The following is a 115,343-nucleotide window of genomic DNA, read 5'->3' as shown; positions in this document are numbered from 1 at the left end:
ACTACAATGCTGCGTAGTACCTGCCAACGGGAGGCACCATCAATATCAGCCGCTTCCAGGACTTCTTTCGATACGTTACTGAGAGAAGCGATGTAGATAACCATTAGATAACCGGAAGACTGCCAAACAAAAACCATTACAATCGCCCAGAAGCCGGTTGTTGCATCACCCAGCCAAGGAAGATTAAAGAACGACCAGCCTGTGAGTTCTCCCATTGTTGCGAACCCTTTGATGAAGATAAATTGCCAGATGAACCCGAGCAACAATCCCCCAATAACGTTCGGCATAAAGAAGATCGTCCGAAGCATGTTACGTGTCTTTAATGGTTTCGTTAACAGATAAGCTAGGAAAAACCCTACCACATTAGTCAAAATTACACCTAACACAGTAAATCTTACGGTAAACCAAAAGGAAGACCAGAAGTCGGGGTCATTCGTAAATATAGTGGTGAAGTTTTGAAATCCTACCCAACTTACATTACCGGATACACCGTTCCAGTCTGTGAAGGAGTAATACATCCCCATGATAAATGGGATAATCGTTATTAAGGTAAAAAACAAAACTGCAGGACCAACGAAGAATACCTGTTGACCTAACTGGGACAACTTAGTGCCGCGCATTTATTGTCCCCCCCTTTCTTTTGCTCACTTACTTGTTTATGCTTTATACACATATTATCTGTTTTTTTGAGCGCACCTCACACCTACGGAAGTGATCTTTCAGGTGTAAAATATTGATCGGATGTGACAAATTTCGATGAAATGGAACACGATTCGCACAAAAATGATCGTTTTCATCCTACTTCCAACACTAATTTGTATTATGGCCACGATGTTTATAAGCTACCACTTTAGTACTCAATCCTTAAGAACAAGAGCAGTAGATGAGAATACGAACCTTCTCTTTCAAGGTACTAGAAACATTGAAAGTCTGATTCAGGAAATCAATCGACTCTCCCTTATCGTCTATTCAGATTCAGAATTCTACAGATCTCTCGAAGCTGGATACGAGGATATGCTAGCAAATGCACGAATTTATTCTTCTCTGAATTACATTTCATCATCTATGCCTGACATATCTCAGGTCTATTTATACGGTGTCAAGGACAGCAAAGCCACTCTGCTCACCCAAAATACACCGAAACGTTGGCAGGGTGTTCCACCTTATCCTGATTCCAAGATCACTACCGATTCTGCGGTATCCTTACAGAGTACGCATTTAAGTCATAGCTACGGCCTAACGGCACCGATCCCGCAATTTATACCGGAGCCAGTGTTTACCTTACACAGAAGAATCGAAAGAGTCCCTACCACAAAAGCGCTTGGCTACCTGTCGATTGATGTCAAGCTAACGGCTCTAACCGACATCATCAGTCAGTTATATGATCAGAAGCAGGAGAAAATCTGGCTGCTGGATGGCAACGGAAACATTGTCTACGGGGACAATAGTGAAGAATTCGGCAAGAAACTGAATGCAGCTTGGTACGATACGAATATCAGGGACAAGCAAAGCTCACAAGGATACTTTGAAGAGGATAAAGCTATGTTTATTTACCAGAATATCGAAGGTCCAGGGTTAAATTGGACGCTGGTGAAGCAGATTCCCGTATCTTATCTTTTCCGAGAAGCCAATGAGGCGGCAACGATCAATATAGCACTGATGGTCCTGCTGCTGATTACAATTACAACGCTAACGATCCTAATCTCTTTTCGAATCACCGCCCCGATTAAGCAGTTGACCCGCTATATGAATCAGGTCCAGACCGGGAAGCTTGATATCGATATCCGTCCCATGGGCAAAGACGAGATCGGTGTCGTTACAGAACGGTTCCGCAGTATGATGGATACGATCAACAATCTGATCCTAAGAGAATACAAGCTGGAATTAACTAATAAAACGAATGAATTGCGGGCTTTGCAAGCGCAAATCAATCCGCATTTCCTTAACAACACCTTGCAGATCATCGGTACGCTTGCCTTGGAACTTAAAGTACCCCAAATCTACTCTCTTCTTTCTGCACTAGCGAAAATGATGCGCTACAGCATGTACAATGAGGAGAAGGTTGTCACGGTTAAGGATGAACTGGATCATGTTAAAGCTTACATCGAACTACAGAAGGAACGTTTTGAAAATAAATTCAGTTTCCGTTACGATATGGAGGAAGCTCTTTTAGAGACATTTATGCCTAAGATGATTCTGCAGCCTATTGTAGAAAACTATTTCAAACACGGTTTTAACCATTCCCGCTCAGACGGATTTGTTGAGATCACCGCGGCCAAATTGGGCGACAAGCGAATGGAAATCTGTATTCAAAACAATGGAAATGCTATCCCTTCAGCGAAACTGGATCTTTTGCGGCAGAAGCTTCAACATTCCACTAGAACAGATATAGATTTATTAAGAAATACAGAGCAAGACAAGGAAGCTACAGGATCTGGTATTGGTCTGCCGAACGTTCTGGCTCGGCTCAAGCTCGTATGCGGAGATAGCGCCATCTTGACGGTGGACAACCTCCGAGCAGGTGGAGTGGTTGTAAGACTGGAAATAGACATTATAGCGGAGCGTGAGACGATATGAAGGCGTTAATTGTTGATGACGAGGCGAGAGTTAGAAAAGCTGTTAGACTTCTTGTCGACTGGGACGCACATCAAATCAATGAAATTCTGGAAGCCGGAAACGGAAATGAAGCTATTGAGATCATTCGGCAAGCGAAACCAGCCTTGGTCATTATGGACATGATGATGGAATCCGGTAATGGCGTAGAATTAATGACATGGGTTAACGAATTTGCCGGCAACATCAAATTCATTGTGGTCAGCGGACATAATGATTTCGAGTTCGTGCGCCAGACTGTTCGTCATGGTGGAATTGATTATATCCTTAAGCCCATTGAAGCGGAGGCAATCAATGTAGCAATCGCTAAGGCAGTGGCTGCTTGGCGTTCAGAGGAAGCTGACCGTAGAGAACGACAGAAGCAGAACATTCAGCTTAATGAGTTCAAGCCCATCTACGGAGAAAAACTGCTATCCGCGCTAATCGATGATCCGATCAACTCGGAATTATCTCTTCGGAGGTTGCGAAGCGATGGCATTATCCCGGACAACGTCCTCTCTTCACGCCTAATACTGGTGCAGACAGATACAGGAAATAATCTCCTACTTAACCGTTTTGGAGGAGACACCGGTCTCCTGAACTACGCTATCGTCAATATTTGTAATGAATTTTTGCAAGGTCAGCGTAAGGGTGTGGCTTTTCGTTACTGGGGAGGCCCTTCGGAGATTGCCATCATTCTATGGGATATCCAAACGTCTGTTGTTGAGCTTATAGGGAGAATTAATCAGGGGATCTACTCTACATTGCAGGTCCGAATGCATTTCGGAATTAGCTGCATCGGCAGCCTGCCTAAGCAATTATCTTATCAGCGTGCAGAGGTGGCTGAGGCCTTACAGCGTAGAAATTTATTAATTCATGAGGATTACTGCCATTTTTCTACTTCCTCCGAAGAGTTTAAAGAGCGCAATGAAAACGCAAAGACAGAAATTCAAGGACATGCATCGCCGACGATCTTCGCACATGTGAAGGAAGATTGGAAAATGGCGGTCATCAGCGGAAGCTCTGATGTATTGTCCGCGGCAGCACAGCACTGGGTGGACGAGCTTAGCCGATGCGGAATTGTTACACCGGAGATTCTAAACTCGTGGAAGAATGATGCACTCTTATTTCGTTCCCAGTTGGTACGGGAAACGTTAGGCCCTGATGCCGATAGCGCACTAGCCGAGTTAGAACAGGCCGACCAGCTTCACCCAGCTCCTTATACGAATGGTTACTCGTTCTCCTTATTTGCTTGGCGTGACTGGTCATTTGATCTGATGGAGCGAATATCAGAAGTGATAGCCGCTAAACAAGCTAAAGAAAGCAATCCTATGCATGATATCGTGAAATATATCGAACTTAATTATGCCTCTGATCTATCCTTGCAGGAGATTGCCGGAAAGTTCTTTGTTAGCCGCGAATATATTTCACGCCGGTTCAAACAGGAATACGGCATTAATTTCTCCGATTTCATCGTTAACGTCCGGATAGATAAAGCTAAATTGCTTATGCAGAACCCTCGTCTAAAGCTGTCGCAAATTTCCGAAATGGTGGGGTTTCATGATGTGAAGTATTTTAGCAAGGTATTCAAGAAACAGGTTGGTGTATCACCCAAGGACTATCGAAACCAGTTTAAAATTTAATTAATACCACGCTACGAGAAAACGGTTGTCTCCTTTATGGAAGACAACCGTTTTCTCGCAGAAATATAAAGATAATGTATAGCGTGAAACTTATATTTTCTTATATTTTTAAAAAGGCGTCCGCGACCGTCTTACCGGCTATGCCGTTCGGATGCGGGTCGTCTGTTCCACTCATAAACTCTGGTCTGATCCGGTGATCGTCTGGTGCAGGCAATGACAATAGGCTTGCTATATCAAACACCCGGCTCACACCTATAGGCGGATTAGACAAAATCTCACGATTCACCTTGCGCCAAGTTTCTTCTCTTTCACCCTGAAAATTGAACGGTGGCACCGTACTTAGAATAATATTAGCTTCAGCATTTGCCCCCTTGATCTTAGAAATAATGGTCTGCAAGTCACCAAGAAGCTCGTCCGCCGAACGGCAGCCAATATCAATATCATTTACTCCGAGTACGATCATCACTTCATCACTTTGCTTAGTTTTGTTTAGCCATGGACCATCCGCGGCGACATCATAAGCTCTAGCCCAGCCAGAGCCAAGATTCCATACACCAATATCCGTGCCAAGGCCATCCGCAATTCTCGCGACCCAATATTCGTACTCATCCTTTAATGTCCGCACACCTTGAGTAATCGAATCCCCCAAGAATACTAGTTTCTTGGTAACAGATTTCTTATACCCAATGAAGCTTGGCAGTACCAAAAGATTATCAGACGCTGTAAAACCATCCGCTGATTGTTGTGCGGCAAGATTTCCGGGCGCGTCATAAGCTGAAACCAGCATCCCTTCAACATTGAAAGGAATCGATTTACCTGCAGTGAGTGTCTTAATCGTCCACGTAAACGCCAAGTAATGACCCTCCGGCAGAACAATGCTTGTCTCATCACTCCAGAAACATTCGCCAGCCGTAACGGATTTTGAGGCTTTGCCCTCAAAGGTAAGCTCATGCTGTGTATTCTCAGCTATTGTTCCGTCTGGTTCTGTTCCTCCGTCAGCGATATAAGCTGTCTCGATAACCCAGTCGCCTCCAGGTTCACTGCCTACAGCTTCTTGCCCTTGATCCCATGTAGAATCCACCGCGTTGCTATGCCAGAACTTTAACTTCAACGTACCATTTTCCCTTAAACGAATATAAGTCCGGAAGGTATGAGTAAATGGTTCTTGCCTATTCATTATAAAATTCGCTGCTGTTGAAAGAACCGTTGCTGAGGTATATTCCGTCTGGTTCAATACTCCACTTCCCTTTGTTAAATTAGTATCCATAACGTTCCCCCGTTATTCAGTAAGATTGTAACACTAAAACCTCTCCAATAAACCAAGGGAACAGATCGTCCACCCAGTTTACAAGAGAGGTAATGGCTATATCAATATGCTTTAAGAAACAATCTTATTTCAATGTAATCGTAAACGATACGGTTTTTGCACCTGCGTTTACTTTTACTGTAGTTTCATCTACTTGCTCTGCACCTTTTACAGAAGCGATAGCTCCCAGATCTTTAAGTGAAAGCGAGAATTCTTTACCGCTACCTTCCGCAGTAACTGTTACCGTACTGCCTTTACGGTCAGCCTTCACAGTCAATTCAGGAGCACCTTTGAGATCACGAACGGTTGCAGAAGTCGTAGTGCCATCTTCAAGTGAATATAAGCCGAATTTAACGCCATTCGCATAGTCGTAATCCGGTTTGTTATCCACACTGCCGATTGCCAGCAAGGAATTCTGACGAACGAATAGTGGCAGGCTAAAGAAATCATATTTCTCTTTGCGCCATGATCCACCTTGTACGGTTTCACCAGTAAGCAAGTGAGTCCAGCGACCAGCCGGCAAGTAGTACTTCGCTTCGCCGTTTTCTTGGAAGATTGGGGCTACAAGCAAGGATTCACCTAGCATGTATTGACGATCCAACACTTCGCAAGTAGGATCTTCCGGGAATTCCATAACCATAGCCCGCATAGAAGCCCACCCATGTTCATGAGCCTGTCCTGCTACATCATACAGATAAGGCATCAAGCTACATTTGAGTTTGGTGAAGAAACGGGTAACATCACAAGCTTCATCATCATAAGCCCAAGGCACACGGTACGAAGTGCTACCATGCAAACGGCTGTGACTGGACAATAGTCCAAACGCCAACCAGCGTTTGAATACATGTGCCGGAGCCGTGTTCTCAAAGCCACCGATATCATGACTCCAGAAACCGAAACCAGACAATCCTAGAGATAATCCACCGCGAAGGCTCTCTGCCATGGATTCATAATCTGCGTAGCAGTCACCGCCCCAGTGAACTGGGAACTGTTGGCCACCGGCAGTTGCAGAACGTGCGAACAATGCCGCTTCATTCTTACCAAGCTTCTCTTCTAGCACTTCAAATACAACCTTGTTGTACAATTGAGTGTAGTAGTTGTGCATTTTCATCGGATCAGATCCGTCGAAGTAAACTACATCTGTAGGAATACGCTCGCCGAAGTCTGTCTTGAAGCTATCTACGCCCATATCTACCAAATCACGCAGGTAGCCGGCATACCATTCACAAGCCGCAGGGTTGGTGAAGTCCACCAGTGCCATACCTGCTTGCCACAAATCACATTGATAAACGTCACCATTAGGTTTTTTGAGCAGATAACCATTTTTCTTGCCTTCTTCAAACAAGCGGGAACGTTGCCCGATATAAGAGTTGATCCATACGCAGATCTTCAGCCCTTTATCTTTCAGTCGTTTCAGCATGCCTACTGGGTCAGGGAATACGCGCTCATCCCACTGGAAATCGGTCCATTGATATTCACGCATCCAGAAACAATCGAAGTGGAATACGCTCAGCGGTAGATCGCGCTCTGCCATACCATCTACGAAGGAGTTTACGGTTGCTTCATCGTAGTCGGTAGTGAAAGAAGTCGTCAGCCACAGGCCGAATGTCCAAGCCGGAGGAAGTGCAGGTTTGCCAGTAAGTGATGTGTAGTTGCTGATAACTTCTTTGATGGTAGGACCATCAATCACGAAGTATTCTAAGCTTTCTCCAGCTACGCTGAATTGCGCTTTTTTCACTTTTTCCGAAGCGATCTCATAAGAAACCAACTCAGGGTGGTTAACAAATACGCCATAGCCTTTGCTGCTTACATAGAAAGGAACGTTCTTATAAGCTTGCTCGGAGCTAGTACCACCGTCTTTGTTCCAAAGATCTACGGTCTGTCCATTCTTTACAAAAGCGGTAAAACGCTCGCCCAAACCGTAAACGAATTCACCTACACCGAGATCCAGCTCTTCACGCATATACGTGTTGCCGTCTTGATCCGTGATATAAGCCATGGACTTGAAACCGCTGCCTGTAATTCTCTCGTCTCCACGATAGAAATCCACAGCCCATTGTTGGCCTTTGCGAATCACTACACGCAGTCCGCCGCTGATCAGCACAGTCTCGGAATCGTTTTCTTCAATCTTAACGTGATCTCCAGTACCTTTCGTGAGTTCGAAGACTGGACCGCGTTCTTGTACACCATCATGATGAATAATCTTAACCCCTACCACACCTGGAAGCGGGGAATGAAATTTTACAGTAAGCAGGGTTGAATTCAGCGTCGCTGAACGCCCTGTGATTGGAGTTGTTTGAGTAATTGCTGTTAATCCATCTGGAGTCTTTTCTACAACATAATTTTGAACTGCACCGTTAATCGTGATACCATCACGCACCAGCCAGAGACCATCAGTAAATTTCATTGTGTACTTGCCACCTTTCAATTTGGTGTTTATAGTTGCATTATACCGATAAAAAATAAACAAAACTAATACTATATAGCTCATTTATAACACTATTTTGATGTTTTATCCGAAAGGAGTGGCATTTATGGACCGTACAACCCAGAGTTTGCTAAAAGAAGACAGAGTGCATGGCGATAGCATGTTTCCGCTTGCAGCTTATTGGATAGAATTACCGGCTGGAACACATGTCCTCGATACCCATTGGCATGAAGAAGCAGAGTTTTTTATGCTGCTCGAAGGAGAAATTCTGTTTCAGGTGGATACCGAATATTTCCCACTTAAAGCCGGTGAGGCTGTATTTATCGAGTCTGGTGATATTCACGCTGCCTATGTACTGAACGAAGATACGCCCTGCAAATTTTGTGCGCTCGTGTTTCTTCCTGATCTTCTCGCTAGTGCCCAATATGATACGATCCAGCAGAACACCATCTTACCCCTTCAGGAGAAAAGACAAAGCTTTCCTCGCCACCTAACACCGGCTGTGAAATGGCAGCATGAACTTCTCGGGCACTTAGAACGCATGATGGACGCCTACGCTGCGCAATCTCCCGGGTTTGAAGCTTTTATTAAAGGCACGTTACTCATCATGCTCTCGCTGATTGCTCCAGAGGATCGTTTTGTAAACCGCAGCCAGCTGGATGACGCTGATACTACTAAGATCAATCGACTTAAGAAGATTATTCTCTATATTCAGGATAACTATCAGGAGCCGATTAGAACTCGGGACCTCTCCGACCTTATCCCCATGAGTGAAGGACAGTTCTGCCGTTTTTTCAAAGAAATGACCCGTAAGACTCCAGTAGATTACATTAACTCTTACCGAATTCGCCAAGCCGCCGATCTACTGCAACAAAGCAACAGAAAAATATCCGACATCGCATTCGAGGTCGGATTCGATAATGTGAGCTATTTTATTAAAGTGTTTCGCAGAGCGATGAAATGCTCGCCTTCGGAGTTTAGGAAGGGGTCCCGTTGACATCTTGTTGTTCGACTTCTATTCATCGGTCGTTCTGAAGCTAATGGCTCTCTTTATTAATTCTTCCTGTTCATCTACCGATATATTATAGATAAATCTTATCGTCGTAGGAGGAGAATAAGCTATGCATATAACGAATATGACCTCTGCTATGGGAACGAGACTTAATGTAGCTGTTAGTCACCAAACTAACGATAAAACCATAAATTCAAACAGCAAGACAAGTGGTAGCGGAGACCACTTATCGTTAAGCAAATCTGCAAAAGCAGCTTTTCAAAATCAATCTAAAATGAGCGGAATGGTTGATTCTCTACTTAAACAAAAACAGAGTATCATCGATAGCAAGAACAGCCTAATTGAAAGAACCACCAAAAACTCACATAACCTTGATTCTATTCAAGATCAACTTAAGGAATTCGATAAACAGCTCCAAACGATTGACCAACAAATTGCGAAGTACACCTTTGAAGAGCAACAAAAGAACTTAGAAAAAGCTCAAAAAGAAGATCTATCGGATGAACCTAAAACCGAGCAAGAGATACAAAACGAAAGATTGAATACGATTGTTGCTATAAGCCAAAATGTTTCACAAATGGAGGTAGTTTCTTCTACCCATTCTAAGATGCATGGCGAGGCAAGAGTTCTGACCAAGGAAATCGAATCGGATGAAGCTCGTTCTACTCATTCTGCAACAGCCAAACGTGAGCAGTTATCCAAAATCGAAGATAGAATATCGGAAATGAATGAAACGTTAGGCGATACCATAAAAGACACCGGAGATAAAATTAAAGATCAAGAACGGACTGAGAAATTAGCCACCTACCAAGAAATTCAGCGTTTAGCCGAAGATTCTGATAAGTCGCAGCTAGAAATACTAATCTAACAAAGACAAAATTCTCTATATAGAAAAAGCAATCGGACCTCTACCACATCAAAGGGGTTGCCGATTGCTTTTTTATATGCAGATGATGTTATCTTTCAACTATTCCTTCCGAATCACGATAAAGCAGGTGCTGTCTGGCAAGGCCACTTCCTGTCCGCTCTCATCCATGAACCTTACTCTATCACGCAGCGCTTCGGTATAACCTTCTTGCAAGTAATGCCGGAAAACTTCAATCTTCGCTTGCTTTCCTAAAGTCTGTTCAATAAATGAGGCAAACTCCGTAGGGGTAAAATAACCAAACTGTTCCTGTACTTCATGAATGTAAGCCTCTTCGCCCCAGGTATACGTATATAAAAACTCCATGGCATCATTAACAGGCATGAGTACTTCTTCTTCCCCTAATCTCTGATACTGAAGCTGACGTCCGGCAAAATCCTTCGCATAACGCTCCAGCCACGCCATACCGTCCTCCTCCAGAAAACGAACTTTCCGCAGCAATGCTGTGGGTTCGGTCATAATCCCATCACGGATAATAATAACCCCGCCCACTGACAATACATCAAAGGCACTTCGCAGAGCGGCCGAGACGGTGTCATGATTGAACTTTTTACCATTAAGCGGCACATAAGAATATAGCTCATGCAAAATCGAAGAAAAAATTACCGTACCCACCGTTCCAGCCTCTACGAAATCTTCAAGGTTCAACGCATCTCCCTGCAGGACCTCCCACTGACGACCTTCCCGTTGCTTGCGCTGCCGCAGAGCTTCCACTACATTGCTCGATATATCAATGCCGATAGGGGTAACCTCTGGCATCCGCTCTTCCAGCAAATCCAGCAGCACACCGCCGCCCGGGCCGATATCCAGCACTTTTTTCCCAATGACATGGTCCAGAATCACAGCCTTATAATCTGCTGTATTATTCATTTGACTTAAGTAGGTATCTTCATTATGAAAACGGTCGAAGGCGTCTCTGCGTAGCTCGAACAAGTCGAATAACAGCAACACAGCACGTTCATACAAGGGCGATTTTTCAGCTTCCATACAGAATTCGATCAGCTTCTCTGCCGCTGCCGAGAATTGGAACTGAAAAAACACCGTGTCTGGCAGATGTTCCTTAGCGTATGGACGAAGCATTAGATGAGGATTCTCATCAGGTAAAGTCCCTTTTTCGATATCCTCCCATGTAAGCTCCGATAAATATTTTTCTATAATCCGCTTCTTATAAACATTGATCTTCTTAACACCCTTGTAGTCATAGTAAATGCTGTTCATAACCTGCTCGAAGCTGATATGGCGTAGGGGTTCATTCTGAGCCCTTTGGGCTGCAAGCAACATCACCTTCAGAAATTGCTCCAACGAGAAGGTCTGCATTGCAGATTCCACATACCAGAAGATAGTGTTACTTAAAGACTCCAACCGTTCCGCATGGAAGCCTTCCTGTGTCAGCTTTGCCCATTCTGTAGTGAAATCCTCTCCTCTAGAGATCGGACCTAGCCGCATTCTGCGCAGTCTTTCTTTCATCGGCATTGGACTAGCAAGTTCACCGGATGCAATCAGAGTGATAAGCTGTTTCACTTCATGCTCTACATTCAGCCATAGCTCGGGAGATACAGCTCCGATGATGCAATGATTGAGTACGGTTAGCAAGCGTTCAAGTTCCTCGGCAGTCAGTAACTGTTCCTCCACAAGATCACGAAGCGGCTTATTTACTTCCGGAGGCACCTCCCCACGGATTTGCTGTCCTATCAGTCCATGGGTTTCAATAAGCCGATGAACCAGTGCGCTTTTGTCAGAGACCGTACCGCTCAAATGTTTCCCGTATAACTGTGCGGAGCCAATGTTATGTACAAAACAGTTAATGCCTTCCTCCTGCCAAAGTAACCGCTCCTTCAATGTGCCACCCTTAGCTGTTTCTGACCAGATTAATGTTTCTTCCACAAGCTCTTTGATCCAAATCGAACGGGGAAGCTGGTCTAGCAGCTGCAAACTGCGTTCCACATAATCCAGCACGGGATTCCTGCGGTCCAACTCCTCCAGAGATTCCACACGCTCCAAATTTACAATCTGCTCCTCGGCTTGGACAATAAGCTTCAGCCAGAGGTTATCCTCCAAATGATCTTGTATTCCTTCACGGTATAAGGTGATGGCTTCCAACGATTTCAGCATATACTCCTCCTTCGCTCCAAAGTGGAGACTATAAAGACTTTTTATTATATATACACTCCCGTTAATTAAAAAACAGAACCAGGATTCATGAAATTGCCATGTCCCGGTTCTGTTTATATTCCAATCCTCAAGTTCCGAACCGTTGCCGATATCCGCACTTGCGGCACAGCTCTTCTACTGCCTCTCTACGAGAGAACCCGTAAAACAGATTGTTCGCTCGCTCACCCTCTACGATTTCTGAGAAAGGAGTCTCATGAATGTTTCCGAGGTTAATGACTCCTTCACCATCCAGACAGCACGGTACAACGGTACCATCCACAAGGATTGCCGCTTGGCTGCGTAGTGCATGACAGAACCCTTTTCCATCATCTTCCGGCTCATTCAGTGCAGGCCATCGGAACTCATGGTCCTGATTGAGATATACCCGTGGGGCAACCTTGACGCCGCTGCCAGGTACAACCTTTTCTTCGATCTTGAAATCAAGGTTAAAGGCTTCCTCCAGCACAGCAAGGGTCTCACGGTTCCGATTCTTCTCCAGATTGGTCAGATTATCCTCCGTCAAATTCCACAGCCGGAAGGAAATAATCACCCCTTGCGCGGAGGCTTCCCGTACAAAAGAAATAATCTCCGACAAATACCCTTCGCGGTTCTCAGATCCTTCATGCCCATCAAAGCTATGCAGAGAGAAGTTCATCTGTCGAAGTGCAGGTTTGCCGAGGATCTTAGGGCCAGCCTTATGAATTAACGTACCATTGGTAGTAATATTGACCTTGAACCCTTTGGCATGTGCCGCATCCAGCAGCTCACCAATCTTGGGATGCAGCAATGGCTCACCTTTTACGTGAAGGTAAATATGATTACTATGTGGCTTAATTTCATCTAATATCGTATTAAAAGTATCGAGCTTCATAAAGTTCTTCGTTCGGGCGGTTGGTGGACAAAAGCTGCAGGCCAGGTTGCAGACGCTTGTTATCTCAATGTATACCTTTTTAAAAGTCTTCAAGTGCTGCTCCCCATTCTATTTATAGATCTGCGGCATAGCGGAGGCCGATCTGTGCTCTGGCTTCCTCCATAACTTCTGCTACTGCCAAGGAATTCGCATGTGTATTAACTCTGCTTTCCCGTTCACCATTCTTAATTAAGTTGATAAATTCCTCAACCTCATAATACATAGACTCGAATACCTGAGGCTGCGTAAGTTCCTCAACGGTTCCGTCGCGATAATGAATCTTCACTTGGTAAGGTTGGTTGATCTTATCGATCACCATTGTACCACTTTCCCCTTGAATCTCGGCTGGCAAATAGGAATCAGCGATCTTGGAATGCATCACAACTGCATCCATATCATCATATTGCATGACAATACTTCCTTCTCCATCCACTCCAGAAGAGAGCATTAGACCCACGGCCTTTACAGACTTCGGTTTCCCGAACAACACTACCATAGGATACAGGCAGTAAACGCCAAGATCCATCAACGAGCCATTAGAGAAGGCTGGGTTAAAAGCATTTAATACCGTTCCCTGTCTATAGGCGTCATATCTCGATGAGTATTGACAATAGCTCGCAAAATAACGACGTACTTGACCAATCTTATACAAATTGTCTCTGATCACTCCGAAATTCGGCATGAAGGTCGATTTCATTGCTTCTACCAACAACACATCATTGTTCTGAGCGGCTTCAATCATTGCTCTAAGCTCCGCACTGTTTGAGGCAGCTGGTTTCTCACAGAGCACATGTTTGCCATGATTTAAGCACATAATCGCCTGCTCAGCATGCATGGAGTTCGGGCTTGCAATGTAAATAGCATCGACATCTTTACTGGAAACCATATCTTCCAAATTCGTATAAATTGTAGCTCCAGCATATTTTGCAGCAAAGGCCTGACCCTTCTCCATTGTGCGGGAGTACACGGCTGTCAGGATAAACTCCTCATTCTCCAAGCCGGCTTGCACGAAGCGGTCTGTAATAAAGTTTGTTCCAATGACCCCGAAACGAATTGTCATGATAATCCCGTCCTTTTTAGTTCTTACTAAAGCTCTATATGCTATTTTCTCACTCTCAGGGTAGTCATGTCTACTTTTCAGGACAAATTTCCGACAAATTCCGATAGATCCACTTTGTGAAAAAAAGCACCACTCCTTCATCTTTTGTCGATATCAAACTATTCATAGTAAACAGCGACATTATTTGTCGAAAGATGCAGTAAAGAGGCTCCCATTCTTAACTTAAGAACAGGAGCCTGCTGAGCCATATGGATTTACAAATTATTTATAAAAAGCCTGCAATTGAAGCACAATTTCATCCTTGTCATGATCCACTACGGTTTGGTGTTGTGGCATCTCGAACAACGCTTTAATTTGTGCCGGGAATTCCTGCTTAATGTCAATCAGAGTAATCGCCTCATCAAACTTAGCTGGATGTGCGGTCGCAAAGGTAATCCCAATCTCATCCGAGCCATTAAAAGCTTCGTAAGCTGCGATTCCACATGCAGTATGCGGATCAAGTAGGTATCTATATTCTTTTTGATACTTAGCAATTGTATTCAAGCATTGGTCATTCTTCACGCCAAGCGCTGCAAAATCCTTCTGCACCTGCTGAAGCGCCTCGCCTTCAACCGTAATCTTGCCCTCGGTTTGCAGTTTGGACATATACGCGGATAGTTTCTCGGAATCCTCGCCTACCAAATAATATAGATAACGCTCAAAATTGCTCGCCACTTGGATATCCATCGAAGGACTGTATGTGCTTGTGAAGCTGCCCGGTTTGTATTCACCCGTGTTCACGAAACGCTCCAAGATGTTATTTTCATTCGTAGCAATAATCAGTTTGTTAATTGGTAATCCCATTTGCTTCGCCAAATATCCGGAGAAAATATTACCGAAGTTGCCGGAAGGCACGCTGATGTTAATCTTCTTCTCACTGCTGCCATCGACATGCAAATATGCATAGAAATAATAGACAGTCTGCGCCAGAATACGTACAAAGTTAATGGAGTTGATCGCACGCAGATGATAGCGACTCTTAAAGTCGAGATCCGCGAACAGATCCTTAATCACCTTTTGGCAATCATCAAAGTTACCATGAACAGACAGGTTCAGTACATTGCTGTCATCAACCGTAGTCATCTGCAGCTCCTGCACTTTACTAACCTTACCATGCGGATGAAGAATACAGATCTTGATTCCTTCTTTGCCGCGGACACCCTGAATCGCAGCCGCCCCAGTATCCCCCGAGGTTGCTCCGAGGATGTGGATGATCTTGTTCTGCTTTTTGGAAATATACGAGTACAGCTCACCCATAAACTGCAGTGCTACATCTTTGAAGGCAAATGTAGGGCCATGGAACAATTCCAGTACATACAGGGAATCATTCACTTGGTGAATAGGCGTTACTTCCGGCGTGCGGAAATTGCCATAACTAGTATTGACCATTTCCTGCAAATCTTCTAAAGGAATCTCATCATTAGTGTAATAGGCGAAAATCTTCAGGAACAATTCCTGGTAGCTAAGACTTCTCCACTCTTCTAAAGTAGCTGCTGAAACGACAGGAATCTCGGAAGGAACCATCAATCCGCCGTCATCGGCAAGTCCCATCAACACCGTATCGATAAAGCCTTTAGGTTCCACATTGCCTCTTGTGCTTATATACTTCATGCTCATCCTCCTGAACCCCTCTATATACTATATATAAATATAAGTTTCACTTAATCGTTGCCTGTTTTCCCTATATACTACCACGTTTACGCGCTAAAGTCCGTTAATTCTTTGTCTTATTTTGCAGCTCTTTCCAGACGGTTTTGTTGCTGTACTGCCGTTCCGTGCTGACATCCTTGCCGAACCATTCCGGCGCCTTGAAGCTTTCCGCTTCCTCCAAAGATTCAAATTCAACCTCCAGAACGGACAATTTCAACTGAGAATAGACGTCGATCTCAACCGTTGTGCCATTCCACACCGCCGTAATCCGCTCTTTGACCAAGGCTACCGCATTAACCGCCTCAATCATCTGATTATATAAACCCTCTGAGATAAAATATTCGATCTCTTCGCGCTTGATCCCTTTGCCATCCTTAAACGTGTGTGTATACGTTACCTCACCTGAGTCCAGATCCGTAATTTTACGCACACGCAGCTCTTGTCCGCCGTCTATCGCCAGATAGGTCTGATCGATATTATGCCGGGTCACAATCTTCAATTCGCCTTCTTGAATAAGCTGCTCCGGAAATTCCGGCAGCAGAAACTTGCGTTCGATCTCCAAAGCCATGATGTTTCGCTCCTCTTCGTGCCATTTATTTTATATTAATAATCATCATAGGGGTGAGACAAACCCAAGTCAATGTAGATTATGGGGAAAAAGGTTTTGTTCTTATCGAATTACCTCAATAATAGAAACAGCGGCAGTCATGGACGTGGAAAAGCAAGCCCTAAACTGTCGCTGCTAATTATGGAGATTCTAAAGATTTCCTAACAAAGCGGACATATTTTTTTGATTTTCTGCAAGCCAAATCATTTCCTTCGCAAAGCGAGCTGGCGGTACACTATGTTGATCCATGTTAGCATTAATCCACCATGTGCTTTCCATATACCACAACAACTGTAATGAATGTGTTAAATAGCCCTCTACCACGTCGCGTTCCTCACTGTACCCTTCCATAAACGCCGAAGCCAGGGAGACATCTAAATTATCATCTAAGGCACATGACATCACAGCACGAGCTACATCAAGCTGCGGATAGTCATATTTTAGTCGATCAAAATCTAGAATTGCAGATAAACCGTTATCATTAAATAAAAGATTATCTACCCAAAGGTCACGATGTGCCCAGCCTGTTTGAAGTAATCCGAGTAGTTCTATATTCATTTCTTCAGTAGCTTTAAGTTGAGTTTCTATCTCAGCAAGCAGCTGAGGTTTACCAAGTCCCTTAGTCTTTTCCCAAACGGAGTTCCAATGTGCTAAACGCTCCTCACGACTTGGAGGAATAAATTGCGGACTATTTTTAATGCCAAGTGTCCCGTCATTTAACAATCGATGCATTTTTCCTGTTGCTCGACCTAAATCATATATTTGATGGACATTGATTTTACCTGGTGAAATTAGTTTTCCCTTGCAATACTCCATCACCAGGAAGCGTTCTCCATTATCAGATTCAAGCAAAATACTTTCATTCTGTGATAACACTTTGGGGCACGCTAGATCTTGGTCATACAATCTAATCTGTTGAGAGAGTGCTAACAATATCTCCTCTGACTTATATAATTTATATCTTTCTTTGTTGTATTGTTTAAGTAACAATTCCCCTGCATCCGTCGTAACTTTCCACTTTAAGTTTAACCAGCCTCGTTTTATCGAAGTAGTTTCAATTACATTCATACCGAATAAACGATGAAATGTTTTTAGTAGGTCATCCAAGATCATTTCCTCTGTTAATATTGTCTCCATCTGGTCAACTCCTATATTTATAGTGAATAAGTTTTTATTCCTTATGGAGACCTATATAACCTCTGGGATTAAATAATCAATCTGTTATTAATTTTGAATACATATTGAGATCTATAAACTTTCCGTTTACTCTTTCATACCTTCTTAAGGTTCCCTCAAACATAAAGTTCAGCTTTTGCAAGACTTTTACTGAATTCACGTTTTCGGGTTCCACTTTTGCTTCGATTCGATTCAGCTTCAAAGTTGAGAATGCGTAATCTAACAAAGCACTTATAGCTTCTGAAGCATAGCCTCTTCCCCAAAATGCTCTAGCAATGTCATATCCAATCTCCGCTTTCTCATTTTCAAAGTCTAAGGAATTAAAACCACAAGAACCTATGATTTCATTGGATTCCATTTCAATTATAGAGAAACGAATAGCTTTGTTATCTAGAGAAAATTCATCAAGAAGTTTTATCATATCTTTTGCCTGATTTTCATCAGTAAAACTATCAATATTCATGAACTTGGTAACCTCTGGATCAGACCAAATTTTAAACAAACTTGGCGAATCCGCTACCTTCATTTTTCTTAAATGTAATCGTTCTGTGTGTAACTCTGTAGTTAACATTATTTTTACCTCCATTAAATTTTAATAGTTGGTTTAAAAATAATGATCTCTGCGCATAGTTCAGTCCCTTCATTTTTCATTCCCCATTAGAATATCACACCATCGTTAAAACGAATAATATACCTCTTTCCCCTCAAGAAAATCCCGACATAACGTGCTGCATATTTTGGAGGCGTGCTCTTTTATCCAACCGTTCCTCTCAGAGTCATGAATAAAAAATACGTAACTAATAAAAATATCCATAAATATTTGTCCTTCAATGTACCGAATCTCATCAAGCGAAAAGCTTGATTTAGAAGCATAACCCTCCAAAAGCATTTTGCGCAGCTCACTTTTCAACATGGAAGATGCAGAGCCCAAATCAAACAGGTAGTAACCATAACCAAATAAACAATAATCTATTAAGATAGGATTTTGTTCTGACACAAGGACATTGCCCAGTTGAAAATCAGCATGAATGAATCCCCATGAGTTGTCCCTAGCGTCTAGCTCTGCTAATTGTTCTTTTACTACGAGTAGAACGCTACTAATAACTTCGTAATCCTCCTGAATAAGGGCTCCATTGTCTGTTCCCTTTCCAAGTTCTATTAAAGTTTCATCAATCTTTGTGACATTGTATACAGGTCTATGTAACTCCAAGGGCATTAGCGTTCGTGAGAATTCATGTAAACTAGCAAGATTTCTACCTAATCTATAAACAATCTGTTCAATGTTATCTTCATCTTGGGTTAGCGTCGAGCCTTCGATCCATTCTAAAAGAGTGGCCAAACTAGTACCAAATTGCTCCGAACTATATTCAGTAACCAGTTCCCCTTTTTGATTTAGAACAGGTCTTTGAACTTTTAGTATGTTCTTCTGATCGATTTCTCGCAGAAAAAACATTTCTGCCTGTAATCCATCTCGGGTATGTTGTAAGGCTGAGAACCCTTCCGATATTGGTTTATGTATACGCAACAAATAATTCTTGTTATCCGTTTTGTCGGTCACTTTAAATGTAATATTCTCATTATGTCTAATGAATTCAATGATGGGATCGATGAACGAATACTGCAGCAATACTTTCTCAGCTTCAATGATCATAAGACTTCCCTCCTTCAAATCTAGAATATTCTTTATATTGTACCTGTTGCTCGTTGTATTTTGTTGGAATTAATAACTATATTTAAAAAGTATCCTTTTGAATATCTTCTATAAAAAAATAGAGTTACATATTAGTTCTCTAATACGCAACTCCATTAATATCATTATTTATTCATAGCGTTAATATAATATCAATACACCAAAGCCTTCCATAGTAACCTCACCCGATAACGTTGTCCCGCTCAGTAAATCCATTTTGGTCTCATGAAGATGGATCGCGACAGGAGCTTCACTATAATTAAGCAAAAAAGTATAACTGGAAGAAGTCCCGTTACGAACTTGCAGCTCTACATCTTCAGGGAGCACCAGCCAATCTACTGGCGACTGCAGGCTGACTTGATCTATGATTATGGACGCTGCTTGTTCATTAAAGACTGCTCCGTAATACCAAACCTCGCCTTTGCCGCGACGATTTCTTGTAACCGCCGGTTTTCCCGCATAATAGTCCGAGGCATAGACCGCCATGACTTCGACCGAATCATCCTCAATCTGGAGAATATCATTAAAATCATCTGCCCCAGTAACCCCTTCTGCCGCACCCGACCAGCTAATCGTCGTTGGCTGACGACTACCTTTAACCATTGTGAATTCTTCGACTGTGATCCCGCATAGATCTCTAGCAGCACCTGGGAAAGGACGCATATAACATTGGCCGCGTTCATCCTTATAGCCGGTTCTGCATCCGAAGATCAGTTTTCCACCTTGCTGAACGTATTCATCCAGAAGCGACGCTGTCTCATCTGTCATAATTGCCGGGTGAGGATAGATAAGCACATCGTACCGTGCGAGCTCTTCCAGCGTCGTCTTTTTGCGTAAATAGAGTACGTCATTCGGGATATGCTTCTGCTGGAGTGCCTTGTACCACTCCTTATTGCTCTTCCACATAAATGGACCATGCCACACATCATACTCTCCATCCCACTCATTAGCATAATCACGAACAATAGCAACGTTAGCCTGATTACGGGTGCCGATAAGTGCTTGCCCTGCCCCCGCCAGCTCTTGACCAATCTGTCCCGCTTCCCGTACTCTTCGGTTCGGCTGGTTATGGTAGTCGTTAATGCCATGCCAATAAATTTCATTGCCCATCGTGGCTGTCCGCCAGCGGAAATACAGCACCATATCTGCGCCATGAGCGATCGATTGATAGGTCCATAACCGCATCTGCCCCGGCTTCGGAGATGGCATATCCATCCGGTTCACCCAGCCACCCGGTCCCGACTGCTGCTCCATAATACAGAAATTAGGGGAAATAGAACGGACAACAGATAATGAAAGTCCCCAGCCTCTGTCATTCAGCGGATTCCGCTCATTCGGATCATAAAAAATAGTCGAGAACTGCGGATAGGAATCATAGCTGAAGAAATCCAGTAATTCATCCGTCAATTCATGGCTGTCGAGATGCCCGAACAGACCGTTCGTTGTCACCCACTGCTTAGGGGCAAGTTTACGGATGATGTCCGCTTGGTTTTCGGCAAAAGAAATCGTATTATCCGATATAAACCGCTTTTCATCCAAAGCCTGATGGGGATTGGGCTGCTTGGGTGACGGGGTAGGACGCGGAAGATACACCTGAGACCAATCACTATAACTCTGATTCCAAAAAACAGCCCCCCAAGCCTCGTTTAGCCGCTCAAGCGTGACATATTTCTGCTGCAGCCATTCCCGGAAAGCCTTATGGTCACTCTCTGAATAAAATTCACTGATCTCGCAGTTGAGCTCGTTATCAATTTGCCAACCGACCACACCTGGATAATTGCCATAATGTACAGCCATCTGTTCCGTAATCCGAGCACACAGCTCACGGTATTTGGGGCTACTGTAATTATAATGACGGCGCATGCCATGCTGAAGGGTAACACCTTCATACGTCACGTTTAATACTTCTGGATACTTATGGGTCAGCCAAGCTGGAGGTGTTGCCGTCGGCGTACCGAGCACAACCTGAAGACCATGTTTATGAGCTAAATCAATCGCCCGATCAAAGAGCCCGAACTGAAATTCACCCTGGACTGGTTCAAAAATAGACCAAGCAAACTCCCCGATCCGAATGATTGTAAAGCCTAGTTCTCGCATCCGGCGATAATCGTCCTCCCACATACTTTCCGGCCAGTGTTCCGGATAATAACAGACGCCAAGCTCGAATTTTTCTGTTGCGACAGGTTTCTTCATGATTACCTCCAAAGTATTAAAAATATGCTTTCAATATTTTATAATTCTATTGTAGTATCAGTGTTAATAAGGCATATATAACAAAATATTGCGATCGTATCACAATCTTGCGTTAATTACTTCAATCCAACTAGCGCTCTGTAGCGCGATAGAAATGGGTGCCACATAACATGAAGAAACAATGGTATTTGCCGACACCGGCTTTTTCAAAATATGTCTGTTATCCTGAATTTCTGGGACATTACAGTCACTTTCCACAGCATACCGAGAGAAGAAGTGAGGGGTTTCTGGGAAGCTATAACCTGCATTTAATTTTTGGTGGGGAGGGTTATGTATTCCATGAGGGCGAACGTATTCCGATGAGCAGAGGACGAGGGTTTCTTTACCCTAAAGGGGCTTATCAGCAGTACGGCTCAGACCCTGGGGAGCCTTGGGATGTTCGTTGGGTTCATTTTAGCACTGAAATTGTACTCCCCTTATTAGAAGAAGTGGACCAGTCTCGTGCATACCTGTTCACTTTTGACTTGGAGGCCAAGCTGGACGAGCTGTTCGAGGAAATGTACTTGCTGAGCGCTTCCTATGTAACACGCAGTGAGCCAAGGCTATCCGCGCTTCTGTATGAGCTTCTAGTGAAATTGCTACAGAATTCCGAACCGCTTCACGGCTCAGTACCGCACGAGGTCAGGCAGTCTATCCGCAGTGCCGCAGATATCATTCATGTCGAATGTGCACGACCTTGGTCACTGGAGTCGATGGCAAGACTAACCGGGTATAGCAGCTATCATTTTCTACGGCTGTTCCGAATGGTTATGGGCAAAACACCAAACCGTTATTTAACGGATTGTCGACTGGCCAGAGCCAAGCTTCTACTGGTTTCTACTGGACTCTCCATTGCTCAGGTTGCGACTCAGTCCGGTTTTGCCCAGTCCAGCTATTTCATTAAAGTATTCAGATCGTTCGAGGGGATGTCTCCCGTAAAGTACCGTCAGGCTTTTGGATCATAATTCCTTAAACGAGAAAAAACCGAACGACAATCAGAGAAAACCCTGAAGTTCATTCGGCTCAAACAGTCATTTACTTAGCTTCTTCCATAAATACTCTGAAGTTTTCTACGATCTCTTTTGCTTTAGTACGATATAAATAATGTCCTTCTTCAAATGTCAGCACTTTTCCATGTACAGAGTCTTTTACTTGCTTTTCATGCTCTGGTATCCATCTATCCGTTGCTGGTTGATTCGCTTGCACAAAGAAAATTACAGGAAGATTTTTGGGGAAGGTTAAACTTTCAGCTGTTTTAAAATTAGAATACATACTTCCGGCTTCATTTAATTGGGTTGGATTAAATATGTTTTTGCGATTGATCAGTCTCATTTGTTCTTTTGTTTTATCATCAAATGGTAGTTCAGCAATTGGGTCAGCACTAAATTTCATTTGCAATCTGATTAAACCTGATTTTTTGAGCAGATTTATAGTTCTTAATTCCGAAGCTTCGATCTTCCTCTCGCTTATCGATGGAACACTACTATCAAGCCCGACAAATGCACTCACTTCATTTTCATACTTGTTAACATAATCTAGTCCATATATGCCTGAAATAGAGTGGCCCATTAGAATATAACGGTCAATATTAAGAGCCTGTAAAGCTTCATGAATTTCACTTACAATATTCTCCGTGCTGCGCTCCTTTTTGGTCAGATCACTTAATCCATACCCAAAAGGCTCAATCATGACAACTTTGTAAAACGGCGACAGTTCATCTATTAATGCTTTAAAATCAAGAGCTGGCGCTGCTGTGCCATAACCCGGTAGTAGCACGACTGTTTCTTCACCTTTTCCTTGAATATAAACATTCATGTTTTTCCCATCTACGGGTACTAACTGACCATAGGGTTCTATTTTATTTTGTTCCGATTTATTGCTGATCAAATTAACTGTATATACGATGGCGAGAAAAAGCACGATTGCGATGATTATTGCTCCTACTACTTTAAGTAGTATGTTTAGTATTTTACTTGTTCTCGTGCCCACCTTTGTTGTTATTCCCTCTTTTATTTTCACTCGTATCTTCTCCTGTCATCCTCTGTGTATTGGACTGCCCTATCCGACTACTAAGGTAAGAATAACCAATGAAGATGTACTCCCCATGACGTTAACATGAACGGGGTATGAATAGGAAAAACAACATTTATACCAGCACACAAAAAACAAGCCAAGAGCCGAGCTCATGGCTTGTTTCCTTTAGAAATAAATTATCTCTTCTTAAGATTTACAGTAAATCTTCGCTCACAAAATCAACCATCGATTGAACCTTCAATCCCTTAGGAGCGCCTGGAATCCAGTCCCTTCCATCGTTCCCGCGTTCCGAGAACGTTATCGTCTTGGGCTGGCCTGGGAGAAGATCAAAGTAATTGTCAGAGAATATTCCTTCATCTTCTGAGGTCAGGTATACGCCTCTAGCTAATACATCGCTTGTCACAGTGAAGCTTAGACCTCCGCTATCTGGAGTTTCCATTATGTTAATTACTGAACGCTGCAACCGAATTTCTTTTTCCGGGATAAAATAGTGCACCTTACGATCTATCATCTCGCCATTAGCCTGCAAGCTGATCTCAAGCAATACATCGTTCGATCCATGACCTTCTATTAGTTCCGCCACTGGAGACGAGAATACGATAGCCGCAGAATCAGCTCCCAGCTCAACGGGATGTGTCCACTCTCGCAGTGTCGAACCGTTAAACTGATACAATTTAAGCCCCAAATCAGCGGTGACTGCTGTTCTTAAATCAGATACGACATGAACGTCAATCCGTTCACGGTCTGTACCGTCAATAGACAACAGAACATCTTGAAAGCTTGAGCGCACGGTATATTGCAATGCTTTCCAGCGTCCGTTGTAATCCATCCCCGCCCAAGAGGCGACCGGCCAGCAATCATTCATTTGCCAGTATAAAGTGCCCATACAGTAAGGTTTATTTCTTCTGTGACTTTCAATCGCGATTCGAATCGCTTCGGCCTGCAGAATTTGACTCATATACAGAAATGCTTTAAAATCCTTCGGCTGCGGCAGATACATATCCATGTATTCCTTGATCAGCAGATTTCCGCGTCCATTCTTCTGATGCGCCAGCATCACCTCTGAGGTAAGCTCCAAATCCTGCTCTTCAGCATAGCTCATTACGGTCTTTAGTTCCGGGAACGACTGGAATCCGTATTCACTCATAAAGCGGCCAACCTTGGTATTATAATTCTCAAAAGGCTCAATCCCGTGCCACACGCCCCAGTAATGCACATCCCCATCGCCCACAATCCGCGTCGTGTGTTGATTCATATCTCCAGTCAAATTCCGCATCGGTGAAGACGGCCAATAGTCCACACCTGGATGGAACGCGGCTACAGCCTCCGGTAGAATCCGGTGGAATATTTCCTCATAATCAGCCCACATTGTAGCTCTTTGCTCCGCGCTGAGTTTTTCTTTCCAGCCCCAGCCCATATTTTCCTCGAACTGTGACCAGGCCGAATCAATCTCGTTATTGCCACACCATAGGGTGATGCAGGGATGATTGCGCAATCTTTTGACGTTATACTCAGCTTCTTTCTTCACATTCGCAAGAAACGCTTCATCCCCCGGATACATGCTGCAAGCGAACATGAAGTCCTGCCAGACCAACAGCCCGTATTCATCACAGAGCTTGTAAAATATATCCTCTTCATAAAAACCGCCGCCCCACACTCGCAGCATATTCATGTTTGATTCTGCGGCCGTGGCAATTTCATGCCGATACCGCTCTTCGGTAACTTCTGTGATGAAGCTGTCATTCGGAATATGATTGGCACCTTTGGCGAAGACCGACACACCATTCAGTACAAAAGAAAATGAAGTCCCTTTCGCATCATGCTCCCGAATCAATTGAATGCTCCGGAGTCCAGTTCTTACGCTTTTGCTAACTTCAACTTCCTTACCTTTCACCAAATCCGCTTGGAATGTATATAAATGAGGCTCGCCCAGCCCTCTACACCACCAGAGCTGCGGCTGATCTACCACGATATCCATCTCTATTTGTTGCTTGCCACTCTTTAAGGAAACCGCTTGCATCGACTCTAGACCATCAGCACTCATTCGCAGCATTCCCTGCCATGCCGCAGGAGCATCTACTTCAATAATTGCGGTTAATTGAGCCTCTTCCTTTGTGATCACATTTTGGCGGATATAGAGATCTATGATTTGAACTGAATCACGTCCCTTAAGGGCCGCCTTACGCCATATTCCACTGGTCAAGAAACGCGGACCCCAATCCCAGCCGTAATGATAAGGTGCTTTGCGGGCAAAGACACTAATCCGCTGTTCCTCTAGTCCCCCAAGCTCGGATTGATCATTCGGTGCAGGTAACGCATACCCCAGCTTCTCTAGCTTAGGTAGATCCTCTTTAACTACAGAGCGGAATCTCACTAGTATATGGTTTTCACCAATCTTCAACTGATCTTTAACATCCACTCTCCACGCCAAAAACATATTGTCTGCAGCGAGCACATGTACATTATTCACATACACGTCAGCATATGTATCAAGACCTTCAAAAATCAGTTCTGTGCAAGTAAGCTCCAACCACTCTTCACCAAGCTGCAAAGTGGTTTGATATTCCCAATCCTTCTTATCAATCCATTGTAGGTTATGTTCATTTGTTCCATAGAAGGGATCTTCAATCTTTCCGTTCTTCAGTAAATCCGTATGGACCGTGCCTGGCACAGTAGCCGGAAGCCACTCCTCGTCACCACAGCTTCTAAATTCCCACTTCGCAAGATTCATCTCTAGATGTTTCATAATATCCTCCTAATTGCTAAAAGTTTTGTAGAGCATATGCTTCTCCAAGTGACTTCGTACAAAACTCACTTCGAAAGCGTCTGCTTAAGTTTTGTAAGCCTATTCATCTTTCAAAATAACATACCTCTTCTAGCATTTCATTGAATCCACTTGTTATTCTTGGTATTTTGTTATCCATTCGTTAGGTATACACTAATTATAATCGTTCAAACAAAACAAATAAAGACAATAAATAATAATACAATACATTTCTAAACGCTTTATTTAAAGCTATAATGTTCATGTAAACGCTAACAAAATAATGAAAAGGGGATTAAGGTATGAGAAATAAGTTATTTTCGTTATCTTTTGTTATGGTTATGATTTTATCATCAACGCTGGCTGGCTGCGGCTCGAACAATGGCAACAGCACCAATAACGGGGCTTCTGCAACCGATAAGCCCGCAGCGACTAACACAGAGACTACCGGCGGTGACACAACAAGCAACGCAACAGCCGAACCTGCAGCAGGAGCTGACATTAGCGGCAAAATCACCTTCCTGACTAACAGAACAGACATGATTGGCAAAGAATACGATGAATATTTAAAGCGCTTTAATGAAAAATACCCGAACGTTAAAGTCGAATTCGAGGCTTCCCAGACCGACTATAATCAACAGGCTAAAGTCAGAATGGCCAGCGGCGAGCTTCCTGACGTTATGTTCATTCCTACCATTCCTAACTCCGACCTACCGAAATACTTCGCTTCACTGGATGATCTCGGCCTGAACGATCAAATCACCTTTAAAGACTTCAAATCCTTTGATGGCAAGCTGTACGGAATTACCACAGGGAACTCTACATCCGGGATTGTTTATAACAAAAAAGCATTTACGGATGCTGGCATCACAGAAACCCCTAAGACTTGGGATGAATTCCTGGCTGCCTGCGAAAAGCTGAAAGCAAAAGGTGTCATTCCACTGTCCTCTAACTTCAAAGATAAATGGCCACTGGGTACATGGGCTTATGATACTCCGCGCCTAATTGCAGGCAACCCCGACTTCCCTAATGAGAAGCTGAACTCTGAAACACCATTTACCATGGACAACGGCTATGGTAAAGCCTTTAGCCTGCTCAAGGAGCTCAACGAAAAAGGGTATCTGGAAAAAGACATCAACTCCACCAACTGGGAGCAATCGAAAAAAGACATCGCTTCTGGTAAGTTCGCCATGTACTATCTCGGCAACTGGGTCATTAACCAAGTTATTGGAGTAGGAGCTCCTTCAGACGATGTTGGCTTCTTCCCGTTCCCTTATGACAATTCAGGTAAACCATCCGCTACTCTTAGCCCTGACTTCTTCTATGCTGTTGCTAAAAACAGCAAAAATTTAGAAGCTGCCAAAGCTTTCGTAAAATGGATGATTGAGGATTCCGGCTATGAGGACTTCGCGGGCTTTATCTCCCCACTAAAAGGAAAAGAATCTAATCTGGCTCAGCTAAAAGAATTCCAAGCTACCGGAGTAGAGTTAGTAGAAGGAACTGTTGACGATGCGAAGGTTACAGAAATCGGCAACAAGGCACAATTAGATCTCCCTGCTGTTGTACAGGAATTTGTGCTTGCCAAAGATCCGCAAACTGTATTAGACAAATGGAATAAAGCCTGGACTAAAGCTAAGAAAGATCTCGGCTATTAATACAAACTTTTGACCAGAAGTACAACACGGTGCAAAATGGATTATCGCCCTTACGGATAGTCCATTTTGCCTTTCCATACCAAGCTTTTATGAAAGAAGGGCTAGCGATGTTCGGAACACTTTCCTATAACAAACAAAAAATGATAATCATTATATCATTCCTTACGATCCCATTGTTGCTCCTTGCGACATTCACGTATTATCCAGCGCTTAAGCTGATCTATTACAGTTTCACCAATTGGGATGGCTATAGCCCTGAGAAACCATGGGTCGGACTTGCTAATTACCGCGAGGTCTTCTCTAATCCTGATATTTTCAAAGTATTTACACACAACTTTGCTTACTTCGCTATGGGAATTGTTCAGAACATAGTCGCCATTTATTTTGCGGTTGTTCTGAATAGTAAGCTCAAAGGGAAAAACGCATTCCGAATCTTACTTTTCCTTCCTTACATCATGAACGGAGTTGCTGTTGCTTTTATGTTTGGTTATGTCTTTGATACTACTAACGGATCTCTGAATATGTTCCTGAATAGCATCGGTCTAACCGGACTAGGACAGACCAGCTGGCTTGGAACAGAAGGACTGGTCAACTATTCTCTGGCATCCACAGGATTTTGGCGTTTCATGGGTTATAACATGGTCATCTACATCGCCTCCTTGCAGGCCATACCAAACGATATCTATGAGGCTTCAAAGATTGATGGTGCTGGACCTTTCCAAACCCTTTGGAGAATTACTTTACCGAATATGAAGCCAGTCATTCAGCTTAACTTATTTCTTACCGTCACAGGAGCACTGGAAGTCTTTGATCTCCCGTTCGTATTGACCAAGGGTGGTCCTGCAGGCGCCAGCGAAACTTATGTACAGAAAGTTGTAGACACTGCATTTGCTTACAACAACTATGGTCTCGCTTCTGCCATGAGTATTATCTTGCTCTTCTTTGTCGTCATCGTACTATTAGTACAGCAACTAGTTCTTAGCCGGGGAGGAGACAAATAGACATGACAAACTCCAAATTCCGCTTTACAGATGTTATTAAATACTTCTCGCTAATCATCGGCGTATTTGTCGTGCTTTTCCCTCCTTATGTAGTTATCGTAAATGCCTTCAAATCGACTGATGAATTTAACAGTAGCAGCTCCATGGCACTGCCAAAAAGCTTTTTTAATTTCGATAATTTCATTGCGGTGTTCCAGCGTGGAGGTTTACTTAACGGATTTGGTAACGTATTAATTATTATAGCTATTACTTTAATTCTGAACATTCTATTTGGAACTATGGTAGCATTTGTACTGGGACGCTTCTCTTTTAAATTAAAACCTGTTGTCTTTGGTGCTTATCTAATAGCCACTATCATTCCTAGCATCACGACGCAAGTAGCCACTTTTGGTATCATCAAAAGCATGGGGCTTTATAATACACTCGGCGCCCCTATCGTGCTATATATCGGAGCAGATGTGATTCAAATTATTCTTTATTTGCAATTTATCCGTAACATTCCCGTGGATCTAGATGAGAACGCGATGGTAGAAGGTGCATCTCTTTTTAAAATCTATCGCTCGATTATTTTTCCATTATTGACGCCGGCTACGGCTACTTTGATTATCTTGAAGACGATTAGTATCTATAATGACATGTACATCCCTTATCTATATATGCCAAAACAAAGCCTGGGCGTAGTTACGACGATCCTGATGCGTTTTCAAGGGGTCAATTCGGGCGAATGGAATTTGATCTGTGCGGCCATTCTGCTTATCCTGCTCCCCACAATAATTCTATATTTCTTCCTACAACGTTATATCTTTGAAGGCGTAACCAGCGGCGCAGTTAAATAAGGCAGTTCACTTTAAGAAAGGATAACGCAAATGGTATCATTCATCCGGCTAGCCTTACGAAAAATGTGGTTGTTCCTTGCCAATCTTCCGATGGAGCGAAAACTGATCGTCGTATTTGTCTTTCTGATCTCGCTTCCAATCACTTATGTTAGTTATTTGTCCTCCCGCTCCATGTTCAATTCTGTTCTAGTGAATGCAACGGAAGGCGCGAACCAAATGACATCGAATGCCTCTGATACCATTGACCGTTATGTTGCCGATCTAAAAAGATACACAGCGCTACCGCTATATAACACCGATGTACAATTCTACCTAACTCAGCAAAATACCGACTGGGATAAAAGTACTGGCATGGCGATGTTCCTGAGCTACTTGAAGCATACGAAGGAAGAGATCATCGCCGTGTACATGGTGGATCAGTACGGTTCTGTTTTTTATGATAGAGTCCCCGGGATCCACGAGTTGTATCCTGAAGAACGACTAGCCGAATGGAGAACCTTAAGTGAAGAAGCTGGGGCCGCTCCTGTCATTCAAGGCAGACATACGATTCGTATAAACTCCAATGTCCACAGAGAGGTTTTCAGTGTACTTCGCACCATTAATTCTGTAAGCACGCTAGATAATATAGGAATTCTCGTATTTGATGTAGACATCAACTTGTTTAAGGGGATCATTGATCCCGTAAACGCAGTTACACAAGGCAACACACTAATTGTAGATAATAACGGAGAATTGATCTATGACGGTGAAGACGCCTCAAATTCGATGCAAACCGGTGAGGGGCAAAGTCTGAACACGCAGCTTTTGCTGCAGCATGTGAATCAGCAACAGGATCATTTTCAAATAGAAATGAATGGCCAGTCTTATCTTGCAGTGTATACCGTCTCGAAACAGACAGGTTGGACGACTATGGTTACGATTCCTTTGGCCCGGATCCTGTCACCTGTACAGAAGAATCGCAATGCTCTTATATTAACTACACTGATCATTATTGCTTTTGCACTTTGTGTTGCGACGTTCATCTCACATGCGCTGACCAAACCCCTTAAATCTTTAGTCCGTCTAATGAAACGGGTACAGCACGGTAATCTAGATGTCTGGCAGCACTCCAAATATAATGATGAGATTGGAATGCTTGGCAGTCATTTTAATCGGATGATCATAAGGGTCAAGGATCTGCTGCAGGAAGTATCCCTCACCGAGAAGCGTAAGCAGAAGGCTGATATGAGGGCACTTCAGAATCAGATCAATCCCCATTTTATTTATAATACGCTGGAGTCTATCCGTATGCTGGCAGAGAGCAACGATGACCCCCGTGTAGCGAAACTCACCTATTTGCTTGGACTTCAGATGCGTTACAGTATTGTCCGAAGCGAAGAAGCCGTTACGATCAGACAAGAGCTGGATCATGTACGAAATTATTATCATCTGCTACAAATCCGGTTTCCAGATAAGTTCAATCTACACATTGATGTGCCAGAGAAATTTCTACATCTTCCTGTAATCAAGCTTGTCTTCCAACCCATTGTGGAGAACGCAGTTTTTCATGGCTTAGATCAAAAAGTAGGTCTCGGCACCTTAAGCATCACCGCATGGAGTGAGCATGGAAATGTCGTATTCTGTGTAGAAGATGATGGCATCGGTATGGATGCAGCTACCCTTCGTTCCTTAAATAATAGTCTGCAAAATGGGACTGAAAGTGAAATGTTTGGTATTGGCCTACGAAATGTGAATGAGAGAATCCGTCTGCATTACGGTAGCTCATTCGGGCTCCTTGTAGAGAGTAAGCTCGGAGTGGGTACTCGTGTTACGCTGCGCATTGAGGACATTACCTTCACTACTCATAGTGAAGATGATATGAATTACGGAGAGGAGATGCTCTGATTGCTGCATATTGCAATTGTTGACGATGAAATCCTGATCCGCGAAGGTCTGGCCCGAATGATCAGCAAAGAAAACACTGAATTTCTGGTCATCGGCACCTACTCCGATGGGAAACATCTACTTGACGAGTTACCTTCACTTCAACTTGATGTTGTGATTACTGATATTCGTATGCCGCAAATTAACGGCTTGGAATTAATTAAACAATTAAAAGCCAGTCACCCACAAATCCGCTCCATTCTAATGAGTGGATTTGTTGAATTTAATTATGCCAGAGAAGCCATACGCAGCTCTGCAGTAGACTATTTATTAAAGCCAATCGATAAGGAGCAATTATTCGAGCTGCTTTATCAATTAGAGGAAGAGCAGCAGTTCTCTCGTGACAAGGAGGTACGTCACCGTTCTGGTCTCTTACTGACCCTTCTTCAAGGCGACGAGCCCCCTTCACCCTTGCTTTTGTCGAGCCTTACTTTGCCCCAGCCTTATTTCTCAGTCTTTGTGTTCAAAGGAAGATCAAGAGAACCCGTCTGTTTTTGTGTAGACAGTCTGCGGCAAGTGATGGCATTTAGTATCGACAGCTTAGAGATTCAAAATGGACTGCATGTCTGTATCCTGTATTCTACAAAGCAACTCTCAGACAGCGATAGGAATGAAATCGGCGACAGAATCCGTATCTCTGCCAATGGTATGATACTGCATGTAGGTACTAGCAGTTCCTATAATGATACCGCCAAGCTTAGACAAGCATATCTAGATGCTAAGTTAGCCTGCAGCGTCGGCATCTATAATCCTGACCGACTGCACTATGCAAATATTCAGAACATTCAGCAGTCTGAGATAAATATCCTTGAGCCTTTTAATGCGATCAAGGAACCATTAATCCATGATCTGCAGATCCTGAATATGGAGGGTGCTTTAGAACGCGTGCATAACTTATTCTCAGTGCTGAAATCACAACAAGCTGTGCCCGATCAAATTCTCCGTGTCTGTCGATGGGTTATTGAATCTGCGCAGAAAGAATTGCAAGAATTTGAGGCCCTCTACAAAGGTGCACCCTATCATGGGCTGGATGAAAGCATCGCGTCCAGTATGAGCTTCAGTGAAATCGAGCGTAGTTTTACCAACCATTTCTCAAGCATTCTATTTGAGATCAGAGCCCATCGCCTAGAGATGTCCGGTACAGCTGTAGAAACCATAAAGCGCTGGATATCAGCCAACTATAATCAACATGCGGATCTGAACACCTTAGCGAATATGGTTTTTTTGACACCAAGCTATTTAAGTAAGCTGTTCAAACAAGAGACTGGACTTACATTAACGGACTACATCACGGAAATCCGGCTACGTAAAGCCAAGCATCTGCTTAAGAATGCCCCTGACCTAAAGATTCACGAGATTGGAGCAGAAGTTGGATATGGTGATCCTGCCTATTTCAATAAGCTTTTTAAACGTGTAGTCGGCGTTACACCCAATGAATATAAACGAATTTCTATCGTATAAGGAGTTTGATCACTTGCAATCACAGATTCACACGAGCAGCGATAATCATGAAATCACCGTCTATGACACCACAGATCTATACGGTGAACAAGGTGCGTTCCGCGTCATGCAGTTTTCCAATCAGGCCATTCAAGGTGCGATGGATCTCAATCACCCAGAACGAGTTGTGTTTGAATATCCGCGAGCCATCATTCACTTGATGGAATGCAATGCTCCCTCTTTCGAGGATGCCTTTCTTATAGGTCATGGGATTGGAACGATTGCTGGGCATTTTATAGACAAAAGATTTAAAGTAGCTGAGCTAGACAGTGAAGTAGTCGAATTAAGCCGCCGCTATTTTGGATACAACCAAGATAACGTAGTGATCGGGGACGGACGTCAGATCCTTGAAGGTGAAGAACCACAGAACTATGATTACATCATCTTGGATGCTTTCACCGCCGCGGGCACGCCGAGGCACTTAATCTCCAGTGAATTTTTCAGCATCGTGTATTCAAAACTGAATGCCGAAGGGTATCTACTAATGAATCTAATGGGAAAAGGTGAAAATGACCCACATATTAACGCGATTCACACCACGCTCGCGGAAGAATTCACCTATATCAAATCCTTTTCACTGCCTTCAGATGGGGCTGCGGATATCAAAAACATCATTATTATAGGTGGATTTAAGCCGATCCGCTTTCAAGCTCGCCACATGGCAGGCTTTAAAGAAATCCAGCTTGGGCAAGGATATCTTATTCGGGATTAAAGTTATGCAAATAAAAATGACCTCACCCTCCACTTCACTGTGGATTTTGAGGTCATTTTTGGGTTGTTACTATCTGATATCCTTTACACCGGATTAGGGACAAAACTGCCACCTCGGCAATACTTCAAATAATTTAGTGCATGTACTTGTCCAGTCATTTCTAGTTCACCCTGATAGACAGGATCATGCCAGCCTTCAATATCAATAGTTCCCTTATAGCCGGCTTGGCGCAGAATCGAGATGATATCCACCCAGTTCGTATCTCCGAAGCCAGGCGTCCGGTCCCACACATAAGGCTTAGGTCCATGAATTCCGTATTCCTTGACGATATCCCAGGCAATAGTGGCATCTTTACCATGCACATGGAACACCTTGTTCACCCATTTGCGTAGCTGCGGAATCGGATCAATGAGACCTATCAGCTGGTGGCACGGTTCCCATTCCAGACCCAGATTGTCTGCTGGTACAGCATTGAACATTTTCTCCCAGGCTGAAGGATTGTGAGCGATGTTCCACTCTCCGGCCTGCCAGTTTCCACCCATAGAACAATTTTCAAAAGCAATTCTTAAGCCACGATCGGCTGCCCTTTTGGACAATTCACTAAACACCTCTGCAAATCTCGGAATCGACTCGTCAATCGAAGAACCTGGAAGACGTCCGGTGAATCCACCGATAATATCTGTGCCGAATAAATGGGCATGATCAATCAATCGCTCCCAACTGGCGAGTGTGTCAGCATTGTCTCCATCTCCTGAAAGTGGATTTCCGTAAATCCCAATGGAAGAGATGACAAAATCATGTTCAGCAGCCAGCTCCGTTACTCGTGCAGCTGTTTCTACAAGATTAGTTTCACCAGTGGTCTGCCAAAAGTTCAAGTTAAAGGACTCAAACCCATGCTGAACAATTTGCGGAATAACGGCGACGGCCTCCCCGCCACGAACTAGAGTACCTATTCTTAATGTGTCTTGCATTTGGGTTACCACTCCAATGATAGCGTTTATAGTCAGTATTATACCTTAAGTGTTTTGAGCATCTTGCAAGAGCCTCGCTTGAGCAATACCGCATCGTAGACAATATGCTGATGAGCTGACCGTCCAGAAATTAGATCAAACAGAACGCCCACACTGGATAAAGCCATTTCTGTACCCGGTTGGCTGATCGTATCAAGTGAAGGATGAAAATATTCAGCCATTTCGATCCCGTCAAAGCCAATGATTGAAATATCATCCGGAATAGACAACCCTGCGGTAAGCACCGCTTTGGCAGCACCGATAGCAATCGTGTCGGAGGCTGCAAATATTGCGGTTACTCCCTTATTCCTTTTAAGTAATCTTCGCGCTGCATCAAATCCAGAGCTAGGACTGTATTCACAATCCTCCACAAGCTGTGCATCATAAGGCAGATTATGTTCTTCCAGTGCTTTTTTGTAGCCCAAATAACGCCGGTTGCCTGTCGTTTCATCCAGTAATGGGGACTTGGCTAGAAAACCAATATTCTCATGTCCAAGTGATATCAAGTAATTGGTGGCCTTATAAGCTTCCTTCAATTCATTAATGGTGACACTAGAAAAGATATCAGGGTCCACCTCTTGTGTGGAGGTGATCGTCGTCAGTACAAAAGGAACCGTCAGTTGCTTGAATTTCTCTTCGGAATGATTGTAAGTTCCGCCCATGAAGATGATCCCGCATAGATTCTTTTCTTTGGTCAGCTGAATCGCCGCATTAATTTCATCCGTTCCATCCTCTACCTGATGAATGAGGAAAGGGTACCCTCGCAGATTAGCCTGCCGCTCGATTTCTTTGATCATATTAGAGAAGAACGGATTCGTAATCCCCTTAACCAAAAGTGCAATGTTCTTAGACTCCGTAGTTTTTAGATTTCTCGCATTGGAATTGGGAATGTAATTGTATTCCTTAACAACATTCAGAACCTTTTCCCGTGTAGCCTTGCTCACCAGCCCCTTATTGTTGATGACCCTGGAAACCGTCGAGATGCCCACACCGGAAATCCGCGCGATATCCTTGATATTTACGTCCACTATACTCCCCCACTTATGAATAAGGGAGCTATATGCTACTATAGCTCCCTCACACCTTTTAACGTTCTTTAGTTCACCGGAACGAACTCAGCCAATTGCTTTTCTACTTCGGCAATAACCTTGTCAATTCCTGCTTTTTTCAGTTGCTCACGGTAATCCGCTACAGCAGCTTTAGGATCTTTGCTTGTTTTACCAAGCATCAATTGAATACCAAGCTGAGAATTCACGTTGGAGATCGAAGCAATCTCTGTAGTAACATTCGCTGGATCGAAAGTAAAGCCGTTGTATGGATCATTGATAGCCACTTTATCCCACTCTGCGAACAGAGAGTTACGGATTGGGTTCTCTGTGTCCGTAGGAACTACGAATTTGTCATTACGAAGTGACCAAGCAGCGAAACCTCCGCCGTCTGTTTTTTCGTTGAAGCCTGCAGGCTGCTTTTTAACTCCATTTTCCATGACATATTGCTTACCTTCAATACCGTTTTGGATGAGGTTGTAGTAGCTTTCGTCAGTCATGAACTTCTCGATTACCATCAAAGAACGCTCTGGATTCTCAGAGTTGACACTAATTACGGTAGAGTTATCAACACCCATTTTACGTTTAATCTTCTTGTTAGCTTCTGCAAAAGTATAGAAATCAGTTTCTACCCCTGGTAGTGCCGTCTTATCCCCGCCATATTGACCGAGCCAGTCCTGAGTATGCGTCAAGTAACCCGCGGAGTTTGCTGCTCTGAAGTTATCCTTGCTTCCAAGTGATGAGGACAGTACATCTTTGCCCCAGTATCCCTTGTCTGCCCATTCACGCATCTTCACAGCCCAATCTTCGAATTCTTGGGTGTAGGCTGGAGAGAACACTGTTTTGTAGTCCTCTGCGCTCTTAGTCACTAAATTGATTTCATTTGTTGAGATCCCTGGTGCATTAAGCCACTGACCAGTAGTATCTACGAGCATTCTGAACATATTTTGTGCATCTTCAGCTTTACCATTAATAGGTGGGAATGATTCATTGGCAACTACATTGTCCATGTATTTAACCATATCGTCGATAGATGCAATTTTTTCCATGCCGTATTTTTTCAGCAAGTCTACACGATAAGCATAACCGCTTGGTGTATATTCGCTATAAAGACTCGGAACACCATAGATTTTACCTTTGACCTTCGTATTTTCCCACACACTTGCTGGAATTTCTGCCTTCAGCTTAGGAGCAACTTTATCGAGCATGTCAGTAATGTCTACCAATGCACCTTCACTTGCTAATGTATAGTAGTTTACCGGTGCTCCAGGAGAAGCATGTGACAAATCAAATGTTTCACCAGAAGCAAATAGCAATGGATATTTCGTTGCAATATCTGGCCAGTCGATATATTTAATTTCTAAAGTTGTATTGATATCTGCCTTGAGTTTTTTGTTAATCTCAGCTAGAATCGCCTTATTTTGAACACCTTCACTGCCCCACAAGTAGTACGTCAGCTTAGCTTCTTTGGAAGTATCGACTCCTCCTGTATTGTTAGCAGATGTTTCTGGTGATTTAGTAGCTGCTGCATCATTGCTAGAAGCATTGTCTTTGGATGATGAGCAAGCTGTAAGTGCCCCCGTAAGCATTAGGACAGCTAGTAAAGAAGACGCCGTTTTTTTACCTTTCATTAGGTAAACCTCCCTTTTTTTCTGTTAATAATGATTGCTTGATTTATAATAAACGCCCTATGAAAAGGAAACGTCCATTAACCCTTTACTGCCCCGATTGTGAGGCCTGTTACGAAGTAACGCTGCACAAAAGGATATAGAAGAATAATAGGTCCAGTAGCTAGCACAGCTGTAGCCATTTTAATGGATTGCGTCGGAAGATCAGCAGTATTGATTACCGCCCCCGAATTGACTAGCGCTCCGAGATTCGCCTGATTGACCATTCGCTGCAAGAAGTATTGAAGCGGATACTTCGTCGGATCGTCGATATACAACATTCCGTTATACCATTCATTCCAAAAGCCCAGTGCCGAGAACAATCCAATCGTAGCTAAGGATGGAACTGCTAGTGGAATGAATATCCGCCAATAGATGCGGAAGTCACCGGCGCCGTCAATTGTAGCGGATTCATATAGAGAATCCGGAATAGCTTTCATAAAGTTACGCATTAGGAAGATGGACCAAGCGCCTACTACACCCGGAAGGATCATGGCGAATAAGCTGTCCTTCATATGAAGATGTTTGACCATCAGGATATACGTTGGAATCAAACCACCGCTGAAAAGCGTTGTAAAGTAAATCATAAAGGAGAAGAAATTACGATATTTGAAATCTTTTCGGTTAAGTACGAACCCAGCCATTGACATCATGAATAGTCCAAGTACCGTACCTACTACGGTGATAAAAATCGTAACCTGATAAGCACTTACTAGTTTGCCAGAGTTATTTAACAGCAATTCATAAGCCTTTATTGAGAATTCCTTTGGCCAGAGCTTATAGCCTTCACGGACAATTTCCTGTTCATTCATGAACGAGGAAGAGATCATTAATGCAAAAGGAAATACACAAAATAGTGCAAAGATTGTAATGCAGAGATAGCTGACCGCTTTAATGAGAATACTGCCAGAATCCTGCTTGATTTTTGATTGTTCCACTGATATCACCCCTATTTCGTTTCTGAATTTAGAATAATGCGCTGTCTGGTTCGACCTTACGAACAATAAAGTTTATCACCAGTACCAGAATCAGACCGAATAAGGATTGATAGAAGCCGACTGCCGCACCCATGGAGAAGTTGAATTGCCCCACTAATGAACGGAAGACATAGGTATCAATGATATCCGTCTGCGGATACAGCACGGAGTTAGTACCAATCAGGTTGTAGAATAGGTCGAAGGAGCCTTTAAGAATGCCACCCAATCCGAACAACAGCAATAGAATAAAAGTAGGCTTCAGAATTGGAAGAGTCATGTAGCGAATCCGCTGCCAGGTCGTAGCCCCATCCATATAGGCCGCCTCATACAAATCATGATTAATTCCTGTAATGGTTGCCAAATAGACAATCATACCGTATCCAGTTCCAGCCCAAATCTTAAAGGCAACAATGATATACTTCCAAATCCCAGGGTCAGAATAAAATTCATAACGATCTAACCCCAAGCTTACAAACATCGTATTAATAAAACCTGAGTTGAAGTTGAACAAGTTGTAGGCAAATACACCGACGATAACCATTGAGATAAAGTTTGGAAGAAGAATGACGGACTGCGTTATCTTCTTGAACCACTTACCTGCTATTTCAGATAACATAATGGCGAAAATGATTTGAATAATATTCCCCAAGGCAAGAAATACAACATTGTAGAGTAGTGTATTTTTAGTAATATTCCAGAGATCACCGTTTTGAAACAGGAACTCAAAGTTCTTAAGGCCAATGAAATTACTACCGAAAATACCCTTATTGAGCTTGTAATCTACGAATGCGACGTAAGCGCCAGGCATTACCGCATAGTGAAAAATAATGAAGTATAGGATTACAGGCAGCAACATTAGAAAAAGCACTTTGTTCTTAATGACTTCCCGGACAATATTTCCACCCGCAAGCTTAATTCTTGCCAATGAGCCCACCTCCAATTTGAAAAATGCATTTCGTCAGATGCATAACTTAGCTTCCTTTCCTGTCCCGCAACCAGCTTAAAACTGATTGCTCATCCTTTATAATAAAGCGTATCGGATGATATAGAAACGTTTCCATAATTTCTTTGAAACTCCCTGTACGAAAATCATACTCCCTAGATGTATGCGCTGTCAATTCATTTTATTTTTGTTTTTCTAGTAATAAAAATCACATTTTACAACCTAAATATAATGAATCGGCCGATTTCACGAAGATAATTGACTTTTTATGGCCTTCGGACTAAGATCGATATGTATCGTTTATGGAAACGTTTCTATCTGTTCTTTCATAAACATGTCAGCCTCTATCTATGACGTCTGACGTTGAACTCCCCGTACCGATCTATTACATGTCTCATCCAATAATATTAATCTGCGTATGCACACGGAACAGGGTATTGAAAGCTATCCTTTACTCGGAATCCTCTCCCGCTTAAAGTAGCGGCGAACAGAAATCGCAAGCGCTTTCTTATTGGTATAGCACATCTAATTTTCACAATAACTATCAATGCGCTCACGAGGAAGGTGTTAACCATGACTAAATCTTTTATCCAAGATCTTGTGAACGATATGACTCTGGAAGAAAAACTGGCCCAATTAACCCAGCTAGGCCCTCACTATTGGGGCTTGGATGATACCGTGGATTTAACCGGCCCATTTAAAGAACTGAACATTCAGCCACAAGTAATGGAGAACATCGGAAGTGTTCTGAACGGTATTGGAGCCAGAAATGTGATTGATCTGCAGACCCGGCATTTGCAAGCCAGTCGTCAGAAGATTCCTCTGCTCTTCATGGCGGATGTCATTCATGGCTACAGAACAATTCTTCCGATCCCGCTTGCGATAGGTTGTAGCTTTGATATGGAAGCTTGCGAACGATTTGCTGAAATTGCAGCCAAAGAGAGCGCAGCTGCCGGCATCCATCTCACTTTCTCACCTATGACGGATCTCGTACGCGATCCGCGCTGGGGACGGGTGATGGAGACATCCGGTGAGGATCCTTATCTAAATGCCCGTGTAACTGAGAGCATGGTACGGGGCTATCAGGGCAAAGACCTAAAAGAAAAAGGGCGGATCGCTGCCTGTGTGAAGCACTTCGCCGGTTACGGCGCTCCCGAAGGCGGTCGTGAATACAATACGGTAGATATGTCCCTCGGCGTATTACGTGAGTTCTATCTACCAGCCTATAAAGCTGCTGTAGATGCTGGTGTAGCCATGGTGATGGCCGCATTCAATACGATTGACCGCATACCAGCAAGCGGTAATTCCAAACTTCTCCGGGGAATTTTGCGTGAGGAATGGGGCTTCAACGGCGTTACCATTGCCGACTTCAATTCCGTCAATGAGCTAATCCCCCATGGTGCAGCTGAGGATGGCCGTGAAGCAGCGGAGAAAAGTATAGCTGCTGGACTTGATATTGAAATGATGTCCACCCATTATCTAAACCACGGTGCCGGTCTGGTCGAGGAAGGCAAGCTGGATGTCTCTTTGATCGATGAAGCCGTTATCCGAGTGCTAGAACTTAAGGATGCCCTCGGCTTGTTTGACAATCCGTTCAAGGATGCAGACCCGTTAGTAGATGAGGCGCCCACGCCGAGCACGGAGAATTTGCAAGCAGCTAGAGAGCTGGGTGCCAGCTCAGTGGTACTGCTGAAAAATGACAATGACGCTCTGCCCCTTAAACGCGGTATGAAGATTGGATTGGCTGGTCCCTTCGCTACCTCTATTCATGTGCTGGGCGGCTGGTCTGGAACGGAAAAAGACCCGGCCGTATCACTCTACAACGGCATTTCTCAAAAAACATCTGCCGCAGATATTATTACGGCCATGACTGGTGAGCTGGGAAGCATGCTGGAGGGTGTTTTTGATGTAGAGGATGAAATCGAAGAAGCCTTCCAGCGCCTAAAGGATTGCGATGTAATTCTCGCTGCTGTAGGTGAGAATCAGCAGGATACCGGGGAAGGCGGAAGCAAAACCAATCTGCGCTTGTCGACCAATCAGGAGAAGCTGATCTGGCGTTTGAAAGATACCGGCAAAAAGATTGTTACCGTTGTATTTAGCGGCCGACCACTGGAACTAACCCCTGTTCTTGAGGCCAGCGACGCTTTGCTGCAAGCCTGGTTTCTGGGTACAGAATCCGGAAACTCACTAGCTGATGTGCTGTTCGGAGATTATAATCCATCCGGTCGTTTATCTATGAGCTTCCCTTACTCGGTTGGACAAATTCCTATCTATTACAATGCCTATCAGACGGGGCGTCCCTATGATCCCCTATATCCCAATGTACGATATGTAACTCGATATCTGGATTGCCCTAATGAACCTCTCTTCTGCTTTGGCTATGGTCTGAGCTATTCCAGTTTTGATTACAGCAACTTCAATGTTGATGCTAAGGGTCGGATTGTTGCCTCCATTGAGGTGGAGAATACTTCAGACATCGCCGGTAAGGAAACCGTTCAACTCTATATCCATGACGTCAGCGCAAGTGTCGTTCGCCCGGTCAAAGAACTAAAGGGCTTCCGGCAAATTACACTCGCAGCGCATGAGAAACAAGTAGTTTCTTTCGAGATCACTAGAGATATGCTAATGTTCTACGGAAAAGACGATCAATTGGTCTACGAGCCCGGAGAATTTGATATTATGATTGGTAGAAACTCCGGAGATCATTTCACACAGCGGATCTGGATCAGCTAACAATATTACACAGTAAGGGAGATACCCCCAATGAGACACAGCTTATCATTTCAGCAAGATGGAACCTTGAAAATTGTACAGTTCACTGATCTTCACTGGATGGATGGAAGAGCCGAAGATCAGCGTACTCGGGAACTGATGGAACGCGTTCTGGAAGCGGAACAACCTGATCTTGTGGTCTTCACGGGAGATCTGATTTACACTGCCCCTGTCTCACCTGATGAACAGGCGTGTGAAGACCCTGCCCAAGCATTTCGGGATGCTGTCGCTGCTGTTGAGAAAACAGGTACCCCTTGGGCCTTCGTATTTGGCAACCATGATACAGAAACTCTGATTTCCCGCAGTGAACTGATGCAGATTGCATTGGAACATCCCCACTGTCTGGCCGAAGCCGGTCCAGAGGATCTTGAAGGTTCAGGCAATTACACACTTGAAATAAAAGATCAGGATGGCCATGCGGCCGCTGTCCTTTATTTTGTTGACTCCGGCAGCTACTCCGAGATGGAGCATATCCCTGGCTACAATTGGGTTAGCCGGAATCAGATTAACTGGCTAACTGCTGAATCCGCTAGATTGAATCCTAAAACTGCTGAGAACAGGCTGCCTGCATTAGCTTTCTTCCATATCCCGATTCCCGAATATCGTGAGGTCTGGTCTACACAAGTCTGTCATGGGTATAAGTATGAGCGTGTATGCTCACCTGAGGTTAACTCGGGATTATTCTCGGCTTTGCTTGAAATGGGTGATGTGCTGGGCACCTTCTGCGGACATGACCATATCAATGATTTTACGGGCAGCCTGTATGGCATACGTCTTTCCTATGGCCGTGCTACCGGCTACAATACTTATGGAAAAGAAGGCTTTATGCGGGGCGCACGCGTCATCAGACTGACCCAAGGTACCCAAGACTTCGATACCTGGCTTCGTCTTGAAGACGGATCTGTCCTGCTGGAACAGCCAATTCATCAGCCTGAACCTGCTGCCGGTTCAGAACATTAATCGTCTTACTTTATTGTCTGCAATCTTTTTGCTCATTTATAGTTATAAAAAGAACCCGCATAGTGCTGGTTCTTTTTATGTTCCAATATTAGCTTGTTCCCATACTCCCCATTACATCGCTTTTTTTGTTAAAATAGAGTAGTCGACGTATTAAGCACTACAGCGTCAGTCATGGAACGGAGGCAAGTACCTGTGGATTATATTATTCTGGACATCGAATTCAACGGCCGTAAGTTTGCCAGCGAGCACCCTATGGAGGTCATTGAGATTGGAGCTGTCCGGTTAGACTCTTCATTGCAGTATAAGGATGAATTCTCTTCCTTGATCAAACCCATATATTTCTCTACCCTTAATTCTTTTATTAAGAAAAAAACCGGGATCCCCCAAGAGGAAATCGATATTGCCCCCCGCTTCCCGAAAGTCATCACTGCCTTTAGAGAGTGGCTTGATCTAAGTACAGACGGAGTTCTGCTACTAACTTGGGGTGGCGAGGACATGAAACGAATCATTCAGGATGTGCGCATGCACAAGATGGACGACTCCTACTGGATGTCCGCAACGTATTTCGATTTACTTAAGGGTGTGCTGCGGGCTCGCGGCCTAAGTAATGATATTAGTGTTGAAGGTGCAATGGCTTTGTTTGAGCTAGAGCCCTCTGGGTCTGCTCACCGAGCACTGGATGATGCAAAGATGACTTCAGAGATCTTCCGCGCTGTATTTAAGGATCTGGATTTCGAGCGCTCACAGCATTACGTAGATACCTTTTCTAATGCCAAAGAACGCAAGACGGTCAAAGTCGCCATTAAAGCGATGAACTCACAAAAAATAGTACCTACCTGGGACCTTGTTCTCGAACACTACTTCTCAGACAAAACAACCCTAGCTGATCCTCGCAAATTAGAGGAATTACAGAATTATTTTGCGGCGCAGATGGGACTTAAAAAGGTTCAATAGTCTACTAAAACAGCATGTAGGACAACCTAAACAGCGGCAGTCTTCCCAATGAGCACTCAGAGGATGGCTGCCGCTATTTTGAGTTAATATAACAAAGTACTAAGGAACTTATCTCTGAAACTGTGGTAGAAAGTCGGCATTCTGCTCTAGAATATCAGCTAGCACCGCCTTGGCAATTCGTTCATCGCCGACCAGCGGGTGGAGCGTCAATGCCTGAAGAGCAGAAGCATAATCGCCTTTCACCGCAGCTTCAATCGTCAGCTCTTCATAGGACTTCACCACCTGAAGCAATCCTCTGATCTGTGGAGGCAGTGGCTTAACTAGTCCCAAAGCATGTGGGCCATCCGATTTAATGACACAATTGATCTCAATGGATACATCATCCGGAAGACAAGGTATTGCCCCTTGATTGCGAACATTTACAGTCTGAATATCGCCTGTATCATTATAAATAGACTTCATGAGCTGAACGGCCGCTTCAGAATAATAAGCTCCGCCACGTTTCTCCAGCTGGGCAGGCTTTTCATGTAGTTCCGGCTGTTTATACAGCTCAAACAGCTCCGCCTCTACTTCCTTCACATCATCTGCACGAGTTTTGCCTGTCGCCTGATAATATTCTAGCATCTCGCCGTACATTTCTTCCTTCATATAATAGTAACGGTGATAAGCGCAGGGAAGGGCACCTACCGAATGAATAAACTCAGCATCCCATTCCAGATCGGGAATATTGGCTGGCGAAGATTGACCGATGCTGCCAAGTCGGGTCATGAAATCCTCTGTCACATCATCACCATCAAGCACTACCCGGGTCGTCCAATTCAAATGATTAATTCCGACAATCTCAATGAACATCCGCGTTTGCTCCACCCCGTATAGCTCGGCAATCTGCATTTTTGTACCAATAGGTAGATTGCATAACCCAACGGACTTAACCTTAGAATACTTGGAGACAGCTTCTGTAATAATACCGGCAGGGTTAGTGAAGTTAATCATGAAGGCATTGGGCGCTAGCTCTTCAATATCACGGCAAATACCAAGAATGACTGGAATGGTACGGAGAGCTTTGGCGAAGCCACCTGCTCCTGTCGTCTCCTGACCGATCAGCTGATGAGACAACGGTATCTTCTCATCTCTTGAACGTGCGTCTAACATCCCTACCCGAATTTGTGTCGCTACAAAATCAGCATCTCTGATCGCTTCGCGCCGATCCAAAGTCGTATACAATGTAATCAGCTTTCCACTCGCATTAATCATCCGCTGAGCCAGTTCGCCAATAATCCGTAACTTCTCTGCCCCTTGCTCGATATCGGCTAAATACAGCTCAGTGACCGGAAACACTTCATGATAACGGATCAGCCCCTCAACCAGCTCCGGTGTATAGGAGGAACCTCCCCCAATAACTGCAATCTTTAAGTGTGACTTCTTCATTTATTGTTCTCTCCCTCTTGCACTCAATTAGTTTATAGTAACATCGTCATATCTTGTTCCTACAATTTTTTCTTTTGTCTTCTAATAAAATACTTTGAACAAGGTTAGGACCATTCACTATTCCAATATTAGTAATTTATTCGTCGTTTTCTTAGTTAAACCGCATTTATTTTATGTTTCCTCCGATTCTTCATCCGTGATATAATATAACAAATATGTAATCGGAGGATGTTTGTAATGACAAAGAGAATAAATAACTCATTATATTCCATCATAAAAGAACAACTTCTGAAACAAATTCAGTCTGGAGTATACGCAGTTGGAGACAAGCTTCCTACTGAGGCTGAGCTATGTGAGATGTTCTCCGCGAGTCGAACAACAATCCGCCTTGCCCTTAGCGAGCTTGAAAATCAAGATATTTTGGAGCGGTATCAAGGGAAGGGAACTTTCGTCAAACGTAAGGAGCTTCAGCTCAACCAGGCGCGCAGCTTCACTGAGGATGTGCTGATGAGTGGCAAAGAGCCCACCAGCAAAATTATCGAAGCCAAAGTAATACCAGCCGAAATGCCGATTAATGAATATCTTAATATCCCTTTAAAGGCACCCGTGAACCACTTGCTGCGGATACGTTATGCCGACAATGAGCCATTACTTTATGAAAATACTTATATCGCTTGGGATCTGGCACCTGGTCTTATCAATGACTACAAGGAGGGTTCGCTGTTTTCCTTTTTAGAGACAGAGCATAATCTAAAAGCCCACCGTTCCGTTGAACAGTTGAAACCCGTTCTAGCCAATAGTACCGCCAGCAAGCTGCTTGGAGTTAAGGAAGGCTCGCCCTCTCTGCAGGTAAGGACATTTACTTATTTAGCTGATAACTCCCCACTGGAGTACAGTTTTGGCGTATTCCGTGGTGATTTTCCCATCTATACAATTGAACGACAATTTTGAGGCTCATCACTGGCATCAGCTAATAATTAGCTAGAAGTAACCTGCCTTGAAGAATGCGAAGCGCCCTTGCGGGCGCTTCTTTCTGTACTCACTCTTTTATAATTTCAAAGTAGCGTCCCATCCAGTATGGCAGGGTGAATACCGACCCGGCTTCTATGCTACCCGTGCGATAGTTGTAGTTTGGATTGACGCCAGTGGATTGGCTCTCATTAGCAAACGGATTGGAATTGTGCTTAATAATCCGACGCTCATCAGGAGCGAGTGCGTAATTTGTCTGTTTGGCTTTATCGCGGTCTCCAGGTTCAATATAAAATACATCCTGGCGATCCCATTCAACAGGAAACTCAATCTGGAATTCAGGGAACCGGTAGAGGAATCGAACGGCCGACTGTAAATCTACATCTGTTTTGTCAGGATGCGCGAGCTGATACAGGAAGGTATAGAACGGATTCTCCTCCCGGACTTCGTTAGAGTACCACTGATCATAAGCCTCTACGATCTTGGCGTGTCTAAGCTCATCCTGTTCCAGTGTGACAAGTATAAATACCGGGAACCATCCAAGCTCTTCATCGGAATAGTTGATATATTGGGTCCAGTCATTGTGCAGGGTAGCATTGGCGTTGGTACTGTCGCCTGCATTGTCCATGGTTACCACCTCATTGCCGTTATCACTGTAAGCATTGGTAGCTTGGCGCACAATTCTCCGTTCAACATATTCCAACGCCATATCTATATAGCCCAGACCGTTCACATACGGATCTTCCTTACTATAGCTGCTAGCAAAAGCCTGTTCATATGCCATCTCGTATTTGAGCGAGTCTGCCGGATATCTTTTTTCAGTGACGAAGCTAGCTGTTTTCAGTACACCCATTACCTCGAGAGCATTGAGCGGTGCATCTTCATAGCCATAGGACAGTGCATCGTTCCCATCCTTATCGACACCAACACTGAATTCCCACTGTTTCTGCTTCTCCATAGTGCTAAGACTGTCGTTAAAATACTTCCCGAGCCATCTCGACCACTGTGTCGATTTGCCAGTAGCATCCTCAATATAGTAATGGTCATCCTTCAGAATCAGTTCTGTCATACGTTGCGTAGTTTCTTCAATAAAGGATTTCAGCTCTAACAATTCGGGATCATTACTGTCCCCTACCAGATATTTGAAGGCTGTATAGAACATAGCATAGTGGCCAATCACTTCATCTGATGAAGTATCCGCTTTATAGACGATCTGATTCATATCAATATGACCATCTACAATTACGCTACTAGGGAACAAATCATTGAAGAAATCAGGAATTTGCTCATACACAGGTGCTGTCAGCTGAAACAAAGGTTTATTCGTTTCGCTCGTTGTCTTATCTTCCTTTGCGGTGCTGTTGTTGGTGGCCGCCGTAATCACTGGAAGCACTTGATATACCGGACCGCTTTCCGTTGTTTCAACGATGGTTTTAATATCAATGCCTAGCTTCTGCCCCTCGGGACGTGTCAGGTTGAGCTCATCGATTGATGCTTGACTAAGACCGAGCCCATTATAATTCATTACATCAGTACCACCACTCGGGAATAACATCGAGCCTTTTTTGTTCTCCGCATCCTTAGTCACCCTGACCATCGAATAGCCTATGGGTTCTACACCGTCATCGCGTTGCATGCTTGGAATAATCCCATTTGGATTATTCTTATCCGGACCGACGAAATTCTGGAACCAAAAACCATTCGTCGATTGATACCCATACACTGTATTTCCCACCGTAGCTGCAGTCGCCTCGCTAGTTAGCATATAGGAACGAACTGGGAAGCCATTTCCGCGGCCCGACACATAATCTAGTAGCAGCACTGCTTTGGTGGCACGGAGTGCAGCAGCCTTTGCATCATTTATTTCCGCCACCTGCTCTGAGGTCGGATTGGTGCCGTATTGCTCCTGCAGCGCCTTATAGCGGAAGACCTCGCCCATCGCATACATTGTCGTCCATAAGCCATCATTATCACTGGTCGTAGGTGTTGAATTGAAAACACCAGTTGCCGAATTGTAGTTTACAGCATCTGTTGTGTTGTCCGTGTCAGTAAAGGTAAAGCTTGTGCCATGAACCATACCGCGTCTGTCCAGAATAGTCTGAACTAAATCCTCATAAATGAATGATTTCTCATGCAATGTTTGCTCCGGCATAGCAATATGCGTCACACCACTTGCTGTCCGCGCCCAAATACCTCCCGCTTCGTCACTAGCTAAACCAGTAACATGATTATCTCCGCCATACAAATATCTTGGACCTGCCATGTATTGAACGATATCCTTTGTATCACTTGCATTAAAATCGACCCGCTGTAGTCCATTCTGCGTACCAATCCAATAGACGCCTTCCTTATCGAGAACGACACTTGTCACATCACCGATCACTGACAGCGGCAAAAATTTCAACGCACTTGCGTCCGTAATCCAGTCAAGCGTATTCGGAATGGAAGCTGAGCCATTTTTATAGTAGGTCATTTTCTTTGACTGCACGGCCTCCAGCTGAACAGGTGAATAGCTAGCTCCAGGCAGCTTTGCTGCCCCTACAGGTATTGCCGACAGTGTGAATAACGTAACAGCAAGCAATGCGCCTGTTATTTTTCGAGCGCGTTTCTTCATCATTTGCATAAATTCATTCCCCTTCCCTTATTGATAAATATGCGATACACCTGTTTCCGTAATGGCCAAAACACCTGTGCTGCCGTCAGAGATTAGCAGAAGCACTTTATTATCCGTTAACTGCTTAGTCTCAGCTGTATAAGCTAGCATTTCATTGGTGGAAAGCTTAATTCGAGTAACCCCACTATCGGTTCCAATCCATAGGTACGTCCGATTTTTATCTAAAACTGAGCTGTTAATTCCTCGAAGGGAGGCAAAAATAGAAGGCTTAGCGTTGAATTGGTAGTTTACGAAGGTAATAGCGTTGGTGAGATCAGGCATAACTACTGCTGAGTTAGCGATTGAAGGTTTATACGAAGGATCTTGAAGAAAAGTTATATATTGCTTAGCCGTTCCTTCTGCCCCAGTAGAGCTAAAGGATTTAAGTACCTCTTCATAGCTGTACAGTACGGTAGCTTTTGGTTCAGGATCAACCGTACCAGGTTCTCCCGTTCCAGGATTTCCTGTACCCGGGTTTCCTGTACCGGGATTCTCTGTTCCCGAGCTACCGGAACCAGAACCGCCAGAACTACTCGACGTATTAGGCACCCCATTACCGCTGCCTTTATAATCGTGACCGTTTATTGTCACTTTACTAGCATTCACCGTCAGCTTGTTCGGCATCGATGCCAAGGAAACTCCCTCAGCATTCACTTCAGCTTCTGCAATTGTTCCTTCACCAGTTACTTCAGCCCCACCGTTAAAGAACAACTTCTTAATGCTCGCACCTTTCACAAGCTGAATTCTTGACTCTGCTGCTAAAGAGGCGACCTTAAAACTAGTGATTTCGCCACCATTAAAGACAAAACGTGTCTTTCCGGCAAGATTTAGCTGATTTACATTTCCATTCAATGAGACATCCGCAAGCCCATTTGTTAGTACATTAATTGTATCAATTGGGTTATTGGATTCATTAACAACCTGCGATCCCGAGAGGACATCTATAAGTGGGAGTGTCGTTGTCCCTTTAAGTACAACTCTTATTGGAGAGGACGGTTTATTGATTACAATTCTTTTTATTTTACTGTCCGTAATTGTGATACTGTTCGCACCCCCGCCGTTTATGTAAACGACGCCTCCGATTACTGCACTTTGCAGACTCAAATCTCCTTCCCCAACACCCGGAGTTATATATAAATTGCCTGTAAGGTTCAGATTGGATAGGACTGCTCCGGGCCTGTTGACAATCATACTGCTGCTAGAGATACCGGAATGTTCTCCGCCATCGGTGATCAGAATCCCCATAGCTCTATTAATCATCTTCACTGCCTCTGCACGAGTCAGCTCCTTCTTCGGCTGAAAGGTAGCCTCTGGTGTGCCTTCCACATAGCCGGCTGCCTTCATCGCATAGACCGCTTCCTTAGCCCAACTGGAGATTGCTGCATCATCAGCAAATGCGACACCACTGCTTGCCGAAGTCGCAACATTAAACACTCTGCTAAGAATAAGAGCAGCCTTCTCCCGGGTAAGTACCTCTAGCGGTTCAATGCCTCCCTCCCCATTGCCGAGAATTGCCTCAGCAGCAACCGCCTTGCTAATTTCTGGCGCATACCAAGCAGTCAAAGGTACATCCTTAAAGGTTTTACTACTCACTGCACTGAAATTAAAGATGCGATTGATCAAGGTAACGAATTCTGTCTTTCGAATTCCTTCGTTAGGCAATACCTTGCCGTCTTTATCACCTTTGAGTAGCCCCATTTCCTTCCACGAGGCAATTTCTGTTGCAGCCCATTTTGGAATAACCTCCGTCGTGTCTGCGAATGCGGCTGACGTGTACGCCATAGATGATGTAACAGCAAGTATAGTGAGTGCCTGCTTCAAGCTGAACTTCATATGCGCTCCTCCTTCATATTTTTGCTTTTAGTTTCACCATATAGAAAACTCAAATGCTAATATTATGTCACCTCCATGTAATATTATCATAATTTGTAGTAACGTTTAATCACATTCTATTTTTAATCATAACAAATTGTCAATAGCTTATTTAGAGTGCATTTATTTTAATTTTATTCAGCATAATTCAAAACAATTTAGAATATAAACCCTTATACATCCACTTTTGTTTGCGCTTTCATTCACTAATGTTAATTTTCAAAGCCCCCGGATTACAGTTAGCATTCCTGCATTATTTTTCTTATTAAAATCTCAAAAGTGATTGACATCACATTAAATATAATCAATAATGAAAACTAAGTTGTTACTACATTTATCTCATCCAATTTATTACTCCTCTTAGCTCATGCCAACATCGCCCTCCTGTGTTAACTTAAATCACACGAAAGCTAATGGAAGAAGAAACTTAGGCACTCTTAGCAGTATAGGAAGTAAGCACGATGTCAATTTCATTATTGTTTCTATTAAACTCAAGGAGAGATGATCGATTGAGAAAATGGATGATTGGACTAGTTGCATCAATGCTGATTACTACTTTGGCAGGATGTTCCTCCACCTCAAACAAAGAGAGCACAGCAGTAAACACAGGCACTACTGAGGGAAAAACGCAGACACTTCGCATTGCCATGGGTTCACCAGGTGAAGGTTTAATTAAAGTCTGGGAGGACATTGGAAAGGAATTCGAAAACCAACATGCGGGGATTAAAGTTGAGTTCAACTATCAGGATGATGATACATACCAGACCATCGGGCTACCCAATCTACTCAGCGGCAAAAATGCTCCCGACCTCTATTTCGAGTGGGCTGGACAACGGCTACAGACAAGAGTAAGCGATGGTTATGCCGCAGATATTACCGAACAACTACAAAGCTCAGGCCTGAAGGATATGTTTGCTGACGGCACCTTCAACGGTATGATTGTCGACGGCAAGACGTATATGATTCCAACAGCAGGCGATGTGACAAATGTGATCTTTTACAATAAAGAAATCTTCAGTAAGCAAGGTCTTGAACCGCCTACCACCTGGGAGGAGTTCCTTACAGTGTGCCAGAAGCTTAAGGATGCCGGCATTACGCCGCTTGTTATCGGTAACTCCGATCTATGGACAGCCGGCAACTGGATTGCCCATGTCATTTCTAGAGTAGTAGGAGAAGATGCTTACAGTGAAGCGCTGCAGTTAAAGCAACCGTTTCATTCAAAAGATTTCATTAAAGCATACACCTATGTACAGGAGCTATGGGATAAAGGCTACATCAACGACAATGTGAATGCCCTCAACGACAGTGAAGGTGACATGATGTTCCTGAACGGTAGCGCGGCCATGCACCCCATTGGTAGTTGGCTTGTCCCAACCGCTGTTGAAGAAAACCCTGATCTTCAGCTAGGCTACTTCAATACTCCAGTCATGCCGGAAGGTAAAGGCAATCAGGATAGTGTAATCGGCGTACTTAATGGTATGGTCGTCAACAAGAACTCTAAGCTGATCGACGAAGCCATTGATTTTATGAAATTATATAGTTCAGCTGAATCGTCTAAAAAGCTATCCGATGCCGGGGCTGTACCGATCACTAAAGATGGTATTAATACCGAAACGACCCACCCGCTCTCGTTAAGCTTAAATGATCTGATGGAAAATGCACCTGCTCTAGTATCGCCTCCTGATACCGGCTATTCCATCGAGGTTGCAAATGCCTTAAATATGGCTACATCTCAAATCATTGGTGGAGCCAAATCCCCGGAAGACGCATTATCCGAATTGGAAACAACCATAGCCCCACTTAAATAAACATTCCTCATCCTTTATATAAGTCTCATCAGACCGCTCATCAGCAGTATACCTTGGGCGGTCTCCCCATACTTATGAACTGGAGGTATTGTCATGTCCGGCAAGAGTAATAAGCTTTCCCCTTACTTGTTCACAGCCCCCGCTGTATTGATATTTGCCTTTGTCGTGCTTGTGCCTGTTCTCATGACCTTCGTATTCAGCTTCTATGACTGGAACGGGATCGGCGCAATGACCTTCACAGGCTTCGACAACTATATTCGGGCTTTTCATGACCGTATTTATATTAGCTCCTATGGACATACACTTATCTATATTGTTGCTACGGTATTTGTGGAAGTATTAGTCGGACTTGGACTTGCAGGTTTAATAACAATGGGTCGCAAAGGCAGCGGACTATTCCGACTCGCCTTCTTTGTTCCTGTCATGTTACCAATGATTGTTATCTCCTACCTGTGGAAATTTGTTTACAATTCCGATTTTGGGATCGTCAATATGCTGCTGGACACAATCGGCCTGGAGAGCTGGACACGCGTCTGGCTAGGCAACCCTGATACCGCACTATACGCAATTTGTATTGTCTCCGGATGGGTATATGCTGGATTCTATATGACTATCTTTTATTCTGGCATACAGCGTATTTCCAAGGAGGTCTATGAATCTGCTTATCTGGATGGTGCAGGAGAAAGACATATTTTTTTCAAAATTAAAATTCCAATGATTCGTAATTTGGTGGAAACGGGAATCCTGCTATGTGTGTTAACTGGGTTTCAAGCCTTCGACCTGTTCTATGTTATGACCAATGGTGGTCCTTATAACTCAACGGAAATTGTTACTACCTATCTCGTCAAAGTCGTGTTTACTCATATGAGCATCGGCTATGGCTCCGCGCTGGCTGTCATCATGACGATTGTTATCGCTGTGATCGGACTCGTTACCGGCAAATTAACTAAGAAGGACTCCGACGCGCTGGAGTATTGAGAAAGGAGAACTGTATATGCCCCCACTAACCACCACTGTCATTCCTATAAAAAAAAACAGCAACTCCGTCAAAGCTACGTCCAACAATAAATGGTTCTCGCATATTGGATACTATATCTTCATGATCGTGCTCTCGTGCTTCTATTTCTATCCGATTGTTTGGCTGATCCTTTCATCCTTCCGTGAAAATAATAAGATCTTCTCAACTCCGTTTGCACTACCGGAAACGATTAATCTACAGAACTGGTCAAAAGCCTGGAATATCGGCAATATGAGTACCTACGCTAAGAACAGCATCATTGTCACGATATTAACTGTCATTGGCATTCTGCTATTCGCAAGCCTCGCAGCCTTCGCCTTTAGCAAGCTTCGCTTCCGTGGAAGCAGCCTCCTAATGCTGATGTTCGTATTCGGTCTGTTTATGCCTCTGCAATCGTTTTTTATTGCACAGAGCTATATTTTTGAGCAACTGAATTTGAAGGATTCTTATTGGGCACTGATTATACCTTATATTGGAACTGGGCTGCCACTTGCGGTCATCCTGCTTAAAGCCTATTTAGACTCCGTTCCCAGAGAGCTTATGGAGGCTGCACGCATGGATGGCTGTGGTGACTGGTTGCTCTACCGAAAGATCATTTTCCCTCTGTTGATCCCTAGCATGGCTACGGTTGGCATTTTCTCGGCGTTAAATTCCTGGAATGAACTATTGCTTGCCATGCTGTACATCCAGAATGATGCCTTAAAAACCATCCCAGTCGGACTCTTGGCGTTCTCCAGCAGGTATATGACCGATTACAAGCTACTGTTCTCCGCACTCGCTATCATTACACTGCCGATGATTATTGTGTATATCTTCTTTCACCGCTATATCGTTGCGGGTCTGACCGAAGGTGCACTTAAATAGTCTCCTATCACAACATAAATAATATAATTAAGCAGCGGTAGTCTTCCCAATGATCATTCAGAGGGTAGCTGCCGCTGTTTTTGGTAACTATAAAATAATATTTGACCTTTACGCTACGTAAAGGTGTACAGTGAATTTGTGGGAGGTGATACTACGGAATACACAGTGCAGAAGCTTGCGGAGTTAGCTGGTGTTAGTACACGGACCTTGCGATATTACGATGAGTTTGGCATTCTTAAGCCGGCTAGAATCAACTCTTCCGGGTATCGTATTTACGGTCAGCGTGAAGTAGATTTGCTGCAGCAAATTCTATTTTATCGAGAGCTTGGTTTAAGTCTAGAGAACATCAGAGAGATTGTTACACAACCGTCCTTTGACGGAACGAGAGCACTACGAAAGCATCATGATAAGCTACTGGAAAAGAGACAACAGCTAGATCTATTAATTGCTAACGTCGAACAGACGCTGGCTCATAAGGAAGGACAAATTATAATGAGTGATAAAGAGAAATTCGAGGGCTTTAAGCAAAAGCTGATTGAGGATAACGAGAAGAAATATGGTCAGGAGATTCGAGAAAAATACGGAGACAGCACGGTAGATCAGTCCAACAAGAAGCTGAAGGGTATGACTGAAGAACAGTATGCGGCTATACAGCAGATCGAGTCGGAAATGTTCGAGTTCCTGTTGCAGGCGATGGAAGCTGGAGATCCTGCTAGCGTATTGGCACAAAAGAGTGCTGAATTGCATCGCCAATGGCTCTCCTTCTACTGGAATTCTTATACCAAAGAAGCACATGCGGGTGTAGCTCAAATGTACGTGGATGATGAGCGTTTCACAGCTTACTATGACAAGCACCGTCCTGGACTTGCAGCGTTCTTAAGAGATGCAGTGCATGTGTATACAGGAGCAAAATAATGAGATAAAAATAGAGCAGTGCCGGAATTCCGGTCCCTGCTCTATTTTTTCGAATCTCTGCTGATACCTCTTACAAGCTACGATGCAGCAGCGATAAAACATTCCGAAGCTCAGCTACAGCGACCTGGCCTGGTGCAGACGGCTTATGCGCGGCCCCAAACGTTAATGCTGAACCGAAGATTTCACCCGACAGACGGCTGACTACTCCTGCTCCTGCCATGGACATCGTAATAATCGGGCGATCTGCATGTTTAGTTTTCATAATATGAGTGGCTTCTAGCAAGGTCAGAACGTCACCTGCATCTTGAGGCATAACTGCAATCTTAGGCAAGTCCCCACCAAGCTCCTGCATCTTACATAGACGCGAGATTAGCTCCTCTTTGGGAGGTGTTTTATGAAAATCATGATTTGATATGATAACAGCTACGTTATGAGCGTGAGCAGCCTCAACTAATCCTCGTACATCCTGTTCCTCATTAAACAATTCAACATCAATAATATCTACTAGCCCACTCTCAGCAGCAGCAACATTAAGAGCTATGTAATATTCTATACTGACCTGCTTCTCTCCACCTTCCTTCGCACTACGGAACGTAAAGATCAGCGGAAGATCCGGAATGATCGCGTGAATATCACTTAACGCTGACTTCACTGCTTCTAAATCCTCCACTTTTTCAAAAAAATCCGTACGCCACTCCACCAAATCAGGATTTAGCTCTTTTAAGGCTTCAGCTTCCTGCTTCAGTTCAGTAAGGGTAGCACCAATTAACGGGACGCATATTTTAGGTATTCCTTCACCGATCACTACATTTTTAACGATTAATGTTCTGCTCATGATTTTAGCTCCTTATCATCCGATACATGCTTTATAAAATTTTCAACCTCAGGCAAATACGGCAGTGACGGTATTGCACCTGCTTTCCCAACAGCCAAAGCACCGACAGCATTCGCGAAGCGTAACGCTTCCTCCAATGACTTACCTGAGACTAACTGCTGTGCGAGTGCACCATTAAAGGAATCTCCCGCAGCAACTGTATCTATTGCCTTTACCGGGAACCCAGGAACTAACTTGGTCCCCTCAGCATTAACTAACAATGTGCCTTTAGCACCTATAGTTACAATAACGTTCTTAACACCCTTTTGTAGCAAAATACGGGCAGCCCGCTCAGCCGTCTCTATACTATCGACAGTCATCCCAGCTAGAATTCCTGCTTCCGTCTCATTTGGCGTCAAATAGGTTACTTGACTTAACATCTCATCCTTAAGCCTTCTGGCTGGTGCAGGATTTAAAATGATTGGAATCCCATAACCATGGGCAATAGCAACAGCCTGTTCGGTCATTGCTAAATCCATTTCAAGCTGCATCACAATCATCTCAGCCTGGCCGATTACAGTCTCTAACGCCTGTATATCCTCTGCAAAGAGATCAATATTCGCTCCGGGTACAACGATAATCCGATTCTCTCCATCTTCTTCAATAACGATTGAAGCTACACCTGTTGCCTCCGTTTCACTCACTGAGATATGTTCTATATGAATACCTTCTTGCTTAATAATCTCCAGCATTTCGCTTCCAAAGGTATCTTTTCCGACGCTGCCGATCATACTAACCTCAGCACCCAGACGTGCTGCGGCAACGGCTTGATTCGCTCCCTTTCCACCGGGAGATAGAGCAAATGCTTGTCCCATAAGCGTTTCTCCTGCATTCGGTGCCCGGTTCGTACGTACTACCATATCCATATTTAAGCTTCCAATCACAACTATACCCAACTTAAACACCACCAATAATTATTTCTTCAATCTCTTTATCTTAGGGTCTTCCCTTCACTTTATCAATCACTTCCGTTGATTTTGCCCCTAATTGGCTATTTTCACCAAATTGACGTTATGCTTTTGTAGATAAAGTGTGCTAGAATGATGGTGCAATCGCTTCCACAACGATTGATGACTGTTTTTTGAGCAAACGTTTGCATCGTAGATAATGCCAGCAGCTTTACTGCAATTCAATCTAATCCGCGATTAGGAGGCTTATCAAGTGAACGAACAAAAATTACCATCAGTAGCTTATTTCAGTATGGAGTACGGGTTACATTCCGATTTTAAAATGTATGCCGGAGGGCTTGGAATTCTCGCCGGAGACTACATTAAGGGAGCTAAAGACATCAATGCTCCTATCATCCCTATCGGGCTGAAGTGGAAACAAGGTTATACGGATCAAAAAATTGATGCGAACGGTAATCCATACGACTCCTATCACAATTATGTTTATGATTTTCTTGAAGATACAGGGGTGAAGGTAACCGTAAAAGTCAGAAAGACCGATGTGGTGTGCAAAGTATGGAAGACTGATTATTTTGGCAACAGCACGTTGTATTTACTGGATACGGATATCCCCGAGAATAATGATGCATGGATTACTGGACAATTGTACGGCTGGTTCGGTGAGGAACGGATCGCTCAAGAGATCGTACTCGGGATCGGCGGAGTAAAAGCTATGCGTGCTCTGGGCATTCCGATTGATGTCTATCATTTCAATGAAGGCCATGCAGCCTTAGCAGCCATCGAGCTCATTCGTGAGAAGATGTCCGGAGGCAGCACCTTTGAAGAAGCTTGGAAAGCTACTCGGGAAGAGGTTGTCTTCACTACACATACGCCGATAAAAGAAGGCAACGAAACCCATCCACTCGACCGCCTAGAGTATATGAGTGCATTCAATGGCTTAACCCGCGACCAGATGGAGCGTATCGGTGGCGAGCCGTTCAACATGACGGTTGCCGGTCTACGACTCTCACGTATTTCTAATGCAGTGGCTCAGCTTCATGCGGATACAGCCAATAAGATGTGGAAAGAGGTTGCCGGAAGATCGGACATCATTGGCATTACTAATGCCATTCATACCCCTACCTGGGTAGATGAAAGAATGACACAAGCCTATGAACAAAATGGCGATTTATGGGCAGTGCATAAAGAAATTAAGGGTGAACTGATTGATTTCATCAAAGAACGGTCCGGCATTAGTCTAAATGCTGACAATCTACTCATTGGCTTCTCACGCAGAGCTGCTCCTTATAAACGCAGTGACCTGATCTTCTCGCAGCCGGAAATTATTGAGCCTTATCTGGAGTCCGGCAAAATACAAATCGTCTTCTCTGGCAAAGCCCATCCACTCGATGATAACGGCAAAAAAATCGTCAGCAATTTAGTGGCGATGATGAAAAAATATCCGAAGAGTGTTGTCTTCTTGGAGAATTACGATATGACTATCGGCGCACAGCTGACACGCGGTTCTGATATTTGGCTCAACAATCCGCGTAGACCACTGGAAGCAAGTGGTACCTCCGGGATGAAGGCAGCCATGAACGGCGTATTGAACTGCTCTATTCTAGATGGTTGGTGGCCGGAAGCCTGTATAGATGGCGAGAATGGCTGGCAGATCGGAGACGGCTTCGAGACTACTGACTTCGAGGTTCTGGATAAGCATGATAGTGATGCGCTATACGACACCCTATTGAATCGAGTACTCCCAACCTATTATGGGAATCGTGAACAGTGGGTAGAAATGATGAAGAAGAGTATCGAAACCACTCGTACCGAATTTGCCACCAAAAGAATGCTGGATGAATACTATAACAGAATGTACATTAAAAACTAAGTACAGAAAACGGATATTCCTATATCAAAATAGAACAGCGCACCCTCCAGTGATGGTAGAGGTGCGCTGTTTCTTTTTTAACTCTGCTTAGTAATTAATCACTCTATCTATCATATATATCTGAATGGGACGACGATTACCACATACTGTAATGTGTCAATTATTCAAAAAGTGTTGCATTTTCCCCAGAAAACATTAATATAGAACTTATACTAAATCTAAAATCAAATCTTACGAGGTGATTCTATTAATGAGCTCCAATAATAATAATCTTACGACCAGCTGGGGTGCTCCAGTAGGCGACAATCAAAATTCAATGACAGCCGGTGATCGTGGTCCTACTTTGCTGCAAGATATCCATCTGCTTGAAAAATTAGCCCACTTTAACAGAGAACGTGTTCCTGAACGTGTCGTTCATGCTAAGGGTGCTGGCGCTCATGGGTATTTTGAGGTCACTCAGGATTTAACTCAATATACAAAAGCTAATTTTTTATCTGAGGTAGGCAAGCGTACCCCAATGTTCATCCGTTTCTCAACGGTAGCTGGGGAGCTAGGTTCTGCTGATACTGTAAGAGACCCACGTGGTTTTGCTGTGAAGTTCTATACCGAAGAAGGAAACTATGATCTCGTAGGTAACAATACACCTGTATTCTTCGTTCGTGATGCAATCAAGTTCCCTGACTTTATTCATACACAGAAGCGTGATCCACAGACACACTTAAAGAACCCTAATGCGGTTTGGGACTTCTGGTCTTTATCGCCGGAATCTCTACATCAGGTTACGATTTTGATGTCAGATCGCGGAATCCCAGCTACGTTGAGACATATGCACGGGTTCGGAAGCCACACCTTCAAATGGGTAAATGCCGAAGGCAATACCGTCTGGGTGAAATATCATTTCAAAACAGAACAAGGCATTAAGAACCTTGCTCCAGATCTTGCCGCCAAAATAGCTGGGGAGAACCCAGATTATCATACAGAAGACTTGTTCAATGCTATTGATAAAGGAGATTTCCCAGCGTGGAAGCTCTACGTGCAGATTATGCCGATCGAAGATGCGAACACTTACCGCTTTGATCCATTCGATGTAACCAAAGTATGGTCGCAAAAAGATTATCCATTAATTGAGGTTGGCCGCATGGTACTGGATCGCAATCCAGAGAATTACTTCGCGGAAGTAGAGCAAGTTACGTTCTCTCCTGGCTCTTTTGTCCCTGGTATTGAAGCTTCTCCTGATAAATTGCTACAGGGTCGACTGTTTGCTTACGGCGATGCTCATCGTCACCGTGTAGGTCCTAACCATAACAGCCTGCCTATCAACCGTCCAAAAGTAGAAGTGAAGAACTATCAACGTGACGGTGGCATGGCACTCGGCAACAATGGCGGATCCGGTGCCTATTATGAGCCTAACAGCTTAGGCGGACCTAAAGAAGCACCACAGTACAAATCATCACCTTTCGAAGTATCTGGAAATGCCGACAGTGTCTCCTATAATAGTGATGACCATTATACACAGCCTGGTGACTTGTATCGCCTGATGAGTGAAGAAGAACGTACCCGTCTTGTTCAAAATATCGTAGGCGCTATGACACCAGTTGAAAGTAACGATATTAAACTTCGTCAAATTGTTCATTTCTATAAAGCTGATCCAGAACTGGGACAGCGTGTTGCATCCGGTTTAGGATTATCCGTCCCAGGCGAATTATAAGACTGTAATTGCACTTATACAATCAAAGAGGACCTTTACCCGTAAATGGGAAAGGTCCTCTTTGTTCATAAGAAAAGCTAAAACATATAATATATAAGAACGATCACGATGCATAGCGTGGAGACAACAGATAAGCACGAAAAAAAAGTATTCCAGTTATTGCCCTTCATTTGTCTTATACACGACCAGTATACTGCTTCTTTGATGCTCTGCCCCATCACGTGAAGATTTAACTACCGAACCGTAACAGATATTCACAACCTGTTCCTCACGCAGCCCTGCCAAGAACTCATTAGCCTTATTCTCAGCATACGAATTATCAGCATCTACAAACTCTTTTACTTGAATCATCCTGATCTCTCCTTTAATAAATTATAGTTACTTTTTATGTCTAGATTCTATAGTTGAACTCAACGAAATGTACATGGCGTATCACTCCCCTGGTAACATTTAATGTAAAATTATCTTCGAAATATAGTATAGGCATTCCGCAGTTTTCTACGAAATGCCTATAACATCAGCCTATCATAGCACCCAACTATACAATAGTCAAACGTTTTAAATACAATATTTAGTAAGAATTTATTGCCTTTGCAAAATGGATTGGATTTACATATAGAAGCTGTTATACTGATCAGAAGGTTCCCTCCAGGGGACCTCTATTTGTATAGGAGGGATTTTAATATGGCAACGCGTCATAACAAATTTGCAAAGAATGTGCTACTTAGAGGGGGTGAAATCTACTATGAACCATAGTCTAATTTATGAAGGCTCAAGGACACAACTGGTCCAGCAGCTTATTTATTTTGATGAGGAAAAAATCGCATTTCTAAATCAGTATTTCCCGGAACGAAGCAAACAAAGAAGTAATGCTGAAACGCTGTTGTCCCGTTATTGCTCCGAGCTGGAACAATTACTTTCCCGTTTCAATGGTGAAGAATTGAATTCACTCGTATTGATTGGAAGTCAGCTTCAGCTACGCTACTTAGACGACAATACTACAGATACCTACACCATCGTATTTCCAAACCAGGCAGAACCCAATGATAACAAGATTTCAATGTTCTCGCCTATTGGCATGCAGCTGCTGTTAGCTCAGATCGGCAGTACATGTCAGCTAGCTATTCCTTCAGGTGAGTTATCAGTAAAAATCGAAAGTATTAAGTTTGTGAATTGTGGTGAGGTGGCCGTTCTTATTTAAGCCCACTCGCACATATCACCAACATTAACAGCGTCCCTTTCCAATCTTATGGAAGAGGACGCTGTTAATCTATTCAGCCTGCTAAGCACTTCTTCATACTTTTATTTGAGCCTCAATCCTTCAGCCAGTTTACTGACTGATTTTTCGATACGAGATGCTCTGGTTTTAGGTCTTTTCGCCGCTTCGATCCAAGATACATATTCCTTCTGATAAGAATAAGCCAGACCGTTATAATAAGCTTCTGCCTGCTCATGGATACTCAACGCATCAAGGAAATCCTCTGGGGCTTCTACCTCCCGTAATTGATGATCTTGCTCCATCGTCACATGCACAATATCACCAGGTTGAGCTTTGGCTAGATCCCGTAGTTCCTTCTTTACCACCATAAAATGCTTTCCGTTTCCATGGGGCATAAGCGTTCCTCTATAGGGGATTCCATTTACACTTCCTTTTACCTGTATTCTGGACTTTGTTTCAAATATTTGTTCGGCATCAAAAGGGACGTTAAGATAAGTCCAGCTCCCACTTGCATCAGGTCGCACTAATTTAGCTTCAAATTCAAACATTGCTACCTCCTCAACTAAAAGCCCTAAGTTCTATTGTATCCATATGAATGTAACTATACAAAAAAAACACCTGCCTATAATAGACAGATGTTTCTTAATTATAAGCGGGTGATGGGAATCGAACCCACGCTATCAGCTTGGAAGGCTGAAGTTCTACCATTGAACTACACCCGCAAAGGTATAAAATCGGGATGACACGATTTGAACATGCGACCCCCTGGTCCCAAACCAGGTGCTCTACCAAGCTGAGCTACATCCCGTCAAAACATGTAATTACTTAGTAATAAAAATGGCGCGCCCTGAGAGATTCGAACTCCCGGCCTTTTGATTCGTAGTCAAACGCTCTATCCAGCTGAGCTAAGGGCGCAAAAATTATGGAGCGGAAGACGGGAATCGAACCCGCGACCCTCGCCTTGGCAAGGCGATGCTCTACCGCTGAGCCACTTCCGCAAAATATGGTGCGCGTGAAGGGACTTGAACCCCCACGTCGTGAAACGCCAGATCCTAAGTCTGGTGCGTCTGCCATTCCGCCACACGCGCACACTTTAAAAATAATGGTGAGCCATGAAGGACTCGAACCTTCGACACCCTGATTAAAAGTCAGGTGCTCTACCAACTGAGCTAATGGCTCTCATAAATGGCTGGGGATATAGGATTTGAACCTATGCATGACGGAGTCAAAGTCCGTTGCCTTACCGCTTGGCTAATCCCCAACAATAATTAACTAAATGGCGGAACCGACGAGATTCGAACTCGCGATCTCCTGCGTGACAGGCAGGCATGTTAGGCCAACTACACCACGGTTCCATAGACATAATGCATAAGAGTAAATTGGTTGCGGGGGCAGGATTTGAACCTGCGGCCTTCGGGTTATGAGCCCGACGAGCTACCGGGCTGCTCCACCCCGCGTCATTTAATAATTATATACTATTCATTTACACTAAACCAGCTAGTCCCAAAACATTATGCTTAAGGAAAATTTGGTTGCGGGGGCAGGATTTGAACCTGCGGCCTTCGGGTTATGAGCCCGACGAGCTACCGGGCTGCTCCACCCCGCGTCGTTCTTAAATGAATATGGTGGAGGCTGAGGGGATCGAACCCCCGACCCTCTGCTTGTAAGGCAGATGCTCTCCCAGCTGAGCTAAGCCTCCATGTTATGACCCGTATGGGATTCGAACCCATGTTACCTCCGTGAAAGGGAGGTGTCTTAACCCCTTGACCAACGGGCCATGCTAATAAACTTTATGGCGGAGAGAGAGGGATACTCTCACTACGATCGAGATTGCGAAGCATTCCTAACGAAGCTTATGCTTCAACGAACCACCAAGGCTTCTCATCCCTAACAGGGAAGTAAATTCATGGCGGAGAGAGAGGGATTCGAACCCTCGAGACGCTTGTGGCGCCTACACGATTTCCAATCGTGCTCCTTCGGCCAAACTCGGACACCTCTCCATAAATGGCTCCCCGAACAGGACTCGAACCTGTGACAACTCGATTAACAGTCGAGTGCTCTACCAACTGAGCTATCAGGGAATATGGTGGGCCTTAGTGGACTCGAACCACCGACCTCACCCTTATCAGGGGTGCGCTCTAACCAGCTGAGCTAAAGGCCCTTTTTAAGACACATCAATATTAAGGGCAAAAAAAATACCACGGGTAATGTGGTTGTCCGCTTGGCGACGTCCTACTCTCCCAGGACCCTTCGGTCCAAGTACCATCGGCGCTGGAGGGCTTAACGGTCGTGTTCGGGATGGGTACGTGTGGAACCCCTCCGCTATCGCCACCAAACGGGCATTTACATCGTAAATGCTCAGGCTTGAGTCGCCTGAAAACTGAATCCGAATTGAATTTGCGTTTTAAGTATAGGATAAGCCCTCGACCGATTAGTATTGGTCAGCTCCATGCATTACTGCACTTCCACCTCCAACCTATCTACCTCGTCGTCTTCAAGGGGTCTTACTAATTGGGAAATCTCATCTTGAGGGGGGCTTCACGCTTAGATGCTTTCAGCGCTTATCCCGTCCGTACGTAGCTACCCAGCCATGCTTCTGGCGAAACAACTGGTGCACCAGCGGTACGTCCATCCCGGTCCTCTCGTACTAAGGACAGCTCCTCTCAAATTTCCTGCGCCCACGACAGATAGGGACCGAACTGTCTCACGACGTTCTGAACCCAGCTCGCGTACCGCTTTAATGGGCGAACAGCCCAACCCTTGGGACCTACTTCAGCCCCAGGATGCGATGAGCCGACATCGAGGTGCCAAACCTCCCCGTCGATGTGGACTCTTGGGGGAGATAAGCCTGTTATCCCCAGGGTAGCTTTTATCCGTTGAGCGATGGCCCTTCCATGCGGTACCACCGGATCACTAAGTCCGACTTTCGTCCCTGCTCGACTTGTAGGTCTCGCAGTCAAGCTCCCTTATGCCTTTGCACTCTTCGAATGATTTCCAACCATTCTGAGGGAACCTTGGAACGCCTCCGTTACTCTTTAGGAGGCGACCGCCCCAGTCAAACTGCCCGCCTGACACGGTCCCCGTACCCGGTAAGGGTACTAGGTTAGAACCTAGATACGATCAGGGTGGTATCCCAACGGCGCCTCCACCGAAGCTTGCGCTCCGATTTCTACGGCTCCCACCTATCCTGTACAGATCGTACCCAAATTCAATATCAAGCTGCAGTAAAGCTCCATGGGGTCTTTCCGTCTTGTCGCGGGTAACCTGCATCTTCACAGGTATTAAAATTTCACCGGATCTCTCGTTGAGACAGCGCCCAAGTCGTTACGCCATTCGTGCGGGTCAGAATTTACCTGACAAGGAATTTCGCTACCTTAGGACCGTTATAGTTACGGCCGCCGTTTACTGGGGCTTCGGTTCATAGCTTCGGGTTACCCCTAACCACTCCCCTTAACCTTCCAGCACCGGGCAGGCGTCAGCCCGTATACTTCGCCTTGCGGCTTCGCACAGACCTGTGTTTTTGCTAAACAGTCGCTTGGGCCTTTTCACTGCGGCCCCCTCGTGCTATTCACACTACCGGGGCACCCCTTCTCCCGAAGTTACGGGGTCATTTTGCCGAGTTCCTTAACGAGAGTTCTTCCGCGCGCCTTAGAATTCTCTTCTCGCCTACCTGTGTCGGTTTGCGGTACGGGCACCTTCTCCTGGCTAGAGGCTTTTCTTGGCAGTGTGAGATCATGACCTTCGCTACTGTAATTTTCGCTCCCCATCACAGCCCAGCCTTAATGATGTGCGGATTTGCCTACACATCAGCCTCACTGCTTAGACGGACATATCCATCAGTCCGCGTCACTACCCTCCTGCGTCACCCCATCGCTCATAGCGGATTACGGTGGTACAGTAATTTCAAACTGTTGTCCTTCGACTACGCCTTTCGGCCTCGCCTTAGGTCCCGACTTACCCTGAGCGGACGAGCCTTCCTCAGGAAACCTTGGGCTTTCGGCGGATCAGATTCTCACTGATCTTTTCGTTACTCATACCGGCATTCTCACTTGTATGCTGTCCAGCGCTCCTTACGGTACACCTTCAACCCACATACAACGCTCCCCTACCCCAGATACATACGTATCTAGCCATAGCTTCGGTGGTGTGTTTAGCCCCGTTACATTTTCGGCGCAGAGTCACTCGACCAGTGAGCTATTACGCACTCTTTCAATGGTGGCTGCTTCTAAGCCAACATCCTGGTTGTCTGTGCAACTCCACATCCTTTCCCACTTAACACACACTTGGGGACCTTAGCTGATGGTCTGGGCTGTTTCCCTTTTGACAATGGATCTTAGCACTCACTGTCTGACTCCCGGCAATAAGTATATGGCATTCGGAGTTTGACTGAGCTTGGTAATCCTTGCGGACCCCGCACCCAATCAGTGCTCTACCTCCACTACTCTTATACCGAGGCTAGCCCTAAAGCTATTTCGGGGAGAACCAGCTATCTCCGAGTTCGATTGGAATTTCTCCGCTACCCCCACCTCATCCCCGCATTTTTCAACATGCGTGGGTTCGGGCCTCCAGTGCGTGTTACCGCACCTTCACCCTGGACAGGGGTAGATCACACGGTTTCGGGTCTACGTCCACATACTAAATCGCCCTATTCAGACTCGCTTTCGCTGCGGCTCCGTCTTCTCGACTTAACCTTGCATGTTAAACGTAACTCGCCGGTTCATTCTACAAAAGGCACGCCATCACCCATAGATAGGGCTCTGACTTTTTGTAAGCACACGGTTTCAGGTTCTATTTCACTCCCCTTCCGGGGTGCTTTTCACCTTTCCCTCACGGTACTGTTTCACTATCGGTCGCCAGGTAGTATTTAGCCTTAGCAGATGGTCCTGCTGGATTCATACGGGGTTTCACGTGCCCCGCACTACTCGGGATCCGTCTCGGAGAGAACACAGTTTAGGTTACAGGGCTTTTACCTCTATCGCGGGCCTTTCCAGACCTCTTCACCTACCATATTCCTTTGTAACTCCATGTGAGACGTCCCACAACCCCTAAGAGCAAGCTCTTAGGTTTAGGCTGTTCCGCGTTCGCTCGCCGCTACTGACGGAATCACTATTGTTTTCTCTTCCTCAGGGTACTTAGATGTTTCAGTTCCCCTGGTCTGCCTCTACATCTCCTATGTGTTCAGAGATGAGTAACTGCGAATTACCACAGCTGGGTTTCCCCATTCGGACACCCCCGGATCAAAGCTTGCTTACAGCTCCCCGAGGCAGTTTCGTTGTTCGCCACGTCCTTCGTCGGCTCCTGGCGCCTAGGCATCCTCCGTGTGCTCTTATTAGCTTAACCTTGATTTTTCCGCAGGAAAATATCATACGATATCTCTCTTGGAATCATCTCACTAATAACATTTACTTGTTTGCACAAGTTGCTAAAAGATGTTCTAAAACGCAAATTCGTTTCGGTATCCAGTTTTCAAGGATCAAGTCTTACTGAGAGCTTAAACTCTCAAAACTGAGCAACGAGTGAGTAACAGGCCTAAACCTGAGATTTGGAAGTTTAACTTCCGATTTGAATGTCTTCATTGCAGAAGACGATTCTCCATAGAAAGGAGGTGATCCAGCCGCACCTTCCGATACGGCTACCTTGTTACGACTTCACCCCAATCATCTACCCCACCTTCGGCGGCTGGCTCCCTTGCGGGTTACCCCACCGACTTCGGGTGTTGTAAACTCTCGTGGTGTGACGGGCGGTGTGTACAAGACCCGGGAACGTATTCACCGCGGCATGCTGATCCGCGATTACTAGCAATTCCGACTTCATGCAGGCGAGTTGCAGCCTGCAATCCGAACTGAGACCGGCTTTGATGGGATTGGCTTCACCTCGCGGTTTCGCTTCCCGTTGTACCGGCCATTGTAGTACGTGTGTAGCCCAGGTCATAAGGGGCATGATGATTTGACGTCATCCCCACCTTCCTCCGGTTTGTCACCGGCAGTCACTCTAGAGTGCCCAACATTACTTGCTGGCAACTAAAGTTAAGGGTTGCGCTCGTTGCGGGACTTAACCCAACATCTCACGACACGAGCTGACGACAACCATGCACCACCTGTCTCCTCTGTCCCGAAGGCCGCCACTATCTCTAGTGGATTCAGAGGGATGTCAAGACCTGGTAAGGTTCTTCGCGTTGCTTCGAATTAAACCACATACTCCACTGCTTGTGCGGGTCCCCGTCAATTCCTTTGAGTTTCAGTCTTGCGACCGTACTCCCCAGGCGGAGTGCTTACTGTGTTAACTTCGGCACCAAGGGTATCGAAACCCCTAACACCTAGCACTCATCGTTTACGGCGTGGACTACCAGGGTATCTAATCCTGTTTGCTCCCCACGCTTTCGCGCCTCAGCGTCAGTTACAGCCCAGAAAGTCGCCTTCGCCACTGGTGTTCCTCCACATATCTACGCATTTCACCGCTACACGTGGAATTCCACTTTCCTCTTCTGTACTCAAGTCACCCAGTTTCCAGTGCGACCTCAGGTTGAGCCCAAGGTTTAAACACCAGACTTAAATGACCGCCTGCGCGCGCTTTACGCCCAATAATTCCGGACAACGCTTGCCCCCTACGTATTACCGCGGCTGCTGGCACGTAGTTAGCCGGGGCTTTCTTCTCAGGTACCGTCACTCCGATAGCAGTTACTCTACCGGACGTTCTTCCCTGGCAACAGAGCTTTACGATCCGAAAACCTTCATCACTCACGCGGCGTTGCTCCGTCAGACTTTCGTCCATTGCGGAAGATTCCCTACTGCTGCCTCCCGTAGGAGTCTGGGCCGTGTCTCAGTCCCAGTGTGGCCGTTCACCCTCTCAGGTCGGCTACGCATCGTCGCCTTGGTGGGCCGTTACCCCACCAACTAGCTAATGCGCCGCAGGCCCATCCCTCAGTGACAGATTGCTCCGTCTTTCATTCTTTCTTCAGGAGAAAAAAGAAATTATCCGGTATTAGCTACCGTTTCCGGTAGTTATCCCAGTCTAAGGGGCAGGTTGCCTACGTGTTACTCACCCGTCCGCCGCTAAGTTACTTTGAAAGCAAGCTTTCAAAGTAACTCCGCTCGACTTGCATGTATTAGGCACGCCGCCAGCGTTCGTCCTGAGCCAGGATCAAACTCTCCAATTAGTATTGAAAAGAGCGATATGCTCATTTTGAAACATCTGACGAGAAAATTAATTCTCTAATTTTGGATTTCACTTTCGTGATTTCCTACTCACTCGTTGTTCAGTTTTCAAAGATCAAGTTCTCGTTGGCGCCGTTTAATGTCTCAGCAGCAACTCTTATACTATATCATGTTCAGCTATTTAATGTCAAGCTCTTTTTTCAACTTCTTTTTCGAGCTCGGCATGTGTATTTCTTGGCCGGACTTAGAATATATCATGTATAGAGATTCATTGCAAGCATTATTTTAAAATTCATATTATTTTGTATTCTGTTACTTCTTCATCATAATAGTCCACTTCCTTAATGATGTTTTCCGGCAAAGTGATGGCCTCTTATACAAAAAGCATTAAACACAAAAGAGCCCCAGCAGATAAGCTGAGACCCCTTTGTTAGACACAAGCTAAGCTTGAGTTCAATTCACGCAGATAATAGATTACTTCTGCCCTTTTTCTAATAATGCAAGGATTATGGTAACCGCCTCTGCTCTTGTTGCCTTCTGGTTAGGTGCAAATTTATTCTGCCCTACACCGTTCACAAGGCCTGATTTCGCTGCTGCTGCAATATATGGCACTGCCCATGCTGGTACATCCTTAGCATCATTGAAGGTTAATGTCGCTTTAGGATCTACCGTAATACCAAGAGCACGAACAACCATAACTGCTAATTCTGTACGTGTTAGCTCCTGCGTAGGACGGAATGTTCCATCATCATAGCCACTGATAATTTGCAGAGATACAGCCTGTGCCACAAAAGACTTAGCCCATGCTGGAATCTTCGCAGAATCCTTAAAGCTTGAAGTGTCACCATTCTCCGGCAATTGCAATGCACGTGCCAGCATTGTGATAAATTCAACCCGATTTACTTTCTGATTCGGACGGAAAGTATCATCCGGATAACCACTAACGAAGCCAGCTGCTACTGCTTTCTCGATAACAGCAGCCGCCCAGTGATTGCTAGTATCCGTTAAAGATGGCTTACTAACTGGCGTCGAAGTTGGTGAAGGCGCCGTTGTCGGTGCTGGTGTAGCTGTTGGCGCTACTGTTGGTGTTGCTGTCGGTTTTGTTGTTGGTGCTGTTGTTGGTACTGTTGTTGGTGCTGTTGTCGGCTCTGTCGTTGGTGCTGTTGTTGGTGCTGTTGTTGGCGTTGGTGTTGGTGTTGGTGTTGGTGTTGGTGTTGGTGTTGGTGTTGGTGTTGGTGTTGGCGTTGGTGTAACTCCACCATTCTCATCGCCCTTAACAATACCGAACTCTTCAAGAACATATGGTCTAGCCTCATTAACATTCTGATCAATCTCATAAGATACAGCTGTCAGCTTCCCTGCATCTACAGTGATACCAACAAAGGTCTGAACTTGACCGCGCATTGGACGCGTAGCATCACTTGGGTCCGCTCCGTATTTAGCTGCTGTATTCTCATTGGCTACTTCAAAGAGATTATAGTAAGCATCTCCCAATTCTTTCTTCATGTTCTTATAGTAAACCTTCGCTCCTGCCGTAGCTGGAATCAGATAGATTGTTCCATCTGGGTTTACTGTGTACTCCACAGTTTGACCATTGAAGCTTTCCTTGATCTTCACTGTGTCTGCTGCAGTTCCGTCTGCCTTGATTGGCTTCGTCCGTGCATAAATATGGTCGTGGCCTTGAAGAACCAAGTCAATGCCCAGTTCAGCCATCATTGGAGCGACTTTCGCTCTTTCTCCATTAGCGCCCATAATATCTTTGTCAGTAGCGTGGTTAGAGGTTGTATATGGTCCTTTATGCATAGCGACGATAATCCACTTCGCTCCAGCAGCCTTCGCTGCTTTTACATCGGCCTTCATCCAATCCAACTGTGCTTTGCTGAAGTTAGCATATTCATCCGAATTCTCATTCGTATTCAAGACTACAAAGTGCGCATTGCTGTAATCATAGGAATAGTATGCTCCTGTTTCTGTTGGTGAGCCTGCGGCTTCCTTAATATTGTAGTGCTCATAGAAGGCATTCGCTTTATCCTCATGGTTCCCCGCAACTGGAACAATAGTCGTATTGAGCAAGGTTTCCTGCGAATGGCCAAGCAACCAATTCCATTGTGATTCGTTGGTTCCAGTATCTACGATATCTCCGTTAATCGCCACAAACTCAGCATTCGGGAATGTCGTAAGTGCTTTTGCCATCGTTTCTCCAGAAAGAATAGCCTCATCTTCCGTCTTAGCTTGTGTGTCCGCCAGATCGATGAAAGTAAATGCACCTGTCTTAGCAGCTGTTTCGAAAGTTCCCACTGCACTCCACAATCCCAGTGCTTTATCACCTACACGGAAGTAGTATTTCGTATCAGCCTTAAGGCCAGAAGCTTCAGCTTTATGAACTAATTCATCCTTTGAATTTCTGGAAACAGCTGAACGTCCTGTAAACTCAGCAGCTTTTGTAAAGTCTGGAGTAACGCCCGTGTTCTCTACAACCTGCAGGTCACTTCCTGAAGATTTCAACGCTGTGTACCAAGTGAATCCTTTTGCACTCACTGGGTCGCCGTTAAAGGTAACGGTAACTTTTTTGATAGAATCGCTAGAAGCAATTTTAGCTTCTGAATTGGTTCTGTCACTTACCGCTTTGATAACAAATTGATAGGTTTGGTTCGGATTAGTATTTTCTATAGTGTAACTATAAGAAGTTTGACCTTCCGTATTAGGAACACTGACCGTCCAGTTTGCAGATACCAGATCATTTTGCTCATAAATGCGATATCCTGATATCGGTGCACCGGATGCAGGCGCATCCCAAGATAACGTGATTTTACCGCCATCTGCTACAGTAGCTTTTGCATTTTGCACAGGTTTAACAGCTACGTCAGACTTATGAATGCTGTATTTATCATACAAGTCAGTAGATCCACCAGTTGTCGTGGTGTAGGCTTCGTATGAAAATTCATTATTCGTTACAGTCATTCCTGTGAACATTTCCTTACCAGGCTGCTCGTATTTAGCTGCGAAAGGAAACGGACCTGCGCCAACATTATATTTTTTATTGCCCGCTGCATTTGTAATCAGGTATAACGTACCCTTAGGATCAGTTACCACTCCGTTTTTATCCGGCTTAATATCCGTCAACGGCTGATTGTTGTACATTTGATAGCTTCTAGTATAGGTGTGGTCATGTCCTCCGATAACCATGTCAATACCAAGCTCATCAAATACCTTTGTCAAATTAGCTCTGTAATAGAGTACATCTGTATCATTTGTGTGACTGGCAACAGAATAAGGTGATTTATGCAAGAGCACAACCTTCCACTTCTGATCGCTTTTCGCGGCTTCACTGCGCAGCCACTCTACTTGTTTTTTGTAAATTTCGTTATTCTCAAGACTCGAGCTAGCACCATAATATTCTGTATTAATAACCATAAAGTGTGCTGAACCGTAGTCAAAAGAATATACAGAGCCATCTGGTTTTGCGCCCGTATTCGAGACATTAGGTAAATTAAAATGAGTTGTGTAATTGCTATAACTCTTACTTTCATGATTACCTACCAGTGGAACTAATGGAATATTTGCTAGAATATCCTTTGGTTTATTGAAGAACCATCCCCATTGTTCCTCAATATCACCGTTGTCTACCAAATCACCGGAATTCAGAATGAATTCACTTGTCGGGAATTTAGCCAATCCCTCTTGAAGGGTATGATTCCAAATATCAAAATCACCTTCAGTTGTACCTTGAGAGTCCGTTGTATATAAGAACTTAAATGCCTGATTACTGGAGCTTTCTGTTGTAAACGTTCCGATGTCACTCCAATTGTCAGCTTGTCCATCCCCAGCACGGTAAGCATACACCGTTCCCGGCTGCAGATGATCAGCAATGACCTTATGACTAGTCAGTACTACTGGTTTCTTGGCTGACTTATCCGCTTTGGTCATATACACGCTTGTTGTAACCGATGTTCCTTCGTAAGTTTGAGCACCTACCGGAAACTGACCATCCACTAATTTAGAAGCTTCTACTACTTCAAGCTTGGTACCCGTCACACTCTCAGGTGCATACCAGTTGAATCCCATACTAGTCTGAGGGTTTCCGTTAAAAGTAAGTGCGATAGACTCAGGCTTCCCAACTCCAGGGTCTACAGGCTCTACTACCGGATAAGCAATCAGGTTCATATCCCAATAGAGGTCAGAGCTACCATCACTCGACTGATGCACCTCAGCTGAAAGCTCATTACTTCCGTCCTTCAAGTTAGCCTTTACTACTTCGGTAAGGTCTACCTTGGTATATTCGTTTGGATCACTTAAGTTAGTTGAACTTTTTGTTTGAAAATTAATTTCGCCCGCTGGCATAGCCTCACGGTAAATTTCTTTACCGTTCAAATATAGTACAGCTCCGTCATCAAATGCGAAGTTACCCAAGATTTTATCGGATTTCGTAATCTCTTCCTTATTCACCGTTACGTTTGTACGGAAGTAAGAAGTACGATATTTCATACTCTTATTAGAACCGTAGCTTATATTTGTGTTCAGAGCACCAAATTGCTTACTGCTGACTCCGGATCCACTATCTTTATAACCAAGCGGTGCTTGGCCAGACGCCCATGTTGAATCATCGTACACGGACCGCCATACCGTCCCTTGATCTGTTCCGTGATCTAGATACTTCCACGTAGAATTCCCTGCCAATAATGTAACAGGCTCTAACGATTGTAATTGCAGTAGTCCAGCATCCCCATTGCTGTCTTCAGCATAAGCTGGTATTCCTGTGAATGTAATTCCCAGTACCATAACGAAAGCTAAGGTCATGGATACAGCTTGTTTAAATAACCTGTTCATAATCAGTCTCCCTTACTGTTCTATGAAATGCTTGCATCCATTTATAGTAACTATTAAATATTTTCGCAATGTCTTTATAAACATAGAAGTTTGTAAAGTACATCGTGTATGTATTCTTACAAAAGTGGTTACAGTAACGGCAAGGTTGCCAATCAAGGAGGATAAACATGGACGATACTCATGCTTTTGTAGAAAAAGTACACGATACCCAAAAGAAAGCTGAAAAGAACAAAGAAAATCACGGTAAAAGTACACCAAGTCAAAAGCTGCCAAATAAACAGCACAGTAAGTAAAAGCGTTTAAATCATTGGCTCCCAAACACGACAAAAAAAGCAGCAAGCCTCTTCAACTACGGGAGACTTGCTGCTTTACTTTTTAAGGCACAAAGATAAGTGCTAATGAGGGCTTATTTCGTCCATTTCACTACATTCACTGCTACTTTTTCTAATTGCGTCTTACTCAGTGTTTTATTCGGGGAACTAATAGTAACAAAACGATCATCTAGTTTATAGGTCAAGAACAACGAATCGGTGGATGGACTATACCATTTAGCTTCGGTTCCGTTAGAGAGCTTTACGGTTTCACCTTTATATTCGTAAGAGTAATCACGAGGAGAAATGTTCACCTTCATCTGCTTAAACAGAAAGTTCACACCATCATCTGAACCCACTACTTTTTGAAATGCGTCTCCACTCACCATTTGAGTAGGTGCATAGGCTGTTTCAAAACCTTGGAAATTGGCGAAGGCTTTAACAATCTCTTCTTTCTGAGTGTTGCTGTATTGTACTGGAGTCAGAGAAATAGTGTCAGTCACCGAGCCTCCTGTGCCAAGAATAACCTGATTGTTCACCGCATCAAAGGTCACAGGCACCTTCATTACATCAGCAATCGCACGTACAGGAAGATAGGTTGTATTGTTATACGTAATTGGTGCCAGTGCATTTCCTTTATTATCAACTGGCGTATAAGCCGTGCCATTCACCTTAAATCCAATGCTGTGATTGAGATATGCCGTAATTTTCTGAAGTTTAGTTCCTGCGTACACACCGGCTGATCCTGTAACTACCATCCCAAACACCATTGTTGCTATAATTATTTTTTTGTTTTTCATAAGTAAGCCCTCCTCGAAAGTTCAATCTTTGTTCTTACTTTAGCTCAAACAAAATAAGATTATGTCTCTAAGTTGTTTCTTACTTGTACCCATTTTGTAATTAAAAAAATCAAAATATCATTAATTCAAAAAAAATAAAAACAGCAACCCGCTTGTCCTAAAAAGGATCGTACGGATTGCTGTTAGATTAACTTTGATACGGCGTTGTAACCTTATACACTTCTGTATATAAAATTTCTCTATAAAGATTGAATTCTTCTACATCGACAGGGTTAGGGTAAGTCATAATTTGAAGCGGTAAATCCGCATTTCCCTCACGCAGAGGGGGCTGCACATACGCATAAGGATTCAAATGGAAGCCCAGTCGCTCATAAAAGCCAATTCTCCGTTGTTCCATTTCACCCAGTGGCGGCTCTACTTCAAGAAGCACAGGCTTGCCCGACTGACGGATATATTCTTCCATCAGCTTTTTACCAATGCCCCCACCTCTTATACTTGGGTCCACGGCAATATGTTCTACAAATCGAAATCCTGGAAACTCCCAGCAAGCTATAAAAGCAATGATTTTCCCCTCAGCATTCACTTCGGTAATCAATCGGTAATGTGAAACATCCAATAACTCCTGTTGTCCCTCATAGGTTCTGATCTCGGAGGTAGGAAAAGAGGCTTCCATAATGGCGAATATTTCATCAAAAGTTGTGTGATTCATAACATAGTTCTCACTTTCTGGATTTATATTTACACAAGTTATCTTAACCTTCTAAACCCTATGATATCAAATTTAAGCCTCAAGGTACTAGTACCTGGTACTAGGATAACGTGCTATACTAAGCATAACAGTTATACACATCTTGTTTTATATAGGAGAGGTTCATATTGGATAATCAGCAGTGGATCGCACCTGAGTACTACAATCTCACTTCGGAAATGGAACGTCATGCTCCGGAAAAGATTGCGCTTAAGTGGTTGAATGAACAAGGAGACTACGAGGAGATCACTTACGGAGATCTTCGCAAGCAAGCTAACCAACTTGCCGGAGGGCTCGCAGCACTCGGCCTTCAGCAAGGGGATCGTGTTCTTGTAATGGTCCCCCGTCGAATCATCGCTTATGTCATCTATTTAGCATGTCTGAAGCTAGGACTTGCCATTATCCCTTCATCGGAAATGCTTCGCGCAAAGGATTTATCTTATCGTCTGCGGCATTCCGAAGCCAGAGCTGTTATTGCCTGGTCCGAGGTCACTGATGAAGTTAATAAAATCTCGGACGATCTGCCTGCTCTGGATTACCGTCTTTCCGTATCCGGCGACCCTGACGAGCTCGGTCATGGATGGCTAGATCTGGAAGGCCTAATGATTGATCAGCCAGATAAATTCACAGCAGTCGAAAGCCTCCGCGACGATATGGCGATCTTGGCATATACCTCTGGAACAACTGGCAACCCTAAAGCAGTCGTTCACAGTCATGGCTGGGGTTATGCTCACTTACGTATCACATCGCCTCAATGGCTCGATATCAAAGAAACCGACACCGTTTGGGCAACAGCAGCACCGGGCTGGCAGAAGTGGATCTGGAGCCCCTTCCTAACCGTCCTTGGCAACGGGGCGACCGGCTTTGTATATAGTGGATCTTTTCATCCCAAAAAATATTTGCAGCTGCTACAAGATCACAACATCGAGGTATTATGCTGTACGCCAACCGAATATCGCTTGATGGCCAAATTAGAAAATCTCAATCAGTATGACTTGTCCCATCTTCGCTGCGCGGTTTCCGCTGGAGAGCCTTTGAATCAAGAGGTTATCAACACCTTCCAGCGTGAATTCAATATCACGATTCGTGATGGTTACGGTCAAACAGAAAGTACGCTTATTATCGGTACTCTCAAAGATATACCTATCCGAATAGGTTCTATGGGTAAGTCTATTGCTCCGGGTCTAATTGAAGTGGTAGATGAGGACGGCATTCCGTTACCTGCTGGAGTTGTTGGAGATATCGCAGTGCACTTAAGCATGCCAGCGTTATTCCATACCTATTACAAAGACCCTGGCAGAAAAGAAAGCTCTACTCACGGCGAGTTCTTCATAACTGGGGACCGGGCACGGAAAGATGAAGAGGGTTATTTCTGGTTCGAGGGCCGTGGAGATGACATTATCATTAGTTCGGGCTACACCATAGGTCCTTTCGAAGTAGAAGAAGCCCTTATGAAGCATGCTGCGGTTAAGGAATGCGCGGTCGTTGCAAGTCCGGATGAAATCCGCGGACATATCGTTAAAGCTTTTATTGTACTAAAAGATGAGACCGCCGCTTCTCCAGAGCTTGTGAAAGAGCTGCAATCCCATGTTAAAGAGTGGACCGCTCCTTATAAATATCCACGCAAAATCGAGTTCATTCAAGATCTTCCGAAGACGACCTCCGGAAAAATACGGAGAGTAGAGCTTCGCGAGCAGGAGAAACGTGCTGCGCAGGAGTAACATAACAGTAGATATTTAATAAACAAAGAGCAGCTAGTCCGTAATAGGACTGCTGCTCTTCTTTATAGGGTATCAGCTTGTTACTCGGACCAATATTTCGCATCCGGGTTTAGAGCCGCGCCTACTTCGCCCTCTTTTACTAAATCGCAATCGAGGTAACCCTCTTCATCCAGGAAATAAACCTCCTGCTTGTAGAACTCACATAAAGTCTCCAGGAACTTTTCAGGTGATTCATACATAACAATCAGATCCCCAAAATCATGCAGCAGGTCACATACACGTTCCACACCATCTGCAGATTTATAGTAACAAATGAAGTCGCTACCGTAGTTCGTTAAGATCGGCAAGATAACGCCATCCACTTGATGGCCTTTTTCCTCCAATATTCCAGCTAAAATCTTCATCTCTGCTTCATATTCATTAATATGAATTAGACGATACCCTGGAATAAATTCGATCAGACTTGGTTCTTCTTCCTCACTGCTTGTACCCGAAACTGTGTTATAAATGGCCTTCAGCAGTTCAGGGGCTTCCGGAAAAATCGCCGTAATCTTCGCTTCATTATCACCCTTACCTAAGCTGGCAATATAGTCAGGACGTAAGTCAGCGGAAAGCTTGAGATATTCTTGAAATTGTTCTGTCAATTTGTTAGTTTGCATGTTGTCATCCTTTACTTGTTCGAGGAATTCCACATCTTCATCAGCCAAGCATCAAAGTCAGCGCCCTTTTCGCCTTCGTAAATATCGTACACGTCGATTCTCATCTTCTTCAGTTTCTCTTTGAAATCTTCGTACGAATGATCTCTTGGCAAGCTCTTCTTGATTCTCAGGAGTATTTTGGATACGCCTTTTACTAGCTCTGGTTTATTCTTGGACGGTGCTTTAACATCTTCGCCGAATGCCTTCAGTTTAAGGTAAGCCGCTTCTTGAACTGTATATACAGGATCGCTCTCCATTAAACGCGTCAGGATATCGATAATTTGTTTGTGGTTAGTCTGTCCCAGTTCTTCAACAGCTTCTAGACGGGCTCTCCAATCCGCAGAGCGGTTGGCAGCTTTCTTTAATTCCTCGTAATTCTCCGGTAGTCCATTATTGTTCAGTTCTTCGATCATTCCGTTCAATCCCCTTCTATTCAAAACTATCTATCTAACATTAACAGTATAACCAACCATTGCGCAAGCTAAGAGAGGAAGATCTTTGCATGACCTTTTCCTTCAAACATATTTCCACAAAATTGGGGTAAAGTATTCGAAAGAAAGTGTCCCGCAACATTCTATATACTCTTTACGTTAGTTAACTAGAGAAACGTAGATCAAACACACCAAGGAGAGTGACCTAATTGAAAAAACATACCTTCATTCTAGCGTTAACTATTGTATTAAGTGTAATGCTTAGCGCCTGTTCCAGTAGTAACAATGAAGCCGTTGTCGAAACCAATCTGACGCCGAAAGAAATGATCGACGAGATGCTCGCAAAAGTGGAACAGCCTTCATTAATGGAAGTTGAAGAAGATATGGTGGCTCAGCTGTACCATCTAGCTCCATCATTACTTGAAGATTATAGCATTAGAATGCCAATGATGAATGTGAAAAGTAACGAAATTGCCATTTTAAAAGTTAAAGATGCAAAAGATATCTCTACTGTCGAAACCGCCGTCAAAGAGCGTGCGACTGATATTCAAAAGCAATTCGAACAATACCTTCCGGATCAGTATGAGAACGCCCAAAATTATAAGCTGGTCACAAAAGGCAATTACATCTTATTCGTGATTTCGGAGAGTGCTGATCAGCTGGTGACTGAATTTGATACCTTGTTTACTAAAAAATAATTAGCGATGGTATTCAGCAGCCTACTGTTCCTATTCCTGTTCCTGCCGGCTGTCCTTGCACTCTACTATGTTTCGCCTTGGCGAATCAAAAACCTCATATTGTTCTTAAGCAGTCTGGTGTTTTATGCTTGGGGCGAACCCGTCTACATTGTAATTATGTTGCTGTCCACCATTACGGATTACGGCTTTGGTCTACTTCTTAGTAGACCGAAGCTAACTAAGGTACAGCGCAAGTGGATTGTGGTTAGCTCTATGGTTATTAACCTAGGCTTATTGTCGTATTTCAAATATGCAGATTTTCTCATCCAAAATGTAAATGAACTCCTCGGTACTCATATCCCATTAACTGATTTACCACTACCTATTGGGATTTCGTTCTATACCTTTCAATCCATGTCGTACATCATTGACGTATACAGAGGAACTGCTAAAGCACAGCGAAATTGGATTGATTTCGGAACGTTTGTAGCCTTGTTCCCGCAATTAGTAGCCGGTCCTATCGTTCAATACAACACCATTGCAGAGCAATTACGAGCGCGTTCGGTGGATATCCCCATGTTCGCAGAGGGTGTACGAAGATTCATTATCGGACTAGCCAAAAAAGTGCTGCTTGCCAATAACATCGGGTTGCTCTGGCACACCATCTCCAGCTCCAATCTAGATTCCATGCCTGCTTTAACCGCCTGGATTGGCATTATTGCATTTGCTTTTCAGATCTATTTTGATTTCAGTGGATATTCGGATATGGCGATTGGCCTCGGACTTATGTTCGGCTTCCGCTTTAACGAGAACTTCAACAAACCTTATATTTCACAGAGCATTACCGACTTCTGGCGGAGATGGCATATTTCCCTTAGCAGTTGGTTTCGTGACTACGTATATATCCCGCTTGGAGGCAACCGCCGGGGTTTAGGCATTCAAGTGCGCAATATCCTCATCGTCTGGCTGTTGACGGGAATCTGGCACGGGGCGAGCTGGAACTTTCTGTTCTGGGGATTATACTTTGGGGTCATTCTTATCTTTGAAAAATGGTGGGGACTAAAACTGCTGAGCCGTCTACCGCGCTGGACTAGGCATCTCTATTCCATTGTACTTATCCTTATCGGATGGGTCTTGTTTGCCTTTGAAGAACTTCCGTTGGTGCTGAGTTATTTGCAAGCGATGCTCGGTTTTAATGGCCAGCCATTGTGGAATAACACAACTTTATACTTCACTTACACAAACGCGATTCTACTTTTGGTACTCATATTAGCATCTGTACCTTTGAAACTCTCCAAGCGTATGGATGCTGAAACGATTCCTTCTCTGGTTTGGTATGGCGTGCTATTCTTCCTATCTGTCGCTTACTTAGTGGATGCTACCTTTAACCCATTCTTATATTTCCGATTCTAGGGGGTGATTGTTTATGAAGCAGAGAACGGATCGAATACTAGTGGTGGGATTTGTCGCGACGCTGTTTCTGGTGGGTATAACCTTTTTCTTACTGCCTGTTCAACGTTTCTCTGAGCTAGAGAACCGATATTTACAAAGCGCTCCCCATCTGACATGGGACAATTTATTATCCCACACCTATGCGGAAGAGGCGGAAAGCTTCGTAACCGATCACTTCCCTTTTCGCGCCAAATGGGTATGGGTGAAATCGGCGATGGAGCAAATGAGGTTGCAGCAAGAAAATAACGGAATATATAAGGGGAAAGACGGCTACTTATTCGAAAAATTCGAGGCACCTGATCACAATAAGTTTCAGCAATATACAGCGGCTGTGAAGCGTTTTGCCGATAAAAATGCTGAAGCCAAAACGACCTTTCTGCTTGCGCCGACATCGGTAGGCTTGTACAACGAGCGTCTGCCCTGGTCAGCACCCGTATATTCGCAAGCCGAGGTGAATCAAACGATTGCTGAGGATGTAGGGGATAGCCTTACTTTTATAAATGGATTTAATGTTCTTGCTCCTCATGCCGCAGAGGACATTTATTATCGGACCGATCATCACTGGACAACCTACGGCGCTTATTTGGCTTACGTAGCTTATGCTAAAAGTATGGGATGGCTGCCTCTATCCCAGAGCGAATTCGAGATTGAGACGGTAAGCGATTCGTTCCTTGGAAGCTACCATACGCGGAGTCAATTCATTGGGGTGGCACCAGATTCCATTCAAGTGTATAAGCCTGTTCATGATGTATCCACCAAGATGCATATTGTAGATACGGGTGAGACTTTAACAAGTATGTACGATTCAAGCTATTTGGAGAAAAAAGATAAGTATTCTTACTTCCTAGGGGGCGTTCATGCTCTCATGAAAATCACAAGCCAGCTTGATCCTAAAGTGGTCAAACAGGAGAAGCTACTCGTCATTAAGGACTCCTATGCACATAGTGTAATTCCTTTTCTGACTCAGCATGTACCGGAAATCCACGTGATCGACATTCGTTATTATAACGGGAGTATCAGTGATTATATGGCTCAGAATGATATCAAGGATGTATTGATGCTGTTTAATACAGCTACCTTTGTTGATAATGCTTCGATCTTGAAGCTGAATTGATGGTAGGGCGATGAATATGGTGACGGGGCGTAACTGCGGGAAGTTTGGACTTTCGGTCGCTGTTGTCTCCAGATGTTTTTGATTTTACCGCTATCAGCGGATAACATCCGGAGACAGCATATGCTTCCGATGCGAGCTTTCCTTCGGAAAGCTTTCAGGCGAACGCTCCGCTCCTACAGTTCCAAAATTCCCTCCGTTACTTTTCACCATATTTATGGGTTAAATCATTTATTATGAGCTGCAATTCAATTCCACTATCGTTGCATTAAGCTTCACATCACACCACTTTGCGGATTAGGGAAATCCTCCCTAAAATTAGTCAATTATCGGCTCAATTTGTGACTTTTAAGGAAATCCTCCCTAATAAATACGAGAATACCCTCTTTATGAATGAAACACCCTGATAATTGGGGAGATTTTCCCTAATTATCGCTTGGAGCACGATAAATCTCACATAATTAGGGAGGTTTTCCCTAATCTAAACATTTAATCATTGATAGTGCCTGATACATATTCATTATGAGGTTGATTAAGAGTGAAAGAGTTACAACATTAACTGAAGATTTCTTAAGGGACATTTTCCTCCCACTAGCAATTATTTTCTGTAACCTCTACATCAAACCAAACACTAAAACTAATATACGAATCCTCTAATTTGGCTTCATATTTTAGATCATTCTTAGCTAGAATCTCCGCGACAATAGACAGGCCAAGTCCAGTACCGGAGATTTCTTTATTCCGAGACTCCTCGATGACATAGAACGGGTCCCAAATATACGCTAGATGATTCTCTTTTAGGCGCGTGGTTTTATTAGTAATGGTGAATTTCAAAGTGCCGTGGATATCATTCTCTACTGAGATGCTAAAGACATTCTCTTCCCCATATTTAATGGCATTACTAATTAAGTTGTTGAATACAATTTCTATCTGGCTGCTATCCTCCTCAACGATGGATCGTTCAACCGAATGGAAGTCGGTCTGTAAGATCAGGTTTTTATTTTTGAACGTAATATTATATTGTGAGATCACTTTGAGCAGAAGCTCTTTAAGATCGAATTTTTCTTTATGCACTACGGTCTTTTGGATCTTGGATAGTTTAATTAAGTAATCCACCATATCAGACGTATACTTCACCTGTTCCAAAATGATATCCGTATAGGTGCCATCATCCAGATCGTCTTGAATACCAATCGTATAAGCTTGGATTAAGGATAACGGTGTTTTTACCTCGTGTGAAATGCTTGAGATCAGTGTGTTTAAGCTTTGATTTTTCTTTTCCAGCTCTGCATGGGCGCTTTTCAAACGCTGACTCATCTGGTTAATGCTCTTTGATAATTCTTCGATTTCATCCCCCGACTTAATCGTCACTTGTTTAAAATCAAGATTAGAGATATCCTTCGCTACATCCTGCAATTGCTCTAACGGAGTAATGATTTTCCTCGAAAAATAAGCCACTAACAGCAAACTGATAATAATCCCCAAAAGAATGGAATAGAAGCTGAATTGGTTTACGATGTTTAAAGCATCTGTATTGTGCACAACCACTGTGCCGATGAGGATTAAGCTACCATCCTGCTCATATATTTTCGTTAACAGGCTGGACTTCAATTTCCCCTGATTAAATAATAGATTCACCGTTTTCCCTTCATTTACCTTTTGCAAAACTTCTTCCGTAATCCAGAACTTATTAAGTGCCACTTTATCTTTGTACAACGCAAATTGAATGTTCTCATTGATTATTGTTGCGCTTCCGTTGTTCTCAACCCTAACTATCGTTACATTGTTATTGTTCTCGATCGCTGTTTCTTTCTCCATGAGCTGATCCAGACTGAGATCCTTTACTTCGTCATAAATGTCGTTAATTTTGGTTTTCATTTTATAAAGGTAATAATCGGACGAGAAAAAATTGTGTAATGAATAGGACGTCCCAAACACAATCAGCAGAATAATACTTACCATAATCAATAACTTCGTGCTTATTTTATTGATTTTTATCATGGAAGCTGTACCCCATTCCCCTGTGTGTAATTACGTGGTCAGCCCCAATCTTATCGCGTAATCTTTTGATATGTGTATCCACGGTTCTCTCTTCACCAAGATAATCCATCCCCCAAACGGAAGATAACAAAGAATCTCTGGACAAAATCCGGCCTTTATTCTCATATAGGAAGGTTAGCAGTTCAAACTCTTTTTTATATAGGGACAGCTCCTCCCCATTCTTGAACACTTTTCTTCGCTCAAAATCAATTTCTAAGTCCCGTATAGCAGCTACTTTTTCGGTACCCAGCATTTTTTTGATTCTCAGCATTAAGATCCGTGGATCGAATGGTTTTCTTATATATTCATCTGCACCGATATCTAATGCGCTAAATTCATCGTCATGAGAAGATCGAGCGGTCAACATGACCACCTTAGCTAAACTAACCTGCTTGATTTCATTGCACACCTCAATCCCGCTTCGCTTAGGCATCATCCAATCCAGTACCACAAGGTCGATTTTATTCGAAAAAAAGAGCTCCAGCGCCTCCTCCCCATCCGCTGCTACCCAAACGTTATAGCCCTCTTTTTCGAAATAAGTCTTCAATATAGTGGTCATGTGTTTCTCATCATCAGCAATTAGAATGTTCAAGTAGCATCATTTACTCCTTTCCTTCAAGTCCTTTCTTCAATACTTCCCATATCGGGCTATCGACTACTTTTCGAGGAGGCTGTTCGCCTTTTTCTATCGCTTGCCAATATTCCCAGGTTGGGGGCTTACTTCCCAATTCATAATCCATACCGTCCCAAGTATCCTCGCGGAAAGCATAAAACGCCCAGTGCCAGCCGAAATCATCAAAAATCGAAATTAAATCAGCCATGTATTGATCTGCACCTTTTACTAGTCGATTCGTTCCAAACTCTTCTGCAACAATCCGATTTGCGGGGATGTTATGTTCCTTTGCCCACTGCGCAACAGGTTCCAGAAATTCCTTTAAGGCTTCCTTGTTAAAAGCTTTTTCCGTTTTATTATCCCCGACCTTTACCGTTCCAGGATACTCATAGGTAAACCCTTTTTTCTTATTTTGACTGGTTAACTCGTAAGGCTCGTACATATGAAAAGCATACAACACATTCTCATCATCGATCGGTTTTAAATATTTAAAAGCCCAAGGTGTAGCATACAGCCCAGAATTTACGATAATTGGCGTCTTGGTATCTACGGTACGAATAGCGGTCACTATCGTCTCATATAAAAGATTCAAATCCGCAGGGGTATTCTCTACTGAGCTATACCATTCGCTGTAGTCCTGTGTCCAGAAGTCATTAAATCCCGTGGCGGTCTCTGGATGTGGCTCATTTATCAGGTTATAACCGATTACCGCAGGATGATCTTTCAACCGGCTTGCTAGATCTCTCCAAAACACTGCTGCTTGTTCATGATAACTGAAATCTTTCCATATCCGATCATCATTTTTGTAATTATTGAACTGCCTCCAGCGATCTCCGGGGAGACTGAGGACGGTCAGCACCACTTTGGAGCCCCGAGCCTCGGCTGCATCTAAGTCCGCTTTTAACTCGGCAAAATCCTCCTCAACAATCCCTTCATACTTATCTGCATTCCCTATTAGAAAATCTTTATCCGGGTTCGCATCCGGTTTGTCATTAAATAAATAGTCACTGTCTTTTGCCCATTTATCTGGTGCCAAACGAATGAATTCAATATTCTGCTCTTTGGCAGCATCATAGTTTTCCGGTAAAGATTTTGAATTCATGAAATTAGTTCCTTTTCTCTGTCCATCCCAGAAGGCTAACTTCTCATTCCTTTCTGTCTTCTCTTCCTTCTTCAGTTCTGGATTGGCTTGTGATGGTACCGAACTGCATCCGACAACCAACAATAAGATCAACACGATAAAAGCTTTAGATTTCTTCATTTTCTCACCTCGTAGTCTATCGTAGCGAATCTCTGTTACAAGAGTGTCACAAGGGGTCGGAATCAAGCTCTACAAGTAGGTAGCTGATGAATTTCATACGAATCCAAGAATCGAACCTTACTCTTTCATATTCTATTTCTAGGAGGTGAGTATAATATGACCATTCAGTTTGTAGATTTAAGACTTTCCAACCAAGCTGCTTCGGATGCTACACCAGCAGTTATTCCACTAGCAGCGACTCCCCTTGTTTTTGGGGATATTGGTATTCAGACCGCAGGCGTATCGGCAGATAATCAAGGCAATGTCCGCATACTTTTGACTGGATTTCTAAAAGTAGAAAACAATCCTCTTTTCAACACTAATACCGTTAATGTTCGCAGAAACGGAACCATCATTTTCACCACAACATTTGGTGTTGCGATCAGCAGAGAAAACGAGGCTTTCGGCTTTACAGCAGTAGATGTTCCACCGCCAGCAGCGGTCGCAGCAGGTCAAATTCAGTACACGGCGGAGATCTTCACTAATGCTGCTGCAACAGATCCCTTTAATAATGTCCAAGCCAGAAACTTTAGTGGCGTTGCGGCAGCGGGTAACTTCTAGCATTAATATGCAGCGGGTGGATGAGCGAATTGTCTCATTTAAAAGCAGAAGCTCAACCAAAAGTACTGGTTGAGCTTCTGTTTATTCCCCAAACAATAGATCCAGAATTCGTTCATCCGCTTGACGGTTCTTGCCTTTAAAAGGATAACAGTGGATATGAATCGCTGGATTAAAATTGATCTCAATAATGCTGTAATTGGTACCCTTCGCCTCTTGCCTAATATCATCAATCATCATGTCTACTCCACAAATAGTGGCCCCTGCAGCTTTAGCTGATTGAATGGCTAGATCTTTATAGCTGCCCGGAATCTCATCAGTAAAGTCTAAGCTATCTCCACCGGTACTAATATTTGAATTCTCCCGCAGGTAGATGATCTCATTCAATGGAGGGATATCGCTCCAAGTCATAGTGTGATTCTTCAAAAACATCTCTTCGGCTTCGCCGATCTGAATTTTCTCAAGCGGAGTTTTGTAGCCACGACCTCTTAGCGGATCCTTATTCTTTTCGTGGACGAGCTCTTCTATCGTATGTACACCATCACCGACCACATTCGCCGGAACCCGGTGCAATACTCCGACTACTTCATCACCCATGACTAGAAAACGATATTCTTTCCCCGTCATAAATTCCTCAAGAAGCACTGTTCGATCATGCTCGAAGGCGATTTCGAAGGCTTTTTGATAATCTTCTTTGGAGAAATCATCTGTAAAAATAGTAATGCCGAGTCCAAAGTTGGTTGATTTGGGTTTGATCACTATTCGCTTATTACGATAAGTGCCATATGCATTCATTGCCGCTTCAAGATCTCCAAATGCCTCACCTGAGGGAACACGAATGCCTTGTTGTTTGAGAACTTCCTTCGTAACAATTTTATTCTCCATAATTAGTACCGTGCTGTAAGAATCCAGGGATGTCTTCGTAGCCTGCTTAACGTATTCTTTATGATCGCCTTTCGTAAGTACAACGAAGTTCTCTTCCCGATCGAGCAATTGGAACTTAATCCCACGTTTAACCGCTGCCTTCAGCAGAAGCTGTGTAGATAGCTCCAAATCCTCATATCCTACAAATCGGTATCCATTCGCAAGACTTTCCTTAGCATATTGTTTGGCTTTATTCAGATGATATTTAATAAAAGAGGATTGTTGAACTTCCGACTTCACAATCCCCGCAAAGCTCTGATCTGGATTTAGAATCTTATCCTTAGCTCCGTTCAGAACGTTCGAGATCTGTTTATCCTCTGGGTTCAATAGCTGAATCATATCCTGCATTTCTTGCATACAAATTAAAGCCTTCTGTTCCATTGTCCCGCAAGAATCTCCGTAATCATGCAAACAGCCTTTGATCCCCTCCATGATCAATTGATCATGATTAAGATTCGCCATCTTCTGATCCTCTACTCCGAACGGTTCATCCTCTTTTAATAGCATATACAGGATAAACAGATGAATGAAAGTCATTGATTCTTTGCTAATTCCTATTTTATAGAGTGGATTGAGATCAATAAAACGAAGCTCCAAATAGGCAATCCCATCCTGCAGCAGCTCCTCTAACGGATGTTTACCTCTTGCCGTCTTCACTCTAACCGGGCTATAGAACTCTTTTACACTTAATAATTCTTCCGATTCAATCAACGCTTGTAAATCATGTACATATTCGGTAAGCGAGTCAAAAGATACATAGAGAGGCTTTTCATTCCGATACCCGCATTCGCTATTTCGCAGGGAATTCATATTCAGATAATAGAAGCTTTTTTCATCATCTGATTCACCACGTGCCACACATTGCTCCATATAAGTCTTATCAAAAACAGGACTAGCACCTGTTAAATAGATTAGAAGCCAGCGGTATCGCAATAGGTTGCGGGCTATTTTTAAATAGGTCGCATCTTTGAAATCTTTAAAGCTCTTTTGTGGATCAGCGATATCATGAAGCTTTTTTAGAAATTGTTCATCAAAAGAGAAATTATAATGGATCCCACTCAGCAATTGTCTTTTACGACCATACTTATCGGCTAGCTGATGTCTATACTCGTCCTCTACCGGATTACCCATTTTGGCAATGGGAATGTCCTTATCATTCGGCAGCATGGGAGGATTACTACTCGGCCACAGATATTCTTCATTAAGCTCTAGCGACACAATATCCTGCAGCGCCTCCAGAAAGTTATAAGTCTCTTCAATAGAATCAAAAGAGGGTGTCACCATTTCAACCTGACTCTCTGAGAAATCCGTTTGAATATAGGGGTTCTCCAGCTTGTTTCCAAAAGCTTTTGGATGTGGTGTCAGCGCAAGTCTTCCCTCTGGATCCACTCTGACATTTTCTTTTTCCAGTCCAAATTCTCCGTGAAAAATCTCCTTATTCAAATGGTTATCCCTTAAAAGCTGTATGAGTTTACGATTTAATAAAGCCATTCCTACACTCATCCTTTGCTTAGTAATTTGCCTGCTGTTTATTCATTCTGAACAAAGATCTTCTAAACCAGAATACAAGAATAACACCCTTGAACACACTGCTTAGCGCAATCGACATCCACACCCCATTCAAGCCAAAAGGTTCGGATAAGAGTAAGGCTAGTGGAATTCGGAGTGCAGTAAATGAAATACTAAAGATCGGCGGGATGTGGGTTTGACCCATGCCGTTAAAAGCACCTACTGTCATCAATTCCATACACATGAATAATTGTGAGTAACCGATGATCCGCATATAATCTGCGCCCAATTCCAAACTTGTCTGGTCTGATAAAAACAATGAAAATAGCTGCTGCGGAAACGCAATAAATATAAGCGACACGATCACGCCAAAAATGGAGGTTAAAATTAAGGCCTGACGATACCCCTGCCCAATACGATCGAAGCGACGTGCTCCATAATTTTGACCAAAAAAGGCAGCAATAGCTCCCTGTAGTCCGCCAATGGTCATATAGGAAATGGATTCAATTTGGATTCCTACTTTTTGAACCGCAATAGCATCCGCTCCAAATCGTACAATGATCTTGGCAATGATGATGGATATGATCGTAAAGGTGACCCGTTGGATCGTTATTGGTAGCCCCATGCGGATGACTTCTTTCATTTGACGACTGTCCCACGCGGATGTGTTTGAAATGAGTTCTGACTTTTTTGTCTTCACGATAAAAAGAGCCGTAACCAAAATGTTCGCCGTTAATGTTGCAATAGCTGCCCCCGCTACTCCCCATCCTTCAAAACTGCCCCAGCCAAAAATCAAAAATGGATCAAGGACAATATTAACCATAAGACCAATAGAGAAGATCTGAAACGGTTGTTTACTATTTCCCATAGCGTTTAAGAGAGTTGCGAATAACGTATTCACGATGGAAAATACCGATCCAAATATCGAAATCACTAGAAATTGTCTAGCCATCCGCTCTACTTCATCACTTCCAAGATCAAAAAAACCAATCAACTGATTCTTGGTTAATAGCACTAAACTCATATAGAGAAGTCCTAATAAAATAGACATCATAAATCCATTCTTTATATAAGATTTAGCCTTCTCTAACTGACCAGATCCCATGCAATGCGCCACCTTAATCCCTGTGCCGATCGTAACCATAGTCGATAAAGCAATCGCTAGATTAATGAAAAAACTCGCTGTACCAATCGCGGCAACCGGACCACTTCCTAATCTTCCAACCCAAATCATATCGACTAGACCATAAGTAGTAGAGATGAAATTCGTCGCAATAATCGGAAGCGTTAATTTCATTAAGGTAGGCATAATAGGACCCTGAGTCAAATCGTTTGTGTCCTTCAAGTCCTTCAAGTCTAATTACACCTTCTTCATCTAATTTCAAATCCATTATATAACCACACACTTATATAAACAATTGATTATGTGTGAACAATATGTTGAGTTCGGATTTTTCGGTGAAATGGCTATTGAAAAGAACGATTAGTTCGTTTAGAATAAAACCAACGATCAGTTCTATATTTATAGAACTAATAACAAGTTCAGTATTTCACTGAAAGAATGGAGCAGCTCTTGGATTATAAAGTAGAGGTCGATTTTGCACCCATGTATGAATGTGTTAGTAGTATGACTGCTTTTCTAAGTAAGCAGAACCATACTGCCATGGATTCCGGCAAGCTCTGGGTACGCGATGTTCAAGCCAGATTCGCGCCAATGCTGCTACGTAAAATGCAGGAAGTCGTTAAGAAACTTGATGATTTCAGTTTGGCTCCCTATATTTGGTGCTGTCCGGGAGAGCGTTCGGTAGAGGGGTTTTTGGAGTGGTTCGATGGTTTATCTTCGGGCGAACTGTATGAAATATCCGGACGTTTCGGCCAATCGGTCCCTTCCAATCTTGCGGAGCTTAGGGACACTGCCGCTGACATCCTCCGCGAATGGAACTCAGGTTACTTCAGTGGAATCGATCCTAATATCATCAAAGGGCTTGAGCAAGAAGCCGAATCAAGACGCGCGATGCTAAGCGGGAACAATGATATGGAAGTCTTTGAAGCAGCTACTGCTGGAATGCGCCTTTATCCAACCGAACATCTGAAGCAGGTCATTATCATTCCGCAATATCATGCTCGTCCACTGGTTACGACCGCTATGTATGATGAATTCGTATTCACCAGCTACTCTTGTGATGTTCTCCCTCCGGAAGCTGGACGGCCTGCGCCTGCATTACTCCGCCTTACCCGTGCGTTGTCAGATGAGACCCGGCTGTATATCCTTCGTTTGCTCACAGGCAAGCAGCTCAATTTCACAGAAATCGTGCGTGAGGTAGGACTTTCTAAAAGCACAATCCACTACCATCTTATCGCACTGCGTGCAGCTGGGCTGGTCATTGTCCATACCAATGTTAGAAACGCATCGTACAGCCTGCGATTAGAAGCGTTAAACGGGCTGCCTCAGCAGATTGGGGCGTATCTGGAGAGTTAAGCGTATTTGCGAGAAATATAAGATAGTATAGGCGCAAAACTTATACTTTCTTATTTTAAGAAAGGAGCTACCAAGCAATGATAAAACGCAGCTATTATGGTCTACTCTCCACCATCACTTTAAGCGCTTTTGGAGATGCTTTTGGCTTACTGGCTATGGAATGGCTCGTCTATGAGCTAACCGGTTCTAAGCTAGCGATGGGAGCACTCGCGCTCAGCTCCGGCATACCTGAGCTGCTGTTGCGCTTGCTCGGTTCACCGTTGTCCGATCGGCTGCACCGGATCCGTTTTATGGCCTGCTTGGCAGCCATTCGCTTGTTGGCTATAGCACTGCCACTCGGCATGGGCCTGGCTGGCCAATTGCAGCTGTGGCATCTGTTTGTCGCCGCGGGTCTCAGCGGATCTTGCGCCGCATTGTTCATGCCAACAGCGATGGCTGTTATTCCTGGCGTTGCCGACAGCCGGAAGCTGGTGCGAGCTTTTGCTATCATTGATGGCAGCAAAAGCGCAGCAGTCCTGCTGGGGCCTGCCTTAGCAGGTGCGTTGACCGCTGCTAGTGGAGCGCTGCCCGCCCTTGGCATCAACATGATATGTTACGCAGCCGCCATCACTACCTTGCTGTGCTTACAAAAGCTACCGAAACCTTCTCCAGCCCCAGGTAGTTTCTCCATCACCGTTTACGTTCGCGAGATAGCCGAGGGTTTTACCTTCTATAAACAATTTCCTGCAATGCTTACGATTATGATCATGGCCTCCATCAGTAATTTAAGCTCAATTGCCGTCTGGACGATGATGGTCCCTTTTGTACGTGAAGTGCTCCACCGCGATGCGGCCACGATGGGCACGCTAAGTACAGTTTTCGCACTGGGAACCTTAGTCGGGCTAAGTGTGATTTCCATGATAGGGGAAATTAAAAAAAGACGGCTTGTCATGCTTAGCAGTCTGGGGATCATAGGTTTAGTGACTACCTTATGGGGGTTATTCCCTAGTTTTTCTTTTGCTCTCGCCGCTGTATTTGCTACTGGGACGTTAGGTCCCTTCTTCGGTTCCTTAAGCTCTTCACTCCATGGACGTCTAGTTCCGAGCCATCTGCAAGGAAGAGTCAATTCTATTCGCTTTCTGATCGGTGGCGGCTTGCAGCCTTTTGGTGCTTTTGCCGGTGGCGCGATTGCCCAGCATTATGGGGTGCCCTCACTTTTTGTAATCGCAGGACTGCTTCCAATGCTCTGTGCTAGCGCAGCCTTGCTGCTCCCCGGACTAAAAGCGCTGGATGGTGACCTTTCCACCCTCGAGGCTACCCATAGGCGACCCGTTGTGGAAGTTCCGTCACAAGGTGTTGTAACTGAACGATAAGTGGGGATATGTAGAAGAGTTCACTGATTCTAATAGAAACAGCGATAACTTAGGACAAGGAAATCACGTCCTAAACTACCGCTGTTTATTTTAATTTATCAGACAAAAAAGGAAACCGGATTTTTAATTTTTTCACAATAGACTACCCACTGTCGTTGATGGCGGCGGATGGCAGTCTGTTTTTTTATAGTCTTGTTAACGTTCCATTCACACTACTCTGATAATGTCTATAAGCGTTAGGTGGATAATCATCCAAACCCAATAAATGATGATGCGGAGGATAATAATGTTAACTTATATAAAAAAAAGACTGATCGTTGGTCTAACCCTATTGGCTGTGATTAGTGCCGGATTAGGCGCAAGCCTGGTGTTGCCCGGGTACCAGGCATCGGCCGAGACCAAAACGGATCAAACCGTGCTACCCATAACTCAGACTGAAGAACCCGCCAATCTCGATGATACCGCGAGTCTGACTGCCTTCGTTGATAGCATCATGGAAAAAGATATGAATCGGCTGCAAATTCCGGGAGCGGTCATCTCCATCGTAAAAGACGACAAGATTATTTTGGCCAAAGGTTATGGCAGTTCCAATCTGGAAAAGGCAGCACCCGTTGACCCGACAACCAGCATGTTTCGAATTGCTTCAACGACAAAGCTGTTCACCTGGACAGCGGTGATGCAACTGGTCGAGCAAGGCAAAATTGATCTAGACACGGATATTAACACCTACCTGAAATCAGTGAAGATCCCTGCTACTTATCCTGAACCTATCACTATGCGCCATTTGATGACACATACAGCAGGGTTCGAAGAAGGTGGAGTTGGTTATCAAATCACTACAGACCCTGCCAAATTGCCGGGGTCAATCTCGGAAACACTCAATAAGCATATGTTGGCACGAGTAAGACCACCCGGACAGATAAGTTCTTATTCGAACTACGGAGCTACACTCGCAGGTCTAATTGTAGAGGAAGTTAGCGGTATTCCTTACAATGATTATATAAAGAAATATATTTTTGATCCGCTCGACATGAAATATTCGACTGTAGTAGAACCTTTGCCGGAGTCATTCATGCCCAACAAAGTTGTGGGGTACAACAGCGAGAACGGTAGTTTTATTCCAGGTACACCTACCTTCGAGGGCGGCTTTCGTCCTGCCGGCTCGGGTACAGTATCAGCAGTAGATATGACGCATTTCATGATCGCCCATCTGCAGAACGGGAAATATGGAGACCAGCAGATTCTGAGACCCGAGACGGCAGAACTAATGCATTCAACGGCGTTTCAATTTGATAAACGTCTGCCGGGGGTGGATCTTGGGTTCGCAGAGAAACAAATCAATGGGCTCACGCTGATCACTCATGGTGGTTCTGACCCCATGTTTAATACGGGATTGTATCTTGTGCCTGCCAAGCATGTAGGCATCTTTGTATCCTACAACGGCGGTGAGGGCGGTGATTCCGCAGCAGACCTCATCCAAGCCTTTTTCAACCGCTACTACCCTGCTCCTGATGCGAGTCAGGCTGAATTCATCGCTTCTGATGAATCTATTCAGAAATTTGCAGGAGCCTATCAATTTACCCGCAGAAACATCAGTGATATTGATAAATTTTTCATTTTTTTCGCTCAGCTGAATGTCTCGGTTGAGGATAATAAGCTATCCTTGGGAAGTGGTAGTGAACAACAATTGTATCGTGAAGTCAGTCCGAATATGTTCCAACTCGAGGGAGGTACCGAACAAATTGCCTTCCGCACGAATGAGTCCGGTAAGGTTACACATATGATCTTAGGGATGGCACCTGATATGCCGCTGGAGCGTACGCCTCTCTTGGATCAGAATAAATTTTGGCTTATCATACTAGGGTTCTCGGGGTTGATTTTCATCACTGCATTGCTCGGACTAATCTTCTCCAGACGCAAGATTAAGGCGATGACGCCACCTGAAAAGTGGGCCATCCGCCTATCTACGGGAACTGCTGCTTGGGCGCTGCTATCTTTCGTCACGATATTTATGGTGGTTATGTCCATGGACATGATGCAGAAGTTCAGCGGGATCAGTCTTTCGCTTTCTCTCAGTTTAGTTATGCCAATCATTTTGGTTGGTCTGACTTTAGCTTTACTAATCTCGGCTATACTGGTTTGGAAGAATAAATACTGGACAGCTTTCAAGCGTGTGCATTATACGTTAGTGGCGCTTTCGGCTGTGGCGATGACTCTGTTCTTCTACTATTGGAACCTGTTGGGTTGGCAGTTCGGATAACGCCACTACTTGCCAAGAACAAATCAGATATAATGAAAGCTTAATAGAGGAGGAAAATCGTGGCTACTATACTTATCGCTGATGATGATGATAACATCCGAAAGCTAATGTCTTTATTTTTGCGAAAAGAAGGTTTTGACCTCAAAGAAGCCAGGGATGGTACCAAAGCTCTGTCCATTATACAGAACTCGCGTGTCGATCTCGTCATTCTAGATATTATGATGCCAGGATTGGATGGTTGGGATCTATGCAGAGAAATCAGACGCTGGGATGCCAACATCCCCCTCCTCATGGTGACGGCTAAAGCGGAATCCGCACACAAAGTGAAAGGCTTTCAACTTGGTACGGATGACTATCTAACGAAACCATTTGATCCGCTTGAACTGGTAATGCGAGTAAAAGCTTTGCTTAAACGCTCGCTGGTCGTTTCTTCCCAGTCCGTGCAGTTGGGTAATGTGGCGCTCAACCGCCGCACTTTCCAGGTCACGCGTGGTGAAGAACCGGTCACAATTCCATTGAAGGAATTTGAGCTGCTGTTTCTGCTGGCCAGCCATCCTGGGCAAATCTTCACAAGAGAACAGTTGATTCTTCAAATCTGGGGATTGAATTATGAAGGAGACGGCCGGACTGTAGATGTGCATATAAGTCGGTTGAGGGAGAAATTCAGCGGCAAGGGCGAGCAATTTCAAATCGAAACGGCCCGCGGCCTGGGATATCGGCTGATCCCTATGCCATGATCAAGACATTGTATGTACGCGTCATTCTCACGTTTCTGGGCATCATTATCTTTAGTCTAGTCTGTTCCTTTTTCATTGGCTTGTATGTCTTTCAGAAACAAATAAGTTACGAGGGACAGAATGAAATGATCATAGTGGGAAAAGAGATCATTCACCGCTATGATGACGCCAAACCTAAAGATACGGACGAGTTCCTGAATAGTATGGTTAAAGTATCTGCACACCCTATCCACCTGTACAATGATGCCGGAGAACATACCTTTTATGGGCTCAAGGGTAGTCCGGCTGTCACTGTCCCCCCCGAAGCTGTCAAACAAGTACTACAAGGAAAGCTCTACCGTTCCTCCGCGGAAGATAAGGATATTTTTATCGGGATGCCTTTTATGTTGGACGGGGAGTGGCGCGCGATGTTCTTGCAGTATTCTGCTGAGAACGAAAATATCGTTAATCGGATGGTGCTCTTTGTGCTTTTGCTCGTGCTTTTGCTGGGTAGTGTATGCATTCTTATTGCCGCCAGATATTTGGTGGAGCCGATCAAAGCACTGACGAATGCAACAAAAAGACTGGCCAAGGGTGATTTCGAGGTGGAGCTTAAAGTGAACCGAATAGATGAAATCGGGGAATTGACACAAAGCTATGTGGAGATGGCAGGGGAGTTGAAGCAGTTGGAACAAATGAGGCAGGATTTCGTATCCAACGTTTCTCATGAAATCCAGACACCGCTTACGTCGATTTCCGGCTTTGCCAAGGCGCTACTGAACCATGATTTAATCGTGGAAGAGGAACGCAGCGAATATCTTGATATCATCATTGCGGAGAGTGAACGTCTGTCGAGGTTAAGTGATAATTTACTGAAGCTCGCTTCCCTGGATTCTGAACATCATCCCTTCAACGCAAGTCCCTTCAATCTTGACGAGCAGATTAGAACCATCGTTGTGACTTGTGAGCCCCAATGGTCAGCCAAAGGCATTGTTATCGATCTAGAGCTGCCGGAAGCGGTGAAAATTAAGGGTGATGAAGATCAGCTGAAGCAAGTATGGATGAATTTGCTCAGCAACAGCATCAAATTCACACCGGTAGGCGGGAATATTCGCATCAGTATAGTTAGTAGTGCAGCAGAAGTATCCGTCACCATCATCGATAATGGAATCGGGATGTCCCCGGAAGAGTTCAACGCCGTATTCCAAAGATTTTATAAAATAGATAAATCCCGGAACGGAAACAACAATGGCAACGGTCTCGGACTTGCGATCGTTAAAAAAATTGTCTCTCTGCATCAGGGAAGGATAGAGATAGACAGTGCTATCGGAGAGGGAACGACAATTATCGTTAGGTTGCCCGTCTCCCCGTCTGCTCCCAGCCGAAAGAGCCTTAAGCCCTTTGAAGATACCTCAGCACCTATAGATATCGTAAGGGAATAATCAAAAAACAGGCGATACCGGTAGACCGGAGCATCGCCTGTTTTTTAAGGTTAGATCTGGGAGCATCGCTACTAGAATTCCATACCGATTGTAATATCTTATAGTGGCCAAACCTCCAGCCACTAGGTACTACCGCCCCCCTTCGGCTAAAAACCGATGGGGGGTTCTTTGAGCCTTTCGTCGATGTTGGGTTTGGGCTTCGCGCTGATAGCAGCGGAGAGAACGGACTGATTGTGGAAAAGCGGAGCGTTCGCCCGAAAGCTTTCCGAAGGAAAGCTCACTTCGTAAGCATATGCTGTGTCCGGATTTTACCCTAGGGGGAAAAATTCAAAAAAATCTGGACACAACAGCGATTGTAACAACAGTCCGTTCTCGGAGCGTCCGCCAGCGCAATGCGCAGCACTTAAAACGCCAAACACCCAATTCCAAAACCTAAGGCTCAATCAACCCATACTTCGTTTTTATCCGATCCAACTTTTCAATCATAGGGTTAGCTATGAAAAAGAGGAACACCACCGTCGAGACCGCATGCACCATATCAAACCAAAAGGCGGAAATATAAGTCGTCATCAAAGCCGACCATGAGAACTCTGAAGTGAACATCATCAGCGAGCCTATATTGATAATGCCTCCATATACCAAGAACGTCGCTAGCCCTCCGAATATACACAGCGATAGCTTAGTCTTTTTAAGCAGACCTTTCTTGAAGAAAATGCCCGCCAGGAAGCCAATGATGCCAAAACAAAACATTTGCCAAGGCGTCCAAGGTCCCTGCCCAAAGAAGAAATTGGAGACGAAGCCCGCAACAGCACCGACCAGAAATCCTGCCTCAGCTCCCAAACTCACCCCTGCGATGATGACAATGGCAACAACCGGCTTAAACTGCGGCAACATGAAAAAGGCTGCGCGTCCAGCAACGGCAATAGCTGCTAGCACCGCTATGACGATGAGTTCCCTCGCCTGCGGCTTCCGATTCTCGAACACCAACGCAAACGGAATCATCGTGTAGAGGACGATCAATAGGCTGATAAAGTAATATTTGCGATCGTCTAGGACAAAGATACCTAACAAAATTGTCGCTGGAATAACTATAAAGATTAGCAGTCCCGCTAATAAAGTTCGACGACTCAAACGACGACCCGTTACCTGCTTCGTTGACATAAACCAATCACACCCTCTATCGTTACTCCCTCGCTCCATACATGACGCGCCATACGGTTGGCGGCAGTCGTATAGAAGCTGTTTCCAGCAAAAAACTTCTGGGCTTCATTCGTAGTGATGATACTTCCATCAAAGAACATGGCGCAGACCTCCGCATATTTGGCACAGAATTCAACATCATGCGAAACCATTACGATGGTAACACCTTCAGCATTAAGCTTCTGTAAGAATAAAGCTAATTTCTCTTTAAAAGGTCCATCCAGTCCCTTCGTCGGTTCATCCAGCAGCAGAATCTTTGGTTCTAACAAAAGCACCTTAGCCAGCGCCGCCCGCTGCTGTTCTCCCCCGCTAAGATCATACGGATGCATGGAGAGAAGATGTTCCAGTTCTGCGAACTTAACCACGGCCTCAACTTTAGCCGTCTTTTCTTCCTTCGTTAAAGGGAGCTGGGATAACATTTCGTATAAATCTAACTCGACTGTTTTCTTCACAAATAAGGTTTGCGGATTTTGCGGGAGGATGCCCAGATTGTTAGTAAACAGTTCTTTGGCATTCATCTTCGCAGGGTTGTTCCCGCCAATTTGAACCTTGCCTCTATAGGGCTGAAGAATGCCGCTCATTAGTGACAGCGTCGATGTCTTGCCCGTTCCGTTTCCACCAACAATGCAATAGAACTGCCCTTGCTTTACTTCAAAAGACAAATCTTTAATGATGTCCGATCCGTGTTTATCATATTTAAACCATACATCCTTAAACTTTATGACTACAGGGCCGTCCACTTTCGAGCTTGGCTGAGATTCTGCGATCGCTGCAGGTGTCTTATCCTCTAGAAAAGCATCCAACCATTGGCGTCCTTCCTTCACTGTAACAGGCCATGCTAAGTCATTCTCTACGCCTGCGTAAATTTGCATCGGTGAGGGCATGGACAGAAACATCGGATGATTCAGCTTGCTTAGAGCTTCTCCAACCCTTTGCGGGGTATCATCAGCAATCACGACGCCCTCATTCAACACAATCAGCCGATCTGTAAGCGGAAGAACATCCTCTAGACGATGCTCGGTCATGATAACGGTTGTTCCAAGCTCGCGATTAATCTTTTTGACCGTCTCCAAAAAATCGGAAGCCGCGATAGGATCTAACTGAGAGGTAGGCTCATCAAGGATTAGAACCGAGGGATGCATAGCCATAATCGCCGCTAAATTGAGTAGCTGCTTCTGGCCACCCGATAGCTCAGTCACACTTTTATGGAACCAGGTCTGAATTCCGAAAAAGCTCGCCATCTCAGCCACGCGCAAACGAATCGTAGAATTGTCATAACCTAAGCTTTCAAGGCCAAAGGCCAGCTCATGCCACACCTTGTCTGTCACAATTTGATTGTCCGGACTTTGGAGTACATAACCGATTTCCGCTGCTTGTGTCCGCCCATCGATCTCCTCTACATGTTGACCCTTATAATAAATCGACCCTTGGCGTTTGCCATGTGGGGTTAGGATTGTTTTCAGTTGTCTTAGTAAAGTACTTTTGCCGCAGCCTGACTTTCCACACACAGTAATAAAGTCTCCACTTGCAATCGTAAGATTAATATTCGAAAGAGCCATCTGCTCTTGTTCAGGAAAAGCAAAGCTTAGTTCTTCGATTCGATAGATTTCCATTTCATTGCCTCCACCATATTGATGAGCACAGGGATCATACATAGCGCAAAATAAGCGATATATACAAGGATACTAAAAGGTGTAATTGCGCTCGCTTTAATCGACGGATAATATCTCATCGTGTTCTCACCCATAGCTGCGCCGATGGCTACCATCGCAATTAAGCCTGTCATGATCAAGAGGGCTACTTTGTCCCGGGCATCTAGACGGAAGATCGAAAAGCTTGTACGTCCAGGCAATCCATATCCTCTTGATTTCATGGAATCCGCCGTCTCAATCGCATTTTCCAGAGCCCAGGTGGTCATTATCGATAGGATCGTAATCCCATTGCGCGCTCGAGCGAGGAGATTTCCCTGTGTGACATCCCGGCCTATGCATTTTTGGGCATTCGAAATCACCTTGATTTGCGCTAAATATCTAGGAACAAAACGAAGCACCATCGAAAAAATCAACGACAGTGCCGGCAGTATTTTTCCGAATATATAAATAAACTTATCCGAGGTCATCACGACGTTATAACAGGAGAACCAGATGATTACCGTCACAAACATGCACGCCGCTGCTACACCATAAAGAATGGATTCCTTCGTAATGGGATTTCCATTGTTCAAATAGAACAAGATCGTTACCCCTTGATGATTAAAAACAGGGTTCATAATCGCCATAAATAGTAGAAAAGGAACCATGTACAGCAGATTAAATCGAACGGCTTTCTTTCCTTTTAACATAAAGGAGTAGACCACTGCACTGATAAGGGCAATCACCTGAAATATGGGATGCATGAACACCATGCTAAACAGCAATACAACGACAAAATATAGAAAATTCACAAACGGATGAAAGGTAGAAAAGCTATCCTTCATTATTTCTGAGCTCCTCCTGTGGCTACATAACCACCTACATCTCGACCTAAATCACAGGTGTATACCCATTCAACGACATCGCCATCCTTGAGAACATAACGACTGCTGCCGTAGTTAGGGAACCAGCCATTTACTTTGTACATCCATCCACTAAGCTCTCCAGCATCAAATTCATACAGATTGTTTATGCCTTCAATATAATTACTGTTATAGATCGGAGTCATACTGAATTCCATATGGATTTTATTCTTCTTCATCTCTCTTAGCAAAACATCAAACACAGACTCACCTTCATAAAAGGTTACCTTCTGCGCTTTATAAATGATACCATCTGCCGGCAATACTTCAACCTTATCCTTATTGAAAATATCCATATTATCTAAAATCGTTGCTGCCGACACGGACAAAGTAGCCGTTAATTGCTTCTTCTTATCTACCGTTGCATCTTGCCATTCCACGGGCTTAGGTTTCCCGCTCGGCACTGGATCGGTAAGGAATTTATCCTTTTTCGGTTCCTGCTTTGTTTCTGTTGTCGCTACTTTTGAATCCGGTTTGATTACTGGTTTTGCCGTCGCTTTCGTTTCCGGCACGGACGTTTTAGCCGCTTTCGGTGTTGCGGTCGGTTGTGCCTGTGTATCCGATTTAGGTGTTGCAGTCGGCTTTTCAACCTCTGTTACCGCAGTTTCGGTTGGCGTTACCTCTTCAGTTGGTTTTAACGTTTCAACGGGCTTAGGCTTAGCTGTTTCACCAGGTGTAGCTGTAGGAGCTATCTCCGTTGTCTCGGCATCACTTGAGGTTGTAGGCTCTACATCAACATTCTGATTGGAGGCCGTATTGGCTGATTCTACAACTTGAGACTCAACACTGTTACTCGCAACCTTGTTCGGGCTCTTCTGATAATTCCCGCCCCAAAAGAAGGCAATCGCCAACACACCAATAATTAGTATCGCTGTTAGCCATTTTTTCTTGTTCATTTCTTAAGTTCCCCACCTTAAATAATAAGCAAGGGTATACACGCTACCCTTGCTTATCTCTTTAAATAAAGTTCTATTTAACGTCTGTCATGTCATAAAGACTCGTCTGACCCTTAACGAACCGATCATAAGCAACCAGTGCATACATCGCTTGATCCGTAGCCATAAGATCTACTTCTCCTGGTTTCGCGCCTCCGTTACCTACGCCACCCTGCTTCACGTGATAAAAACCACCTTCAGCTGCAGCAAAGCCTAGCAACGCATCAACTGCGGAACGACCATTTTTAATAAATCGGGAATCCTTATGTGGGTCTATTCCAAGTCCAGTTAAAGCTACGATAACCTGAGCAATGCTCTCGGAGTTCGTAGATTCCCAGCTTGCAAAACCACCATCTGCTGTTTGCGTTTTGGATAACCAAGCAATTCCACGATCCACAGCAGCCGTTACTTTGGCATTCGTTTTGTAATACGGGGTCAAGCCTTGAATAACCATTCCCGTAATATCCGGATCGGCCTCAGTAGCATTACTGCCTAGTGCCCATCCCCCGCCGTTGATCTCTCTGCCTAAAATGTAATCAATGAGCATCTCTCTAGTTGTCTGCGTCTTTACATCCTTAACCACTGGAATGTCGTAATGATTACTATCCAGAGCGATCAGGGCAAACACAGGTCCATTAATGCCTTGCTTGATTACAGTATCAAAATCAGCGAGTGGTTCCAGTAGGTTATAACCCGCCACTTTATCAATATTTTTGCCGATTGAAGTTAATGCCAAAATAACTCTATCATATTCGGTATATTTTACGCTATGCAGCTTCCCAGCTTTTTCTTTAAGGGTGGCTTCTACATTCGCATAGTACTTAGCGTAATAACTATCTGGAACCTTTACACCAGAACGTGCCAGCCCGAACACTGTCCAATCCCCGCCAACCGAGGAGATGACCGGGTTTGTTACTGTTTTTTGCAAAAAGGCTGCCGTGTTCTGAATATATGGACTAACTGCTTTGTCGCCACTCTTATAATCATGGGTTCTAGTAGCTACAACAGCTGCCATTTCTCTAGTTACAAGCTCTTTAGGCTTAAACTGATTATTGTCACCTAACATAAGTCCGGTGGCAACAATGGTTTCCACATCTGCTTTTGCCCACGCAGACACAGTATTGATATCTTTAATAGCTGTACCTGGCTTCGTAGCCGGGATTGATAATGCTCTGACAATAATGGCTGCCATTTGTTCGCGAGTAATCTTGTCATTTGGCTTAAATTCATTATTAAAGCCTGTAATTAGACCTGCTTTATGAGCAGCGTTCACATATGGATAGAACCAATCACCCAAAGCGACATCCTTGTAGGTAATTCCTTTGTCACTCTTGGTATCCAGTTCCAATGCTGATACTAGGATCTTTGTAAATTCTGCTCTTGTAATGTGATCTTTCGGATTTACCTGACCATTGTTACCTTGGATGTACCCTTTTACTGTAGCTGTTTCAATCGCTGAGAACGCCCAGGATGAGATCTTATCGGCGTCTTTATACACTTGCTTGATATCGTTAGGAGTCGCTGTTGGCGATGGACTCGCATTCGGGTCACCCGGTTTAGCGATATCACCTGGAGCTGGCGTACCACTTGGTTTTGGTGTAGCAGATGGGGTTGGAGTTGGGCTCAAAGTTGGCATCGGTGCATTTAGATCCACACCCAAATTCGTAGTATAACGCCACTGAATTCTATCCCCGGCACTTAGGTTATATGAAGATGCACCATAATTAGGATATTTTCCATTCACATTATACATCCATCCACTACCGCTACCATGGTCAAATTCTCCATCACCAGCTATGGATTCAACATATACACTTCCAAATGTACTGTTCCAAGAATATCTATAGTCGATATCGCGGCTATCTAGCACTCTTTCTAGTACAGACCACACTGTGTCACCAGATTGTAGCTCTACCTGTACAGATGGAAGAACATATCCCTTCTTAATCGTAAGCTTATCCACGGATAGGGTTACATATGGTTTCGATGGAGTGGTCCCTCCACCATTGCCACTACCACCGTCGCCACCAGGTGTCTGAACTACACTGGATGTGTACGCAATGTAATCAGTGAAGTGATTGGTTTTTACGATTAAATCATTTCCATTATCGTAGGCATACTCTGACTTGCCGCTTGCCAAACCTAAGGCGTCACTTGCAAATTTTTGAATCGCATGAGGTGCACCATTTTGAATATAAGCTACATCTTTTCCTTTAAGGTCCTTAAAGGTTAATGTGATAAATTGACTGAATTCTACTCTTGCGCTGCCACCCATAGAAAAAGCTTGAATAATGCTCTCCAGCTTCTTATCCTGGGAAATAATCTGATTCAGACTATCTTTTAGTGCAGCTTCTGTGCCTGTTAAAGGTGACATTAGTTCAATCGCTGCGACATTTCCACTTGTAACTTTTGCACCCTTAGGAATGACTACAGATACGTCACCTTTGGTAGCCTCAATCTGAGGAAGATCGCTGTTATTAGGTAAACTAACACTAACCTTCGATTGTTGACTTTTAGGAATAACTACCGTTATTTCCTTGTTGCTATCTCCTGTGCTGATCGGAACGATATAATCATGAGCATCATCATTGATTACAACTTCCGGCTTATCACCAGAAGGTAACGGAAATTCTTTCGGACCCTCTGGTTGTACAGGTGGTTGTTCAATTACCACATCATTCATATCAAAGAGACGGTTACTGTGATTAATCAGACGATCATAGGACACAAGTGCATACGTACCTTGGTCCGTAGCCATCCCATCTACTCTTCCGGTGAGAATATGCTTAAATCCACCATCCGGATCAGCAAAGGTAAGCAGTGCATCAATCAGTGAATTTCCCTTTTTAACAAACCTTAAGTCACTGTGCGGATCTATGCCTACGCCAGTTAAAGCAACAATGACCTGCGCGATGCTCTCACTGCTTGTGCTTCCCCAGCTTGTAAATCCACCTTGATCATTCTGTGTGCTTGATAACCATGCAACCGCCCGATCCACAGCAGCTTTTACATTAGGATCCTTTGCATAGTAAGGTGCAAGTGCTTGCATCGTCATTCCGGTGATATCGGTGTCGGCTTTAGTACCAAATAACGCCCATCCACCAGTCGGTGCTTCTTTTTCTAAAATATACTGAACCAGTTTTTCTCTTGTGGTTTGATCTTTAACGCCTTCTACTACAGGAATATCATAGTTATGACTATCTAAGGCAATTAGTGCAAATATGGGACCATTAAGCCCCTGCTTCTGAACATATTGAAAATCTGCAAGTGCATTTCTTAGATCATAGCCTGCAACATTCGTGATATCTTTTCCGATCGAGGTAAGTCCTAGAATCGCTCTGGAATGCTCAGTACTTTTCGAAGCGTCGAGTTTTCCATCCTTCATTAGCTTAGCTACTTCAGCAGCTACATTGTTATAATAAAGATTGTAATAGCCACTTGGAACCTCGTAATTGGCCCGTGCCAGAGAAAGAATCGACCATTCCCCGCTGCCTGTTCCAAATGACGGATTCTTTACAGTGTTTAGGATATAGGCAAGGTTTTTATTTAATTGTTGTTTTGCTACAACGGTAGTAGGCTGTTCTAATTGAACATCCGTCATGTCATAGAGACGTTTGCTATTATTAATCAGACGATCATAGGATACGAGTGCATATGTACCTTGATCCGTAGCCATAGCGTCTACTTTACCGGTGAGAATATGCTTGAATCCACCATCCGGCCCAGAGAAGCTAAGTAAAGCATCTATAAGTGAATTTCCTTCTTTAATAAACCTAGGGTCACTGTGCGGATCTACGCCTACGCCAGTTAAAGCAACAACAACCTGTGCGATGCTCTCACTGCTTGTGCTTCCCCAGCTTGTGAATCCGCCTTGATCATTTTGTACACTCGATAACCATGCAATCGCCCGATCCACGGCAGCTTTTACATTAGGATCCTTTGCGTAATAAGGTGCAAGTGCTTGCATCGCCATCCCGGTCATATCGACGTCGGCTTTGGTTACACCTAATGCCCAGCCTCCAGCATCTGCTGCACCTTTTTTAACTTCTCTATCCAAGATGTACTGAACCAGGTTTTCTCTTGTGCTTTGATAGATTACTCCCTTCTCATCAGGATCAGGGAATAATACTGGAATTTCGTAGTTATAACTATCTAGTGCAATCAGAGCAAATATGGGACCATTGTTCCCTTGCTTCTGAATATATTGATAATCAGCTAGTGCATTTCTTAGATCATGACCTGCAACATTCGTGATATCTTTTCCGATAGAGGTAAGGCCTAGAATCGCTCTGGAATTCTCTGTGCTTTTACTAGCGTCGAGTTTTCCATCCTTAATTATCGATGCTATTCGCGTAGCTACATTGTTGTAATAGAGATTGTAATAACCGTTAGGTACTTTGTAGTTCGCACGTGCTAGAGAAAGAATCGACCATTCTCCGCTACCTGTTCCAAATGACGGATTCTTTACGGTGTTAACGATGTAGGCCAAACTTTTATCTAACTGTTCTTTGGCAGTGATTTTATAAGTAACCTGATAGGTTACATTATCTGCTTTGTTTCCTGCGCCATCCACAGCCGTTACTGCGATTACGTTACTACCCGGGTTAAGAGATGCTTTGTACTCACCATTAGTAGCTGATAGAACGACTTGGTTCAGCTTAACTACTGGAATAATGTCTTTGTAGACATTGTCTGTAACCACTACTTTGAAGCTTAAATCTTTACTGGATACTTCCTGTTTATCTTGTATACCTTCTATCAAAATCGTAGGCTTCTCTGTATCTGGCTCTTGTACTAACGCATTAATCTGCTCTACTAGAGCTTGATCAACCTCTGTTGTTACAACTGCACTATCGGCAATTGCTTCATTCGCATGAGCCGGGATTACACTTGTAGAGAACGTCGTGATAAATACTGCTACAATAAGTAACCAAGCTAAAAACTTATTTTTCTTCATGTTTCCATAACCCTTCCCTTCTCTTCCTATGTTAAAAAACAGAATAAACTTTCATAACACTACAAAAAAACCACTCAACATAACGTCAAGAGGTTTAAGATAGTGAACCGCAACAATAGCAGGCATATACTATATCAAACACCTCTCTATCGCTCGTAGAGTTTAACGGTGTATTAGAAACAGGCAGATATTCTGGCTCAAGTATCGTCACCCTTGCTACCTTCCCAGTTTCCCAGTGGCACCTTGCAAGGACTCCTCTTTCACAGCGGCGGGACCGCGCGGGATTCACACCCGCTTTCCATTTAACCAATCTATGATTGTAATTCCGAAACATTCATAATTGGCACCTATTGCTAATATTAATTTTTCATGCTTCATCATATCTAATATAGTTGCTTTTGTCATGCAATATTTGTTTTTTGTATAACGAGTAGTTAGCAATAATCCTATTGAATATCAAATCATTCTAACCACAATATATTCTTTTTCTCTCAGCTCAAAACCATCCTCCAGTGACAAAGAGGCCAAATCAAAGATTCGATCATACTTCTTATTACGTGGGAGTCCTTCTTCCTCAGCCCAGCATGTATAGAGCTCGAACTCGGCACCAGATACCCCATAATCTGTCATAAGCCTAAATAACTCCCGACAACACTTGAGTGAGGCGTTATACGATCCCGGTAGAGTATCTTTTAGCTTAGGGGTTACAGAGAAGCCGCCCCAATTCGGTGAAATCCGGTACACATATGGACTCCGAAAATGCTTGCGGATCTCATCGTTCCAATACCCAAGTTCCTCTATAAAAATACCCGCTGCATCTTCTTCCGAGTCGTATACAAGACAGTCCTCATCTCTTAAATGAGATAGATCTGCGATGTCATCCAAAGGAATTATGCCTTGCAGGCGCAGAGCCTCTCTTTGTTTCTTATACTCCGGGGAATTTTTCACTTCATTATATGTCTTTGCTGACGGTACACTGCCTCTTTCTCCTAACGGAAGCTCTGTAGCCGAGCCTATGTAATGAAATCTGCTCACTGGATTGCCCTCCATAACTTTGGAATCACTGCAAATCACTAATTCATATATGAATTTACCACAAATTAGTAAGGTACTCGTTGAAATTATTCTATGTTAGGGTATTTGGTAAGCGTTTACAACGAATTCATGGAGGTGTACGTGTTCATCTAAGCACCAAAGTACCAAGGAAGGTCAGGTTTAAGCATCCTCAAAAATGATCTTACAAAGGAGAATTCAATGACTACTCGAATCCAGAAATCATTCTTATCATTGACCCTTGTCACCGCTCTTCTGCTCTCTTTGTTCTCATCCATTGCCGCCGCTGCCACTAAGGACGAGCAACAAGCTAAGGCAGCACCAAAGAGTAAGATCCAATCCTATGTAGACGATATGCAGCCCGGATGGAACCTTGGCAATACTCTAGATGCTACAGGTGAGGATGAAACCTCCTGGGGCAATCCGCGTGTGACCCAAGAACTGATTAAGAAAATCGCCGCACAAGGCTACAAAAGTATCCGTATTCCTATCACTTGGGATTCACACATAGGCGAAGCACCGAACTACACTATTGATCAAGCTTACCTCGACCGTGTCGAAGAAGTTGTAGGCTGGGCGCTGGACGCCAAGTTATATGTAATGATTAACGTCCATCACGACTCCTGGTTATGGGTAAGTCATATGGAAGAGAAGCATGAGGAAACGCTGGCGCGTTATAATGCAGCATGGACTCAAATTGCGGACCGCTTCAAGGATAAATCCGATAAGCTGATGTTCGAAAGCATTAATGAACCTCGTTTCACAGATGGCGGAAGTACGGATGAAGCGAAGATGGAACAGATGCTTGCAGAGCTCAACAATTCCTTCCATCAGATCGTTCGAAACTCAGGTGGAAAGAATGATGTCCGTCCGCTAGTGCTACCTTCATTAGAGACTTCTCCTACCCAACCTAGAATGGATCAGCTCTACAAGACGATTACAGCTCTTAACGATCCGAACATAATTGCGACCGTTCACTACTATGGCTTCTGGCCGTTCAGTGTGAATATCGCTGGTTACACCACGTTTGAAAAAGATACAAAAAACGATATCACCCAAACTTTTGATAACGCTTACAACACATTCGTGGCCAAAGGAATCCCTGTTATCGTTGGTGAGTTTGGACTGCTAGGATTCGATATAGATACAGGTGTGATTGAACAAGGCGAGAAGCTGAAATTCTTCGAGTACCTTACTTATTATTTAAAAGAAAAGAAAATGACCTCCATGCTCTGGGATAATGGGCAGCATTTCAACCGCAAAACGTATAAGTGGTCCGATTCTGAGCTGCAGGGTGTATTAATGTCTGGTCTGAAGGAACGTTCCTCCAGCACTGAAAGCGATCTGGTCTATCTAAAAAAAGGGGCAGCGATCAAAGACACCAAGGTGAAGCTGAACCTAAACGGCAATAAGCTAACCACGATTAGTGCAAATGGGAAGTATCTAACAAAGGGAAAAGATTACACCTTGAATGGCGAGGAGCTCACACTCAAAGCCAGCCAACTCAAAAAACTCACAGCTTCCCAAAAATACGGTGAAAATGCTGTGTTAACGTTGAAATTCAACAAAGGTGTTGCGTGGAGACTAAAGATCATCGTGAATGACACTGCCAAATTAAGTGATGCCAAAGGTACGACTGAATCGTTTGCGATTCCAACTACCTTTAATGGTAACCAGCTTGCCACGATGGAGGCTGTCTATACCGCTGGTGGCAATGCAGGCCCGCAAGACTGGACACCATTCAAGGAGTTCGGCAATACGTTCTCACCCTCTTATAACACGAAAGAAATCAAGCTGCTTCCAGCCTTCTTTAAAGATGTTAAAGATGGAGAGGTCATCTTGAAATTCCACTTCTGGAATGGTGATATCCTTACGTACAAGATCACGAAGAGTGGAACAAACGTTGTAGGAAAATCTTCTTAACTTTCGCTGTATAACATAAAAAGAAGTGTCCCTTCACGGGGACACTCCTTTTTTTAACTACATCATACATATACTTCTTCATACGTCATCAACATCAAGCGATAGACCAGATATACTCCAAGATAAGCTCCCGTTAAAAGGAACATTGGATTCAAAAAAATCGCATGGATCGAGGTCATAAATACCGTGTTATCTCTTAATATTCCATATATAGCTAGGGCAGAAATATTACCTAAAATAAGCGTAGACAACACAGAAGCTACATTAAAAACAATACGCCACTTTATCCATTTCCGTTGTATCATTAGCATGGCGACGGGAACCACTATACTGCCAAATACGATTAGAAATTTCATTTAGCCAGCCACCTCAGTATCTCTTTTAATCCTCCAGTTCAACACTTTCGATTTGCCCCTCGGCATTCACTGTCCACTCGATATCAACACCTGGCATCAAACCAAGCATGTCCTCATCTTCGATCACTACATGATCGGGAATGGTTATGCTTTGCTCTCCCCCACCTTCGACTTTAACGGTAACCTGTTTACCATTAGACGTAGTAATCTTCCCATCATATTCAATCTGCTGCAAAACAATCTTTTGGCTCGGATCCGTAATGGTAACCCGCTTGCCTCCGTCTGTCAGCAGCTCAATCTTTTTATGATAGCCGTCCTTTAAAGTGACTTCCTTAATGACTCTCTGAACGCTAACATCCGCCGGAAGTCCCTCTGTATTTGTACCGGATGATGCATTGGGTTGTTCTGTTGCATTGTTCGTAGCCGCAGGTGCAGTGGCTTCTGTTATAGGTGTTGGAGTTACTTGTGTGGTTTCATTGGCAGTTTTAGAGCAGCCACTTAATAGGACGGTGCAGGCACAGATCAAACAAAGAATTGAAGTTCGAATCTGGCGTTGTGAATTTCCTTTATTCTGTGTCATCATTTACCTCCGCATTTAAATTTCTTCCAGTTCTATTTTGTGAACATAGTTTTACCTCTTCCCTTCCTTTTATTCACCAGAAAATGGACCATCTGAATTAATCTCTGATTATCACAGCGTCATAGCACGCCCATATCTAGCTAAATACTCTTCCTTCTCCTTATAATCCGGCATGAGGCTTCCAACCTTTCGCCAAAAAGAGCGGTCATGATTCATATGAAGTAAATGACACAGTTCATGGATGATTACATAATCGATAACTTCCACTGGAGCCATCGCTAGGCGATAGTTAAAGGTTAGCTTTTTATCCGAGCTACAGCTTCCCCACTTGGTTCTAGACTCAACAATGTCAATCGTCTTTGGCTTTACTCTAAGCTGCGTCTGATATTTATTGATCCGTTCAGCTACAACCTTCTTACAGCTAGCGAAATAGAATTTCTTCAGCTTAAGTTTAAGCTCTTCCTCATTTAAATCCCCTGTCTCTATTAGCTCTTGCAGCGAATAATATTTGCCTAGATACAGGAACTTACCCTCGTCTTCATACTCTTTCAGCTTTGGTGTTTCTCGGTTCGCTTCAATACTTTGCAGCTTCTCCACTATTAATTTCCCATTACGCTCTACCATGCTTTTGATCGTCTCTTCACTTGTTTTCTTGGGAGCTTTGAGTGTTATACGCCCTGAAGAATCTATATGAATGGAGATTTTCTTGCCATTTCCATATTGAACATTAAACTCGATCACCTGATTGTCGTACTCAATCTTCATACCCACCATCGTTTCTATAAGGTTATTCACAAAAAAAGGAGAACGCGTTTAAGCGTTCCCCCCTATTTTAACATGATTCATCAATACACTGGATATCCTGCCACAAACATCGCTAAATACAAAAGACTCGCCGCAACAGAAACTACAGTAAGGATAGCATCCTTTGATTTCTCTTCAGTGATCGCGACAGCAGCAAAAGCTAGTGGAAATGCAACAAGCAAATACCGCGGGGCTGACAGCAGCCAGGTAGCTCCGACTACGAACGCAAAATACACGATGAAATAGGCGGTGTATGAAGGTCGTATCTTTTTTGCACCCATCAACATGATAATTAGTGCTGAGAATATAGCGATTAAATTAGGCAGCCATAAGCCGAGAAAAGAACGGCTATCTCCACTCTTAAAGGTGCCCACAGCGTATTCCATCTGATATCTTACCGTATCAAAAAAGAGATAAAACCGCTGAGACCAATGCTCTCTCTGGTAAATACTGAACTGAAACGCATTTCCCGTCACGTGATAATTAATAAACAGATAGGCCAGCAAGCCCGTTGATATGATAGCGAGAAAACATACAGCGCTGATGATTCTATGTATAAAGACTTTTTTACTTAATAGCTTATAGTTGCCCATCAGATCCCGTCCAAATTCAATCGCAACCGGTACAATCAGAAGCACTCCGGGAGAACGTGTATAAGCTGCAAGTGCACCGCATAAGCATCCGATCAGCCATTCCTTTTTTCTCACAAAATATAAACACATCAAAGATAATGCCAGAAATAGAGCCTCGGTCATCGGAATGAAGAAAAAGAACGCGGCAGGGAATATGAAAATGTATTTCACGACCCGCATGGCATTCTTTCGATGCATGTCTAGTGCAGCAAGCTCATAAGCGACCAGGGCTGCGACAATTGAAGTGATATTTGAAACGATGAATCCAGAAACGAGATAATTCCCTACGAATGCCTGAACCACTCTTATTAAATTTGGAAAAAAGGGAAAGAACACGATATGGAATCTCGCATCACCCTCGGTCACGTATCCATTCTCAGCAATGCCCAAATAACTAGAAGCATCGATTCCAGAGATATGCCAAGTCTCTGCCATTTTGCTAAGCAGACCACCTGAATAGCCATTCTGTATGATCAAAAATGAATACCCGATGAGCATAAGCAGGATACGACTCGCCAATATCCATCCAATAATATAAAGCCAAGCCTGTCTTCTATCCTGCTCCTTACTCTTCCAAGTCACTTCAGGTGCTGGATTCGTCAAAACAAAATCCGTCAATACAGGTATAGTGCGGAGCCCCAATAGCACAAAAAGCCCGAAACAGACCACAGAAGCGAGGGTGCCCAGCATGGTCCAGCTCTGAGTCGAAATGGCCCAGTAAATAGCCGTCACCATCATAACAAGTATGAAGATGAAGGAAATAATTTTGTCGTGCTTTTTCATTTGATCCTCCAGTTATTTAGTCCGAACAATTGTTTAAGAAAAAAAGGATATAATTACCTATAGAAATATAATAGTCTTTGTGTATTTTTTTGTAAATCACATCTTATTTCTTCGTTCCTTACTCCCCCTCATAGCTGAAATAAAAGTTCAAAGGCAATTCATCATCACTTTGAAAACTGTTCGACATCCTGTAGGTTATATACAATTTATCCTCGCCCTTGCCGTATGACCATGATTCTTCGGTAGAGCCAGTTAATGGCTTTAGCGGAAGAGCCATCCTGTCAATCGTTTGGATGGATTTTTCGACTTTGTCAGCCGCCTCCTCATCCGCAGGTTTGTATTGGTTCATAAAAGCACGTACCAGTTCTCTCGCATCTTGATAACCGCTTTCCGATCTGGGAAAGGTTGTATCGTATTCACCCACTGCATCCGCAATTTGCAAAGCAGCAAGCCCTGCTTCACGCGGCTGCATGAACACAGCCCGATGCTCTTCCACATGTGTGAAAAGCTCAGCATACTTGGGTCTTTCCTTACTGCATGCAGTGAATACCAGCAAAAGAATGACTATTCCACAAATGAGATTGAAATATGATTTTTTCAAACGAATACACCTCCTGGCCTGACGAAACCGGTTTGGTTGATCCCCACTAAACCTTACCATATATTTGAAAAAAGACACAGATATTCATATCTTATATTAGAAAATGAAGCCTGACCACGGCAGTGGGCCTCAAAGAAAAAGCCCGAGCGTTTATGCTCGGACTTAATATCATTCAAATGGATAGATCCAGAAATGCTCTGTTCCAAAACGATCTTGGATTTCTTTATCCTCTAGCGTTTTGCTGCCTAACAGTTCAGCGGCTTGGAATTGGGATTTATGCGCCTGAATGGATGCCATCTTTTGCTTCAGGAAATCTTTCACTTCAATGATTACCTGAGGCTTTCCAATCTCTTCAATATTATTGGCGAAAGCTATACAGTGAACAGGAGGTCTCTCTGCCTTGGGCATTCTTCCAACCGTTCGAACCACTGCAGCTCCGGTAGCATCATGATCGGGATGAACGCTGTACCCCGGATAGAATGTAATGACCAGTGAGGGGTTAAGCTCCTTCAGAAGCGCATCAATATGGCCCTCGAGCAGAGCTTGATCTTCAAATTCAATCGTTTTATCGTGGAAACCAAGCATTCTCAAATCCTGTATTCCAATCGCTCGGCAGGATTCTTCCAGCTCCTTTTTACGGATCTCTGGGAGGGTTACCCGATTCGCAAATGGCGGCACGCCCATATTCCGGCCCATCTCTCCAAGTGTCAGACAAGCGTAGGTGACTTGGGTGCCGTTTTGCACATGCTTGGCAAGCGTTCCGGATATACCGAAGGCCTCGTCATCCGGATGCGGTAATATAACTAGAATATGTCTTTCCACTGAACTCCTCATCTCCTCTACCATTAGAACGGCTCCCGGCTTAATTGCAAGGATACGACCAGTTTGCCTTGGCTGTCATGACCGGCCAGAATTAATCTTTCGGTCTCACTCTCTTCATAGTGAGTTAGTCCTTCCGAGTACACCCAGCCTTGTGACATTTTTAGGCCTACGCGATAAGGTCCATGACCGGAAATCGAACCATGAGAATATCGGATCACAGCATTAGTAATGAAAGTAGCCGCTGGGTGCTTAGAACTATCGAAATGGGCAGCGTATGCTCCCGTCGTCATCTCAAGATGGATATATAGATCCTGATCTTTAAGCAGGTCGATCCTCTCTTGTATTTCGGATTGATTAATTAGCTGCAAGGTTACGCCTCCATATCTGAATGAAATTATACCTACGAAAAATAAGATCCCTACCCTATTAAGGACGGATCTGTTAAAGGATAAGCGGGTCCGTATTTCTCATCAAAGTATAACTTCCAAAGGTTTGTAATTCAATGGTCACTCCTGAGAAGAGGCCTTACACATAAAAAAAGAGCATTAGCCCGCGTAGCTTGATCAAGCACTGAGATCACAATATATGGTAAAATCATTGTGAAGCCTTTGAATTAGGAGAAAGGATGGAGTGACTTGGGATTTCATGAAACGTCTCTTTCAATCAAATATCCAAACGTAATGAAAACACTAATTGCAATGTGTTTTTTAGAAGTTTCCTTAATAATTACTATGTATAA

Annotated in this window: 84 protein-coding genes, 15 tRNA genes, 3 rRNA genes and 1 riboswitch (2 of these 103 cut by a window edge); of the genes, 35 read left to right on the top strand and 67 right to left on the bottom strand. The window is 44.0% G+C overall.

Annotated features, from left to right (window positions below):
• On the bottom strand, positions 1–620 hold the 5' portion of the coding sequence (locus tag MKY19_RS04335; protein ID WP_042185061.1) for a sugar ABC transporter permease. The gene continues 262 nt to the left of window position 1, outside the view; 620 of the gene's 882 nt are visible here — the first part of the coding sequence; the start codon lies at positions 618–620; its stop codon lies beyond the left edge, outside the window.
• A 136-nt stretch (positions 621–756) separates the two neighbouring features.
• Between MKY19_RS04335 and MKY19_RS04330 the strand changes: the two genes are divergently transcribed.
• Positions 757–2,577, top strand: coding sequence for a histidine kinase (locus tag MKY19_RS04330; RefSeq protein WP_339800655.1), 1,821 nt, complete (start codon positions 757–759; stop codon positions 2,575–2,577).
• A complete protein-coding gene (locus MKY19_RS04325; protein ID WP_339800651.1) occupies positions 2,574–4,235 on the top strand; it encodes a helix-turn-helix domain-containing protein in 1,662 nt (553 codons plus the stop codon). Before MKY19_RS04330 ends, MKY19_RS04325 begins: the two co-directional genes overlap by 4 nt.
• Positions 4,236–4,335: 100 nt before the next feature.
• Here MKY19_RS04325 and MKY19_RS04320 read toward each other — a convergent pair whose 3' ends face one another.
• Complete coding sequence (locus MKY19_RS04320) at positions 4,336–5,502, bottom strand: GDSL-type esterase/lipase family protein (protein ID WP_339800648.1); 1,167 nt, start codon at positions 5,500–5,502, stop codon at positions 4,336–4,338.
• Positions 5,503–5,626: 124 nt separating this feature from the next.
• Entirely contained in the window at positions 5,627–7,948 is a 2,322-nt protein-coding gene (gene yicI, locus MKY19_RS04315) for an alpha-xylosidase (RefSeq protein WP_339800645.1), read from the bottom strand.
• A gap of 127 nt (positions 7,949–8,075) precedes the next feature.
• Here yicI and MKY19_RS04310 point away from each other — a divergent pair, with 127 nt between their 5' ends.
• Both MKY19_RS04310 and MKY19_RS04305 read left to right on the top strand, forming a co-directional pair.
• Positions 8,076–8,966, top strand: coding sequence for an AraC family transcriptional regulator (locus MKY19_RS04310; RefSeq protein ID WP_042185052.1), 891 nt, complete (start codon positions 8,076–8,078; stop codon positions 8,964–8,966).
• 124 nt (positions 8,967–9,090) lie between these two features.
• The gene (locus MKY19_RS04305) at positions 9,091–9,849 is read left to right on the top strand and encodes a hypothetical protein (RefSeq protein WP_339245047.1); all 759 of its coding nucleotides are present in this window, start codon (positions 9,091–9,093) and stop codon (positions 9,847–9,849) included.
• A 99-nt stretch (positions 9,850–9,948) separates the two neighbouring features.
• On the opposite strand, the gene MKY19_RS04300 is transcribed toward MKY19_RS04305, so the two are convergent.
• The 9 genes from MKY19_RS04300 to MKY19_RS04260 all read right to left on the bottom strand — a co-directional run bounded on the left by MKY19_RS04300 (position 9,949) and on the right by MKY19_RS04260 (position 21,382).
• Positions 9,949–12,018 (bottom strand): class I SAM-dependent methyltransferase, encoded by a 2,070-nt coding sequence (locus MKY19_RS04300; RefSeq protein WP_339800640.1) that lies wholly within the window; start codon positions 12,016–12,018, stop codon positions 9,949–9,951.
• Between the two features lie 127 nt (positions 12,019–12,145).
• The gene (locus MKY19_RS04295) at positions 12,146–13,021 is read right to left on the bottom strand and encodes a radical SAM/SPASM domain-containing protein (protein ID WP_042124302.1); all 876 of its coding nucleotides are present in this window, start codon (positions 13,019–13,021) and stop codon (positions 12,146–12,148) included.
• A gap of 19 nt (positions 13,022–13,040) precedes the next feature.
• A complete protein-coding gene (locus tag MKY19_RS04290) occupies positions 13,041–14,027 on the bottom strand; it encodes a Gfo/Idh/MocA family oxidoreductase (RefSeq protein WP_042185046.1) in 987 nt (328 codons plus the stop codon).
• Positions 14,028–14,288: 261 nt separating this feature from the next.
• Positions 14,289–15,677 (bottom strand): threonine synthase, encoded by a 1,389-nt coding sequence (thrC, locus tag MKY19_RS04285; protein WP_339800637.1) that lies wholly within the window; start codon positions 15,675–15,677, stop codon positions 14,289–14,291.
• 103 nt (positions 15,678–15,780) lie between these two features.
• Positions 15,781–16,284, bottom strand: coding sequence for a CYTH domain-containing protein (locus MKY19_RS04280; RefSeq protein WP_076283838.1), 504 nt, complete (start codon positions 16,282–16,284; stop codon positions 15,781–15,783).
• 189 nt (positions 16,285–16,473) lie between these two features.
• Positions 16,474–17,460, bottom strand: a complete 987-nt coding sequence (locus MKY19_RS04275) for a phosphotransferase (protein ID WP_339800632.1) — start codon at positions 17,458–17,460, stop codon at positions 16,474–16,476.
• Positions 17,461–17,536: 76 nt separating this feature from the next.
• Positions 17,537–18,085, bottom strand: coding sequence for a GNAT family N-acetyltransferase (locus MKY19_RS04270; RefSeq protein WP_339268892.1), 549 nt, complete (start codon positions 18,083–18,085; stop codon positions 17,537–17,539).
• A 90-nt stretch (positions 18,086–18,175) separates the two neighbouring features.
• Positions 18,176–19,150 (bottom strand): phosphotransferase, encoded by a 975-nt coding sequence (locus MKY19_RS04265; protein WP_339800628.1) that lies wholly within the window; start codon positions 19,148–19,150, stop codon positions 18,176–18,178.
• Between the two features lie 180 nt (positions 19,151–19,330).
• A complete protein-coding gene (locus MKY19_RS04260; protein ID WP_339800625.1) occupies positions 19,331–21,382 on the bottom strand; it encodes a beta-galactosidase in 2,052 nt (683 codons plus the stop codon).
• A gap of 170 nt (positions 21,383–21,552) precedes the next feature.
• On the opposite strand from MKY19_RS04260, the gene MKY19_RS04255 reads away from it, so the two are divergent.
• The gene (locus MKY19_RS04255) at positions 21,553–22,386 is read left to right on the top strand and encodes an AraC family transcriptional regulator (protein ID WP_052404156.1); all 834 of its coding nucleotides are present in this window, start codon (positions 21,553–21,555) and stop codon (positions 22,384–22,386) included.
• 70 nt (positions 22,387–22,456) lie between these two features.
• Here MKY19_RS04255 and MKY19_RS04250 read toward each other — a convergent pair whose 3' ends face one another.
• Together MKY19_RS04250 and MKY19_RS04245 are read right to left on the bottom strand one after the other, a co-directional pair.
• A complete protein-coding gene (locus MKY19_RS04250) occupies positions 22,457–23,434 on the bottom strand; it encodes an alpha/beta hydrolase (RefSeq protein WP_331281438.1) in 978 nt (325 codons plus the stop codon).
• Between the two features lie 214 nt (positions 23,435–23,648).
• The gene (locus MKY19_RS04245) at positions 23,649–26,201 is read right to left on the bottom strand and encodes a glycoside hydrolase family 2 protein (protein WP_339800622.1); all 2,553 of its coding nucleotides are present in this window, start codon (positions 26,199–26,201) and stop codon (positions 23,649–23,651) included.
• Between the two features lie 320 nt (positions 26,202–26,521).
• Between MKY19_RS04245 and MKY19_RS04240 the strand changes: the two genes are divergently transcribed.
• The 6 genes from MKY19_RS04240 to MKY19_RS04215 all read left to right on the top strand — a co-directional run bounded on the left by MKY19_RS04240 (position 26,522) and on the right by MKY19_RS04215 (position 33,846).
• On the top strand, positions 26,522–27,874 hold the full coding sequence (locus MKY19_RS04240; protein ID WP_339800619.1) for an extracellular solute-binding protein: 1,353 nt from the start codon (positions 26,522–26,524) through the stop codon (positions 27,872–27,874).
• Between the two features lie 107 nt (positions 27,875–27,981).
• Positions 27,982–28,875: a sugar ABC transporter permease gene (locus MKY19_RS04235; RefSeq protein ID WP_339800616.1), complete on the top strand. Its 894-nt coding sequence runs from the start codon at positions 27,982–27,984 to the stop codon at positions 28,873–28,875.
• 2 nt (positions 28,876–28,877) lie between these two features.
• Complete coding sequence (locus MKY19_RS04230) at positions 28,878–29,711, top strand: carbohydrate ABC transporter permease (RefSeq protein WP_042185023.1); 834 nt, start codon at positions 28,878–28,880, stop codon at positions 29,709–29,711.
• A gap of 30 nt (positions 29,712–29,741) precedes the next feature.
• Positions 29,742–31,595, top strand: a complete 1,854-nt coding sequence (locus tag MKY19_RS04225; RefSeq protein ID WP_339800612.1) for a sensor histidine kinase — start codon at positions 29,742–29,744, stop codon at positions 31,593–31,595.
• Complete coding sequence (locus MKY19_RS04220) at positions 31,596–33,095, top strand: response regulator (protein ID WP_339800609.1); 1,500 nt, start codon at positions 31,596–31,598, stop codon at positions 33,093–33,095. It begins immediately after the preceding gene.
• A gap of 13 nt (positions 33,096–33,108) precedes the next feature.
• Positions 33,109–33,846 carry a fused MFS/spermidine synthase gene (locus MKY19_RS04215; protein WP_339800606.1) on the top strand — a complete coding sequence of 246 codons (738 nt, stop codon included), beginning with the start codon at positions 33,109–33,111 and terminating at the stop codon, positions 33,844–33,846.
• 83 nt (positions 33,847–33,929) lie between these two features.
• On the opposite strand, the gene MKY19_RS04210 is transcribed toward MKY19_RS04215, so the two are convergent.
• The 5 genes from MKY19_RS04210 to MKY19_RS04190 all read right to left on the bottom strand — a co-directional run bounded on the left by MKY19_RS04210 (position 33,930) and on the right by MKY19_RS04190 (position 39,471).
• Entirely contained in the window at positions 33,930–34,817 is an 888-nt protein-coding gene (locus MKY19_RS04210) for a sugar phosphate isomerase/epimerase (protein WP_339800603.1), read from the bottom strand.
• A 38-nt stretch (positions 34,818–34,855) separates the two neighbouring features.
• Complete coding sequence (locus MKY19_RS04205; RefSeq protein ID WP_339800600.1) at positions 34,856–35,884, bottom strand: LacI family DNA-binding transcriptional regulator; 1,029 nt, start codon at positions 35,882–35,884, stop codon at positions 34,856–34,858.
• A 68-nt stretch (positions 35,885–35,952) separates the two neighbouring features.
• A complete protein-coding gene (locus MKY19_RS04200; RefSeq protein ID WP_339268871.1) occupies positions 35,953–37,533 on the bottom strand; it encodes a DUF3502 domain-containing protein in 1,581 nt (526 codons plus the stop codon).
• A 77-nt stretch (positions 37,534–37,610) separates the two neighbouring features.
• Positions 37,611–38,507, bottom strand: a complete 897-nt coding sequence (locus MKY19_RS04195) for a carbohydrate ABC transporter permease (RefSeq protein WP_197069743.1) — start codon at positions 38,505–38,507, stop codon at positions 37,611–37,613.
• 28 nt (positions 38,508–38,535) lie between these two features.
• Positions 38,536–39,471 carry an ABC transporter permease subunit gene (locus MKY19_RS04190; protein WP_339268868.1) on the bottom strand — a complete coding sequence of 312 codons (936 nt, stop codon included), beginning with the start codon at positions 39,469–39,471 and terminating at the stop codon, positions 38,536–38,538.
• Positions 39,472–40,062: 591 nt separating this feature from the next.
• On the opposite strand from MKY19_RS04190, the gene bglX reads away from it, so the two are divergent.
• From bglX to MKY19_RS04175, 3 genes are all read left to right on the top strand, one after another.
• Positions 40,063–42,222: a beta-glucosidase BglX gene (bglX, locus tag MKY19_RS04185; RefSeq protein ID WP_339800596.1), complete on the top strand. Its 2,160-nt coding sequence runs from the start codon at positions 40,063–40,065 to the stop codon at positions 42,220–42,222.
• A 30-nt stretch (positions 42,223–42,252) separates the two neighbouring features.
• Entirely contained in the window at positions 42,253–43,221 is a 969-nt protein-coding gene (locus tag MKY19_RS04180; RefSeq protein ID WP_339800593.1) for a metallophosphoesterase family protein, read from the top strand.
• A 171-nt stretch (positions 43,222–43,392) separates the two neighbouring features.
• Entirely contained in the window at positions 43,393–44,175 is a 783-nt protein-coding gene (locus tag MKY19_RS04175; RefSeq protein ID WP_339800590.1) for a 3'-5' exonuclease, read from the top strand.
• A 108-nt stretch (positions 44,176–44,283) separates the two neighbouring features.
• On the opposite strand, the gene MKY19_RS04170 is transcribed toward MKY19_RS04175, so the two are convergent.
• Positions 44,284–45,603, bottom strand: coding sequence for a 6-phospho-beta-glucosidase (locus MKY19_RS04170; RefSeq protein WP_076283820.1), 1,320 nt, complete (start codon positions 45,601–45,603; stop codon positions 44,284–44,286).
• A gap of 237 nt (positions 45,604–45,840) precedes the next feature.
• Between MKY19_RS04170 and MKY19_RS04165 the strand changes: the two genes are divergently transcribed.
• Complete coding sequence (locus MKY19_RS04165; RefSeq protein ID WP_076283819.1) at positions 45,841–46,554, top strand: GntR family transcriptional regulator; 714 nt, start codon at positions 45,841–45,843, stop codon at positions 46,552–46,554.
• 88 nt (positions 46,555–46,642) lie between these two features.
• Here MKY19_RS04165 and MKY19_RS04160 read toward each other — a convergent pair whose 3' ends face one another.
• Positions 46,643–49,195 carry a hypothetical protein gene (locus MKY19_RS04160; RefSeq protein WP_339800586.1) on the bottom strand — a complete coding sequence of 851 codons (2,553 nt, stop codon included), beginning with the start codon at positions 49,193–49,195 and terminating at the stop codon, positions 46,643–46,645.
• Positions 49,196–49,213: 18 nt separating this feature from the next.
• Positions 49,214–51,058, bottom strand: coding sequence for an S-layer homology domain-containing protein (locus tag MKY19_RS04155; protein ID WP_339268858.1), 1,845 nt, complete (start codon positions 51,056–51,058; stop codon positions 49,214–49,216).
• A gap of 548 nt (positions 51,059–51,606) precedes the next feature.
• Between MKY19_RS04155 and MKY19_RS04150 the strand changes: the two genes are divergently transcribed.
• The 4 genes from MKY19_RS04150 to MKY19_RS04135 all read left to right on the top strand — a co-directional run bounded on the left by MKY19_RS04150 (position 51,607) and on the right by MKY19_RS04135 (position 55,702).
• Positions 51,607–52,905: an extracellular solute-binding protein gene (locus tag MKY19_RS04150; protein WP_339800582.1), complete on the top strand. Its 1,299-nt coding sequence runs from the start codon at positions 51,607–51,609 to the stop codon at positions 52,903–52,905.
• 93 nt (positions 52,906–52,998) lie between these two features.
• Positions 52,999–53,883 carry a sugar ABC transporter permease gene (locus MKY19_RS04145; RefSeq protein WP_076283815.1) on the top strand — a complete coding sequence of 295 codons (885 nt, stop codon included), beginning with the start codon at positions 52,999–53,001 and terminating at the stop codon, positions 53,881–53,883.
• A 16-nt stretch (positions 53,884–53,899) separates the two neighbouring features.
• The gene (locus MKY19_RS04140; protein ID WP_081382815.1) at positions 53,900–54,787 is read left to right on the top strand and encodes a carbohydrate ABC transporter permease; all 888 of its coding nucleotides are present in this window, start codon (positions 53,900–53,902) and stop codon (positions 54,785–54,787) included.
• Between the two features lie 138 nt (positions 54,788–54,925).
• Positions 54,926–55,702, top strand: coding sequence for a MerR family transcriptional regulator (locus tag MKY19_RS04135; RefSeq protein ID WP_339268853.1), 777 nt, complete (start codon positions 54,926–54,928; stop codon positions 55,700–55,702).
• 70 nt (positions 55,703–55,772) lie between these two features.
• On the opposite strand, the gene aroD is transcribed toward MKY19_RS04135, so the two are convergent.
• Both aroD and rbsK read right to left on the bottom strand, forming a co-directional pair.
• Entirely contained in the window at positions 55,773–56,537 is a 765-nt protein-coding gene (aroD, locus tag MKY19_RS04130; RefSeq protein WP_076283813.1) for a type I 3-dehydroquinate dehydratase, read from the bottom strand.
• Entirely contained in the window at positions 56,534–57,481 is a 948-nt protein-coding gene (gene rbsK / locus MKY19_RS04125; protein ID WP_339800576.1) for a ribokinase, read from the bottom strand. The genes aroD and rbsK overlap by 4 nt, the downstream gene beginning before the upstream one ends.
• 256 nt (positions 57,482–57,737) lie before the next feature.
• Between rbsK and glgP the strand changes: the two genes are divergently transcribed.
• Together glgP and katA are read left to right on the top strand one after the other, a co-directional pair.
• Positions 57,738–59,354 carry an alpha-glucan family phosphorylase gene (gene glgP, locus MKY19_RS04120; protein WP_339800573.1) on the top strand — a complete coding sequence of 539 codons (1,617 nt, stop codon included), beginning with the start codon at positions 57,738–57,740 and terminating at the stop codon, positions 59,352–59,354.
• A 250-nt stretch (positions 59,355–59,604) separates the two neighbouring features.
• Entirely contained in the window at positions 59,605–61,062 is a 1,458-nt protein-coding gene (katA, locus tag MKY19_RS04115; protein ID WP_339800570.1) for a catalase KatA, read from the top strand.
• Between the two features lie 156 nt (positions 61,063–61,218).
• Here katA and MKY19_RS04110 read toward each other — a convergent pair whose 3' ends face one another.
• Positions 61,219–61,413, bottom strand: coding sequence for a sporulation protein Cse60 (locus MKY19_RS04110; RefSeq protein ID WP_042184993.1), 195 nt, complete (start codon positions 61,411–61,413; stop codon positions 61,219–61,221).
• Between the two features lie 394 nt (positions 61,414–61,807).
• Between MKY19_RS04110 and MKY19_RS04105 the strand changes: the two genes are divergently transcribed.
• Positions 61,808–62,263, top strand: a complete 456-nt coding sequence (locus MKY19_RS04105; protein WP_060625163.1) for a GreA/GreB family elongation factor — start codon at positions 61,808–61,810, stop codon at positions 62,261–62,263.
• Positions 62,264–62,364: 101 nt separating this feature from the next.
• Here the strand turns inward: MKY19_RS04105 and MKY19_RS04100 are convergent, their stop codons facing one another.
• The 20 genes from MKY19_RS04100 to MKY19_RS04005 all read right to left on the bottom strand — a co-directional run bounded on the left by MKY19_RS04100 (position 62,365) and on the right by MKY19_RS04005 (position 74,262).
• On the bottom strand, positions 62,365–62,829 hold the full coding sequence (locus MKY19_RS04100; RefSeq protein WP_339800566.1) for a YdeI/OmpD-associated family protein: 465 nt from the start codon (positions 62,827–62,829) through the stop codon (positions 62,365–62,367).
• 103 nt (positions 62,830–62,932) lie between these two features.
• Positions 62,933–63,003 (bottom strand) — tRNA-Gly (locus MKY19_RS04095).
• Between the two features lie 12 nt (positions 63,004–63,015).
• A tRNA-Pro gene (locus tag MKY19_RS04090) sits at positions 63,016–63,089 on the bottom strand.
• Between the two features lie 30 nt (positions 63,090–63,119).
• A tRNA-Arg gene (locus tag MKY19_RS04085) sits at positions 63,120–63,196 on the bottom strand.
• Between the two features lie 8 nt (positions 63,197–63,204).
• A tRNA-Gly gene (locus MKY19_RS04080) sits at positions 63,205–63,279 on the bottom strand.
• A gap of 6 nt (positions 63,280–63,285) precedes the next feature.
• Positions 63,286–63,369: transfer RNA gene (locus MKY19_RS04075), tRNA-Leu, on the bottom strand.
• Between the two features lie 15 nt (positions 63,370–63,384).
• Positions 63,385–63,460: transfer RNA gene (locus tag MKY19_RS04070), tRNA-Lys, on the bottom strand.
• 7 nt (positions 63,461–63,467) lie between these two features.
• Positions 63,468–63,542, bottom strand: a tRNA-Gln gene (locus MKY19_RS04065).
• A 16-nt stretch (positions 63,543–63,558) separates the two neighbouring features.
• Positions 63,559–63,636: transfer RNA gene (locus tag MKY19_RS04060), tRNA-Asp, on the bottom strand.
• Between the two features lie 25 nt (positions 63,637–63,661).
• Positions 63,662–63,738, bottom strand: a tRNA-Met gene (locus MKY19_RS04055).
• Positions 63,739–63,810: 72 nt separating this feature from the next.
• Positions 63,811–63,887, bottom strand: a tRNA-Met gene (locus MKY19_RS04050).
• A gap of 17 nt (positions 63,888–63,904) precedes the next feature.
• A tRNA-Val gene (locus MKY19_RS04045) sits at positions 63,905–63,980 on the bottom strand.
• Positions 63,981–63,986: 6 nt separating this feature from the next.
• Positions 63,987–64,058: transfer RNA gene (locus MKY19_RS04040), tRNA-Glu, on the bottom strand.
• A 130-nt stretch (positions 64,059–64,188) separates the two neighbouring features.
• A tRNA-Ser gene (locus tag MKY19_RS04035) sits at positions 64,189–64,281 on the bottom strand.
• A gap of 5 nt (positions 64,282–64,286) precedes the next feature.
• A tRNA-Asn gene (locus tag MKY19_RS04030) sits at positions 64,287–64,362 on the bottom strand.
• A gap of 3 nt (positions 64,363–64,365) precedes the next feature.
• A tRNA-Ile gene (locus MKY19_RS04025) sits at positions 64,366–64,442 on the bottom strand.
• 58 nt (positions 64,443–64,500) lie between these two features.
• A 5S ribosomal RNA gene (gene rrf, locus MKY19_RS04020) occupies positions 64,501–64,617 on the bottom strand.
• Positions 64,618–64,692: 75 nt separating this feature from the next.
• Positions 64,693–67,621, bottom strand: a 23S ribosomal RNA gene (locus tag MKY19_RS04015).
• A 258-nt stretch (positions 67,622–67,879) separates the two neighbouring features.
• A 16S ribosomal RNA gene (locus MKY19_RS04010) occupies positions 67,880–69,437 on the bottom strand.
• The 16S, 23S and 5S rRNA genes sit together here with 15 tRNA genes alongside, the layout of an rRNA operon.
• Positions 69,438–69,909: 472 nt before the next feature.
• A complete protein-coding gene (locus MKY19_RS04005) occupies positions 69,910–74,262 on the bottom strand; it encodes an S-layer homology domain-containing protein (RefSeq protein WP_339800563.1) in 4,353 nt (1,450 codons plus the stop codon).
• Between the two features lie 167 nt (positions 74,263–74,429).
• Between MKY19_RS04005 and MKY19_RS04000 the strand changes: the two genes are divergently transcribed.
• The gene (locus MKY19_RS04000) at positions 74,430–74,555 is read left to right on the top strand and encodes a DUF4023 domain-containing protein (protein ID WP_052404154.1); all 126 of its coding nucleotides are present in this window, start codon (positions 74,430–74,432) and stop codon (positions 74,553–74,555) included.
• A 113-nt stretch (positions 74,556–74,668) separates the two neighbouring features.
• Here MKY19_RS04000 and MKY19_RS03995 read toward each other — a convergent pair whose 3' ends face one another.
• Together MKY19_RS03995 and MKY19_RS03990 are read right to left on the bottom strand one after the other, a co-directional pair.
• Positions 74,669–75,373 carry a hypothetical protein gene (locus tag MKY19_RS03995; RefSeq protein WP_339268841.1) on the bottom strand — a complete coding sequence of 235 codons (705 nt, stop codon included), beginning with the start codon at positions 75,371–75,373 and terminating at the stop codon, positions 74,669–74,671.
• A gap of 187 nt (positions 75,374–75,560) precedes the next feature.
• Complete coding sequence (locus MKY19_RS03990; protein WP_076287051.1) at positions 75,561–76,082, bottom strand: GNAT family N-acetyltransferase; 522 nt, start codon at positions 76,080–76,082, stop codon at positions 75,561–75,563.
• Between the two features lie 164 nt (positions 76,083–76,246).
• Here MKY19_RS03990 and MKY19_RS03985 point away from each other — a divergent pair, with 164 nt between their 5' ends.
• Positions 76,247–77,842 carry an AMP-binding protein gene (locus MKY19_RS03985; protein WP_339804156.1) on the top strand — a complete coding sequence of 532 codons (1,596 nt, stop codon included), beginning with the start codon at positions 76,247–76,249 and terminating at the stop codon, positions 77,840–77,842.
• Between the two features lie 80 nt (positions 77,843–77,922).
• Here the strand turns inward: MKY19_RS03985 and MKY19_RS03980 are convergent, their stop codons facing one another.
• Together MKY19_RS03980 and MKY19_RS03975 are read right to left on the bottom strand one after the other, a co-directional pair.
• Positions 77,923–78,501, bottom strand: a complete 579-nt coding sequence (locus MKY19_RS03980; RefSeq protein ID WP_149647967.1) for an SMI1/KNR4 family protein — start codon at positions 78,499–78,501, stop codon at positions 77,923–77,925.
• Between the two features lie 11 nt (positions 78,502–78,512).
• Entirely contained in the window at positions 78,513–78,953 is a 441-nt protein-coding gene (locus MKY19_RS03975; RefSeq protein ID WP_042184977.1) for a HEAT repeat domain-containing protein, read from the bottom strand.
• A gap of 227 nt (positions 78,954–79,180) precedes the next feature.
• On the opposite strand from MKY19_RS03975, the gene MKY19_RS03970 reads away from it, so the two are divergent.
• The 3 genes from MKY19_RS03970 to MKY19_RS03960 are packed head-to-tail and all read left to right on the top strand — an operon-like array spanning position 79,181 to position 82,214.
• Positions 79,181–79,669, top strand: a complete 489-nt coding sequence (locus MKY19_RS03970) for a DUF4358 domain-containing protein (RefSeq protein ID WP_042184975.1) — start codon at positions 79,181–79,183, stop codon at positions 79,667–79,669.
• Positions 79,670–79,675: 6 nt separating this feature from the next.
• A complete protein-coding gene (locus tag MKY19_RS03965; RefSeq protein ID WP_339800556.1) occupies positions 79,676–81,061 on the top strand; it encodes an MBOAT family O-acyltransferase in 1,386 nt (461 codons plus the stop codon).
• Between the two features lie 13 nt (positions 81,062–81,074).
• Positions 81,075–82,214: a DHHW family protein gene (locus tag MKY19_RS03960; RefSeq protein WP_339800553.1), complete on the top strand. Its 1,140-nt coding sequence runs from the start codon at positions 81,075–81,077 to the stop codon at positions 82,212–82,214.
• Positions 82,215–82,802: 588 nt separating this feature from the next.
• On the opposite strand, the gene MKY19_RS03955 is transcribed toward MKY19_RS03960, so the two are convergent.
• From MKY19_RS03955 to MKY19_RS03945, 3 genes are read right to left on the bottom strand one after another with little or no spacing between them, the layout of a single operon-like run.
• Complete coding sequence (locus tag MKY19_RS03955; protein ID WP_339800550.1) at positions 82,803–84,212, bottom strand: HAMP domain-containing sensor histidine kinase; 1,410 nt, start codon at positions 84,210–84,212, stop codon at positions 82,803–82,805.
• Complete coding sequence (locus MKY19_RS03950) at positions 84,196–84,843, bottom strand: response regulator transcription factor (protein ID WP_339800547.1); 648 nt, start codon at positions 84,841–84,843, stop codon at positions 84,196–84,198. The genes MKY19_RS03955 and MKY19_RS03950 overlap by 17 nt, the downstream gene beginning before the upstream one ends.
• Before the next feature lie 10 nt (positions 84,844–84,853).
• The gene (locus MKY19_RS03945) at positions 84,854–86,125 is read right to left on the bottom strand and encodes a cellulase family glycosylhydrolase (RefSeq protein WP_339800544.1); all 1,272 of its coding nucleotides are present in this window, start codon (positions 86,123–86,125) and stop codon (positions 84,854–84,856) included.
• A 156-nt stretch (positions 86,126–86,281) separates the two neighbouring features.
• Here MKY19_RS03945 and MKY19_RS03940 point away from each other — a divergent pair, with 156 nt between their 5' ends.
• Positions 86,282–86,725, top strand: a complete 444-nt coding sequence (locus MKY19_RS03940; RefSeq protein ID WP_076286168.1) for a hypothetical protein — start codon at positions 86,282–86,284, stop codon at positions 86,723–86,725.
• An 81-nt stretch (positions 86,726–86,806) separates the two neighbouring features.
• On the opposite strand, the gene gshAB is transcribed toward MKY19_RS03940, so the two are convergent.
• On the bottom strand, positions 86,807–89,137 hold the full coding sequence (gshAB, locus tag MKY19_RS03935) for a bifunctional glutamate--cysteine ligase GshA/glutathione synthetase GshB (RefSeq protein ID WP_339800540.1): 2,331 nt from the start codon (positions 89,135–89,137) through the stop codon (positions 86,807–86,809).
• Positions 89,138–89,156: 19 nt separating this feature from the next.
• Complete coding sequence (locus tag MKY19_RS03930; protein WP_339800538.1) at positions 89,157–90,509, bottom strand: MATE family efflux transporter; 1,353 nt, start codon at positions 90,507–90,509, stop codon at positions 89,157–89,159.
• Between the two features lie 207 nt (positions 90,510–90,716).
• Between MKY19_RS03930 and MKY19_RS03925 the strand changes: the two genes are divergently transcribed.
• From MKY19_RS03925 to MKY19_RS03905, 5 genes are all read left to right on the top strand, one after another.
• Entirely contained in the window at positions 90,717–91,634 is a 918-nt protein-coding gene (locus tag MKY19_RS03925) for a winged helix-turn-helix domain-containing protein (protein WP_339800535.1), read from the top strand.
• A 77-nt stretch (positions 91,635–91,711) separates the two neighbouring features.
• Positions 91,712–92,986, top strand: a complete 1,275-nt coding sequence (locus MKY19_RS03920; protein ID WP_339800532.1) for an MFS transporter — start codon at positions 91,712–91,714, stop codon at positions 92,984–92,986.
• Between the two features lie 286 nt (positions 92,987–93,272).
• Positions 93,273–95,246, top strand: a complete 1,974-nt coding sequence (locus tag MKY19_RS03915) for a serine hydrolase domain-containing protein (RefSeq protein ID WP_339800529.1) — start codon at positions 93,273–93,275, stop codon at positions 95,244–95,246.
• 59 nt (positions 95,247–95,305) lie between these two features.
• Positions 95,306–95,983, top strand: a complete 678-nt coding sequence (locus tag MKY19_RS03910) for a response regulator transcription factor (protein ID WP_149647978.1) — start codon at positions 95,306–95,308, stop codon at positions 95,981–95,983.
• Positions 95,980–97,404: a HAMP domain-containing sensor histidine kinase gene (locus tag MKY19_RS03905; protein WP_339800524.1), complete on the top strand. Its 1,425-nt coding sequence runs from the start codon at positions 95,980–95,982 to the stop codon at positions 97,402–97,404. The genes MKY19_RS03910 and MKY19_RS03905 overlap by 4 nt, the downstream gene beginning before the upstream one ends.
• A gap of 432 nt (positions 97,405–97,836) precedes the next feature.
• Here MKY19_RS03905 and MKY19_RS03900 read toward each other — a convergent pair whose 3' ends face one another.
• The 6 genes from MKY19_RS03900 to MKY19_RS03875 all read right to left on the bottom strand — a co-directional run bounded on the left by MKY19_RS03900 (position 97,837) and on the right by MKY19_RS03875 (position 108,085).
• Positions 97,837–98,565: an ECF transporter S component gene (locus MKY19_RS03900; RefSeq protein WP_339800521.1), complete on the bottom strand. Its 729-nt coding sequence runs from the start codon at positions 98,563–98,565 to the stop codon at positions 97,837–97,839.
• The gene (locus MKY19_RS03895) at positions 98,547–100,217 is read right to left on the bottom strand and encodes an energy-coupling factor transporter ATPase (protein ID WP_339800519.1); all 1,671 of its coding nucleotides are present in this window, start codon (positions 100,215–100,217) and stop codon (positions 98,547–98,549) included. The genes MKY19_RS03900 and MKY19_RS03895 overlap by 19 nt, the downstream gene beginning before the upstream one ends.
• On the bottom strand, positions 100,190–101,080 hold the full coding sequence (locus MKY19_RS03890; RefSeq protein ID WP_042124206.1) for an energy-coupling factor transporter transmembrane component T: 891 nt from the start codon (positions 101,078–101,080) through the stop codon (positions 100,190–100,192). Before MKY19_RS03890 ends, MKY19_RS03895 begins: the two co-directional genes overlap by 28 nt.
• Positions 101,080–102,054, bottom strand: coding sequence for a DUF4430 domain-containing protein (locus MKY19_RS03885; RefSeq protein ID WP_042184954.1), 975 nt, complete (start codon positions 102,052–102,054; stop codon positions 101,080–101,082). The genes MKY19_RS03890 and MKY19_RS03885 overlap by 1 nt, the downstream gene beginning before the upstream one ends.
• A 73-nt stretch (positions 102,055–102,127) precedes the next feature.
• Positions 102,128–107,050: an S-layer homology domain-containing protein gene (locus tag MKY19_RS03880; protein ID WP_339800515.1), complete on the bottom strand. Its 4,923-nt coding sequence runs from the start codon at positions 107,048–107,050 to the stop codon at positions 102,128–102,130.
• Positions 107,051–107,214: 164 nt separating this feature from the next.
• A riboswitch (cobalamin riboswitch) is annotated at positions 107,215–107,416 on the bottom strand.
• Positions 107,417–107,506: 90 nt separating this feature from the next.
• Positions 107,507–108,085, bottom strand: a complete 579-nt coding sequence (locus MKY19_RS03875) for a hypothetical protein (protein ID WP_339268802.1) — start codon at positions 108,083–108,085, stop codon at positions 107,507–107,509.
• 219 nt (positions 108,086–108,304) lie between these two features.
• Between MKY19_RS03875 and MKY19_RS03870 the strand changes: the two genes are divergently transcribed.
• Positions 108,305–110,026 (top strand): cellulase family glycosylhydrolase, encoded by a 1,722-nt coding sequence (locus tag MKY19_RS03870; protein ID WP_339800511.1) that lies wholly within the window; start codon positions 108,305–108,307, stop codon positions 110,024–110,026.
• A 62-nt stretch (positions 110,027–110,088) separates the two neighbouring features.
• Here MKY19_RS03870 and MKY19_RS03865 read toward each other — a convergent pair whose 3' ends face one another.
• From MKY19_RS03865 to MKY19_RS03835, 7 genes are all read right to left on the bottom strand, one after another.
• On the bottom strand, positions 110,089–110,382 hold the full coding sequence (locus MKY19_RS03865) for a transposase (RefSeq protein WP_339800508.1): 294 nt from the start codon (positions 110,380–110,382) through the stop codon (positions 110,089–110,091).
• A gap of 25 nt (positions 110,383–110,407) precedes the next feature.
• Positions 110,408–110,965 (bottom strand): hypothetical protein, encoded by a 558-nt coding sequence (locus MKY19_RS03860; protein ID WP_339800505.1) that lies wholly within the window; start codon positions 110,963–110,965, stop codon positions 110,408–110,410.
• Between the two features lie 108 nt (positions 110,966–111,073).
• Positions 111,074–111,727 carry a SprT family zinc-dependent metalloprotease gene (locus tag MKY19_RS03855; RefSeq protein ID WP_339804153.1) on the bottom strand — a complete coding sequence of 218 codons (654 nt, stop codon included), beginning with the start codon at positions 111,725–111,727 and terminating at the stop codon, positions 111,074–111,076.
• A gap of 80 nt (positions 111,728–111,807) precedes the next feature.
• On the bottom strand, positions 111,808–113,181 hold the full coding sequence (locus tag MKY19_RS03850) for a hypothetical protein (RefSeq protein ID WP_339800501.1): 1,374 nt from the start codon (positions 113,179–113,181) through the stop codon (positions 111,808–111,810).
• A gap of 118 nt (positions 113,182–113,299) precedes the next feature.
• A complete protein-coding gene (locus tag MKY19_RS03845; RefSeq protein ID WP_339800498.1) occupies positions 113,300–113,782 on the bottom strand; it encodes a hypothetical protein in 483 nt (160 codons plus the stop codon).
• 168 nt (positions 113,783–113,950) lie between these two features.
• Positions 113,951–114,604 (bottom strand): bacillithiol biosynthesis deacetylase BshB2, encoded by a 654-nt coding sequence (bshB2, locus tag MKY19_RS03840; RefSeq protein WP_042193301.1) that lies wholly within the window; start codon positions 114,602–114,604, stop codon positions 113,951–113,953.
• A gap of 23 nt (positions 114,605–114,627) precedes the next feature.
• A complete protein-coding gene (locus MKY19_RS03835; protein ID WP_042184926.1) occupies positions 114,628–114,972 on the bottom strand; it encodes a YojF family protein in 345 nt (114 codons plus the stop codon).
• A gap of 267 nt (positions 114,973–115,239) precedes the next feature.
• Between MKY19_RS03835 and MKY19_RS03830 the strand changes: the two genes are divergently transcribed.
• Positions 115,240–115,343: the beginning of a hypothetical protein gene (locus MKY19_RS03830; protein WP_339800495.1), read on the top strand. Its footprint extends 355 nt past the window's final position; the window shows 104 of its 459 coding nt (coding positions 1–104); it begins with the start codon at positions 115,240–115,242; the stop codon falls past the right edge of the window.

It is taken from the genome of Paenibacillus sp. FSL R5-0744 (genome assembly GCF_037972555.1).
Classification (GTDB): domain Bacteria; phylum Bacillota; class Bacilli; order Paenibacillales; family Paenibacillaceae; genus Paenibacillus_AQ.
The sequence above is the reverse complement of the archived record's forward strand: the minus strand, read 5'-3'. Positions and strand labels throughout refer to the sequence as shown.

Excerpts from the sequence above, each read along its gene's own strand:
- MKY19_RS04330 (WP_339800655.1), top strand. The coding sequence starts at position 757 with ATGAAATGGAACACGATTCGCACAAAAATGATCGTTTTCATCCTACTT.
- MKY19_RS04325 (WP_339800651.1), top strand. The coding sequence starts at position 2,574 with ATGAAGGCGTTAATTGTTGATGACGAGGCGAGAGTTAGAAAAGCTGTT.
- MKY19_RS04320 (WP_339800648.1), bottom strand. The coding sequence starts at position 5,502 with ATGGATACTAATTTAACAAAGGGAAGTGGAGTATTGAACCAGACGGAA.
- yicI (WP_339800645.1), bottom strand. The coding sequence starts at position 7,948 with ATGAAATTTACTGATGGTCTCTGGCTGGTGCGTGATGGTATCACGATT.
- MKY19_RS04310 (WP_042185052.1), top strand. The coding sequence starts at position 8,076 with ATGGACCGTACAACCCAGAGTTTGCTAAAAGAAGACAGAGTGCATGGC.
- MKY19_RS04305 (WP_339245047.1), top strand. The coding sequence starts at position 9,091 with ATGCATATAACGAATATGACCTCTGCTATGGGAACGAGACTTAATGTA.
- MKY19_RS04300 (WP_339800640.1), bottom strand. The coding sequence starts at position 12,018 with ATGCTGAAATCGTTGGAAGCCATCACCTTATACCGTGAAGGAATACAA.
- MKY19_RS04290 (WP_042185046.1), bottom strand. The coding sequence starts at position 14,027 with ATGACAATTCGTTTCGGGGTCATTGGAACAAACTTTATTACAGACCGC.
- thrC (WP_339800637.1), bottom strand. The coding sequence starts at position 15,677 with ATGAAGTATATAAGCACAAGAGGCAATGTGGAACCTAAAGGCTTTATC.
- MKY19_RS04280 (WP_076283838.1), bottom strand. The coding sequence starts at position 16,284 with ATGGCTTTGGAGATCGAACGCAAGTTTCTGCTGCCGGAATTTCCGGAG.
- MKY19_RS04275 (WP_339800632.1), bottom strand. The coding sequence starts at position 17,460 with ATGGAGACAATATTAACAGAGGAAATGATCTTGGATGACCTACTAAAA.
- MKY19_RS04270 (WP_339268892.1), bottom strand. The coding sequence starts at position 18,085 with ATGGAGGTAAAAATAATGTTAACTACAGAGTTACACACAGAACGATTA.
- MKY19_RS04265 (WP_339800628.1), bottom strand. The coding sequence starts at position 19,150 with ATGATCATTGAAGCTGAGAAAGTATTGCTGCAGTATTCGTTCATCGAT.
- MKY19_RS04260 (WP_339800625.1), bottom strand. The coding sequence starts at position 21,382 with ATGAAGAAACCTGTCGCAACAGAAAAATTCGAGCTTGGCGTCTGTTAT.
- MKY19_RS04255 (WP_052404156.1), top strand. The coding sequence starts at position 21,553 with ATGAAGAAACAATGGTATTTGCCGACACCGGCTTTTTCAAAATATGTC.
- MKY19_RS04245 (WP_339800622.1), bottom strand. The coding sequence starts at position 26,201 with ATGAAACATCTAGAGATGAATCTTGCGAAGTGGGAATTTAGAAGCTGT.
- MKY19_RS04240 (WP_339800619.1), top strand. The coding sequence starts at position 26,522 with ATGAGAAATAAGTTATTTTCGTTATCTTTTGTTATGGTTATGATTTTA.
- MKY19_RS04235 (WP_339800616.1), top strand. The coding sequence starts at position 27,982 with ATGTTCGGAACACTTTCCTATAACAAACAAAAAATGATAATCATTATA.
- MKY19_RS04230 (WP_042185023.1), top strand. The coding sequence starts at position 28,878 with ATGACAAACTCCAAATTCCGCTTTACAGATGTTATTAAATACTTCTCG.
- MKY19_RS04225 (WP_339800612.1), top strand. The coding sequence starts at position 29,742 with ATGGTATCATTCATCCGGCTAGCCTTACGAAAAATGTGGTTGTTCCTT.
- MKY19_RS04210 (WP_339800603.1), bottom strand. The coding sequence starts at position 34,817 with ATGCAAGACACATTAAGAATAGGTACTCTAGTTCGTGGCGGGGAGGCC.
- MKY19_RS04200 (WP_339268871.1), bottom strand. The coding sequence starts at position 37,533 with ATGAAAGGTAAAAAAACGGCGTCTTCTTTACTAGCTGTCCTAATGCTT.
- bglX (WP_339800596.1), top strand. The coding sequence starts at position 40,063 with ATGACTAAATCTTTTATCCAAGATCTTGTGAACGATATGACTCTGGAA.
- MKY19_RS04180 (WP_339800593.1), top strand. The coding sequence starts at position 42,253 with ATGAGACACAGCTTATCATTTCAGCAAGATGGAACCTTGAAAATTGTA.
- MKY19_RS04175 (WP_339800590.1), top strand. The coding sequence starts at position 43,393 with ATGGAACGGAGGCAAGTACCTGTGGATTATATTATTCTGGACATCGAA.
- MKY19_RS04170 (WP_076283820.1), bottom strand. The coding sequence starts at position 45,603 with ATGAAGAAGTCACACTTAAAGATTGCAGTTATTGGGGGAGGTTCCTCC.
- MKY19_RS04165 (WP_076283819.1), top strand. The coding sequence starts at position 45,841 with ATGACAAAGAGAATAAATAACTCATTATATTCCATCATAAAAGAACAA.
- MKY19_RS04160 (WP_339800586.1), bottom strand. The coding sequence starts at position 49,195 with ATGCAAATGATGAAGAAACGCGCTCGAAAAATAACAGGCGCATTGCTT.
- MKY19_RS04155 (WP_339268858.1), bottom strand. The coding sequence starts at position 51,058 with ATGAAGTTCAGCTTGAAGCAGGCACTCACTATACTTGCTGTTACATCA.
- MKY19_RS04145 (WP_076283815.1), top strand. The coding sequence starts at position 52,999 with ATGTCCGGCAAGAGTAATAAGCTTTCCCCTTACTTGTTCACAGCCCCC.
- MKY19_RS04140 (WP_081382815.1), top strand. The coding sequence starts at position 53,900 with ATGCCCCCACTAACCACCACTGTCATTCCTATAAAAAAAAACAGCAAC.
- aroD (WP_076283813.1), bottom strand. The coding sequence starts at position 56,537 with ATGAGCAGAACATTAATCGTTAAAAATGTAGTGATCGGTGAAGGAATA.
- katA (WP_339800570.1), top strand. The coding sequence starts at position 59,605 with ATGAGCTCCAATAATAATAATCTTACGACCAGCTGGGGTGCTCCAGTA.
- MKY19_RS04110 (WP_042184993.1), bottom strand. The coding sequence starts at position 61,413 with ATGATTCAAGTAAAAGAGTTTGTAGATGCTGATAATTCGTATGCTGAG.
- MKY19_RS04105 (WP_060625163.1), top strand. The coding sequence starts at position 61,808 with ATGAACCATAGTCTAATTTATGAAGGCTCAAGGACACAACTGGTCCAG.
- MKY19_RS04100 (WP_339800566.1), bottom strand. The coding sequence starts at position 62,829 with ATGTTTGAATTTGAAGCTAAATTAGTGCGACCTGATGCAAGTGGGAGC.
- MKY19_RS04005 (WP_339800563.1), bottom strand. The coding sequence starts at position 74,262 with ATGAACAGGTTATTTAAACAAGCTGTATCCATGACCTTAGCTTTCGTT.
- MKY19_RS04000 (WP_052404154.1), top strand. The coding sequence starts at position 74,430 with ATGGACGATACTCATGCTTTTGTAGAAAAAGTACACGATACCCAAAAG.
- MKY19_RS03995 (WP_339268841.1), bottom strand. The coding sequence starts at position 75,373 with ATGAAAAACAAAAAAATAATTATAGCAACAATGGTGTTTGGGATGGTA.
- MKY19_RS03990 (WP_076287051.1), bottom strand. The coding sequence starts at position 76,082 with ATGAATCACACAACTTTTGATGAAATATTCGCCATTATGGAAGCCTCT.
- MKY19_RS03980 (WP_149647967.1), bottom strand. The coding sequence starts at position 78,501 with ATGCAAACTAACAAATTGACAGAACAATTTCAAGAATATCTCAAGCTT.
- MKY19_RS03975 (WP_042184977.1), bottom strand. The coding sequence starts at position 78,953 with ATGATCGAAGAACTGAACAATAATGGACTACCGGAGAATTACGAGGAA.
- MKY19_RS03965 (WP_339800556.1), top strand. The coding sequence starts at position 79,676 with ATGGTATTCAGCAGCCTACTGTTCCTATTCCTGTTCCTGCCGGCTGTC.
- MKY19_RS03960 (WP_339800553.1), top strand. The coding sequence starts at position 81,075 with ATGAAGCAGAGAACGGATCGAATACTAGTGGTGGGATTTGTCGCGACG.
- MKY19_RS03955 (WP_339800550.1), bottom strand. The coding sequence starts at position 84,212 with ATGATAAAAATCAATAAAATAAGCACGAAGTTATTGATTATGGTAAGT.
- MKY19_RS03945 (WP_339800544.1), bottom strand. The coding sequence starts at position 86,125 with ATGAAGAAATCTAAAGCTTTTATCGTGTTGATCTTATTGTTGGTTGTC.
- MKY19_RS03940 (WP_076286168.1), top strand. The coding sequence starts at position 86,282 with ATGACCATTCAGTTTGTAGATTTAAGACTTTCCAACCAAGCTGCTTCG.
- gshAB (WP_339800540.1), bottom strand. The coding sequence starts at position 89,137 with ATGGCTTTATTAAATCGTAAACTCATACAGCTTTTAAGGGATAACCAT.
- MKY19_RS03925 (WP_339800535.1), top strand. The coding sequence starts at position 90,717 with ATGGAGCAGCTCTTGGATTATAAAGTAGAGGTCGATTTTGCACCCATG.
- MKY19_RS03920 (WP_339800532.1), top strand. The coding sequence starts at position 91,712 with ATGATAAAACGCAGCTATTATGGTCTACTCTCCACCATCACTTTAAGC.
- MKY19_RS03915 (WP_339800529.1), top strand. The coding sequence starts at position 93,273 with ATGTTAACTTATATAAAAAAAAGACTGATCGTTGGTCTAACCCTATTG.
- MKY19_RS03905 (WP_339800524.1), top strand. The coding sequence starts at position 95,980 with ATGATCAAGACATTGTATGTACGCGTCATTCTCACGTTTCTGGGCATC.
- MKY19_RS03900 (WP_339800521.1), bottom strand. The coding sequence starts at position 98,565 with ATGTCAACGAAGCAGGTAACGGGTCGTCGTTTGAGTCGTCGAACTTTA.
- MKY19_RS03895 (WP_339800519.1), bottom strand. The coding sequence starts at position 100,217 with ATGGAAATCTATCGAATCGAAGAACTAAGCTTTGCTTTTCCTGAACAA.
- MKY19_RS03890 (WP_042124206.1), bottom strand. The coding sequence starts at position 101,080 with ATGAAGGATAGCTTTTCTACCTTTCATCCGTTTGTGAATTTTCTATAT.
- MKY19_RS03885 (WP_042184954.1), bottom strand. The coding sequence starts at position 102,054 with ATGAACAAGAAAAAATGGCTAACAGCGATACTAATTATTGGTGTGTTG.
- MKY19_RS03880 (WP_339800515.1), bottom strand. The coding sequence starts at position 107,050 with ATGAAGAAAAATAAGTTTTTAGCTTGGTTACTTATTGTAGCAGTATTT.
- MKY19_RS03870 (WP_339800511.1), top strand. The coding sequence starts at position 108,305 with ATGACTACTCGAATCCAGAAATCATTCTTATCATTGACCCTTGTCACC.
- MKY19_RS03865 (WP_339800508.1), bottom strand. The coding sequence starts at position 110,382 with ATGAAATTTCTAATCGTATTTGGCAGTATAGTGGTTCCCGTCGCCATG.
- MKY19_RS03860 (WP_339800505.1), bottom strand. The coding sequence starts at position 110,965 with ATGATGACACAGAATAAAGGAAATTCACAACGCCAGATTCGAACTTCA.
- MKY19_RS03855 (WP_339804153.1), bottom strand. The coding sequence starts at position 111,727 with ATGAAGATTGAGTACGACAATCAGGTGATCGAGTTTAATGTTCAATAT.
- MKY19_RS03850 (WP_339800501.1), bottom strand. The coding sequence starts at position 113,181 with ATGAAAAAGCACGACAAAATTATTTCCTTCATCTTCATACTTGTTATG.